Origin of the sequence: Chryseobacterium pennae, from assembly GCF_003385515.1 — a bacterium.
Lineage (GTDB): Bacteria > Bacteroidota > Bacteroidia > Flavobacteriales > Weeksellaceae > Chryseobacterium > Chryseobacterium pennae.
In genome coordinates this window covers 1-115,343 of the sequence record NZ_QNVT01000013.1, presented here as the reverse complement: position 1 = coordinate 115,343, position 115,343 = coordinate 1, and the positions used below count along the sequence as shown (strand labels likewise).

Sequence of the window (115,343 nt, the reverse complement as noted above, 5' to 3'; positions counted from 1 at the left end):
TTATTGGGAAGTATCGTCTAACAGTGATACTCTTTATAAAATGTCTGCTGGTAAAGCAAGTTTTATTATTCTTAAACTAATAATCGGACTAAGTAAATCTGATGCACCCATCTTGATTGATCAACCAGAAGATAACTTAGATAACAGATCAATTACTACAGAATTAATTGAATATTTAAAATCAAAAAAACAAGAAAGACAAATAATATTAGTTACACATAATCCTAATATTGTTGTTAATGCAGACGCTGAAAACATTATGATTGCTCATCAATATGGCCAAAATGCAAATGAAGCTATTGAAGAATTTAGATTTGATTATATAAATGGAGCATTAGAGAACAGTTTTGATCTGATCCCTGATTCCAAAAATATTCTTGAATCTATGGGCATTAGAGAACATATTGCAGACATAGTTGAAGGAGGCAAGGATGCTTTTCTTACCAGAGAAAAAAAGTACAGATTTCATTAAATTCTATAATAATTTAATAAACAGCCTCATGTAATTACATGAGGCTGTTTTCATTAGAAGAAAAATTTCCTCAAAAAAACTTGCGTAGCTAAATAACTACATATATATTTGTAGTCAAATAACTACACAATGAATTTAAGAAGAGATGTATTCCAGGCGATTGCAGATCCTACCAGAAGATCTATATTGATGCTGGTGGCTGCTCAATCCATGACTGCAGGAGCCGTTGCTTCCAATTTCGATACCGCAAGACCTACTGTTTCCAAGCATCTTCAAATCCTTACAGAATGTGAGTTGCTGAGATCAGAACAGAACGGCCGTGAAATTATTTACCACCTCAATCCCCATAAAATGAAAGAAATAGCCGATTTTATAGAACCGTTCCGCAAGATGTGGGATGAGAAATTCAATAAGCTGGAAAGTGTGATGAAAGTGTACCAAGACTTAAATAAGACAGATAGATAATAGACGAAGAGATGAGAGACAATGAGGCCAAAGTTTAACTTGTGGATTGTATATAGTTAATTTTGTTTCGCAAATGAATCGTTAATCATCAGGGAAAGGATACCAACCTTAAACGCTCCCACTCTAATACTCTAATACTCTAATACTCTAAAACACCCAAACCCTCAAACTCAAAAATATGGAACTAAAAACAAAAATCCAGGCAGAAGATGGCAAACAGGAAATCTTCATCATCAGAGAATTTGATCTTCCTGTAGAATTGCTTTTCAAGGCATATACTGAAGCTGAACTTTTCGAACAATGGATGGGTACCAAAGTCACCAAGTTTGAAAACCAGCCCCACGGAAGTTACCGTTTTGAAACTTCAAATCCTCAGGGAGAAGTAATGTTTAGTGCTAACGGAACGATTCACGACATTGTTGAAAATGAGAAAATTATAAGAACATTCCAGATGGAAAATACTCCTTTTCCGGTTCAGATCGAGTTCTTAGAATTTGAAAAACTAACAGACAAAACAAGTAAAATCACCATCCAGACGATATACAAATCCATAGACTTCAGAGATCAGCATCTGAAAATGCCGTTTGCTCAGGGAATTAATAGGGCGCATGATCGTTTGCAGGAGATGTTTAGAGACCAATAGATAATAGACGAAGAGATGAGAGACGATGATGTCTGAGTTTAACTTGTGGATGCCAATAGTGAATTTTGCTTCGCAAGTGAATCGTCAATTATTAGTGAAAGGAAAACAACTTTGAACTTTAAGCATCAAACTTTGAACGTTATCACACTCCTACTCTAATACTCTCAAACTCTCAAACTCTCAAACCCTAAAACCCTCAAACCCAAAAACATGAATCCAAAAGTTAATTTTTTCTTCGAAAACGCCACACAGTGGAAAGAAGAATTTGAAGCATTAAGAACCATTGCTCTAAGTACCGAATTGGTAGAAGATTTAAAATGGGGCTGTCCGTGTTATACCTATGAAGGGAAAAATATTTTCTTAATTCACGGATTTAAAGAATATTGTGCCCTACTCTTTTTCAAAGGCGCTTTGATGAAAGATCCCGACCAGATTTTAATTCAGCAATCTGAAAACGTACAGGCTGCAAGACAGATCCGTTTTACAGAGGTACAGCAGATCCATGATCTTAAAAAGGAACTTCGGGCGTATATGTTTGAAGCGGTTGAGATTGAAGAATCCGGAGTGAAGGTTGAAATGAAGAAAACCAAAGACTTCGAAATGGTTGAAGAATTTCAAAACAAACTGGATCAGGATGCTATCTTAAAAGAAGCTTTCCAATCCTTAACCCCAGGCCGGCAAAGAGCTTACCTACTCCACTTTTCCTCTGCCAAACAATCCAAAACCCGGGAAGCAAGAATAGAGAAATGCATCCCTCAAATCCTCGAAGGAAAAGGCCTTACCGACTAATCATAAAACATAATCAATATGGAAACATCAAACCGATCAGCAAAAAGAACAAAGATCATCTATTGGATCTTTACACTCTGGATGGCATTAGGCATGGTTTCTACCGCCATTGTTCAGCTTATGAAAAATAAGGATGAACTTGCCAATTTTACCAATCTGGGCTATCCGGCTTATCTTATGACCATCATCGGAGTATGGAAACTGTTGGGCGTTATTGCTATACTCATTCCGAAACGTTTATTATTAAAAGAATGGGCTTATGCAGGATTTTTCTTCGTCATGTCCGGAGCAGTTATTTCGCATCTTATTGTGGGAGATACCACTAGTAGAACCTTACCTGCTGTCTTACTGTTTGTTCTGGTTATGATTTCATGGTATTTCAGACCTGCAAACCGAAAAATCTCTCTCAACAACAACTAACACACAATTAAAAATTTTATGCAGATAACATTGATTTTGTTGGAATATCGCAAAGACACTAAGGATTAAAACCTAATGCTGTTTTTAAGGCGCAAGAAAATCTATGATTTTCACCAAATATGAGATGAAAGTATGTAGCATTCAATTTTATCGGAGATAAAATCCTTGCGCCTTAAAAATATTCTCAGCCTCAAAAGCCTATTGCGCCTTTGCGAGTTCCAACAACAAAAAACAATTCATTCAAAAGAACAAACAGTAAAAAAGAATGGGCTTATGTTGGATTTTTCTTTGTAATCTCCGGAGCAGTACAAACAATTAAAAACTTTATGCAGATAATTACATTAATTTTGTTGGAATAACGCTAAGACGCTAAGAATTAAAACCGAATGCTGTTTTTAAGGCGCAAGAAAATCTAAGATTTTCACCAAATATGAGATGAAAGTATGTAGCATTCAATTTTATCGGAGATAAAATCCTTGCGCCTTAAAAATATTCTCAGCCTCCAAAGCCTATTGCGCCTTTGCGAGTTCCAACAACAGAAACCAACTCATTCAAAAGAAGTAAAAACAAAATTTAACATGAAAAAGGAATGACAGAATCATACTAAATAAGATATCAGAATGAGTGTAAAATTTTATATAATCACTTAATTTTTAATAGTAAAGTTTTTTTAAATTAATTTTATCGTGATAAAATCTTTGCGCCTTAAAAATATTCTCAGCCTCCAAAACCTCTTGCGCCTTTGCGAGTTCCAACAACAGAAACCAACTCATTCAAAAAGAACAAACCGTAAAACAAAATTTAACATGAAAAAGAAATCATTAACTCCCGAACAAAGCGAAACCCTTCTAAAAGTACTGAAAGCCCGTTTTGAAAAAAATATGAATCGCCACAAAAGCCTGAAATGGGAAAACATCCAGTCCAAACTGGAAGCCAGCCCTGAAAAACTCTGGTCTTTAAACGAAATGGAAGAAACAGAAGGCGAACCTGATGTTGTGGATTATAACCAAAAAACAGACGAATATATCTTCTTCGACTGCGCTCCGGAAAGCCCAAAACGCAGAAGTCTTTGCTACGATTACCCAGCATGGGAATCAAGAAAAGCCAACAAACCTGAAAGCAACGCCATTGATAAAGCTTCAGAAATGGGTATTGATATTTTAACCGAAGAACAATACCGCCACCTTCAGGAATTAGGAAAGTTTGATCAGAAAACATCCAGCTGGATACAGACACCTGCTTCAATTAGAGAACTTGGAGGCGCTGTTTTCTGCGACAGACGTTACAATACCGTTTTCTATTATCACAATGGTGCAGATTCTTATTATGCGGCGAGAGGGTTTAGGGGGAGTTTGAGAGTTTGAGAGTTTGAGTGTATTAGAGTATTAGAGTATTAGAGTATTAGAGTGAAAATGAAAAATCAACGATTTTCAAAACTTATGTGAACTTCTAATACGCAAAGCTTGATAACTTAAAAAACTAAAGTGTTCAAAAACTTTTATGACTTTTGTGGTTAAACAATAAAGATTGGATTCCTACGGAATGACAAAATATATGTAACAAGAAAATCAAAGATTTTCAAAACTTATGTGAACTTCTAATACGCAAAGCCTGATAACTTAAAAAACTAAAGTGTTCAAAAACTTTTATGACTTTTGTGGTTAAATAATAAAGATTGGATTCCTACCGAATGACAAAGTGTACGTAACAAGAAAATCAAAGATTTTCAAAACTTATGTAAACTTCTAATATGCAAAGCTTGATAACTTAAAAAACTAAAGCGTTCAAAAACTTTTATGACTTTTGTGGTTAAACAATAATTTTAAACCATTAAGATATTACTTAATGGTTAAAAAAAATGTTCATTAATTTAGCAGCCAGGGAGATTCCACGCTCCAGAATATAATATTAACCCCAAGAAAATTCTGTGCATAATTCACAAATTCTTCTTTTGTAAAGGGCTTTTTTGTTTTTGGATTTATATAAGTTAAAGTGGGCTCCTGGACTGCCATAGCGACTAGTGGTAATTTTCCTTTATATTGATTAAAAAACGGATAAGAGTTTTTCATCTGAGCCTTTTTATCAGGAACAATGTCCGGCCCGCCTAACCCTATCTTATTTTTATCGGCAAAATCAAATAATCTGGACATATACTGATGGTCATTTTCCCATTCGCACGGAAAAAAATTGACATATTGTAATACATAAGATTCTTTGAATGCTTGCCTTGCAAATTTTAAATTATCCAACTCTGCCTGAAAATATTTATCACAGCTAAAGCCGGTTTTATCTTTTTTCATTTCAATATCTATTGAGGTTTCAGGAAGATTAATTCCCTGAATTTTCCCATCAAACCTTTTCCCCAGCTCTCCTATCAGCTTTTGATATCGTTCTCTAACGGCAGGATTCCATTGCTGGGTTACCCAACCACTTCCAACAGGTTTATTCTCTCCCGGATTATCATATTGAGCCACCAGTCCACCGGTATACTCCTTTTCCTTCAAAATATAATAAGGAACATATCTTGCCTGAGGCTCAAAAAATCTGTCCTGGAGCTGGATAAACAGTTTTTTATCTAAAGAAGTCAAATACTCTAAATCTTTTTCAATGCCTGAAAAATTATAAACATCTTTTGAAGTCTCTAAAGCTCTCCAGTTATAGACAATCTGCACTCCTCCAATATCTTTTCGTACAATCATCTTTTCAATATTCTTCAGGTCTCCCGATGAAGTATAAATATAGTTTTGAGGTGTTTGCCCCATCAAAGAATGCAACCCTAAAAATAATAATCCTAATCCCAGCATTCTGACAGTCTTTTTCATAATAATAAATTTAAAAATAGAATAATATAAATCATTTTCCGTGCCCAAATGAATGATATTTTTAAACTTTAGAAAAATATTCATTAATATATAAATAGTATCACTAATTTAGCGCTTCAAAATTTGATTTTAAATAACTAAGGATATGAAGAAATTAATTTTAATAGTTGCTGTTTCAGCAGTAATGATCAATTGTAATAAAAAAACTGAAGCTCCTGCTCCTAAAGTGAATACTGATACTATTGCAGTAGAAGAACCTGTGATAGATACACTAGGGCCAAAATCGTTCTGCTATGTAGGAGTAACTGGAAAAGACAGTGTTTTTGCTTCTATTGACGACAACCTGGGAACGATTACCGGAAAACTATCGTATAAAAACAGTGAAAAAGACAGTTCAAAAGGAGACGTAACAGGATTTAAATCTGGAGATACTCTGAAACTTACCTACGAATTTTCTTCTGAAGGTAAAAAGAGCAAAAGAGATATTTACTTCTTACAGAAAGACAATGCTTTAACAGAAGGAATTGGAGATCATAAAGAAGAAGACGGACAATCTAAGTATGCCGATGAAAAAAAGATCAGCTACAAAGACGGACAAAAATTAAGCACTGCTGACTGTAAAATAGTGAACAAAGCTGTAAAATAAACAATCTCTATTGAAATCAAACAAAAATGCTGTTCTCAACTTCTGGGAACAGCATTTTTTATTTGTCCTTATTTACTGGTATTCTACAAAAGAAAAGGTTTCATTTATCATTGGTAAACAAAACCTTTTTTTTACATGTATATAAAGCGATTATTCCGCCTTATTCTTCAACATCATCAGAAGACTGTAAGCTCCTTTCTGTACAATCTTTTTATCTTTTAAAAAATCTGCTTTTACAATTTCTGTAAACTGATCATCTGAAATACCAATGACCACGGGAATCATCTTATAATTTGATTTTCCAAGGTCTTCAAAAACATAGTTTCTGCTTTCAAAAGAAACTACAGCATCATTCGGAAGTCCCTGAGTGTATCGGTTGCTGATATTCACTTCAGCATTGATGTACATCCCTTTTACAAATTCTGAATGGGCAGATGATAATTTGGCTACTGCCGTTGCAGAACCTCCGTTTTCAATACTTGGAACTACACTTACAATTCTGGCATTGGACTTCACATCAGGTTTTTGATTGTTATATACCAGGATTTCCTGCCCTGTTTTTATATCATTAACGTCATTTTCAAAAACTTTTAATTCTAAAAGTAATCCGGCCGGATTAATCAGTTCAAATAAAGTATCTGCAGGATTGATATATTGACCGTTATTCACCAGTATTTTGCTCACAAAACCACTGAATGGTGCATAAACATTAATTCTGCTTCTTATATTTCCGGTGTTTAGCCCTTTAGCATTGATTCCGATGATTCGCAACTTTTCTTCAAGACCTCTTAGGGTAGCATTTAAAGTTGAATAATCTGCCTGTGCAGTTTGCATGGTTTTATCGCTGCTTGCTTTACTTGTATTAAGGTCCTTCTGACGGTTCAAGTTCAGTCTTGCTGCCTCGAGCTGCGCTTTGGTTACCAGATAATCCTGCTGAAGCTGTATGAATTGCGGATCTTCCACCACTGCCAGTACCTGACCTTTAGTGAAGTGGCTTCCATTAATTATGTTGATTGATTTGATATGCCCACCCATAATGCTTGAAACAGAACTGATATGAGAAGGCGCAATCTCTGCTTTTCCATTCAGGCGAACCAGTTTCTCCATATTTCTGTTCTGAATGGTTGTAGTTGTAATTCCTACTGACTGAATTTGCTGTGAGGTAAGATGAACGGTATTTTCAGTCCCTTTTGCAAATTTTGTGTTTTCATAAACTGTTTTTTCCTCTTCTTTCTTGCCTGAACATGCTGACAAGGCAAATACTAGGGCCAGACTGTATATTGATATTATTTTGAATTGCATGATGCTGTTATTTTGAAATTAAGAAATTGAGTTCTGCTCCGATCTGATTCAGTCTTTCCAGGCTATCAATGTAATCTGCCTTGGTCTTTACAGCCTGATTCACCAGGATTACCCAGTTCAGGTAATCAATTTCTCCTGCATCCATCTGCTTTTGAGCGGTTTTTAAGATCGTTTCAGATTTGGGGAGCTGTTTCTGCTCATAATTTTCAATGATTCTCTGCTGATTCATATAGTTGTTCAACTGTTGTCCCAATCTGTTTTTAAGTTCAATTTCTTTTCTTTGATATTGATTTTCAGAGATGGCAATTTTGGCTTCAGCAGCTTTGGCTAATGCTCTTTGCCCTTTAGTAAACAATGGAATTCCTACTCCCACCTGAACTGAATTAAAACGGTTATTATTGATGTTTTTCATGCTCTGATTGGTATAGCCGATAAGAAGGTCAGGAAGCAATCTGCTTTTTTCAAGCTGTACTTCAGCCTCTCCTACTTTAATCTGTTGTTGCAGATACTGAAGCTCAGGATGCTGTTTTACCATTTCCTCTGAAATCTGAAGTCCTGCGTTCATTGTTGGCCTCTCTGCAATAGGTTGGTAAGGAGTATCAGACTGAAGAAGTAACTGAAGCTGTAATTTTGCAATACTCAGATCATTTTCAAGAGAATTCAGCTGTACTTTCATCTGTTCCTTTTGAATTTCTGCAGTAGCTTCCTCTAAAATGTTTGCTTCTCCTTTTTTTAATCTTAAACCAGCTTTATCAGCAAAATTGCTATACAGTTGGCTAATGTATTCCAATACTTTTTTCTTTTCCTGAAGGACCAATATTCTATAGAAAACATCCGTAACTTCTTTGGTAAGCTGTGTTTTTGTAAGGTTTTGACTGATAACACTTGCTGTCCATTCTGCATCCAGCATCTGTTTCCTTTTTGAATACACCGTTGGAAAACTGAATCTTTGGGAAATTGCGAATGAATTATCAGTTTCTTCACCCTGGATCTGTCCGAATGCTCCCGTAACTTCCAGTTGGGGAAGATCAAGATAGCTGGCTTTTAATTTTTCCTGATAATCAGCAATTAATTTTGAACTTTTAAGCATTCCGTTTTGTTGGTAAGCCTTTTCCAAAGCCTGTTCAAAAGTGATATTTTCCTGTGCCTGAATGCTTCCGAAAGAAATCAACAGCAAGAAAACAGACAGTTTTTTATAGTTTATTTTTTTAGAGAATGTCATTTTATCTTTATTAATATGTTCAAATAAGACGTAGAGAATAGGAAGCACAAATAAGGTTAAGAAAGTGGCAAGCATCAACCCTCCTATTACTACGGTTGCCAAAGGTCTCTGTACTTCAGCTCCTGCACCATTACTTATCGCCATAGGAAGAAAACCTAATGAAGCAACAAAAGCCGTCATCAGAACCGGACGAAGCCTGATTCTTGTTCCCATCAGTACAATTCTGCTGGTATTGGTTATTCCGTTCTTTTTTAAGCGGTTAAACTCTGAGATCAAAACAATTCCATTAAGTACAGCCACTCCAAATAAAGCAATGAATCCAACTCCGGCACTGATGCTGAAAGGCATTCCTCTTAAAGCAAGGAAGTATACCCCTCCGATTGCTGATAACGGAATGGCAGTGTAGATTAATAAACTGTGTTTTACAGAACCAAATGCAAAAAATAACAGCAGGAAAATCATTACCAGAGAAATAGGAACAGCAAGTCCCAACCTTGCTTTAGCTTCGTTTAAGTTTTCAAAAGTTCCCCCATAAGAAATGGTATAGCCTGGTGTAAATTTCAGCCCTTTAGCTGCTTTTTGCTGCAACTCTTCCACAATGCTCTGAACATCTCTGCCCCTTGCATTAAAACCTACAATAATTCTTCTTTTGGTATCTTCTCTCTGAATCTGGTTAGGACTGTTTTTAAGCTCTACTTTTGCCAGCTGAGATAAAGGAACCTGCTCTCCTGAAGCCGTAGGAACCAGTAAATTCTGAATGCTGGCAATATCTTTTTTATAATCATTATCCATACGGACAACAATGTCAAACTTTTTCTCTCCTTCATATAATGCTCCAGCAGTTTGGCCTGCAAAAGCCATATTGATGACCCTGTTGATTTCAGCAACAGAAATATTGTACCTTGATAATTCGGATCGGTTGTAGTCTATAACTACCTGTGGGGCTCCTTCAACAGGTTCTATATAAAGATCCTGGGCTCCTTTTACCGTATTGATGATGCTTCCCAATTTTTTAGCATAGGTAGTAAGACTGTCAAGATCTTCTCCATAAATTTTACAGACTATATCCTGTCTGGCTCCGGTCATCAGCTCATTAAAGCGCATTTGCACCGGAAACTGGAAGCTTGTTGTCAATCCTGGAATAACACTTAATGCTTTACTCATCTTTTCAGAAAGCTCAGGAAATGAAGAAGCTGATGTCCATTCTTTTTTAGGTTTTAAAACAATAATCATATCTCCTGCATCCATCGGCATTGGTTCTGTTGGAATCTCAGCACTTCCGATCTTGACAACGATCTTCTGTACTTCAGGAAACTGTTTTAAAAGAATGTCGGAAGCTTGAGTAGTGACTTTTTTAGTCTCATTAATATTACTTCCCTGAAGAATTCTCATCTCAACTGCAAAATCTCCTTCTTCCAACGATGGAATAAATTCACCACCCATTCTGGAAAGGGTGAAAACAGCACCGGCAAAAAGAACGACAACAGCCAAAATAATTGTTTTTCGGTACTTTAAAGCTTTCATCAGGTACTTTTGATGTCCTATTTCCACTTTAGTCATTACCCTGTCTGAAATATTGTCTTTTTCCTTTTTCTTTCTGCTTAATACCAATGAACTCATCATAGGAATGTAGGTAAGGGAAAGAATAAATGCCCCAATCAGCGCAAAAGCAACAGTTTGTGCCATCGGTTTGAACATTTTTCCTTCAATTCCCTGTAGAGTAAAGATCGGAAGGTAAACAATAAGAATAATGATCTGTCCGAAAACAGCACTATTTACCATTTTGGTAGCAGAACCTGAAACCTGGTCATCCATTTCCTTTTTGCTCAGCATATTATCTTTACCAAAGTGTTTTTTATGCGCCAGCTGATGAAGAACGGCCTCTACAATAATCACTGCACCATCCACAATAAGACCGAAGTCTAATGCTCCGAGGCTCATCAGGTTTCCTCCAACACCAAAGATATTCATCATAATAATGGCAAACAACATGGCTAAAGGAATAACAGAAGCTACTAACAATCCAGCTCTGAAGTTTCCAAGGAATAAAACAAGAATGAAAACTACGATCAAAGCCCCCTCCATCAGATTGGTTTTTACTGTACTGATGGTATTGTTCACCATTTTAGCACGGTCAAGAAAAGGTTCAATTACAACACCTTCAGGCAAAGATTCCTGAATTTTTTCAAGTCTTTGTTTAATATTGCCAATCACAACGTTGGCATTTTCTCCTTTAAGCATCAATACAATGGCTCCGGATACTTCTCCGGTATCATTATAAGTCATGGCACCATACCTTGTCGCATATCCGATCTTTACAGAAGCTACGTCTTTGATATGAACCGGTATCCCATCTTTGGTTTCTGCCACCTGAATACTTCCGATATCTTCTGTGGTACCCAAAAGCCCTTCACTTCGGATAAAAAGAACGCTTTCTTTCTTTTCAATATAAGCTCCTCCGGTATTCTGGTTGTTTTTTTCCAACGCAGCAAAGACATTATTGATATTGATATTAAAAGCCTGAAGTTTATTAGGATTAATGGCAATCTCATATTGTTTCAGCTTTCCTCCGAAACTGCTTACATCCGCTACTCCTTTGGTTCCCAGCAATTGTCGTCTGACAACCCAGTCCTGAATAGTTCTCAGCTCTGTTTCGTCATATACATTTTCATAGCCTTTTTTGGCTCTTACCACATATTGGAAAATCTCTCCCAATCCTGTAGAAATAGGCCCCAGCTCCGGTTTACCAATCCCCTCAGGAATATTGTCCTGAACGAGCTGTAAGCGTTCCTGAACCTGCTGGCGTGCCCAATATACATCGGTATCATCATCGAAAACTACGGTTACTAATGACAATCCGAATCTGGAAAGACTTCGGAGTTCAGTGATTCCACTGATATTACTCGTTGCCTGCTCAATAGGAAAGGTTACAAGACGCTCAATATCTGCAGCTCCGTAGGATGGTGCAGTAGTGATAATCTGTACCTGGTTATTGGTGATATCAGGCTGTGCATCAATGGGAAGTTTGGTGGTTTCATATACTCCGAAAAGGACTAATCCTATGGTGAACAGAGCAATGATGAGTTTATTCTTTACAGAAAACTCAATAATTTTGTTTAACATGAAAAATGATTAATTAGATGATTTGCAGAATTTTACCAACTTACTGTATTTTAATACGTTAACAATAAAACTATCAACTTATTTAAGTTCAAAATAAATATTGAAAAGTATTTTTTAATGTAAAATACAAGTAGAATGATAACAAACTACATAGTTGATTGATAGATAATAAGAATCCAATACTTCAAGTAAATCTTAAAGTATTGATTTTTAAATTTTAATCAATTAAGAATGCCGCGGAGGCTGGAAAATATTGGAAAGATAAAGGTTTGAAAAGTCCTTTTCCTGATAAATGCTATTTTTCTGAGGAATTCTGATTTCCTTAGGTTTTTTAATCTCAAAGGTATAATCAGGAAGCTGGGCATGTACGGTGAGTACAATAGGTGGATTGATAAACGGAAGTTTTTGATCCAGATCCCAGTCAGCATCTTTTTTGTGATTATCATAGTGTTCCATGACAAATTCTGAAAGATTTCCATGATATTCCATAAAGTGCTCTACAAACATAGGCACCTTCACTACTTCCCCCATATTGGTGGTAGCCAGCACATACATCATTGAACATAATATGGAGAACCATTTTAACATGAGTGCAAATATAAGGTTTAAATTTTTCTTAAACAGGCTCCAGTACTAATTTTTTGAGAATTTTATTCCCTTAAAAAATGGTTTAAAACTCTTCGTAATAATGTTAGATTTATCAAATAAAAATTAAAGTCTTGATTTCAATCTGCTTAAAGTTTCCTGTGAAATATTTAGATAGGAAGCCACCATTTTATTAGAAAGTCGCCTTACCACAACAGGATTTTCATTCAGCAGCTGACGGTACTTTTCAAGCGCATCCTGAACAAGGAAAGACATCAGCCTCTTTGTATTACTCACATAAGCTGTTTCCAGATATATTCTGTAAAATTTTTCCCATTGCGGAATAATATCCAGGAGATGGTAAAAACTTTCATGACTAATGTAATATACTTCTGAATCCTCCACGGCCTGAATAAATTCGTCGGAGGGCTCAGAAGTAATAAAACTGGTTAATGCTGTTGCAAACTGATTTTCAAATGCAAAATATCGTGTGGAATCCTGCCCCTCTTCATTAATAAAAAATATACGAAGACAACCGTTTACGACAAAAAATGTCCGTTGGCTGTGCTGTCCGTTGGTAAGGAGTGTCTCATTCTTTTTTAATTGAACACATTTGAAATAAGAAAGAATGGTATTCAATTCTTCATCCGTTACTGATATTCTATTTTTAATATATGAAGCTAAAAGTTCCTGCATGTAAGCAAAAGTAGTGATAAAAAGGTTTTGCTTACTGTTTTTATCTAAACTGTCCGGCTTTCCAGTATGAGCATATATATAAACCATGAGGATCCCATTGCAGGGTTGTTTTAAAATAATTACGAAGTTCATGCACCGTTGTGTATTCTGCAGCGATATACACATATTCTTTCAAAACTCCGGGTGGAAACTGAACAGATTTCACAGCTTCTGCAAGTTTGCTTCCTTCTTCCGGATGAGGATTGTGAAGCCATTCAACTGATACATCTGCTGCAGAACACAGGATAAGCTCTTCTTCTTTGTCTGCCACCTCCAATAGTATTTTTGCTGATACGTAAGAAGGAAACTGCTCAGCAACAGCACAAATGACAGGCAATGCTGTAGCATCTCCCGCCAGCAGATAAAAATCGGCATCGGGAACTAAAGGTCTTGTACTTTCTTTCATCCCTATTTCTAAAGAATCACCAGGATTCGCTTGTAATGCCCATGCAGATGCAGGCCCGTTATCACCATGGGCAACAAAATCTATAGTTAATTCCCGGTTTTCAAGATCAATTTTTCTGTTAGTATATGTTCTGATTAAAGGAGTACTTCCTTCTTCAACAGGAATAAATATTTTATTATTAGAACCAGAGTGCACATTGGTTAACAGACCAATCTGATCTTCATTGATTTCAAACACCACACGGATAAGATGTGGAGTGAGATACTGTTTATTTTTAATGATAAATGCAGAACGTATTTTTTTCGTTTTTTCTGCCTGAGTGATGATAGAATTTTCCATTTTTATTTTTTATTACCTAGTAGAATAATCATAGATACAATACAGCTGATACCCCCGAAAAGATACACTGCCTGATAATCAAACCAGCCTGCAATCAGTCCGGCAATTGGTCCTGCTAATCCTAATGAAAGATCAACAAAAGCAACGTACGCTCCCAATGCTGTTCCTCTCATTTGTGGTTTTACTTTTTGAATGGCAAGAACTCCCAAAGCCGGAAAGACCAATGAAAATCCAACCCCGGTCAACCCACATCCGATAATAGCTAATGTTTTGGAAGCAGACGTCCATATCAGCAGCTGTCCTGCCACTTCGATGATCAAAGAGATGAAAGCAATCTTAAAACCTCCATATTTATCAGGAAATGAAGCAAATAATATTCGGGTAAGAACGTAACATATTCCAAAAATTATAAAAGCAAGTGAAGCATCCCCCCAATTCTTTTGTGAGAAAAATAAAGCAATAAAAGAAGCAATACATCCAAAAGCCATTGATGAAAAAGCAAGGCTCAGGCCCTGACCTGATATCGCACCGATCACCTTGTAAAAAGGCGTTCGCACATGATCTTTATCTACAGGAATAGAAGGAAGTTTTGCAGTAGAAAGCCAACTTATAAGGGGAAGCAAGGCTATAAGGATAAAAGCAGGCAGCATATTGAATTCTTTGCTCAGCCAGATGCTGACAGGAGCTCCGATTGCAATTCCTGCATACATAGCAATACCGTTCCAGGTCATCACTTTTCCAGAATTAGAGTGTCCTACCAGCCCTATTCCCCACGTTAATGCTCCGGTAACCAGAAAGCTTTCGCCAACACCATGAATGATTCTTGCTGCTAACAGAAAGATAAGTGCCATCAGCGGATGAGCCTGAAATAGTACTGCAAGTACATAAACAACCCCGGCAATAACAGCTAATACCACACCAGACATTTTACTTTTCTTGGCTCCTCTGGTATCTGTAATTTTTCCGGAATATGCGCGGGTCAAAAGTGTTGACAATGATTGGAGACCAATAACAAGTCCTACAATAATGCTGTCAAAACCTAATGTGTTCTGGACAAATCCGGGAAGTACTCCCAGTGCAATTCCTATCGTAAGGTAAACTCCGAATACCGAAATGATAATAGGAGCAGTCGCCTGGTAGAAATTAATAGTCTGTCCTTTTTCTAATGTTATACTCATAAATTTTGTTTAAAATATTCGGGTGCAAATGTCACTGAACAGTCAACACGAAACTTTGATTTAGATCAAAAAAGGAAAAAAGGCTACTCTTTTGATTCGGAATAATGTTGTAACGTTTTGAGTTCCTGATGCACGGTTGCTGTCCAGAAATCCAGTTCCCACTCTTTTTTGCGGACGGTTTCAAGAGAAAAGATACCTTTATGATAATTTTTCATCAGTTCTTTTCTTTGATAATCTGCAAGTTCAAGTTCTAAATGAAAATATTTTTTTTTCCATTCGGTATTGGTAGAATTTGAAAATGTTTGGGCAGCATGAAGCAGCTGGTCTTCTTCTTTTTCCAGTTTTTCAGACATAATTTTTATGGCGTCCCCAACCATACTGTTATCGCGGTTCAAACTTTTTAAAAAAATATTTGATTGTTTCAACAGAAGTATGTTCAGGTCTTTTTCTTCCTGTTTGCCGGGAGCAGAAGGTTTTATCATACGAATAAGCCTGGGAAGTGTAAGTCCTTGAATAACCAATGTAAAAATGATTACCACAAATGAAACAAATAACAGAGTATTTCTTTGTTCTATAACAATTCCCAGACTGTTCCGAACCGGTAAAGCCAAAGCCGCCGCCAGGGATACTACTCCACGCATTCCGGACCATGATAAAATAATATACTCCTTTTTGGATTGGGTCATAAAGCAACTTCCTTTTTTAGGAGCCTGCTGGAAAAAAGCAGGAAATAAAGCAAGTACAGCCAGTCTTACGATGACCAGAATAGTAAAAAGAAGAAAACCATAGAAAACAAGGATAAGCAACTCGCCTTTAGGTATATTTGAAATAATTATCGGCAGTTGCATTCCCAGAATTAAAAATACCAATCCGTTCAGAATAAAAATAATAACATCCCAGAAATGACTCATCTGTATCCTGCTGCCCGCACTGAATAAAGAAAATGAATTCCAGGAAAGAAACATTCCCAATACTACGACTGCCAAAACACCGGAACATCCCAGATGCTCTGCGAAACTGTATGCAGCAAAAGGAAGCAGGATAACAGCAAAGGTTTCTGCACTGCTGTCTCTGTTAAAATACCTGTGTAATTTTAAGAATATAAAACCTATCACAAGTCCAATGAATATTCCACCAATACTGATCCCAACAAACTGGAGTCCTGCATTCCAGAAAGAAAATACTCCACTGGTAACAGCGATAACGGCACATTTGTAGGCAATCAGCGCTGATGCATCATTTAGAAGACTTTCTCCTTCAAGGATGGTTGTTAATTTCGGAGGCAGCGGAAGGTTCTTTGTAATGCTTGTGGCTGCAACAGCATCGGGTGGCGAGATGACAGCTCCCAGTACAAAAGATAACGGCCAGGTGAAACCGGGAATAATACTGTGAACAGTTACAGCAATAATGGTGGTGGTAAGAAACACCAAACCTACAGCCATCAGTGAAATTGTAGGAAATTCTCTTTTGAAATCAGGGATGGATGTATTCCAGGCTGCATCAAACAATATAGGGGGAAGTACAGCATAGAAAATCATTTCCGGGCTCATATCAATAGATGGAACGACCTTAGTAAGGCTCAATATAAGCCCTACCAATACCAGTACAATAGGAAGCTCAAGTTTTATTTTGTCTTTTACCGAAATCAGGATCATTAAAATGATGGATATCCAGATTATTTTTTCAAGTTCTGCCATAGCTTAATAATAAGCAGCGAAATTAAAGAGCCTTTACAGGCAGAACTATGATCTAGATCAAAAAGCGTATTGTAGATTTACACAAAATCCAATAACCCGTCAGTAAGCTGTCTCCACTGAATTTTGGCGATTCCTGCCATTCCTCCTATGGCTACCATTAGATTACGGACAATATCAATAAAGCTGGCATTAAAGTTAGGGGATTCATTTCTTCCATATACAGCCGCTTTTAAATAGGCAGAATCCCTCTGAATCATAAAAGTAGACGTTGCTTTTGAACTGTAAAAATGAGCAATATGTTTGCTTTTATCTGTTGGATTGCGGGAGGGTCTGCAGGTCATCGTAATACTTTCCGAATGAGCATCTTCATAATAACAAATATCAGTAATTTCTACCCAGTCATATCCTTTGGCTTCTGTTTCTCCCGGTCCGGGAATATTGATTCTGACAAAGTCTCCTTTCTGTGGATCCCGGTCAACAGGCTGGCCATTGGAAGTATAGAGCTTAAAGGCTGCATAGGCTTCTCCACAATAACTCTTCCATTGACTGACAGAAAAGAATCTCTTTTTTAATATCCCATATTTTAATGGAAGCAGAGACGGATCATATTTCACATAGGTTTCTGTGTCATGGAATCCACCTGATTGCTGATCGGGAACTCCTCTAATCTGTTTTGGTTTCATACTTCTTTTTATTCAAATTAAAACAAACTATCCATTTTATTTTATGAGCAGAGTCACATTGAGATCATCAATTTTACTTCAGTAAGCATATCCTATTATGATTGAACAATCAGTTATTCCTTTTCGCGGACTATTTATTCCTTTTTGAGGACCCTGATTCAGGATTAGGACCAGTAAGTTTGTTTTACAATATTATTAATGTTAAAGTGAGTGTTCATAGGAAGCCGGCAGAAATAAATCGGAAATTATTTTTGTAGGTAATGAGTAATGTAGATTTAATTGATCGTTAAGATCTTAATAGTTTTCTTTTTTTGGCTCCGGTTTCCTTTATTACTACCCTTCTTCACACAGATTACAATATACAATGGAACAACAGAGACAGCTAATTTTAAATGGGAATATGCAGAAAGTAATGTGGCAGATGTCCTGGCCGGCAGTGGTCGCAATGGTACTGTACGGACTGAATAATTTCCTTGACGGAATTTTTGTAGGACATTTAATAAGCAATACAGCTCTTGCTGCCGTGGGAGTAGCCTATCCTCTGGCACAGTTTGCCCAGGGATTTGGAACATTAATAGGTACCGGTGTAGGATCTGCAGTAAGTATCTGGATTGGAGCAGGGGATAAAGATAAGCTGAACAGAGCGATGGGAACCGTTAATTTTCTTACACTGATTTTTTCTGTTGCAATTACAGTTCCCTGCTATATTTTCGCCAGAGATCTTGTATATATGATGGGCGGAAGAGGTGAAATTTTGACCCTGGGAGTAGAATATTTCAGAGCTACCATTCTGGGCAGTTTTTTTTGGATTCATGGGCTGGCACTGAATATGCTAATCCGTGCAGAAGGACGTATGAAAACTGCAGCCTGGATGATTGCCGTAGGTTTGATTGTAGATGTAGCATTAAAACCATTGTTCATTGATTCCTTTGGTGGCGGAGTAAGCGGTGCGGCATGGGCTACCAATGTTTCTATGATAATTTATATGGTACTGGGAGTCTGGTATTATGCATCCGGAAAGGCATCTTTTGTCACTCACTTTTGGACCTTAAAGTACGACAAGGCTATAATCAGGGAAGCTCTTTCTCTGGGAATGCCCGGCTTTATTATGATGGTGATGATTGTTGTTCAGAATATTGTGGTCTTCAATGTGATTGCCAAATATGGTAAAGATTCAGATGTCACCTTTTTTACAGCAGTTAACCGATTTTATATTTTATTAAATACTCCGCTTTGGGGTCTCATGAGAGCTTTACAGCCGGTATCAGGAATGAATTTTGGCGCTGAAAAATATGAAAGAACCATCAGGGCATACCGGCTTTTCTCCTTCACAGGACTTATCATTCTGATCCCTTTCTGGCTTTTTGTCATGTTTTATCCGGCAGAGGTTTTATCTGTAATGATTCCCAATGTATCTTTCCAGGCAAGCCAGCTAGCTGATTTCAGAATTTATATGAGTGTTTTACCGGCTTTACCGTTTATTTTTATGGCAATGGTTTGGTTTCCTTCTGTAGAAAATGCCCGTCCGGCTACCGTGATAAGTATTTTAAGGCAGCTCGTCTTGTATATTCCTGCCCTTCTTATTATTCCTATGCTGTATGGAATTCACAGCATTTACATTGTGAGTGCAATAATAGAATGGATCGTGTTTGGTGGAGTAATTTATATGATAAGGCTAAATTTCAAAATGTTAAGAAAAAGTAAAATATATTAACGAATGACTATTTTTAATTGAAATAAATAATATTTAAAAAAAATACACATATAATGCGTTGCATAATGTAATTTTTGCTTATATTTGTGAATCGAAATAATTTTTTTTCATCATTTGTGTTTTTTTAAGGTCTCCTTTCTGGAGGCCTTTTTGCTTTAATCAAATATATAATTGATATTTTTTTATTTATATGATAAATAGATAAAAAGAGAGTTATCTATAGAATTTGGGGACGTAAATACTTTTATATTAACATTTATAAAAATTATAATTCATGAATAAATCCCTTTTTCTAACCCTAAGTTAATATTTTTCATAAAATCTGTTGGTTTCGATTGCATTACACTCTGAAAACTTCTGCTATAAGCCTGTACACTTTTATATCCTACTTCATAAGCAGTTTCTGAAATTGTTAAATTTCCTGAACTCAAAAGTTCAAGGCTTTTAATAATGCGGAGCATTTGCTGATATTTACTCAGGGTAAGGCCGGTTTCCTTTTTGAATATACGTTCCAGGCTTCGGGAAGAAAGCAATGCCAGCTCTCCCAGCTCTTCTATTTTGATCTCAGTATTGTAATAATGATGAAGATGTTCCATGACTTTTTCTAAGCGTTTATCTTTGGGAAGGCAAAGATGAAGCTTCAGGGACTGTTCCACAAAATGAGGAAGTTCATTAAAAAGAGCTTTTAAAAAAATGGTTTCACCAGCATCCTTTTTCATCAGCTTAGACCATTTTTCTGCATACTTTATCATTTCCCTCAATACAGGAGGAACGGAAAATACATTGATCTCATCATAGAAAGCATTCTTCTGATCCGTGTCTGCAAACATAATCATCAGTTTGATCTTTTCTGAATGGGAATTGGTTTTATGAATAATATTGGATGGTATCCAGGCTGCGTGATTCTGCGGAAGAAGATAAATACGTTCTTCAATCGTGATATACTGAAACCCACTTTCCACATATACCAATTGCCCCTTTTTATGGTGATGGAGAACGTTATCATGAACCCAGTTATCTTCAAACCATACAAAATAAGGCTGCTTAAGTTCATCTATCCTGATATTGTCGTTAGCATTCATGTCGTTTTAGGTTAAAACTTTGGCAAAATTAAACAAAATTACTATGCTAATTTTGTACAAAAGTTTTTAATATGATGAAGAACGAAGTAAGAAAGAACGCTTCTTATGTTTTAATGATTTTAAATGTATTGGTGGTTATATTGATTTCCAGTAATCTTAGGTCTCCCATTGTTGCAGTATCTCCGGTACTTGGTGATGTAAGAGATGCTCTGAAGCTGGATAATTTTCAGGTAAGCCTTCTCACCTCTATTCCACTTTTTATGTTTGCGGTCTGCTCAGTTTTGGTAAGCCGGTTTTCGAATAAGCTTGGAATCAGCAAACTGTTGATGTATTCATTGATTATTTTAAGTTTTGGACTGTTTCTCAGAATTTCAGGTTCTCTTTGGTTATTATTTATCGGTTCAGTATTTATCGGCTTAGGAATCTGTATCGGAAATGTGGTGACTCCCGGCTATGTAAAGAATAATTTCCCGAAACAGATCGGGCTGATGACAGGAATCTTTGCGGTTTCTATGAATCTTACAGCTGCTTTAGCATCGGGATTCAGTGTGAGAATCGGAGAATGGACAGGTTTCGGATGGCGTGGTTCTCTGGGGATATGGCTGGTGATCGCTGCTTTGGGATTTCTGGTATTGATCCTGGAAATGATATTTAACAAAAAAAATCCTAACCAGCCTAAAACAGCTTTAGGAACTTCTGATTTTAATATGTTTAAATCTTCTCAGGCCTGGAATATCAGTATTTTTATGGGATTGCAGTCTTTATTTTATTACTGTATGGTTGCCTGGCTGCCTTCATTCCTCACTGATTATAATATGCCTGGTGAAAGCTCAGGATGGGTTCTTTTTGTTATTCAGATCACTATGATTCCCATAACATTCTGCTGCCCGATTATTGCCAGTAAAATGAAGAATCAAAGAATCATGATTCTGTTTATATGTGCGCTGATGTTTGCAAGCACCATGATGTTTGTATTCCTGAAATCTCAATGGATCTATGTGAATGCCGTAATTATTGGGATTTCCAATGGGTTGTCTTTCAGCTTATCAATTCTGTTTTTCTCTACAAGAACAAAAAGCAGTATCAATGCAGTGAAGATTTCCGGAATGGCACAATCCGTAGGCTATCTGATTGCAGCATTTGGACCACCGGTATTTGGAAAATTGCATGATTGGGATATTTCATGGAACACTTCATTCTATTTTCTGAGTGCTGCAGTATTGATCATGCTTTTCTTTGGTTTGAAGGCTGCAAGAAATAAATATGTGGAAGATTAATGAATGATAATTAGTTTTAATTTTAAATAAAGATGAGGCTTTTCCTGTTTGGAAGGCCTCATTTTATTGATGAAGTCATTTTAATCAAAAAAAATATATATTTCTTCTCCATCTTTTGGAATAAAAACAGAACCTTGCATTTTCTTATTTTTTCAAAATTTTATCATACATTTGGGAAGAAACCTAAAACATTTTACATAGGGGGTTACATAATATAACTTCAAATTTTTCTAAAAAAAAAACAAACAATGAAAAAAAAATTATTACTTGTGTTCATTCTTGTAACGCAAATTTCTTTTGCACAAATTATCTCCAAAGATCCTGCGTTTGCTTCAAACGGAATTTACAGCCTCCCAACAGGAAGCTCTTATTTAGGAGAATTAACAGAAACAAACAATACCGTATTTTACCAATCCTTTGACTCCAACACTAACCAGGTAATTGTTTCTAAAATGACAAGCTATAATGGCTCTTTGGACTCTACTTTTGGAACCAATGGTAAGGTTGCATTGAATTACGGATCAGGCGCTCTGGTTGGATTTGTAAGACATTCCAATGATCAATTGACTTTATTATTAAGGAGACATGACAATATAAATAACATCCATTATTTAGATGTAGTCCGGTTACTTTCCAATGGACAGTTAGACCCTTCATTTTCCAATGGCGGAATAAAGGCATTAGCCAATTTTTCTCAAGACAATTTCGATATAAAAAGCAACCTCATAGAACAAGGAAATAAAATGATTGTTTCAGGAACAGGTATAGATTCCGTAGGCTTTTTTGATGGGTACACGCATACATTCAGATTAAATTCTGACGGCACATCAGATAACAGCTTTGGAAATAATGGAAAACTGTCAACATATGGGATTCCCCGCTTCATGTTAGATAACCAGTCCAATATTTTTTGCTGGGGACAAAATTCAATAAAAAAATATTCTCCTGACGGGCAGCCTATAACCGGTTTTGGTAACAATGGTGAGGCTTCATTAAATGAGGTAAATGTTAATGTTGTAAAAGTGGATTCGGGGAATAGAATTATATTCGCAAGATTTGGAGTATTAGAGCCTGCTACCATAAAAAGACTGAATGCTGACGGTACGCAGGATACCACATTCAGTTATAATGGTGTTTCTGGCATTGAATTTTGGGATATCTACGAAAAAAACGGTTCTTATTATATCGGAGGGATTGCTGATTTTAATAATGCACCTAGTTATTATATCTCTAAACTTAATCAAAATGGAACTGTTGATACTATATTTGGGGAATATATAGAAAACGATTCTAATTTATTATATCATAATGTTAGTAGGCTCAAGGTTTTTGATAACAGTATAATTGTTTACGGAAATGGAACCACAACAGAAATTGTTAAATATCTTTTAGCTGCCCCAGTTACATTATCTACAACTGAAACTTCAAAAAATGATCCTAAAATTGTTTTTGAAACCCCTGTAAAACAAAATTTAATTTATCAATCGAAAGAAAAAATCGGTAAAATAGAGATCCATTCTGTTGATGGAAGGTTATTAAAAACCGTAAAAGAAAACAATTCTAATGTTTCTGAACTTTCTAATGGAATTTATTTTGTGAAAACAATTTTTGAAAATGGAAAAATTGTCACAAAAAAACTTATTAAGAAGTAAGAAATCTATATTAAAAAAAACACCAGTTTTTACAAATGAAAAGAATCATTATTTTGATTTCCTATGCATGATTGCTCAAACGAGCTTAAAAGACATCAATTAAATGAACATAAATACCTTATAGGCTCCTAAAACCTATAAGGTATATTAAAAAAATATTGTTTGAAGGAATCGTTTATCCGATAAACTCTTCCAAAACTTCCAGAATATTCCGATATACAAAATCCAATTCTTCGGATGTAGCACAATACGGAGGAACCAAATACATTACATTTCCCAATGGCCTCATAATGATTCCCCTTTTTAAAAATTCATTGTAAAGCTGTTTTCCTATCTCATTAAAATAAGAAGTTCCATGTCCGGTTTTAAAATCAAAAGCCAGAATAGTTCCGATCTGACGGGCATTTTCAACTTGCGGATGAGCAGCCAGTACTTTGACAAACGCTGAATGCTGCTGAGAAATACGTTTAATATTCATTTGGGTTTCTTCCTTAAGTAATAATTCCATGCTTGCCAAAGCTGCAGTGCAGGCTAAAGGATTAGCTGTAAAAGAATGGCCATGGAAAAGTGTTTTATATTTGTCATCAGACCAGAATGCCTCATAAATTGCTTTAGAGCAGGTTGTAATTCCCATGGGCATTGTTCCGCCTGTTAACCCTTTTGAAAAGCACATGATGTCCGGCTGTTCTGTAAGGTAATTGGCAGCAAAGAGTCTTCCCGTTCTTCCAAATCCTGTAAAAACCTCATCCTGAATCATCAGGATTTCCTGCTCTCTGCAGAATTTCATCAGGCTATCCAGATCTTCAGCGTTATACATCAGCATTCCTGCTGCACCCTGAACTAATGGCTCATAAATAAAACAAGCTACCTCATCGGCAATATCTTTAATCTGCGATTGTAAGTTTTGTAGATTATCAGCATTGGGGGTATCAATAAATACGACTTCAAACAGCCTGCTTTCAAAAGGTTTGGTCCAATAGCTTTTTCCGCTTACAGACATCGCTCCAAAAGTATCACCATGGTATGCATTTTTAAAAGCAAGAATCTTTGTTTTTTCTTTTCCCTGATTGTGAGCATATTGAATACACATTTTCAAAGCTACTTCTACCGCTGTAGATCCATTATCAGAATAAAAAACCTTGTCCTGATTAGCAGGCAAAAGCTTTAACAGTCTTTCCGAAAGCTGAGTGGCCGGCTCGTGAGTAAATCCAGCAAAAATAACCTGTTCCAGAGTATTGAGCTGTTCAAATATACGTTGGGCAATATAGGGATGAGAATGTCCATGCAGGGTTACCCACCATGAAGAAACCACATCCATATATTTTTTACCTTCATTGTCAAAAAGGTAAAGACCCTTCCCTTTTACAATGGGAATGATATTGTCAGCCGTTTTCATCTGGGTGTAAGGATGCCAGTTAACGGCTTTATCTCTTTCCTGAAGATTAGTTGGTGTAATTGTATCCATATTTGATATAAAATGTATTGATGGCAATAATATTTTCTGTTTTTAACGCAATGTTCGCTAAGGTTTTATAATCATACAGTATGATTTCTAAGATCGCAAGGGGTTTCACTCAGCTAAGACTGATCATTTGCTTACTAGAGCAAAAGTTTACTGTTTCTGCTGAATACAATGCCTTTGCGAACAAAAAATAAGCAGTTTCATTATGCATTCTTGCGGCCTTAGCGTTTAAATTATAATAAATAAGTGTTTCTGTTTTTAACGCAATGTTCGCTAAGGTTTTATAATCATGCAGTATGATTTCTAAGATCGCAAGGGCGTTTCACTCAGCTAAGACTGATCATTTGCTTACTAGAGCAGAAGTTTACTGTCTCTGCTGAATGTAATGCCTTTGCGAACGGAAAATAAGCAGTTTCATTATGCTTCTCTTGCGGTCTTAGCGTTTAAATTGTATCAATCATCTAAAATTAACGCGAAGACTGCTAAATATTAAAATCCAGAAACTCATTATTTATAATTGTCTTAACAACAGGTTTCTTTTTTCATCATCGGCTTTAATCCAAGAGTTTCCAGCATTTGCATATCTTCAGAAACACCCGGATTAGGAGTTACCAGTAATGTTTCTCTTTCTCCTGTGAAGATAGAGTTAGCACCTGCCATAAAACACCATGCCTGTTCCGTTTCTGTCATTTCTATACGCCCTGCACTTAACCTTACCATGGAAGAAGGCATCACGATTCTTGCAGTGGCAATCATTCTTACCATTTCCCAGGTATCTACTTTCTCGTTATCTTCCAATGGAGTTCCTTCTACTCTAGCTAAAGCATTGATAGGAACAGACTCCGGATGTTTAGGCATAGTAGCTAATGTCAACAGCATAGAAATTCTGTCTCTGTGTGTTTCCCCTAAGCCGATAATTCCACCTGAACACACCGTGATTCCTGCTTTTCGGACATTGTTAATTGTATTGATTCTATTATCAAAGGTTCTGGTAGAAATGATTTCTTCATAATACTGTTCAGAAGTATCAAGATTATGGTTATAAGCATATAATCCTGCTTCCTGAAGCCTTACAGCCTGCTCTTCGGTAAGCATTCCCAGGGTACAGCATACTTCCAGCCCCAATTCATTCACCCCTTTTACCATATCAATAACCCTGTCAAAATCACGGTTATTACGCACTTCACGCCATGCAGCCGCCATACAGAAACGGGATGAACCACTGTCTTTGGCTTTTTGAGCATGGGCAATTACGGTTTCAGTTGGTAACAAAGCCTGTACTTTGATATTGGTATGATAACGTGCTGCCTGTCCGCAGTATGAACAGTCTTCCGGACAGCCTCCGGTTTTGATGGATAATAAAGTTGAGATCTGTACCTCAGAAGGGTCATGCCACTCACGGTGTACGGTTGCAGCCTTATAAATCAACTCCATAAGAGGTAAATGATATATTTCTTCTATTTCTTCTTTGGTCCAGTTGTTTCTGATTGTTGTTCTGTCCATTATCATAATTTTGTTATTTTTAATTGTTTTGCAGTCGTTTTAATATGTTCCCTATTCGTACTTTCTATTTCCGGAATTTTGATAATTTTTGTTTCATCCGTAATAAAGTTTGAAATCACTCTTTCTGTATCTACAGGAAAGTCTCCGTTAAGAATCAGATATTCCAATGTGATGTTTCTTTGCTTCAGGGCTATTATAGAGAGTAAAGTATGATTGATGCAACCCAAATAATTTCTCACTACGAGGGCTGCAGGAAGCTTCAGCTTTTCAATCAGATCAATCATAAAAATATCATCCGAAAGCGGAACCATAAGTCCGCCGGCACCTTCTACAATCAGAGAGTTTTGAGTTTCAGGTAGTTGGAAATCTTCAAGCTTTATCCGTATATTTTCTGCTCCTGCAGATTGATGTGGAGATGCAGCCAATTGAAAGCGGTAAGTTTCCGGATAGCATAATGTATCATCTGTCCATGTCTCAATTTTATGACTGTCTGTATTATGCAGGTCTCCAGATTGTACGGGCTTCCAGTAATCTGCTTTAAAATATTGTACTAAAATGGCGGAACAGACTGTTTTTCCAATTTCAGTTCCTATTCCTGTTATAAATAATTTCATTCGGGTTCTTAAGTTGTATTTCTATGGATTTGGTTTTCCTTGTTTAAATGAAATCTCTAATAATTTCTGTAAGCCTGATAATCTCCGGCTCAGTATTAAAATGATGGAGACAGATCCGCAGCCTTTCAGTTCCTTCTTTTACGGTTGGACTGTAAATAGCATAGGTTAAAAATCCTTCGCCTGATAATGCTTTCTGTAAGGATTTCAACTTTTCATTATCAGGAATGATTATAGCCTGAATCGGACTTGTTTCCGAAGATGGAGATTCTACCCTTTGGTTTCTGAATATTTTTATGTTTTCCTGAAGCTGAAGGAGTAAATCCTGATGATTTTCTAAGAAATTGTAACCTTCTTTTATCCTCATCCATTGGAAGTCCTGTGCAGAAGTGGTATAAATAAATGGAGATGCAAAATTCACCAGATAAGATTTGATACTGTCATGGCAAAGTATTACTGCACCATGAGCTCCCAATGCTTTACCATAAGTGATTACATTAGCTGTAACCTGATCTTCCAAACCATATTTATTCACCAGGCCATATCCGAAGACGCCGAATGCATGGGCTTCATCAACAATTAAACTGGCTTCATACTTCTTTGCCAGTTCAGCAATCTCTTTGAGAGGAGCAAGATCTCCCTCCATAGAGTAAAGGCTTTCTACCGCAATATAGCAATGTCCTTCCTGCTTTTTTAAAATCCTTTCCAAATGCCCAGGATCATTATGCCTGAATTTCAATTTTCTGGCATTTGACATTTTACAGGCATCATGTACGGAACGATGTATCTGTTCATCCACGATAATCGTATCATGGCGGGCTGGGAGCGTTGAAAATAAAGCCAGATTAGCAGTATAACCCGACGCAAAAAGTAATGCAGCCCGAAACCTATGCTTTTCAGCGATAAAAATTTCTGCAGATTCAGCCACTCTGCTGTTTCCGCTAATGAGCCTGGAACCTGTGCTTCCCGAAAGCAGCTGAGGACTCTCATGGATCTTCTCCAGCATAATCCTTTGAAGGTCTTTACTTTGGGCTAATCCCAGATAATCATTGGAATAGAAATCTATCCCTTCAGCTTTTGGTTTTAGCGTTCTTAATATCCCCTCCTGCTTTCTTTTGTAAAGCGTCTCCTCAAACCGGTTGATGTTTTTAAGCATAATCCAATTGAGCCACTTCTTCCGTAATAGCATTGATCCATTGCTGATGCAGGTCTTTTTCTATTTCCAGAATATGATCTGCATGCAGCTGCCAGTTTTCAGAAAATTCATTAAGCTGATTAATCATCTCTTCCAGATGTCCTTCTTCTTCCAGGATAATAGATTTTACCATGATTTTAGAAGATTCTTCTGTAAGGATTTCCTGATACACGGGATAAAGTTCATCAGCACGCACTTCAATAGCATAAGTCACGAAGAGGTAAGCTGCATATTTCAGCTCTTCTTTAGTCAGCTGAAAAACATCCTGAAGGTACCTGCAGGCTTTAATATCCAATGAATGGAGATATTGCCGGGTTGCTATAGGAGCCAGTAATTCTTTGTTTTCATAAGTTTTGCAAAGTTCCGCATCTATTTTTCCAATCTGTTTTTTAAGATAGTAGGCGTGGCGATGTTCCTCAGCCGCATGTTTAAGCTGAATGAGCGTAACCATTACCGGATGTTCACATTTTGATATTTTCCTTGCGCCGGCATTTTCCATAAAAGAAAGAGTGTTTAGCCACTTAGCATGGGTGTTGCCATCCTGTACTATTCTTTTAAGCAGATGATGAAATTCCATAGATTTTTATTTTGATGTCAAAAGTAGTATATTGCCGGATGGTTACATGGTGCCAGTTTTTACATTATGGATAGTCCGGTTAAGATTCCTTATGAAAGTTTTATTAAAATAGATAGAAAATCAGAGACTTCTATCTATTTACAAATCGCTAATCAATTGGTGAATGCCATCCAAAGAGGTTTCTTACCATTTGGAACCAAACTTCCGGGAACCAGAGCCTTCAGTGAGATACTGGATGTACACAGAAATACAGCTGTAGCGGTATATGATGAACTGTCTGCACAAGGTTGGGTGGAAAGTTTTCCGAACAAAGGAACGTTTGTGATTGGAAAAGATCAAGAAAAGCCCATAAAAGTAAAGGACTTCGAGGAAAACAACCTTCAAAATTATCCTAAGAGCACAGGATTTACTTTTAAAACCTCCAATATTCTGGATAATCCCTTTGAGCATTCGGACTGTGAATATGTTTTTAATGATGGGGTTCCGGATATCAGGCTTACCCAGATCGGGCAGCATTCCCGGTTTTACAGTTCTATTCTTAAGCGGAAATCCAATCAGAAAGTTTTTGGTCATTATAATCATGATGGAAGTGAATTTTTCAAGGAACATCTGTCTCAATACCTTAATCTTTCCCGCGGCTTGCCTATTTCAAAGAACAATCTTCTGATTACCCGAAGTACAGAAATGAGTATTTATATTGTTTCCGAAATACTTTTGTCTGCAGGTGATACTGTTTTAGTAGGCGATTTGAGTTATTTTTCAGTGAATATGATCTTTCAAAAAGCAGGAGTAAATATTGTAACCCTTCCGATTGATGAAGACGGAATAATTGTAGAAAGTGTCAGAGAAGCCTGTCAGAAGAAGAAAATAAGGATGCTTTATCTTACTCCGCACCATCACTACCCTACAACGGTAGCCTTAAGTGCTCAACGGAGGCTGGAACTGCTGGAGTTGGCTCATGAATACGGATTTGTTATCCTTGAAGACGACTATGATTATGAATTCCATTATGATAAAAGCCCGATTCTGCCTTTAGCGAGTGCAGATACCAACGGAATGGTGATCTATATCGGATCTTTCGGGAAATCATTGGCTCCGGGGTTCAGGACCGGATTTATTGTTGCTCCCGAAAATCTGATGGTAGAAATGCGGAAACACCTTGGAATTATAGACCGCCAGGGTGATATCCTCATGGAAAGAACATTGGGGGAAATGATTGAAGAAGGAGAAATCAATCGCTATCTGAAAAAATCCTTAAAGGTATATCAGGAAAGGCGGGATCATTTCAGTGCCTTGCTCAAAGAAAATCTTGGAGAGGTGATCACTTTTGAAAAGCCTTCCGGAGGCCTTGCGATCTGGACGGAATGGAAAATCCCTGTTAATCTGATGCAGCTGAGCCGGAAATGTGCCCAGGATAATCTCTTTATCCCCAAAACCCTGCTTTATCAGAATAAAAATCTTACTGCAATGAGATTAGGCTTTGGAGACCTGAGCTTTGATGAAATGGAAAGAAGTATTGAAATTCTTTCGCAGAACACCCAATATTTCAGATAAAAAAAGCCTCTACAATGATAGAGGCTGATGGTATTTACTTTTTCCTGATTTGAAGTTTCTTCTTTGGTTTCTTCTTTTTTCTGTTTACATAAATGATGAATCCGGTAATAGGAAGCGAAGTAGCAATTATTCCGGCTAAAAGATACATAATTCGTCCGGTGACTCCGAAGATACTTCCTGTATGCAGGTCATAATTTCTTTCTCTTAAGGCAGTACCATACCCTATTTTTTCATCTTTATAAGCCTGATGTTTTAATATTTTTCCGGAATATTGGTCAAAATTATATTGTTCATTCTGATATTGTTTATTTCCGTAGGTTAATTCAGTATAATAAGTCCCTTCATCTGTTCTTGGGAAGTTAATCAATGCTGATTTTTTATTAATCAGATCTTTTTCTACTTTTTCGCCAATACTGTTCAAAATAAATTCACGGTTTGTAAACTCTTCTGAAGGAATGCTGCTTTTTACCTTTTGTTCAGCCGGTACGTTTCCATTCAAAGTATTTTTCACCCATTTATCTAAGTTTTCAAAATTCCAGATGAGTGCGGAATAAGAGATGAGAACCAAAGGAATTATGGCATAAAACCCCAAGACATTGTGAAGATCATAATTCACCCTTTTCCAGCTTGCTGAAGTTTTAATGAAGAACATGCCCTTCAGCATATTCTTACTCATCTTTTTAGGATACCATATGATGAGCCCGGAAAAAAGAATAGTAGCTAACATGAGTGTAGAATATCCTGTAATGGTTTTTCCTATTTTTTCCCCTAATAAAAGTCTTCGGTGAAGATCCAGTACAATTTCAAAAAAGTTATGTTTAGCATCTTCCACTTCATGAACTTTTCCTGTATATGGATCAATATAAACCCGGTAGTAATAAAGATAAGTCCCCCAATAGGTCAAGGCATCATTGTCCATTTTAAGGGTTCGGAACACATAAGTTCTTGATGGATCAGAAGAAATTTGAACTCTTTTGATTTTGAGTCCGTCAGGAAGTGCTTTTTCAGCTTTTAATGAAAGTTCGGAAAGAGATAATTTTTTGTCTCCAACAGTTTTTATAAAATACCTATCTGGATGTACAAGATGTTTTAACTCCTCTTCAAAAGCAAGAATACATCCGGTAGCCGCCATTATCACAACTACAAGCCCGGATGTTAATCCGAGCCATAGATGTAATTGAAGGGCTGCTTTTCTCAATGTAAGCTTCATGATTAAAATTTAAGACTTACCTCAGCAACAAAATTCCGAGGCATTTGGGCAACAATAACTCCCTGTCCTGCAAAATACTGAACATTCCCAATATTATTCATTTTAAAACCAATTCTATATCTTTCTTTTTCAAGAGAAACAGAAGCGTTCACAAGAGTATAAGCCGGGAAAGTAAACTTTCCTGTGGTTGTTTTATTTTCGCTGAGCTGGTGGCCAACACGATTAACTCCAAAACCTAATCCCAGACCTTGTAAATCACCGGATTGAAGAGTATAACTGATCCATGAGTTAAACACACTAGCCGGTCCCGCAGAACCTGGGCGGCGGCCATCAGATTCATAATCTCCTTTCACAGCTTTACTATCATTATAAGTATATCCGGTCATAATATTTAAACCCTGAATAGGATTGGCAATGATCTCTACTTCAATTCCCTTGCTTCTCTGTTCTCCATCCTGAATGGTAATCCTATAGCTTTGCCCATTTCGGATGACTTCCATATCTTTTGTCATATTATCAACCAATATATCATAATATCCTACTGTGAAGTTCAATCGGTTTTTCCAAAGATTTCCTTTGAATCCTACCTCCCATTGATTGGCTTTTTGTGGCTTCATATCTCCGCTATAATCTGCAAGTGGCTGGTTAACCGGAGGGGTATAACTGAAACCGTTCATATAGTTACCGTATACTGATAAACGATCTTTTAAGATCTGATAAACAACGCCCACTTTAGGAGATAATGCTGTTTGTTTAAAATCCAATGAACGCTTGTTTGTCATCAGATTGAGTTGTCCCTTACTTTCATAATGATCAATACGCAAACTTAATAGAGTAATTAATCTATCTGTGATATAAAGAGCATCAGAAAGATAAGCTCCATAGAGATTATTTGACGTTGAATTTCTTATAAGAGAAGCACCGGGCTCCTGCATTTTTTCTTGTATTTTTTTTAAAACAAGATCTTTTGAGATCAGACCATATCTAGGATCATCTGCTTGTCCGTTGATCTTATCATATACAGTGATTGGTGAATGGTTATTATTAATGGATTGGTTTAAATAATCCAGGCCGATCAGAACCTTGTTTTTGATTTTACCAATATGAAACTGACCGTTGAAGTTCTGCTGAACACTTGTAGAAGCTGCTTCAGAGTTCTGTGCCTGCACAGTACGCTCAAGCATGGCATCAGTATTTTTATCTCTTATAAATTGATACTGATATAAACCTTCTGTTTTCCTATAGTTCCTTGAAATTAAGGTTTGCGAAGTCCAGTTATCAGAAATTTTATAGTTAATCTCAGCTTTCACATTGGTAGATGGAGCCTTCAAAGTCATATCATTATTAGAATACGATCTTTTCCAGTCAAATTTAAGTTCATCAGGATTATGTGCCAGAAATGCACGCCCTCTTGGAAGGAAAATAATGGGCGTATTGGTTCCTTCGTAATTGTAAATCTGAGCTCCTAGGCTGAATTTCAGCCTGTCATTTACCTGATAGCTCAACGTTGGTGAAACAAAAAAGGACTTTCTGAATTCAGAATCCCTGAAACCGTTTTGGTATTGATAAGCAGCATTCAAACGGAATAATGTCTTCCTGGATTCTGTGATCGGTCCGTAAACATCAACAGTTGCACGATTCAGGTTGTAACTTCCAAGCATATAAGAAATTTCACCACCGAAATAATCTTTTGGCTTTTTGGTTACAAGATTAATAAGCCCTCCAAATGAAGTAACAGCACCTCCGTACAATGTTCCGGATGGACCTTTAATCACTTCAATACGTTCAATATCCGAAGGGTCTATTTCTCCATTGGTAGTTGCCGGAACTCCATCCACCATTGATATTTTTGTAGGAAAACCTCTAAGGCTGTAGTAAAAGCTTCCATCTCCGGAACCTCTTCCCGGACTTCCCTGCATTTTTACCATACCAGGAACATTTTTTACCACTTCCGAAACATCATAGGTAAGCTGCTCCTTCAGAATTTGTTGATTGATACTTGTATAAGCCTGTGGATTTTCCAGATTTTTCAAAGGCATTTTTGAGACGGAGATACTGTCTTTAGTCAGGAATTTGTTTCGGCTGAAGGCATATACTGTAATTCCTTCAATCTCATTGCTTTGTGTAGGAGCGAAAATGGTAGGTATTTCATAAATATCCTTTTCAATCCGGATTTTTTCCTGCATAAGCTCAATATCATTTAAGACTACCTGAAGCGTATATTCACCAGGAGCTACATTCTCAAAGTAATAATCACCTTGATGATTGGTTTTTGCCTGATAAGAGGTATTAACAAGTCTTAAAATAGCATTTTTTATAGGTAATTTTTCAGAAACCAGAACTTTCCCATGGATGCGCTCACTTTGCTGGGCAGATAAAGCAGGGGAAAATAGAGTAAGAGTTAACAGTAATATAGAGGTTTTAAGTATTTTCATGTTATAGTTTTTGTAGAAGTATATTGTTTTTCATGTGTTTGAATTGTAATTTCATAAAGTTCTTCAGTAGCATTTAAGTTCTAAAATTTTCCATGTATCATTTCTTAAGATTATTAAAAATTGAGTTACATAAAACAGGGGCATCATCCTACCTGCTGTTTGATGTGGAAGAATAAAGGAGTTATTCATATAGGTTTTATAAGTGTTTTAAAACGAATAAGTGGAGTTAACACTTGTCTTTATTGAGTTTATATTGAAGGAAATCAATAGGTTGAAGCAAGGCTTTGCAAGAAAATGTTTCATTAGTTTTTTAATTTATTCTTATTTGGAATAATTAAAAACAAAGATAGAAATAAATCACAATAACTCTAACTTTTTAATTGATAATCTAAAGAGTAATGAATTTTGGATAATCTAAGCTCGTTAACAACGAAAAAATCCTTTTTAAGGCAATGCTTAAAAAGGATTTTATGGTAAAATTTTAATGACCTGTACTATTTGAAATATTTGTCAAACAGAGTGAGCTGCTCAGAAAGTGAACGGCTCCAATATTGAGTATCATGAGCACCTAAGGATTCTGTATAAAGATGCTGGATTTTCTGTTCTGTAAGCTTGGTATGAAATTTTCTGTTTTGTCCGATCATCTGAACATCCTCAGTTCCACAGTCGAAAATATAACGTTGTCCGGCTGTTTCCATTAATTTGATCTTGCTGTCTGTAAGGAAGTTGGGATTTATTGATTCTAAAGGACCAAGTACCTTATTCACCATATATTTATTATACCCTTCCCCAAATACATTAAAGTCTAAAGCTCCACATGAACTTCCCACAATTCCAAATGTTTTGTTATAGGTAACGCCAATATTTGTGGCACCATAGCCACCCATGCTCCATCCCAGGATACCTCTGAACTTTTTCTCCGTTTTTACCGGATAGTTCTTATCAATAAATTCAACAAGTTCTTTTCCAATAAAGGTTTGGTATTGGGAATCTTTAACAACCGGGCTGTCTACATACCATGAACTGTAATTCCCATCAGGCAAAACGTAAATGGTTTTATACTCCTGAGCTTTCTTAACGATATCCGGAATATCCTCTTTAATGATCCTGTCCGGATTTCCGCTGAAACCATGAAGAATATATACGGATGGATACGTTGTATTGGGTTGTAAATTCGGAGTAATAATAATGGTTTTGATCTTTTTATTCATTTTAGGACTGAAAACTTCCTGATGAATGACCTTCTGTGCTGAAAACTGTGCAAAAACACTTAAAACAACAATGCTGATTAACTTTTTCATACTTTTTAAATTTAATTAATGATGAGCAGATCATGAAAATACATCGTATATAAATTTAAGATCTTTTACTTAAATAATCAATGGTTCCATAATCTTATGACATCGCAAAGTTGCACCGGAAAAAAAGGAAAAGCGTCAACATTTGTTGACGCTTTTGTTAATTTATTTCTTTAAGCATTTATGAGCATCAGTATTTCCAAAGCATTAAGCCTGCCTGATAGCCTGCCCCAAGTGTCCAGATGAGAATATTTTCCCCCTTTTGCAGCTTTCTTACATTCTTCCGGTATTGATGTAGTGCCAGTAAAGGACTTGAAGAACCTGTATATCCTACTTCTCTTGAATAAAACGGAACCTTTTCCGGAGGTAAATTAAAATGGTCACTAATAATATTAATATTTCTTAATGAAAATTGAGAAAATAAAAACAAGTCGATTTTTTCAATGCTCAGATGATTGCGTTCTAAAAAACTGTTCATATCATTCAGTGCAAAGTTGACACTGCCACTTCCATCGAAGCTCTTATCCCATAAAGTGACTTCATTAGGGTGGTAACAAGAATATCCGTTAGGAGGAAACAGTACCGTATTGCAGATACTACTGTCTGTATGGTAGAGAACATCCATTAACCCTGAAGAAGAGTCATCTTTTTCTACAATAAAGGCAAAAGAAGAATCCGAAAAGCAAAATGCCGTTACAGGGTTCTCAGAATCCACAATACCAGATAATTTTTCAGAACATATTATCAATGCTTTTTGGGCAGTATCGGATACGGATAGATATTTTGTAATTTGGTCCAAAGCCACAAAGGCTCCAATACAATTGGCATTGATGTCATAACACAGCGTATTGGCCTTGCCTTGTAATGCATGATGAATCTTGATAGCATCACAAGGAATGAGATGCTCTGAAGTGCTTGTTACAAATACAATCATATCAATATCCAAAGCGGAAGTATTACTTTCTCTGAGTACTCCTTTTGCTGCATGTATCGCCATAGACAATGTTGTCTCTTCAGAGTCTTCAGTTACAATATACCGATTGCTTCGCCCCAATACATTCTGAATCTTTTGCATAGATACATTTTGCTGTTCAAATTGCTTGATAACAAACTCATTGGTTTCAGCATATTCCGGATGATAAAAATAAGTATGACCTAATTTCATGGTTTTGGTTTTATTAATTTAATTATTTCCCTATAAAGGGATTTAATGTAAAAATAATAAAATATACCATGCAAAAAATTGTATTACGAAAAATTATTTTACAAATAAATAGTTTTGTTTAAAATATAAACATGGAATTTGGAAAACGATAATATTATCTGTTGATTTCCTTTTTTATACGGCTGAGCTGAGTTGGGGTAATCCCTAAATATGATGCTATATGATGCTGTTTAAGCCTGTTGTACAGGGATTTATTTTCGAGCAATAATAAATACCGTTGTTTTGCGGTTTCAAATTTTAAAGAAACTTCAAGAGGCTCCTTTTTTACCACCCAGTTTTTCTCCAGATACCTGATATGAAAAAGGGCAAGATCATGATATTGTTCCAATAATTCCCGATACGTTTTAACCGGATATTTAATGACTGAGCAATCTTCAAGAGCAATGATACTGAAATCACTGGGTACGTTTTTGATGATGGCAGCGGTAGAAGCTACAAAACTGTTTTCTTCAAAAAAGATCTTATAAATAGAACTTCCTGCTTCATCAGTCATATAATATCCTATTAAACCGGATTTTATAAAGTAATAATATCTGGCCATATTTCCGGATTCCAGAAGAAGTTCGTTTTTTTGAAAATGTTCTTCACTGCAGATATCCATCAGAGCTGCTGTAGTCTTCTCTGATAGAGGATAATAGGTATTAATTTCTTTTAAGAATTCTGAATTGTTCATCATATCAAAGAAATAACTTTTGAATTATACCTAGATGGAAAGTGTTTAATAATATTGATACAAATTTAAAGTGCAGGAAAATTTAATCCAATATTTTCTTCATCATCAGATCGGTCTGCTCCTCGTCACCAAGCCTGAAGGTATGCTTATCAAATTCAACAAACCCGTTCTTCCTATAAAAGTTTAAAGCTCTCAGGTTTTCTTCCCAAACACCTAGCCACAGATATGATTTATTGAGGTGCTGAGCAGTTTTCAATGCCTGATCATAAAGAAGCTGGCCTACTTTTTGACCATGGTGGCTTTTCTTTACATAGATTCTTTCAATTTCAAGACTGGTTTCATCCTGTAATTCAGTCTGTGCTTTACTGCAATTGACTTTCAGATAGCCAACCGGATTGTCTTCTTCCCAGGCAATATAGAAATGGGAGTCCGGATTGTTCAGTTCAGATCTTACCTTTTCTGTATTGAAGCTTTCTCTTAGGTATTTTTCCATGGCTTCTTCGGTATTGTCTTCAGCAAAGGTTTCAGTAAAAGTCTGAATTCCCAGCTTCTGTATACAATCTGTATCTTCGGCAGAAGCTTTGTTGATGATTATTGATGCCATTTTTTGAATAGATTTTATGAAAATAATATTTTTTTAAATGCTTCAGAAGCCAAATGTACCTGTACGCTCCAGTCATCAGCAGCATCACTCCCCGCATCATCAGAAATGTATTTTAAACATAGAAACGGAATATTCTCTTTTTGTGCAATTAATGCTAAAGGATAGGCCTCCATATCTACAATATTATAATCAGTTTCAGAATGATTCATTTCAAAACTGTCACCACTACCACAGATTCCTTCCTTCAAACTATCCATCTTCAGGCCGTACTCTAACACAGGCGGAACTCCGGATAATGGAGTTTCATACATTTTAAATCCAAGACCTCTTACATCCATATCCCTCTGGATAAATTTTGTACAGCAAACCACCTCTCCTTTATGAAATCCTTTGCTTCCGGCAGAACCCAGATTTACAATTAATTTAGGCTTTCTGGTTTGAATTTCTTTGGTAAGCTCTATAGCTGCATTTACCTTTCCTATTCCAGTTATTAATTTATTTTTCCCGTCAAATACTGTTCCTGCTTCAGAATCCAGTGCAAAAACAAAAAGTGTGTCTGCGATGGGATAATGAATTTCATTATTAATTGTTATCATTAAAGAATATAGATTTATACTGTTTTACAAAGATACGAGAGTTTTGGTGGATTTTAGAAATGTTGGTTATTTTAATACTTATTCTGATGTTTTTGAAATAGTATAATTAAAATAAAACCCCAAGCTATTTTAGCTTGGGGTTTATATGATTAAATACTGCATCCGTCAGCATCACAGGAAGCTCCGCTGTCTCCGGAGAGATCTTTGAAAGGACTTACTGTTTCTTTATAAGTCTGTTGCAATGCATTTTCAAATACTTCTACAGGTTGTGCTCCTGAAACTGCATATTTTCCGTTCAGAACAAAGAAAGGAACTCCTGAAACTCCATTGTTTCTTGCTTCCATAATATCCTGATTTACCTCGTAATCCAATTGATCGGTAGTAACTGCTTCTCTGGCTTCTTCTTTATCAATCCCTAAGTTTTCAGCAAGCGAAATCAGAACTTCCGGATCACCTACATTTTTAGCTTCAATAAAATGAGCGATAAACAATGCTTCTTCCATTTCATTGGACTTGTTGTACTTCTTAGCTAAATGAAGAAGCCTGTGCGCGCTGAAAGTATTGATGATTAAAGTCTTTCCAAAATCAAAATTGATCCCTGCTCCTTTTCCCATTTGAGCCACCTGAGCCAGCATCTGTGTAGCCTGAGCTTCAGCAACTCCTTTTTTCTCTCTGAAATACTGGATGGTATCCTGAGTTTTATGAGCATCTAAGGTTGGATCTAGCTGAAAGCTTTTCCACTCTACTTCTACTTCATCTTTAAATGGCAATTTTTCCAATGCCTGTTCAAAATTATTTTTCCCGATATAGCAAAACGGACACATAACATCCGACCAGATTTCTATTTTCATTGTATTTAATTTAAATTTGATAGATCAAAGATACGGAATTATTTTAATGTAACAAAAATTGTTACATTTGTTTTACAGACCCTGAAAAAAACTTTTCCCCTTTTTCAAATACATTTCTCATTATCATCATAAGGAATGCAAGAATTCCGAAAACAAAGCCTATCCATGGTGTATATTCTACTCCCTGAGTGATAATAATCCAACCTCCAATAGTAGTTCCCAAAGTAACCCCCAGATTACCGAATGAAGTAGCCAGGCTGTTCGCAAATTCCAATGAGTCAGGCGCTGCAGAGATCATATAGGTAGAAGCATTCAGGAAGCTTGGTGAATAAAGAAATCCCCAGATTCCTATAACAATGACCGTAGCTAATGCATTCTCATCAGAAACAGAAAGTAATATGGGAATCAATACCGTTCCGGAAAGAAAGAATGCTAATGTGGCAGTTACATTTTTATTAAGCATTTTACCTGCTACTCTATTCGCTATAATTCCAACAGCCCCAAACAAAAAAAGCATATAACTTACCATTGCAGTATCCATTCCTTTCGCTTTACCCAGATAATCTGCAAAATAGCTATAAGTGGAAAACCAGGCTGTAATCATAAAGAAATTGGTAAGAGTACTCAGGATAAACGGTGGCTGTTTCAATATACTGACTTGGCTTCCAAATGATTTTTTCTCACTCACAGGCATAGGCGGCAGAAAAAAATGAATGATAAGCAAAGCGATCAAGCTTATTGCAGCCTGGATCATAAACGAATACTCCCACGAATAAAGTCCGGAAACCCATGTTGCAAAAGGAACAGTAGTAACCATTGCAATGGCTACCCCACTGAAAACAATACTCATCAGCTCATTCTTATTGGTGCTCTCACTTCCGGATACTGCTACAGACAATGCTGTTGCAATATAGACCGGCTGTAAAAATGCAGGAAGAATTCTTACTATCATCAGTAGCCAGAAAGATGGTGAAAAGGAAGAGACAATCCCTGTGAACAGAAACATAAGGATAGCAGCAGTCATTATTTTTTTCCGGTCAATACCCGAAGTAAACAAAGTCATAAAAGGACCTGTAAGAGCAATGACCAGAGCAAAAGCACTTAAAAGATAACCTGCCTCATCTATGCTGATTTTATAATACTCTGCAACCTGCGGAAGAATTCCAATGATTCCAAATTCTGTAGTAATAACTGCAATAAACCCTAAGGATCCAATATAAGCATACTTTTTCATGGTTCTTTATTGAAAGGTTTATCCCAAATATTGTCGAGCAAAGTCCGCCATTTCACCAATGGCTGATTGTGTTTCATCCAAAACCTCTCCCATATGCATAAATCCATGAACCATATCTTTATAAAAAATTGATTTAACAGACATTCCGGCATTCTCCATATTCATCGTAAGATGTTTTGCATCGTCTGCCAAAGGATCATGTTCAGCGATGATAATAAGAGTTGGAGGTGTATTTTTAAAATCTTTAATTAAAATAGGAACAGCAAGCGGGTTATGGGCTTCCTCTTTGGGAAGATACCAGTTCCAGGCATCTATTCCTCCCTGTTTATTCAGTACCGGTCCGTTTTCATAGGTTTCCCAGGTTTTGGTATTAAGTTGATTATCTACTGCCGGATAGATCAGCACCTGAAACTTAAAAAGTTCTCCTATTTGGGTAGAAACAGCTGTGGATAAGCCTCCGCCGGCACTGTCCCCTATGATTCCTATTTGATCCCGATCAATTCCTAATGATTCTGCATTTTCTATAACCCATCGTACAGCGTCAAGGCAATCATTCAGGCCTGCAGGAAACGGATGTTCCGGAGCAAGACGATAATCGATGAAAATCACAACAGACTCTGTTTTATTAGCTAGTTTACGCACAACTGCATCATGTGTTTCATAGCCACCGGCAATAAACCATCCACCATGTATATAAATTATTGCAGAGGATTTTTGAACGGCTTTCCCTTTAGGACGATACATTCTAACCAGAATCTGATGATCAGCCATCGGAATATCAAGCTCTTCAATCATAGCCACAGCTTCTTTTTTCCCGCTGAGCTGCAGAGTCATTGCTTCAAGATATTTTCGGGTATCATCTAATGGGTTTTGAGGATTAAAAGACTGTATTTTTTCCAAATGATTTAAAATCTGATTGATTTTAGGTGTCAACTGCATTTTGTTGTAATTTTAAATTAATATTATTTTGCAGTGAACATTAGCGCTATTGTTATTTATCTGCTTTTATATGGGCAAAATTAGTTTTCATATCTTACATTTGCACTATACGGATATCATTGTATGGTACTAACAAATTTGTAAGTAATGGGAAAGATAAAAGAAAGTTCAACGAATAATATCAACAAGCAATATATTCAGGAATGTGATTTGAGTTATGCAGTATGTAAGATTGGCGGAAGATGGAAACTATTTATTCTGAGTAAATTAAAAGATGAAAAGCTGCGTTTCAGCGAACTTAAAAGGTCTATTTCAGGAATTACAGAGAGAATGCTTACCCTCCAGTTAAGGGAACTTGAAAAAGAAGGTCTGGTAAAAAGAACAGTATATGCAGAAGTCCCGCCAAGAGTAGATTATGAACTTACAGAAATTGCCAGAGAACTGATTCCTATATGGGATGCCTTAAATGAATGGGGTGGAAAACACCGGAAGTTTGTTGAGGAACAGGAAGAATGTATTGAATAATAGTAGGTATGATAAAGACTATGTGCCTATCATAAAAATTATTTTTTTTATCATACAGGCACATAGAATATTGTAATGAGATCAGTTTTATGTATAAAGTAATAAAACTATAGCTCTTCTTTAATAATTTCAATAAAACGGTTAACAGCCTCGTCTCCTGTATTCCAGGAAGTAATCAGACGAATAGCAGAAAACTCTTCATCTATTTTTTTCCAGACAAAGAATTCAAAGTTCTCCGATAAAACCTGAATAAGGCCGTTGCTTAGAATCGGGAAAATCTGATTGGTATAGGTATCGGAAAGGAATTTTACTCCTTTTTCCTGCAATGCATTTTTTATTTTCATAGCCTGTTGATTGGCGTGTTTGGCCAGATCAAAATACAGGTCATCCTTCATCAGTTCCAGAAACTGAATTCCTAATAATCTGCCTTTTGCCAGCAATGCTCCTTTCTGTTTAATATTGAATGCAAAATCCTCCTGAAGTGCCGGATTATTAATAACGATCGCCTCTCCAATTAAAGCTCCGTTTTTGGTTCCTCCCAAATAGAAAATATCCGTCAGTTCCGCTACTTTTTCCAGGGTAAGATCACTGATTTCAGAAGTTAGCCCATGTCCCAGCCTGGCTCCATCCATGAACAGATAAAGGTGGTTTTGCTTACAGAATTCTGAAAGTTCTTTCAATTCATTAGCCTGATAAATGGTTCCCAGCTCTGTAGAATTGGAAATATAAATCAACTTTGGCATTACCTGATGTGGTACATTCCTATGATTTTCCAACACCGGAATAATATCTGATGGTCTTAATTTTCCATCTTCGGTTTCAATACTTAATATTTTGTGTCCTGTTGCTTCAATCGCTCCCGTTTCATTGTTCAGAATATGTCCTGTAGACGCTGAAATGGCACATTGATAAGGCCTTAAAACAGAAGAAATCACAATTAGATTTGCCTGTGTTCCCCCAGAAACAAGGTAAACATCAGAATTATCTTTTCCTATTCTTTTCTTAATCAATTCCTTAGCTTTTAAGGAGTATTCATCTTCGCCATATCCGGCTTGCTGTTCAAGATTATATTGCAGAAGTGCATGTAGAATATTCGGGTGACATCCCTCAGAATAATCGTTTTTAAATGAAAATTTCATAGAGTAAAATTAAAAAAAGTTAAAATAACAAGAGTAATCTTTTAAGAATATTTTGTTAGATTTGTAGTGAAAATCATCTAACATTTTGAAAACAACCCTAACAGAAGAAAATTACCTGAAAGCTTTGTTTCATTTAGTTGACAATGAAGGAAAGGTGACGATTAACGAACTCAGCAAATTTTTGAATGTAAAAATGCCGAGCGTTAACAATATGATGAAAAAATTTGCCGAAAAGAAATGGGTCATTTATGAGACCTACAAACCTCTGATCGTTACAGAAAACGGAAAGCGTGAAGCTGCTCTGGTGGTACGCAAGCACCGGCTTACCGAAATGTTCCTGGTTAAAAAAATGAATTTCGGCTGGGAAAATGTCCATGAAATCGCAGAACAGCTGGAACATGTGCATTCCAAGATCTTTTTTGATAAAATGGATGAAATTCTGGATCATCCTAAATTCGATCCACATGGAGAACCTATTCCTGATAAAGATGGGAACATTATTTCTCAGGACCTTCAGAAATTAAGCCATTGTCAAGAAGGAGAAACTGTTGTTTTTGCTTCTGTTACTCTTTCAGATGATGCTTTTTTAAGCTATTTAAATGATCGGAAACTTCTCCTGAATACCAAGGTGAAAGTTATTAAAATTGAAAATTTTGATAAATCGATGACCATCGAGATTGGTGATAAGAAAGAAATCCTCAGTAAGAAGGCCACTGAAAAAATATTGGTAAAAAAATAATCTACTATAAACTGCTTCATTTTTGAAGCAGTTTTTTTTATGCCTCGAATACATTAAAACTGAGATAAATAAGAATTGGATTAGCAAATAGGCCTTAAAATTTGTGTATTAGTGCTCATTATAAAACCATATTTTAGTCGGATCCAATTTATTGCAGATAAAATTTTCGTACCTCAACAACTTGCAACTTGCTCATAACTAGTATTTTATAATTTCACAATAATAGCTCCAAAAATACAAATCATTGGGCATTCTCCTCTTTCGCAACTGTTAAAAAACGGTTAAACTTCTTTTCATAAAAAGCTTAGAGAATTAATTTCACTAGGTTTGCAAAATATTCCATTGAGATCCATCTTTCTCATAAGTACCAAAATTTTAACTATCACCTTAAAGATTTATGAAAAAAAGCATTCAGTTTTTTATTGTTTCGATGCTGTTGAGCCCTTTTGCAAGTGCCCAGGTAAAAGATTTTGTAATCGAACCGCCAATTAAAAACAACTTATATATTTACAAGACTTTCGGCGTATTCGGAGGTAAAGAATATTCTGCCAACTCAGTATATCTTATCACCCAAAAAGGGGTGGTTTTATTTGATGTTCCATGGGAAAAAGTACAATACCAAAGCCTGATGGATACCATCAAAAAACGTCATAACTTACCTGTTGTTGCCGTATTTGCCACACATTCTCATGATGACCGTGCAGGAGATCTTAGTTTTTTCAACAACAAAGGGATTAAAACATATGCTACTACCAAGACCAATGAATTCCTGAAAAAAGATGGAAAAGCAACCTCCACTGAGATTATCAAAACCGGAAAGCCTTACAAAATAGGTGGTGAAGAGTTTGTAGTAGATTTTCTTGGAGAAGGACATACTGCCGACAATGTAGTGGTATGGTTTCCAAAATATAAAGTTCTGGACGGTGGCTGCCTTGTAAAGAGTACTTCCGCTACTGATTTAGGAAATATCAAAGAAGCCAATGTAGAACAATGGCCTAAGACTATGAATAAACTGAAAACAAAATATTCAAAAGCTACACTGATTATTCCGGGGCATGATGAATGGAAAGGCGGCGGACATGTAGAGCATACTTTGGAGCTTCTGAACAAAAAATAAAATCATTTCAATCTAAAAGACCCGGCTTCTGCCGGGTCTTTTTAGGTCATACTATTTTGTTAAAAGATATTTGATGGCTTCTTCCATTACCCTGTCTGTAAATGTTTTAGGGCTGCTTGTCATTTGTGCAACTTCAGCATCCGAAGGCGGCGTCACATAAATATCCGGCTTTACGCCAATCCCCTCAATAACTTCATCATTAAGAGTCTTGGTGGCCATCAATGGCATATAAAACTCAAGAATACCACCGGCAACCTTATCCCGGGTACCTCCGTTAAAATCATCTGATCCTCCCAAGCCTGCAGTAGCTCCAGCACTGTAATCTCCAATAGAAATAGCATGGGTTCCCTGACTTTTGAACATCAATGTAGACATTTCTGACATGCTTGCACTTCCTTTATCCGTTAAAACAGCAACCGGAATATTCCCGGGAATTCCAAACATATGAGACTGTGCCTGTACCGGAACCCACGGAGTATAATTAAATTGTCCGTTTCCTTCTTTTGTTCTCTGATAAAATGCAACAGTGCTTTTAGTAATAAACCTGTCTGTGAAAAAACGGGCATCAACAATATTACCACCACCGTTACCTCTTAAATCAATAATCACTTTCTTAATATCTCCTTTGTGCAAAGGATTCAGAAACTTTTTATAAAAAGGGGCACTAGTTAATATTTTGTCTGCCGCAGTCTGGAACTGGCTCAAATTATATCCATATTTCACATGATTATCCATCTCCTGCATAAACCATTGGATATAAGGAAGGGTTTCACTATTTAACACGGAAGAGTAAGTAGTTGTACTATTATATTTTACAAGATTCTTAGACTTAGTGAGTAACTGTTGGATCAAATCTAAAAACGAATCTGATAAAACTTCTGTACTTTTAAACGTTCCAATCTGGCTATTGAAAGATTTCATTTCATTTGAATTTGGAAATGAGTTCCATTCGTTTAAAATATTGATAGTAAAGTTTTTAACTTCATTTCTCTTGTTAATATCACCAATTGCATTGAGTTGTGGACTGTTTTCAATAGCTGCAGGGGTAAGAACAAGCGAATTTCCCGGACCTGGGCTTAAATATTTATCAGCAAGATCAATTTTAAGAGACCTTGCCAGTAAAAAGCTACTATATGAAAAATAGTAAATGTCAGGATTAGACTTTAGGCTCCCCATAAGATATGTCATACTTCCACCATCTGAATAGTTATAAGTCCGAGACTCTGCATCATTCAGTCTATCTTTCATATATCCGTACTTTGCACCAAACGGATAAATATTAGCTCTAGCTTCTTTCATCCCACCATAAAATGTATACGTATTGGTTATACCGGAATTTGAAAAAGGCACATTTATCTTAACATAAAAATGTCTGTCTATAATTGGATTTACGATTTCGGTAAAATATACACTTGCTTTTTCAGCATCCGCTTGCAATTCAGCATCGCTTACACCAATTCTATTATAGGATTTTAAAGCAGCAAATTTCGGATAATATTCTTTATAGATGGCATTCCAATCCATCCCATCTTTTCCTTTCTGTTCGTAAAAATAATTATACCGCTGATCCATTACCGTCCAGAATACTTTAAAAAGATCGGCATAGGATTTTACATCATTGCTTGTATATCTTGTTGGTTCCGTGACAGAGGAATCATTATCCTGCATACAGGAATTGAATGTCGCAGATGCTGAAAGCAGTACGAACCCTAAATAAATAATATTTTTTTTCATTTTATAGATTTTAATTGATAGGAAAAACTTTGTTATTTGAACTTATAGGCAACACCTAAAGAAATCATATATGACCGAATGGTTGATTTACGGTCTTTATCATCATTCGCCATATTGATATCCGAAAGCCCATACTGGTAATTATAGGATGCATATACATCAAACTTCTTAAGAGAATACCCTAACTGAGCTTGACCTACCAATCCATATCCCCATCTGTTAAGCTGATTTTCATTCTTTTTGAAATCATACTTATCCGATACCTGTGTATAATTGAAAGTTCCGTTTTCCTGTAATTCATTAAATACCGGATATCTACCCTCTCTTCCCATACGAAGCCAGTAGTCTGTATACATTCCACCCGCAATTTTGATCCACACACCAGTAGTTTCATGTGGATTGTTCAGGATATAGCCCCCTACCATTAAAGGAAGGGTTAAAAAATTGTTATTATATTCTGTGTACCACCCTTCCCGGTTTCCCGTTCTCTCAAACTTATAATTCTTTTGCTGGAAGGAAGCTCCGGTAGAAACAAAGAGTGATTTCCAGACCATATATTCTCCGGACAAATTGACCCCGAAGCCATACCGCCCCGTGTATCTTGAATCAACAAGATTTGAAAGATCTGAATTTAAAGCACCATACGTATACCCTGCATCCAGACTTACCTTGATTTTATTTTGCCCCATCACTACTGTTCCGGCAGAAAAAAAACAAAGACAAAAGATTTTAGACATTTTTTTTTTCATAGATATTTTTTTGAGTTTATTTCATTTATAGTAACCTTAGTGTATCAATCATTAATGATTCACATCATAATAAGTTATAGATTCCTGCAAAACTATATCATAAATCAAAAAAGCTGTTAAAAACAGCATACTACACAAATACATTACTAACTCAACTAATTAATAATCAATATATTATATACTACCTACCACAATATTCACCTTAGGTATATAAGACTTAAAAAGAATATGATGTAGGGTCTATGTAGGGTAAATAATATAATATTTAGAAAATTAAAATGCAGGAAGTAAATATCCATGATAATTTTACGATGATGCAGAGTCAATAAAAAAATCCCGAATGATTGTTCATTCGGGATTTTATATTTAAAAGCTGATGCTATTAGTCTAATACACTCCAACCTCTCTTCGGGTTGGTATTGGTAGAAACCTCCTGTTCATTAACAATGATGTTTTCTTTTCTCTGACCAATGTAATCCAGTTCGCTCAGTTTAGAGAAAATTGTCTCCAGACTTCTTAACATCTGTTGGATGTAAAGTAAAGGCTCTCCGCAATTATGGTGATCGTAATTTGTTTCAGCGACGATAGACAATTGATTCAATAAAGTATGAGGTGCAATCTCACTCCATTCCAAACTATAGTTCAGCATTTCTTCCAATTCTGCAGGAACAAGTAGCTGTGTTGAGTTGTACAGGTGAAGCGCCAGCTTTGCAAAAGATTCAATTAAAAATACCGGCGGTTGGTAAGGCGTAATATTTCTGAATTGGAAATACATATCTCCAAAGGTAGTCACCATCGTATTACAAACGAACTTCACATTTTGAGCTAAAGCTGTATTCTGGTTTTTATGAGACGCTTTCTGAATAATTTTAAAAGCATACTGCTGCAGGTTTCCAATAGATTTCGCAAAGCTGCTGTAATACTCTACTAATGCCGGATGACTCTGAACAGAAGTACAGGGCGGAATAAAATTAGAGTCTACCTGTGCAATATTGGCTTTTAAATCTACCTTTCCTATAATCAGATAATTTCCTCCTGAGTAGCTACTGTTCAATGAAGTTACAGGAAGAAGTTCAATATGGTGATTCGGTTGTGCACTTGGGTGACGTGGTGGAATTTCTTCCGGATCAATATCGCCGAAAGGAACTTTATCAAACGGATTTACAGAGATCAAAATATAATATTCTCCATCAGCCTGCTCTTCACTCATTGATTTTGCCAGGGATTTTACACTGATTCTTCTGTCGCTTAATTCAATACGGTACCCTGCCATGGTAACAGCACTGCATCTTTTGATAACCAGCTGAACATCGTTAGTGGCAGTATTGTGAACATCAAAAATAGTACGGTCTGTATACTCAGTAGAAATAGGCAAAAGCCCATAGTTATATGTAGTAATCCCAAGCGAATTGGAATCTCTGATGGTATCAATTAAGAAATTATCCTGATCATTAAGGTGTCTTTGGGAAACTTTCATTCCATCCACCCAGTTGATTGCAAAATGTTTAATAGGCTGTATCATGTTTAATACTTTTTAATTTTTTGTGTTATGATTTTCTTGCGACTCCCTCCTCTTCATGCTGAATGACTCTTTTACAAATCACCACTTCATTTTCAGAAATGCTGTTTGCAGTAATGTCCTGGTCGAAATCTATATATTTTCTAAAGCTGAAAAACGATTTTTTAGTATAAAAGATCCAGTAATAAGGTTCTTTTACCTCATCTGAAAGGTGAATGATAGATCCCGGGTTCTTGTGGTTATAATCATCCACTACTCTGTAAAACCAGTCTCCAAAAGTGATTCCTGTCGGAAGAGTTTTCGCCTTAATTCTGAATCGGTTTGAATCTTCAAGATTTTTACTTAATTCTACATTCAAAACCATCAGACGGTCAAAATCTGCCCCTTCAAAATCAGGAAGTTTTTGATCCGGGGAATATCTCCATGTTTTATAAATATCAAAAGGAATACTGATAAACTGAATATAGCAATAATAAAATACCATAGGAACTACAAAGATCAGCATACTTGTAGCTGCCATCACTGCATATCCGGTTCCTTTACTCATCCAGTTGAATAACAGGGTAAATAAATATCCACCCAAAGCAATACAAGTCAATGAAAGAATAGATTCAAACAGGATGCTCATTGCCAGAGAATCAATATGCTTTTTGAAATATTTATGCAGTAAGTTAACGTGGATAATCCCAAAAACAAGATAAACAACCTGTGCAATGAGATACCAGTACGGATTAAAAAGATTTCCGGCAAATCCGAAAAAACCAGGCAGTGCCAGGCATAAACTGCACAGAAGAACGTATACAATAATTACTTTAATTTTGATCGCAGGTTTGTTTCTCCTGATAATTCCCAGGATAAACATCATGATAATTGCGATTAAAGGCATTAGAATATACCTTAAAAAAATACCTTTTACTGAAGAAATTTCCATTTGTTTCTTTTCGAATTTATACTTTGTTGGTAGTTGTAAATATAATAAAATAATTTAGAGGAAGGTAGAGTATCCAAGGCGGCTGGCATTTCTTTCATCATCCTCCAGACTGAACGAGTATTCCAGCTTTTCTGTCACAAAATTCTCTTCAATATCCACTGTTATAGGAAGAAAATAATCATACAAGGTCTGAAGAACTTTTCTGAACGGGCTTCCCGGGATATACTTTTTCATATCTTCATAAGGAATCGGGCCGATATTCACTACCCAATTCCGTTGTCCATCCATATGTCTGCCACTCGGAATATAGGTTACCCCCAATCTTGAATTTCCCAAAAGCATTGAATCATCATTTTTCTCTATTCCATCAATAACATTGGGAGAAAAGGTTACTTTAACAGAAACCTGTAAAAAAGCGGTCAGGCATCTTTCAAACCATCTCTTATCCCCACGGATCTGATGAAAGAAAGGAAGAATGTGTATAAATATATAAGCACTCTGCTTATCCAGCATATCAACCAGCGGCCAAAGTTCACTTACCGTTTCCAGTAATGCATCTGTATTGCTTGTAATATCAAATTCAGACTCTTTAAGAAGGGCACTAATCTCCGTAAAAAAGACTTCCAGCTCAAAAGGGCGGAAAAATTTACGGGCATCATCTTCTATTCTTTTCTGCTTTCTGATCTCTCTTACTACCGTATCTACATTTTTTCTGGAAGCTCCGAGAGAAGGTGGGTGAAATAACCCTTCAGGAAGGTAATCGTAAATGCCCTCCCTATAACTTTCTATCGTGAATACTTCTTCATCAAAACCTAAATAACTGCTCGAAATGCTTTTAATATCCTTAAGATAAGCACGATCGTTCACCCCAACTCTTTCAATAAAAATATTGCTTACCGTCCGGTGATATTTCAAAAGATTGACAGCTACAGCCTCTGCTTTAAAGTCTGTCTGCAGCTTATTGTAATTCATGTCTACAATATTATTCTCATGCATAGTGTTTCCTGTGATTATGACTTGTAAAGATAATATATCTCGTAAGTTTGAAAAAATATTTTACCAATAATTTTATTTTAAAAATACTAATTTATTGACATTAAAAGGAATAATTTTAAGTAAATTCCGTAAAAATACGGTAATCAGGGATTTTTTATAAAGTTTAAGATTCCAGGTTCAGAGTTCAGAATCAAGGGCTTATGGTTTAAAGTTCAGGATCAGAAGTTTAAATGGTATAATCCTATTCCTTATTATATCTATTAAATATCTTATATCCTTCCTCTCACATTCCCCCAAAATTCGTCTTCAAACCTAGTACAATTCCTTATTTTATTCAGATTAAATTTTATTAATATCATCTGTTGGAATAAATTCGGGATAATTTGTGGTCATTCGGAAAGGGGGTCGTATCTTTGCAGACTGAAAATTGTTATTTAAAATGAAAAGTATTTATTCTAAAATTCTGATTTTAGCATTCATTTCCTCTTCACTTTATTCTTATGCTTGGGGATTAACGGGGCACAGAGTAATTGCAGATATTGCAGAGAATCACCTTTCCAGAAAGGCAAAAAGGGAAATCAAAAAAATAATGGGCAAGGAACGTCTTGCGTATTGGGCAAACTGGCCGGACTTTATCAAGTCTGATACTACAGGAGTCTGGAAGCAGGCTTCATCATGGCATTATGTAAATATTGATCCGCAAACTGATCTGAAAACTTTTGACCAAAACCTAAAAATGCAGGCAGGCCCAAGTCTTTACACACAGGTAAATACCCTATCCAGCCAGATTAAGGACGAAAAAACCTCAGCAAAAGACAGAAAAATTGCTTTGATCTTCCTTATTCATATTATGGGTGACCTTGCTCAGCCCCTACACGTAGGAAGAGCTGATGATTTAGGAGGAAACAAAATCAATGTTACGTATTTCGGGGATAAAACCAATTTACACTCTGTTTGGGATGGAAAATTAGTGGATTCTCAAAAATACAGCTACACAGAATATTCTAAACTTCTGGATATTAAATCTAAGGAAGAAGTAGCACAGATTCAATCCGGAACTTTGGAAGACTGGTTGTATGATTCTCACAAAATCGCCAACAAGATCTATGCACAGACTCCTGACGGATCAAAATTATCTTATGACTACCAATACAAGTTCAATGATACTCTTGAAAGACAGTTATTGTACGGAGGATTGAGATTGGCTAAACTATTGAATGAACTCTTCTAATTGGAAATAAAATTCTAATAGATATAGATAAAAACGGGACTTGGGGTCCGTTTTTTTTGTTTAAAGTTTAATTAATTTTCATTCTTTTTATCCTGGATTATCTTCTTTTCTTTCTATTTTTCAACTTCTGAATCTCTGTTCCACGCTCATCTATTAGCATTCAAATTAAAATATTAATAAAAAAGTAAAACTAGTGTAACCTTTTTGTATTTCCAAACGTATAATATATAGTAACTCTTTTTTGAGGATAAAATAAATGAGACAATTAAAAATCACTAAGCAGGTTACCAACAGGGAAACTGCTTCATTAGACAAGTATTTGCAGGAAATTGGTAAAGTGGAACTGATTACTGCGGACGAGGAAGTAGAATTGGCACAAAGAATACGTGCTGGCGACAGAGCTGCATTGGAAAAATTAATCAAGGCCAACCTTCGTTTCGTAGTTTCTGTATCTAAGCAATACCAAAACCAAGGTCTTTCCTTACCCGATTTAATTAATGAGGGTAACTTAGGATTAATGAAGGCGGCAAAAAGGTACGATGAAACTAGAGGTTTCAAATTTATCTCTTATGCAGTATGGTGGATCCGTCAATCAATTTTACAGGCGTTGGCTGAGCAATCAAGAATTGTAAGACTTCCGTTGAACAAAATTGGTTCCATCAATAAAATTAATAAAGCATACGCTCACCTTGAGCAGGAAAATGAAAGACCACCTTCTCCGGAAGAATTGGCTGAAGTTCTTGACATGAGTGAGGAAGATATCAAAGAATCTATGAAAAACTCCGGTAGACACCTGTCTATGGATGCACCCTTGGTAGAAGGTGAAGATTCTAATCTTTATGATGTATTACGTTCAGGAGAATCTCCAAGTCCTGATAAAGACTTAATGCTTGAATCTCTTCAAATTGAGATTGAAAGAGCATTAAACACTTTAACTCCAAGGGAGGCTGATTTGGTTAGACTATACTTCGGACTGAACGGAAAACACCCAATGACTTTAGAGGAAATTGGTGAGACTTTCGATCTTACAAGAGAGAGAGTTCGTCAGATCAAAGAAAAAGCAATTAAGAGACTAAAACATAATACCAGAAGTAAGATCCTTAAATCTTACTTAGGTAAATAATTTTAGCGCAAACAATTTTATAAGCGGAGTCTGTTTTCAGGCTCCGTTTTTTTATTTTTGTATTATGGATACAGATTTTTCTTTACTTCTTGCCGGAGCCGTTTTACTTTTTATTCTTATCAGTATTGGTATTTCTCTGTATTTAAAACAGAAGCGGAATCTCTTCTTCCGTTATATGAAAAAAAGAAAACATCAGCTTGTAAAAAATGTTGAGATCAGTTTTGAAAACCAAACAACAATTGATGTTAACCTTACCTACAGAGGTGCCGACATTATTTTTTTAGAGGATGAAATTTTTGTAATTCCCTTCAACAGACCTATTTTACATTTGAATAGTAATCCAGAAATTATATTGCCGGGCACTCAAAAATTTAAAATTAATTCCAGATCCATATCCAACGATCTGTTGGAAGTAAAAGTAAATGATGGCATCTGAAGTATGCAGATTCTTTTAAATCTAAAAAATAAGAATATTGATTCATACTGCTGATAAGTATTTGTAACAATCTCCAAAGAAACCTCAACTAATATCCATATAAGAAAAAGATTACATGACTACTCTACCATTTGAAAATAAGATCACTAAAGATAAAAACGTACTTGTTATTCTACAAAATAATGAGAATATCAACTCTGAACTTCAATACCTTATCAACAATTTCTGCGGATTGGTTATCAATACTTTCTCCGATACAGCCATTGATTTTAGTAATAAAAAGATCTATGCATGTGGAGATTTCAGTACGCTTAAAGAAATAACCCCTTTCATTCATATTATAGAAGATTTTTCAACTCAATATGAAAATATGAGTCCTGAAAAATATAAATTAGTAACCTTGGGAGAAGTCCCTGTTATAATCAGCAATGCCGGTGTTTATTACAGAAAGCTGTTTGTTGGTGACCGTAATTTTGATATGATTAAATCTGAACACAATTTTCAGGAACTTACAGAATCCAATAAAGAAAGTAAAGCTTTAAGAAAAGGAATCTATCTGAGTAAAGTTGCTAAAGAGACTACTGAAGGAGGCAAAGAGGCTTTTCATTACAACCTTTTAAGATGCTCAAGTAATTTAACAGGCCCCACAGATAATTTCCGCACTACCGATACAAAAATTATCAGCATTTTAAACCAGTGCGTTCTGGAAACGTTCGAACACGAAACCAATCTTAATCACGCTTTGGTACAGATCTATGAGAACAAAAAGAAAACAGCAGATTCTGAAAAGGAAGTAAAAGCTAAGATCAAAGCCCATTCGGATAAGACGAAAGATATGCCGAAGGAAGGACTTATAGTATTTTGTACGTTCTATGATGATTCCAATACAGATCCATTAAAGCCTTCTGTTACAGACCCATTCGATTGGTGTTATAAACAGACAAGTGCATTAACCCGACTGCATTTTAAGCTAAAGAAAACAGTTGAGGATGATTCTCTGGAGAAAGAGTTCACTGTACCCCTATATCCTAACTCTGCATTTTTGATCCCGCTTTCTACCAACAGATTGTATACTCATGAAATCAAGCCATCTGTTTTGGGAGTTGACCAAATTCCTATCAGAATGGGCTATGTGGTTCGATGTTCTAATCTTGAAGCGATGCATACAGATGATCAGACTTATATAAAAGACAATGGTCAATTTATTAAGCTTGAAAAAATGACTCCGGAACTTCAGGAGGAGCTGCGTAATTCTTATTATGAGGAAAATGTATCTGAAAAGATGGTGGAATATGGCAAAATTCATTTCAGCATGAACTCCGGTGATTATGAAAAACCTATTTTTTAATCTGCAAACAAAAAAAAATGGACTTCGCTGAATTTCATACAATTACACTTCCGACAGATCAAAATCTGTTTAATGAGCTTATTCATTCTGCAGATTTTGAAACTACAGGAAAAGGCAGGCTGGGAAATCATCTGGTAGATGTACAGGATGAAAATATTCCGGTTGTAAGAACCACTACCCGATTTACTACTCCAGCTGTTACTTTCTCACCGCTTCACCATCGGCTTGTTGCGGAAATTAATGATACGCTGTTGGCCAATCATATTGAAATCCCTGTACAGAGTTTCAATAATGCTCTCATTGAAGTGTATGATTCTTCATATTCTAAAATGGGTTTTCATTCTGACCAGGCTTTAGATCTGGAAGAGAATTCTTTTATTGCACTTTTTACCTCTTATGAACGACCGGATGAACTTAAAGAGTCTCATCTGAGAAAACTTGTTATTAAAGACAAAATAACAGAAGAGGAATCTGAAATTATATTGCATCATCATTCTGTTGTTTTATTTGCTATTGAAACCAATAAACGATTCCAGCATAAAATCATCCTGAATGTACCACCAAATTCAATTATAAATCACAATAAGTGGTTAGGTATTACATTCCGGACTTCAAAAACACATATCCGGTTCAGAAATGGAAAACCTTATCTTTCTACCGGAGAACCTCTTATATTGGCAAATACTGATCAGGAATCAGAATTCTTTAAACTGAGAGGCCGGGAAAACAGGGAACTGGATTTTGCTTATCCAGACTTACAATATACCATTAGCAATGCTGATCTTCTGGTTCCCATCACCAAAATATAATTATAAAATAATCACAATGAAAAAAATACTTTTTGCTTCTACATTCGTTTTATTTTTACTTTCCTGTAAAGAAAATAAACCACAAAACAAACAGGTTATAGAAAATGCTATTGATAACGCAGAATCTTCAGTTTCAGGCTCATTTGAAAGCTACCGTGGTGACAATCTTATTGATAATACTTATTCTGAACTGATTAAGAATGATAAAAGTCTTAAATTACTTGATGACAAAATAATAAAAACTCAGCAGGAAACCGGGAAAACGCTGGAAATATATGATAAAATAATCAGTACATCTGAATCTTTTTACCTGCAAGCCAGGAACCGTGCAAAATCAATTACAGACTCTCTGACCAAACAACAAGTTGAAAAAGAAATTAAAGCTAGCGCAGATCAATACAACATAAAAATCAGAAATGTAAATCTCCTTATTGCTCAGGTTAATAAAAACAATACTGAACTGAACAACTTATATACCGCTTTTAAGCTCAGAAAAACACTTACTGAAATTGAAAAATATCAAAATGCACATCCTTTAAAAACGGACAGTCTGAATCAGTTGATCAACAGACAGAATAAGTTGCTTGAAGAATTAAAAAAATTAAAATAAAAATATCTTATGAACTATACTACACAATGGCTTACCGATAAAACCCGTGTTAAAGAATTGGTAGACTTTTTTATCACCCATAAAACAGACTCATATATTTCCCATGGCGAAATGATGTCTGGGCGAGCAATAGATTCTCATCATTGGAATCCGGATCTTGATGTTATTTTAACAGAACAGCTTCTTACCGATTTCAACTCTGATGGAAGCACTAAACTGAATATTTTAATTGCAGAAGACGAGAACAAACAAATTGTTGGAATGATGGTTTTCAATGTAATCAACAGTCCTTTTAAAAAGTATGCGATTCTGGAAGATATGCTTTTGGACCAGTCGGTAAGAGGACAGTCTTTGGGAAGTAAACTACTGGAAAAAGCTATTGAAGAATCTAAAAACTGGAATATCAGCTTCATTCTGCTGGAAAGCGGTGTTGATAATCACGGTGCCCATCATTTTTTTGGTAAATACGGTTTCCAAAAAGTATCTGAAAGTTATATACTGACATTATAAGTTTTAATAGGAGTTGGAAATACGCGAAGACGCTAAACAGCCTGGATATATGGAAATCTTTTTAAGGCGCTAGGATTTTATCTGCAATAAAATTGAATGCTGCTTAATTATTGCCATGAATGCACGAATAATTTTATTTAACTATAAATTTTATGTTTTTATGTGGTTTAAATAAAATCTTAGATACATAGAATTTTGTAACAAAAAATAATTGAAACCTCTTGCTGAAAATCGTTGATTTTCTTGCACCTTAAAGCAGCATGTAATTAAAAAAATTTTGCGCCATTGCTTATTTCCAACAACATTACACTACATTACACTACATTTCACAAATAAAACAATGAATACTATTTCAATCATCGGAGCCGGAATTGGCGGACTTACTTTAGGAAATGTCCTTAAACAAAATGGATACGATTTTACCATCTACGAATCTGCACCAGAAATAAAGCCTGTAGGAGCTGGAATCATGATGGCCGTTAATGCTATGCAGGTCTTTGACAAACTAGGTTTAAAGGAAAAAATTGAAAATGCAGGAAACAAAATTCATAGAATTATTTTATCCAACGAATCGCTGAAACCTTTTTCAAAAACGGAGATCCTTGAGCTCGAACAACAATATAACTCCTGCAATGTAGCAATTCATCGTGCAGAATTACAGCGGATTCTTGCAGAAAACCTGAATACAGATTCCATTCAGCTTAACCATTCTTTAGGGAAAATTGAAAAGAAGGAAAACTATATTTTAGATTTTGAAAATGGAAATCAGATTGAAAGCACGACTGTTTTTGGTGCTGATGGTATCAAATCTCCTGTCCGTAATCAGATCTTTAAAACAGGAACCATAAGAAATGCCGGCCAGAAATGCTGGCGTGGTCTTGTAGATTTTGAGCTGCCTGAAGAACATCATCATGAAGCTTTTGAAATGTGGGGAAAAGGAAAACGTTTCGGTTTTATAAAAATATCCGAGAAAAAGGTTTACTGGTATGCCTGCATCAATGAAAAAAGTTTCAGCAGATACTCAGGGATTGCAGACATTTTTAGAGACTTTGATCATTTGGTGTTGAAACTGATAGAAGCGACACCAGAGAAAAACATCATCTGTAACGAAATTTCAGACCTCACTCCTATTCCTCTATGGTATGCCGAAAACCTGTGTCTGATTGGAGATGCAGCACATGCTACCACTCCCAATATGGGACAAGGTGCCTGTCAGGCCATTGAGGATGCTTATGTCATCGGCAGACTACTGGAGAAAAGCAGGGATTTCAATGCTATTTTTGAAGAATTTCAGAAAATCAGAAGAAAAAAAGTAGATTATATTGTGAATACAAGCCGTAGCATCGGGAAAATTTCTCAATGGGAATATGGAAACTCGTTGCGAAATTTCATGATGAGTTTAATTCCTGAAAATATCAACCAAAAGATGGCAAAAAAAATCATTGAATTGGATATGTGAACTTAATTGTCACATTTTCAACTAAAAAAGAATCAAAAATTCATATTTCTTTAGAAATTATTGAGTAAATTAACCAATATCAAATTAAAAAAAATATGAAAAAAATCTTTTATGTATTGCTCCTAATGATAGGGTTTCAAAGCCTTCGGGCACAGGAAGCTCAATTATTGGACCGAAAACTTTTTTTTGGAAATCCTGAAATTTCCGGGGGGCAGCTAAGCCCGGATGGGAAATGGATCTCATTCCTGAAAGAACATGGCGGCATCATGAACATTTGGGTCAAAAAGTTCGATGAATCTTTTGAAAAAGCCAGACCATTAACTGATAGCAAGCGACCATTAAATGGATATTTCTGGTCGGAAGACGGAAAATATATTTTGTATGTAAAAGATAAAAACGGAGATGAGAATCTCAATATTTTTGCTGTAGATCCAATGGCGAAAGCAACCAATGGTGTTCCTGAATCCAGAAATCTGACACCACTTAATGAAGTGGCTGCTCAAATATACATGGTCAGCAGAAAAGATCCTGATCTTCTAATGATCGGATTAAATAACCGTGATAAAGCATGGCATGACCTGTACTCACTAAAAATTTCTACCGGCGAACTGAAAAAGGTCTTCGAAAATAAAGACCGTATTACGGGATACGATTTCGACTGGGATGAAAAGCTTAGAATTTTAAACAAAACCGATGATAAGGGAACCACTCAGTTTCTGTATAAAGATGGTGAAAAACTGACTCCCATCTATGAAACACTAGTCACTGAAGAAGCCTATATTCCAAACTGGAATGAAGATAATTCAAAGTTCTATCTGGTAACCAATAAGGGAGATCTGGATCAATCTGCATTATTCCTGATGGATCCAAAAACCAAGCAGATCACGAAAATAGAAAGTGATCCTAAAGGGAAAGTAGATTTCGGCGGCTTATCTGCAGACAGAAATACGAGAAAAATTATTTTCACCTCTTACACAGGGGATAAAACTGAATACTATTGGAAAGATAAAGCGTGGGAAGCTAACTATAAGTTCCTGCAGAGTAAATTTCCCGGTAAAGAAGTTAATTTTTCAAGCTCTACAAAAGATTATACTAAATTTTTAATTTCGGTTTGGAGTGATCAGTATGTTTCTGAGTCTTATTTCTTCGATACCAAAACAAAACAATTAATTTTCCAGTACACCCCAAGACCGGAATTGAAGAAGGTTGAAAAATATCTGGCAGCCATGACCCCAATTCGCTACAAAAGCAGTGACGGGCTTGAAATTCCTGCTTATTTGACTTTACCAGCAGGATCTTCGGGTAAAAACGTACCTGTAGTGGTTCTGGTGCATGGAGGACCAAAAGGACCTAGAGATTATTGGGGATATAATTCAATAGTACAGTTTCTTGCGAACAGAGGCTATGCCGTACTGCAGCCTAATTTCAGAGCAAGTGGCGGATATGGTAAAAAGTTTCAGAATGCAGGTGATCTGCAATGGGGAAAATTAATGCAAGACGATATCACTTGGGGCGTAAAACACCTGATTAACAACGGAATTGCTGATAAAAACAAGGTAGTTATTATGGGAGGTAGCTATGGTGGATATGCTACTTTAGCCGGATTAGCATTCACTCCGGATGTATATGCTGCAGGAGTGGATATTGTTGGGCCAAGCAACCTTTTCACTCTATTGGATTCTGTGCCTGCTTACTGGGAATCTGCACGGGCCTCTCTTTATGGTATGGTAGGTGATCCAAAAACTGAAGAAGGTAAAAAGCTAATGCATGAAGCCAGTCCGTTATTCAGTGTCAATAAAATCAATAAACCCTTACTGATTATTCAGGGAGCTAATGATCCGAGAGTAAAGCAGGCTGAGGCAGATCAGATTGTTATTGCGCTTCGTGATAAAGGCAAAAAAGTAGATTATATTTTAGCTGATGATGAAGGACATGGATTCAGAAAGCCTGTAAACAGTATGGCGATGTATGCTGAAACAGAAAAGTTCCTTTCCGAAGTTATTGGTGGAAGATATCAGAAAGACATGCCTGAAAACGTAGCAAAACGTCTGAAAGAAATGACAGTTGATATTGCAAAAGTGACCTACACTCCAGCAGTGAAGAATCAGGAAGTAAAGCCTAACAAATAAACGATAAAATTCAATATACAAAGCCACCTTTCAATGAGGTGGCTTTTGCTTTATAATATTATTGAAACAGTCAAATCTGTTTATAAAAGATAGAGGCTTTATCTTGAACCATTGATTTCACAGATGATTGCATCCTATTAAACATGATGATAAAATTTGCGAAATCAGCAAGATCCGCGGATATAAAAAAGTATCACAGACCTTATTCGCCTGCTTTATTTTCCTCCCAATCTCTTTGCTCTGTGAGAAATAAAATTTTTAACTTTTACTAAAGGAAAGGACTATGATTACAACAAAATTCAAAGATTTAAACACTTAAGTAACTTTAAGCTTAATAAGAAGCGCACTTAAATTATTGAAAATCAACGATTTTCTTATTCGAAAGCATCTGCGAGAGATCATTCATTCATCATAACGAAAAAACCGCCTCAATGAGACGATCTTTTATTTAATAAGTTAAGGTAACACCTGCACCCCAACCCATTTCATTATCATAGTTTCCTGAAAGAGATAACCATTTCTGTAAAATATATCTTATTCCTGTTGAAAATTCTCCGTCAGAATTGACACTAAAGTTTCCTCTGAATCTTCTTGAAAGCGGAATATCTTCTCTGCTCAGTTCCAGTAATACTTTCCCGTTCTGATCTACACTTGCATCTGCCGTAATCAACATGGGTAATACATACTGCATTCCTACCATAAAGGCATATCTGCTTTTTGAAGCTTTCTGCTGCCCGAACCAGGTTTTCTTACCATGAAAATCCATGCCCATATCTTCTGCCATCCGGCGTTCCATAATCTCATGGTTTTTCTGGACTCTGAACCCTGCATAAGGTAATGCCCACTGGAATTTCCCTAAGAAGCGTCCTACTTTTGCACTTCCTTCAAAATGGTCAAAGTTCCAATTCGTATGAAATTCATTCAGGTTGGCCCATCTTGGTCCAAACATAGTCATGGTTTCTGCATGGATTTTATTGCTTGCCACATCCAGCATCGCCATAGAGCTTACCATTTTATTGTCTTGCAGAAAATTCTTCCAGGCTAATTTTCTGTTGGGAAGCTGTGGATTGGGTTTTGAATTTTCATAACTGAAGATTCGTCCCATTCCGGCCATCATATGGTATAAAATATGACAGTGGAAGAAACAGTCACCATCCTGATTCGCTGCAAATTCAAGAGTAACAGTTTCCATCGGCATGATATCTACTACATTTTTTAGCGGTGAGTACTCTCCTTTTGAATTAATCAATCTGAAATCATGCCCGTGAAGATGCATCGGGTGACGCATCATAGAATTATTATACAATTTAATTCTTACAATCTCTCCCTTTTTGATCAGAATTTTATCTGTTTCTGTCACCGTTTTGTTGTCCAGGGTCCATAGATAATGGTTCATATTTCCTTCCAGGGTAAACTTCATTTCACGGATACTGTCTGTAGGAAGGATTGTTTTTTCAGGAGATTTTAAAATATTATAAGACAATCTTTTGATAGTTTTTTCTTCCTTCATATCCATTCCTGCATGCTGAGAATGATCTTCTTTCTTAGTTTCTTCTTTTGTTTTTACTCCCATCATCTCATTGATATGTTTCGCAGTCGTTTTTCTCTGACTTTCCGGAATTTCAGGATACATTACTTCATTCATATCCATCATCTGATTTCCCATCGTCATGGTCATCGGCTTCATATTTCCGCTCATTTCCATCATTCCGTTCATCATTTTCATTCCTTCAAAGAGCATCAGTCTTGGTAAATTAGGTGCTTCTACCTTTTCACCTGAGCCCAGCCAGAGTGAAGCGTGTCCAATCCTGTCTTCTGATGTGGCACGGAACTCAAAGCTTTTATTCTCAGGAATGGTAACTTCAATATCATACGTTTCAGAAACTCCGACAATCAACCGGTCTACTTCTACAGGAACCACATCATTTCCGTCATTTCCTACCACTTTTATTTTGCCACCACCATAATTCAGCCAGAAATAAGTGGATGAACCGCCATTGGCAACTCTTAATCTTACTTTATCTCCTGCTTTCAGGTTAGAATAATCCGAGCTTGGAACTCCATTGATTAAGAATTTATCGTAATAGACATCACTTACATCCATCGCTTCCATTCTTTTCCATTCATTCAGGGCCTTTGTACCGAAGTTTCCGGACTTAATGGCTTCCCAATAACTCTGCACTGCATTTTTCTTTACAGCATACCAGTCTGTATTGGCCATATGAAGCCTGCGGGCAATCTGCATTGGATCATCATCACTCCAATCTCCTAATAATACAGGGATTTCTGCATTATATTCTGTTTTGGGTTCGCCTTCTCTTTTTTTAAAGACCAAAATTCCATTCATTCCGATCTGCTCCTGTAATGCTTCATGTGAATGATACCAATAGGTTCCGTTTTGAGAGATTTTAAACTTATATAAATGTGTTTCTCCAGGTTTTACAGGTTTTGTGGTAAGATAAGGAACCCCATCATGTTCATTGGGAAGAATCACTCCATGCCAGTGAAGTCCTGTATTTTCTTTAAGCATATTATGCAGGTAAATTTCTGCAGTATCTCCTTCTGTAAAATACAGGGTTGGAGCCTGAAGTTTACCATTGATCGCAAGGGCTCTTCTGTTTTTTCCTGTAAAATTAACGATGGTGTCTTTTACATACAGGTCATAACGAACCGTTTTTCCGCCAAAAGTAAGTTTTCCGTTCTCAGAATTTCTTTTTAAAACAGACTTTTCTTCTTTTGGATCTTCAACTACAGCATGTTGATGGTTTTGTTTTTCCACCAGCTCCATTCCACATTTAGGACACTTTCCCGGTTTGTCTGAAATTACTTCAGGATGCATTGGGCAAGTATAAGTGGTTTGAGCCTGCGTTTTAGGTTCTGATGAAGATGAAACTTGGGGTTGCTTGCCTGATTTTAAAACAGGTTTAGCCACCCGGGCCGGTTCTGCTTTCCCTACTGTATTTACTTTCTTAGCTTCTTCAGCCTTTTTAATATCAACTTTTGCTTTATTTACTTTTGCTTCTACAGGCTTTGCTTTTGTTTCTACTTTGGGTACAGGTTTTACTGCTGGCTTTGCCACAACTTTCGGCTGTATTACAACTGTTTTCTTTACCAATGTCATTTTACATTTCGGGCAGTCTCCAGGTTTTGAAGAGACTACTTCAGGATGCATAGGACAGGTATAATAGGTTTTTGTGGTTTGTGCAAACGTAAAAACAGAGAACAAAAGCACCAGAAACATTATTAGTTTTTTCATAATATTCCGAACTTTTAGAAGTTGCAGAGCTTAAAGTTTAAAATAAACTAAACTCTACAACTTATTGTTTTAAAGATTAATACAATATTTATTTAATTTCTGACTTTACACTTCCGCATGAAAGCATAGATTTCCCATAGTATGGATTCATGATCTGTTTTTCATCACTTAACCAGCTTCCGTCAGCCATTGGACAATATTGTACATACACCGGTTTTTCAGAAAGCTTAAATTCTTTGGTCAGAGCAATCATATTGTCTGAAAGGTTAAGAAAAGTCTCTCGTTGAGCAGCAACATTTCTAGCTTCTGAAATGACAGAAGCATCTTTTCTAAGAATATTAAGATTACCTTCTGAAACCAATTTATAATCGATGGCAGAAGCTGTTTTAATGAATTCTGTAGCCGCTTTTGAAGTTTTGTCTGCATCATCTGAAGCTAAAGCAGATTTGATCGCAATATAGTTCTGATAGAGCTTTGAAACCTGAGCATCTTTTTTAGATTGTGCTGAAAGTGAAATAACTGAAAATAAAGATAGGGCTGCTGTAATGATATACTTTTTCATTGTTTTAAATTTTAGAATTAATTTTTTAATAAAGAATAAGGATAACGCACAGGAAATGCGTCAGGACATGTCGTTCTGTAAGGATGTTATCATAACACCGGAAACGACGGACGGATTCTAAATTCTAAAATTACAATGATTGATATAGATAGGTACCGGTTTGTATTCCGGTGGTCCATTGATTTGGATTTGCGTAAACTTAGTGGCAGAGAAAGATTTGTCTACAAAGACGAAATGATGGGTTACAGGAATTTCTGCAATCTGACCTAAAAAGTCAACATTAAGCAGATCAGACTTTTGTGAGTCATCTACTTTTACCACTTTGATCTCTGTCTTGCAGCATCCTTTTTTATCTTTTACGCCGCATTTACCACAAATATCATCAACCTTCTGACTTACAGAAACAAATTCCTTCATACAATAATGAATACTAAATGCTGCTCCGGAAGAGAATCCGAAGTAGAAAATAGAGAATAGTATGGCAAGAATCTTTTTCATTATGAGACAAAGTTAGAAATATCCGTGAAAACGTTGTTATAAAATTCTGTAATCTTGTTATAAAATTCTGGCAAATAAAAATCCTCTGAATTATTTTTCAGAGGATTTTTCTATTTTTAACTGCTCTCACTTTATCATGCAGATTGAGCATATATTATAGTTTAAATTCTAGCTTCACATTGAAGAAACGCCCTGTAAGACGTACCGGAACCGGATACATATTGTTGGTATTATAATCTGTGATCCATTGGTTAGCAACGGTATTATTGATATTAAATGCGTTGAAAACCTGAACTCCTAAAGATAATTCCTGGAAATTACCCCAGAAACCTGACTTTTTATTTTTATCCTTTGGATCAATGAATACTTTTGTCAATCCAATATCTACCCTTTTATAAGCTGGTAATGTTTTCTGATAACTGTATGCTGAATTGAAATCCGGCTGTCCGTTATCATTAAACATAACAGGAGATCCTGTTGGTAATCCCATTGCATATACTAAGGTAAGGTTTACCCTCATCGATGGGAATTGCGGCATGTAATCCTGATAGAACATCGCTACCCTGAATCTCTGATCTGTAGGTCTTGGGATATCTCCTCTTCCATCAATATTTTCATAAACTCTTGCGTAACTGGCAGATAACCAAGAATCTACACCCGGAACAAATTCACCAAATAACCTGGTATCAATTCCATACGCATATCCTTTGGCATTATTCTGTCCTGAATAACGGATTCTCACATTATCCATATAATAAGGAATCAGGTTATCCATTTTCTTGTAATAAAGCTCCGTTGTTAATTTAAACGGTCTGTCATACATATAGAATTCGTAGTCATTGGAAAGAATTGCCTGGATAGATCTTTGCGACTTAATATTCGGGTTGAAATTTCCGTCTAAATCTTTAATTTCCTTATAAAATGGAGACTGATAATAGATCCCTCCGGAAAGTTTAAATAACATATCAGTATCCCAGTCCGGTTTTATTGCAAACTGGACTCTTGGTGAGAAGATTGTCTCTTTATTGAAACTCCAGTTGGAAACTCTTACTCCGGCATTCAAAAATACCTTGCTTGCTCCCCAGTAAAATTTTTGGGAATACTGAGCGTAAGCAGATAGTCTTGTAGGCTCAATATTGTTTTTTCCGGCAATATGATAGAACATTCTAAGATCTCCTGTTGTAGTTCCTGTTCTCGGATCAATAACTTCCGGTCTTGGAAGGCTGTATCCGGCAGAATCTACCAGTTTCCATTCATTGGTAAGATCTTTAAGGTTTTCTTTTTCGTATTTGAATCCAACCTCAATATCTGTATTTACATTGGGAGAAAACTTAGCTCTGAACTGCGTTCCGTAAGTTCTTACAAATAAATCATTTCTGGCATGTTCCGTCTGGCCTCCAACATCATAGCTGGAAATCGGTTCCTTAGTTACCGGATCAAATGTCTGAAGATCATATTCTGAACGGATGGTATAATATTCTCTTTCCCTGTTCTGGTAAGAAAAGGCATCCAATGTAAGCTTCCACCTGTCTGCCGGCTTATAGTTCATGGAAAAAGTTCCCATCATATTCTTGTACTGGTCATTTTCTTTACCCGCATATCCTATATTTACAGTGATAGGCTGCTGAAGGCTTCCGAAAGTAACACTTTTCGCCTTGGGAATCATTTCATAATCATTCTTGGAATAATATCCAATGAATGACATGGAAAGCTTGTCATTAACATGATAATTCAGATAAGACTGGAAATCCCAATACGTAGGATTAAAGTCTGTATCTTCCTTTAAGGTATTCAGAACAAGATTGGTATTTCTGTATCTTCCTGAAAATAATGCGGTAAACTTCTTATTCTTTGAAGCCAAGCCGGTTGTTAATCTTCCTCCGATTAAACTTGCTTCTCCGGAAACCTCAAATTTCTCAGGTTCACGGTAATAGATATTTAAAGCAGAAGACATTTTATCACCATATTTAGCTTCAAATCCTCCTGCTGAGAAGTTCACTGAAGAAACCATATCCGGATTGATGATACTCATCCCTTCCTGCTGAGAGTTTCTGATCAGAAAAGGTCTGTAGATCTCAATATCATTGATATAGATAAGGTTTTCGTCATAGTTTCCACCACGCACCATATATTGGGAAGACAGCTCAGTATTGGAATTTACGGAAGGCAGCGTTTTGATCAGTCCTTCAATTCCACCACTGATAGAAGCGACTGCTTTCGCTTCTTTTGCTGAAATTTTCACATTGGTAAGGTCATTGGTTCTTCCTGTTGTTTTTTTCTGGAAGACAACTTCCTCTATATCGGTTACTTTGGTCGCTGTATCTCTTTTTCTCTGTTGAGAGAAAATCAGCATTGGGACCATAAGGCTTAGCGGTAAAACTAGTTTTTTCAAAAGAAATATTTTAGAATTTCTAAAATTAATGTTTTTTTAACAATTACAAAATCGATTCTCTAATTCTTGTTAATTTTTGTAATAAATCTTCTAATAAATCCAGTCTTAACATGTTGGCTCCATCAGATAGTGCGGTTTCCGGAGTTGGGTGGGTTTCGATGAAAATTCCGTCGGCTCCTACTGCAATTCCTGCTTTTGCAACCGTTTCAATAAGATCCGGTCTACCTCCTGTTACTCCTGAGCTTTGGTTAGGCTGCTGCAATGAATGTGTAACATCCAGAATTACAGGCGCATATTCTCTCATGGTAGGAATTCCTCTGTAATCTACAATCAGGTCTGTATATCCGAAGGAATTTCCTCTTTCAATGATCGCTACTTTCTGATTATCGGAATCTGTAATTTTCTGAACTGCAAACTTCATGGATTCCGGTGAAAGGAACTGTCCCTTTTTTAAAGACACACATTTTCCTGTTTTTGCTGCTGCAACCAATAAGTCTGTCTGACGTACCAAAAATGCAGGGATCTGAAGAACATCCACATATTGAGCTGCTAATGCTGCATGCTCATTTTCATGAATATCCGTAGTAGTAGGAATATTGAAAGTTTCTCCTACTTTTTTAAGAATTTCAAGGGATTTTTCTTCTCCAATGGTTGTAAAAGAGTCTACACGGCTTCTGTTCGCTTTTTTGAAACTTCCTTTAAAAATATAAGGAATATTATACTTGTCTGTAATGTTGATTACTTTTTCAGCAATTCTCAATGCCATATCTTCTCCTTCAATAATACAAGGTCCGGCAATAAGGAAAAAGTTCTTTGAATCTTTGTGCTGAATATTATCTAAATACTGAATCATTTTGTTGTAATTAAAAAGTTCAGTAAAAATACTGAGAAAGTTTCAGACTTGGAAATTATTTAGGTAGAGAGTGAGGTTTTGACTTTAGAGTGATCCTATTTTAATTAGGTTAGATCATCTTATAGATTAAATTGTAAGGATAATTTTATTGATAATCTGGTCTATCAGCTAAATCCTGCAGATGTCTGTGGATAATTGGGTAAATATTAATGATTTTAATTTTTAGGAATGATAAAGATTGTGGGTACTTTATGTTTTCTAAAGCCAATGGAATTTTGATTTAAAAAAAAGAACGAGCTAAAGCCCGTTCCTATTGATATATACTCCGATAATGTAGTATTTTTGATTTTGTTGCTATCTGTTTTTTAAATTCTGTGCTGTTTTCTATAAGATTTACTCCATCTTTTTCAACACTTTTTCAAAGGTATTGACATTTCTGCTGGTCATTTGATCTTTTAGACTTTTCTTTCCTAAGATTTTTCCAAAGGTAGAATCTAAAGTATTCCCTTTCGGAACCTGCCAGTAAAATATATCATTAACGATTTCAGCCTTTTCGTTTTCAGCCTGGGTTGCCTTTTCAAATTCTTCCATCAAAATATTTTCCACACCAGGCATTCCGACAAAACTATAAATATGAAGATCTTCATTTTTTTCAAAAGGAATCCCCTTCCAGAAAGATTCTGTTTCTTGATGAGATTTTATAAACAGAAATGCTTCGTAGGAAAAATACTCTGACATTGCTTTTTCAAGAATTATTTTTAATTCATCAGCACTTTTATCAGAGGAAAATACAATATTTCCTGAGGCCAATATTGAAATAACATCCTTCATTCCGGCATCTTTAAAGACCTGGCAAACCTCTGCCATTTTCATGTTAGTTCCTTTTACATTGACACCGCGGAGAAAAGCACAATATTTCATTTTTTCAGGTTTTAGAATTTTAGAGGGATGCTATTTATAAATACTCTTCGTTTTTTAATCGACTCTGATATATAAGTTATAGTCTGTTCCGGAAGGTTTCAGATTATAGATCTTTTCCAATATTTTGTTATCGCTTTTCAGGTGATCTTTTACTCTGAATTCTTTCAACAATTTATAATGGGTCTGGTAATAGTCTGCATTCTGTCCTTCATATAAATTCTGGTAGGAAAGCAGGTATTTCGGTTTCCTGTTTTTTACTGTATTGATCCAATAATTTGTTTTATCTTTTTTGATTTCTTCCTGAATCTGTTTATCTACCAGACCTACTTCATCAATGGTTTTTAATCCTGAAAAATAAGGCACATAACCTGCAGGCTCCAATAAAATCCATTGATTTTTATCTTTCTCATATTTATTTAAAAATACTCCAATAGTTCTTCGATAGTTCCATTCCCCATTTCCTGTTGCAATGCAATGAACCGTCTGGAAAGCCAGCATCGGAACAATATAAAATACAACAAGCAATGATAACCATAAGTTTCTTCTCTCTTTCTGCTCCAATACAAAAATAAAAACCGGAACAAAAAGTAAAAGTTGTGGCACCCAGTAATACCAATCAAACAAGCTTTTCTGAGAGATAAAAACAATCTGTTTTACCCATCCGAAAATAAAGATCATCCACAGGAAATAATTTCTCTTTTCTCTTTGTCTGATCAGGTAAATAAAACAAAGCAGTTCAAAAATAAGGACAATAACCGTGATAGGATTAAAAGCACCCGGAACTTTCAGCATTCCCCAGAAATTACCAAAACTTACCAGGAAATAATCAAGATGCTCTCCGAACGTCAGCTGTTGTTCGTAAAGTAATTTTTTTGCAGTAATGGTATTATTGACAACTTCTCCAAAGTAAAACCAGTTGAAAGCAACTGTTGATAAAACGCCTAAAATTCCACCAAAAATATAGCTCCATCTTATTTTTCTGTTCCAAAACAGGTCAACTAAAAACACAATTCCAAGGAATATGACTGTATCTACTCTTGTAAACATAATCAGGATCGGAAGAAGGGTCAATACCCATTTTTTTCCTTTGTTGAAACCATAATACAGGAGGGACATTTCCAGAAAGAAAAGAATTCCGTACTCCATTCCAAGGATTGAGATCTTAATGGCTGGTGGTAGAATTCCGATTAAAAAGATGAAAACAGCCTTGTGCCAAGGGTTTTTAAGAACCAGATGGGATAAGAATAATGTTCCTATTGTAAACAGGATGGAATTAAAGATCAAAAGGGGTTCAATAAAATATTCCTTCCCAAAAATCAGGTTGAAAACATAGGACACAAAAACGTACAGATGCGTCGTAGAAGCAGAGATTTTAGTATCTCCATTGAAACCGATTACACCATAGTCCAGTAAATTCTGGGCTACTCTCCAGGTGATGAAAGCATCTTCCTGAATGTAATGCGTCAATAAGAAAAGAAGTTTAAAAACCACCGTAACGATTACGGCATATATTGGGAATCTGCTTTTTTGTGTTTCTGCCATTATGCATTTTTAGTTTCACAAATATAATCTTAAAATTCAGGATTCCCAATAACAAAAAAACGGAACCGAAGTTCCGTTTTTAAAAATGTTTTATTGTGTTGCTTTAATTATCGCTGAAGTGATCTGATCTTCTTTTTCCTTGGAATAAGTGGAATCAAAAGGCTCCATGACATCAAATAAATACTGATAGAATGGTGTGATCTTTTGAACATCTTCAGATTCTTTCATTGCTTTTTCTTTGCCCATCTGCTGAAGTTCTTTTACAAAAGCATTGAATTTTTTGTCGATCGGCTCAATGGATTTTACCAGATAAGCATACGCTTTTTCTTTCTGTCCAATCTTCATATAAGCATCTGTAACCGCTGCTACAACAAGAGAATATTCCATTGGTTTTGTTCTCATCTGTCTTCTTAAGTAGCTTTGATCAGACTTGGAAAGACTTAGATAATAGTCATACTCATCAAAGATTCCTTTTTTAAGTACTTCTGCCAGCTGCAATCCTTTCTGCTCTTGTCCTGCAATGATATATCCGGTTACAATTGAGCTTAATGAACGTGGGTCATTGTATTTTTCAGCAGGAATTTCTTTTGCTGCAAGATCCAGAATTTCTAATGCTTTTGCTTTCTGTCCCTTTAATGCCAATGCTGAAGCGGCTCTGCTTGCTGACATTCTGTAGCTGATGATATTAGAAGTTGCTGTTTCATCAAAGTGAGCACTCAGATCTTTAAAGTTACCCCATCTGAAGCTTTTCACTACATTATAAAGATTCTCGGCATCCACTCTTCCCATATCTCCGTCTGCTGATGGTAAAGTTTGAATCGGAATCAATCTGTAGCTGAACCCGTCAAACTGGAGATAATCATTAAGGTAGAAAATATTTTCACTGTCATAGATTCCTCCTGAAGAGAAGTTAATTGGGCGTTTCCAGTCGAAGTTCGCCAATAAATCCATTAGAATCAGGTTGTTTTTATATAATGTATTTCCTTTGTAAGTAATCATAATCTGATTCGCTACCTTCGAAAGATCTTCCTTATTGATAATTCCTGCTTTTAAAGCATTGTCTTTATTTACAGGAAGGATAAATTTATTAACCGGAAGAATATTATATTTTTCATATTTCTCTTCTCCGAAATACATTTTCAGTAACTGATCTTTTTCAGGAGATTTGAATTTAATAAACTTAATCGCTTCTTTCAGTGTTAAAGAATCCTGTGTAAGATATTTTCTGAAGTCCTGGAATTCTGTATCCGGAACACCTTGCTCTTTCAGCATAGAGAAAACTCCTTCCCAATCTTCCTTCTTCATCATATAGATCTGGTCGTTTACTCCGTCTCTGTAATCCTCGTGAGTCAATTCACTTGGAATTCCCATTGCGTTATACGTTCTTCTTTTTACCTGGTCAAGATTCCAAGGCGTTGAAGCAAGCGTAAAGTTAACCACTTTTACATCGTCTCTGAATCTTTCCGTTTCCTGGATTGCCCAAACCGGATACGTATCATTATCACCATACACGAATAGAATACCGTTCTTTGGTAATGATTTTAACACTGAGTAAGCATAGTCGTATGCGGTATATCTGTTACTTCTGTTGTGAACATTATAATTCTGGAAGCCCATCATAAAAGGAATTCCTAACATAACAACTCCCAGGGCAATATTAGCACCATTAGATTTGATCTTAGACTGTACGAACCACAAAATAGCTCCTGCTCCCAGTCCGATCCAGATAGCAAAGGCATAGAATGAACCTACCATTGCATAATCTCTTTCTCTCGGTTCAAAAGGTTTTACTCCTGTATAGAAGACAATTCCGACACTTGTAATAATAAATAAGGATAATAAAGCATAGAATCTTCCGAAATCTCTGTTCAGTTGGAAAAAGAACCCAACTAGCCCTAGGATTAACGGAAGGAAGAAAAATGCTACAGTACTTTCATTCTTGAATTTTGCAGGCATTTTATCCTGGTTTCCTACGTTTACATTATCAATAAACGGAATTCCGGAAATCCAGTTTCCTTTTGTGATTTCCATGTTTCCTTCAAGGTCATTCTGTCTTCCCACGAAGTTCCACATCAGGTATCTTACAAAATAATATCCGTTCTGGAAGGAAATAAAGTAATCCATATTCTGAAGCAGTGATGGCTTCTGAACATTGATAAGGTTATAAGGTTTTACCTTTAAATAATCTGCAGCGGTAATAGATTTATCATCATATTTAGCTCTCAGCTCATCAAAAATCTGTTTAGCCTGAGGGTTGTCTGCCACATCTTCATTCGCATAATTGAATGTAAAATCAGGAGCTCCGTACATTGAAATGTAGTTGGCCATTACATCTTTATCCTCATTAAACATTCTTGGCATTAAGCTTATCTGAGACTGACTGAAAATATAGTTGAATCGGTCTCCTGTCTTTCTGTAGGTTCCCGTTTTTTCATCTTTTTCGTAGATTTCTCCGGTCTTTTTTGTTTTAAAGCTTCCGTCTTCGTTCTTTTGGATTCCGTTGGCATCAAGGAAAGCAGTATAGTTTTGTCCGTAAATTGTCGGCCAGTCACCATATTGCTCTCTGTTATAATAATCCAGCATACCAATTGCAGTATCCGGGTCATTAAGGTTCATTGGCGGATTAGCATTCGCTCTGATTGGGATTACCATCCAGCAAGAGAAACCAATCATCATAAAAACTACAGATAAAGCAGCTGTTTGATAAATATTCTTTTTTGCTTTTCTCGCATACTTAATCAGGAAATAGCAGATCGCTACCATGATGATAAATGCTGCAATAGTTCCTGAGTGGAAAGGAAGTCCAAGACCATTCACAAAGAAGATCTCAAGTCTTCCGAACATCGTCATAATCAAAGGGAAAATAATTTTGAAAACGACGATCAGAATTCCTAATGTAATAAGGTTTGCCCAGATAAAATTCTTCCAGGTAAACTTATAATTTCTTGCATAATATACAAGACATACCATAGGAGTTGCCAGCATACACATCATATGCACCCCAATGGAAAGTCCTAAAACGAAGAAAATTAGAATAATCCATCTCTCACTGTCTGCTGCCTGATACTCATTTTCCCATTTCGTAATCAACCAGACCAAAAGCGCAATAAACATAGAAGCCATTGAGTAAACCTCACCTTCTACTGCCGAGAACCAGAAGGTATCTGAGAAGGTGAAGCAAAGTGCTCCTACCGCTCCGGCAAATAAAATAGAGATTTCCTGATGTTTTGTAATTTCTTCAAAATCTTTGTTGAGAAGCCTTCTCACAAAATGAGTGATCGTCCAGAACAAAAATAAAATAGTCAGCGCACTGAACAATGCAGACATCGCGTTGATTACGATGGAATAATTTTCGCCTTTCCCTAATGCAAAAATGGCTGCCACGGCACCCACTATCTGGAATAAAGCTGCTCCGGGAGCGTGCGTTACTTCAAGTTTTACTGCAGAAGAAATGTACTCGCCACAATCCCAAAAACTGAAATTGGGTTCTATTGTGGACAAGTACGTGAAAAACGCAATGACGAAAATCACCCATCCTAAAACGGTGTTCCATTGCCTAAAAGTCCAATTTTTCATAGTATTAAATCAATTATGCGAAAATAAGGCTTTTATATTATTTTATATTGTTTTTAACAAAATTTAAAAACTTGGCGCAAAATTTGCGATTAAACTCGTGCTAATACTGTAAACAGGAAAATAATTTTTTACGTAACGATGCCCTAGAAATCAAACAAAAGTTTAGTAATTATTTATTTTTTTGTATTTTTGCAGTCAGATTTTTATTGAAAATAACAAATAATGAGTAATGTTTACGATAATATTCTTGGCCTAATAGGACACACTCCTATGGTGAAGCTAAATACTGTTACAAAAGATATTCCAGCAACCGTTTATGCCAAGTTAGAATCATATAATCCTGGACATTCCACCAAAGACCGAATCGCACTTCATATTATTGAGAACGCAGAGGAAAGAGGCTTATTGAAAGAAGATTCCGTAGTTGTAGAAACTACATCAGGAAACACTGGGTTTTCTATTGCAATGGTATGTATCATCAAGGGATATAAATGTATTCTCGCTGTAAGCGACAAAACAAAACCTGAGAAAATTGCTTATCTAAAAGCATTAGGAGCTACTGTATATATATGTCCTGCCAATGTACCTGCGGATGATCCAAGATCTTATTATGAAGTAGCGAAAAGAATTGCTTTGGAAACTCCCAATTCTATTTACATCAATCAGTACTTTAATGAACTGAATATTGATGCCCATTACCAGACCACAGGTCCTGAAATCTGGGAACAGACAGAAGGTAAGATCACTCACCTTTTTGCCTGTACCGGAACAGGAGGTACTTTATCTGGTTCAGCAAAGTTTTTGAAGGAGAAAAACCCGGATATTAAAATTATTGGGGTGGATGCAGATGGTTCTATATTAAAAAGCTATCACGAGACAGGTGAGATTCACAAGGAAGATGTACACCCTTATCAGATTGAGGGAATGGGAAAAAATTTGATTCCTTCTGCTCTTCTATTCGATAAGGTAGATGAGTTTGTAAGGGTAAATGATGAAATGGCCGCGTACAGAACCCGTGAAATTGCTTTGAAGGAAGCTATCATGGGAGGTTATACTACAGGAGCTGTGACTCAGGGACTGATGCAATATGCAAATTCCCACGAATTAACCGAAAATGATATGGTTGTTTTAATCTATCCTGACCACGGTTCAAGATACATCACTAAAGTATACAGTGATAAGTGGATGGCCGAACAGGGATTTGTTAACAACTGTGTCCACAATTACGACGAAGTCTTCAAGACCGAGTTTATTAAATAGGAACAAATAAAATCACGATACAAATAAAGCCTTTTGCGTGTTCTACAAGAAAGGCTTTTTCACTTAAAAATTACGATACAATGTTGGATATTTTTGAAAGAATAAAAGAAAATCCAGGACCTCTTGGACAATTTGCAGATTATGGAGAAGGATATTTCATTTTCCCAAGATTAGAGGGACCTATCGGCCCAAGAATGCAATTTCAGGGTAGAGAAGTAATTTTCTGGAGTGCCAATGATTATTTAGGGTTATGTAATCATCCTGAGGTAATTGAAGCAGATGCCAAGGCGGCTGCAGAATACGGAATGTTCTATCCAATGGGAGCAAGGGCGATGTCTGGAGAAACAGATCAGCACCTTCAGTTGGAAAGAGAATTGGCAGACTTCGTACAAAAAGAATCAGCATATTTATTGAATTTCGGTTACCAGGGAATGGTTTCTACCATTGATGCTTTGGTAAGCAGAAATGACGTTATTGTTTATGATATGGATTCTCATGCCTGCATTGTGGATGGAGTAAGACTTCATGCTGGTAAAAGATTTACTTACAAGCACAACGATATGGCGAGTCTTGAGAAAAATCTTCAGAGAGCTACCAAAGTAGCAGAAGAAACAGGAGGAGGAATCCTTGTGATTACGGAAGGAGTTTTCGGAATGAGAGGTCAGCAGGGAAAAATTAAAGAGATCTGCGAACTTAAATCAAAATACCAGTTCAGACTTTTAGTAGATGATGCACACGGTTTCGGAACACTAGGTAAAACAGGTGCCGGAGTTGGTGAAGAGCAGGATTGTAACGATCAGATTGACGTATATTTCTCTACTTTTGCAAAATCAATGGCTGGTTTCGGAGCATTCCTTGCGGGAGACAAAGACATTATCAGATACCTGAAATTTAACCTGAGATCACAAATCTTCGCAAAATCTCTTACGATGCCAATGGTAATTGGAGGATTGAAAAGATTAGAGCTACTGAGATCAAGACCTGAGATCAAAGCTAAACTTTGGGAAAATGTAGAAAAACTACAGAGCGGATTAAAAGAAAGAGGATTCAATATTGGTGATACCAACACTTGTGTAACTCCGGTAATGATGCAGGGAACTCCTGTTGAAGCGACTCTATTGGTAAAAGATCTTAGAGAAAATTACGGGATCTTTACTTCAGTGGTAGTATATCCGGTAATTCCTAAGGGAATGATTCTTTTAAGACTGATTCCTACCGCTTCTCATACGGATTCAGAAATTAATGAAACTCTGGCCGCGTTTGAAGGGATTCACGATAAACTAGTAAGTGGTTACTATAAAGAGCAGGAACAACTATTACTGCAGGAACAGGGATTAAGTTTTAAACCGATCTAATTCTTTAACAAAATATAAAAAACCACTGATCTACTTGATTCAGTGGTTTTTTGTTTTAAAAACTATAACTAATACAATGCAAATAAAACTTAGGGGTTATTTATTGGGGGTTTTGTCAGCGGTTTCATATGGATTGATTCCGATTTTTATTCTGCCAATCAAGCAGGTTCATTTTCCAATGGACATTACTCTGTTTTACAGATTTTTCTTTTCAGCTTTAATGGTGGGTGGATATCTCATTTATTCCAAACAAAATTTCAGAATCAATAAAAAGGAAGCTTTGATATTAGCTATCCTAGGAATTTGCTATGCCCTTTCCTCCGAATTTCTGTTTATAGGGTATGATTTTCTGACCCCGGGAATTGCCTCTACGGTTCTGTTCATCTATCCGGTGATTGTAGCGCTGATTATGTTTTTCTTTTATAAAGAGAAACTCACCAAGCTGTCTATAGTTTCATTGTTTCTTGCTTTTGCGGGAGTGATTATTTTATGCATGAAAGGAACAGGTTTTGAGATTAATTTTGCAGGATTGGGAATTGTTATGCTCAGTTCATTGTTTTATGCGCTTTATATGGTAATTGTCAACAAATCCCAACTGAAAGTTTCCGGGTTTAAGCTTACCTTCTACTCGATGCTTTTTACGTCTTTGTTTTTTATGAGCAAGTCTGTTATAGGACATGAATCATTTGCTATTCCTTCAATGACTATCTTTATTAACTTTCTTATTTTTGCTTTCCTTACTACAGTTATTTCCAGTTTATGTCTGGTATATGCCATTAAGAGCATTGGTTCTACCCCGGTTGCTATTTTAGGAGCACTGGAGCCGGTAGTCGCTGTAATGGTAAGTGTATTTATGTTTAATGAAAAGTTTACCACCAACTTATTGATAGGAATTACCCTAATTTTACTGGGAGTCATACTGAATGTAATTTCCGACCGGAAAAACATGGCTCACGCTTAGAGAACTTAAAATATGTATAAAAAATAACCCCGAGGAAAGTATTCTTCGGGGTTTGTATTTTTTAGGATGGAAGCGGGAAGATGGAAGCTGGGAGTTTTTATTTGCCGTACAACTAATGAAAATTATGATAAACAACTTAAAAAAAGTATGATAGCCTTTCTTATGACCTTCAGCACTTCCCTCTTCCAGCCTCCAGCCTCATTCTTTATTCTTTATTCCTTCCTATTTTCCAAACATCTTTTTGAAAAAGCCTCCGGAACTATTCCGTTTATTTTCTGCTTCGGCTGTTTTGAGATTATCTTCTGCTATGGATGAATGATTGTACTGTAAAGACAGTTTCAGATTTTCCGCTGCATCAGCATATTGGCCAAGGTCCAATTGTGCTGTTCCTATATGTTCATAAACTTCTGCAATAATATCCTTAGTTACTCCTTCCTGTTGTGGTAAAACCTGAAGAGCCAATAAAGCATACTCTACCGTTTTTTCATTTTCCTGTAAGTGATATCCGCAATGAACAGCCCAGTAATAACACCAGAAGTCTTCATTTCCTAATGCAATACTCTGTTCAAAACTTTCAAATGCTGATGTTTCATCCTGTAGTTTTACAACCTGAATGTATCCCATATTATATAAAACTACCTGTACAGATCTTATCTTATTTTGTTCTGACGCAAAATGGATAGCATATTGCAGGCATTCCAGTGCCTTTTCATAATTTTCTTCTTCTAAAAAAATATTGGAACGGCTGATTAATATACTTGGATTATCCGGCATTTCTTCCAAAATGCTGTCAGCCTCCTGAGATGCAGTATTTACATTTGGTTTTATACCTGTCTGTTCTTCAATTTTAGCTTTATAAATATAAAAATTGGTAAAGCATCTTACAATTTCCGGATGGGTTAATAAGGAATCTGTAGCATCTAAAGAATAGTAGCTTTCCATGCCGGCATTAAGCCATTCCATTGCAGACTCGTAATCCTTCAGTTCCATATAGCTACTGCAAACCTGATCTGTGATAGTAAAATAGGTTACGGAATCCATTCCATCTATAAAATCTTCCATCAGCTTTTCTCCATCTGCCACTGCTTCTTCGAAGTTTCCTGCTTCTAAGTGGGCATTAAATCTGTTTTGAAGAATGTACATGAAATAACTGAATTTCATCCCTTCTGTCGTCACAGTAATGGCTTCGTCATATTTTTCCTGGTTGATAAGCTCTATCCCCAGGTTATTACAGCACATCGCAAAGGTATGGGGGTCTTCATTGTATGGATCTCCGTTCCTTTCCATCAGCGTTTTACGATAAAGACGGTAAGCTACGGCATAACAATCTCTTTTCAATTGGGTAAGCCTCTCCTTTTCAAACTCAGACATCTGAGGATATTGATTGAGCATTCTATTAATTTCAACACCGGCATTATAGGCTTCCATTGCTTCGGTAGTCTCAGGATTCACATCCAATAACAGAAAATCAGGATGAGGGTTCTTCTTATTTTTAATAGTAAATAATCTAACTTGTAAAGTTGGTGATGGAACTAATGATATTGCTTTTTCATAATAAGGAACCGCTTCTTCCCATTGATTCATCCAATAGAAGGAAGATCCAGCATGACGATGACACCATGGGTGATTAGGGCTGATACTGATTCCCTGTTTACTCCATTCTATACATTGGAGAAGAGCTTTTTCACGGTCATTCGTAAAAATATCATGATGATCCAGAGCAATTAATCCCAATATCGAACAAAGATCGGAGTCCGGGGAAGTTTCATTTAAAGAATTTGCCCAAAGATAAATTTCTTTAAGCTCCTCCCTGTCATCCGGAAGAGCATGTCCTTTGATCCAATTTTTTGCCGCTACAGCATAGTTTTTTTGGCGGAATGCTTCAATGGCCTCTTGATGTAATGTATTCACAGTATTTGTCTTTAGGTTTATATATTCTTTTCTTCCAGATATTCTTCATTCATTGCTGTAAATGCCTTTCCTACTTTAGGATACCATTCTGTTGATTCTCTAAACAGTTTCCAATCGTAAAGAAATACTTTAAATACCTCTCCGTTACCTGAGTAACTGTCATCGCTAAGGTTTTCCTGGCTTGAAGCGTAAAAAAGGTTGCATCTTTCAGGCTCATCAAGTTCATCTGGTCTGAAGCAGTAGGTTCTCATATCAAAAGTCTCTGCTTCCCTCTCCTTCCCTATATCAATACTTCCTGCCAATCCTCTTTCGCCATGCCTGCGCATCAGGAAACAATATCCGCCATACCAGAAATTATTTTTATCCGCATCTTTATAATCGTTATACTTTTCCTGTACTATTGGTAGGTTTAGAAAACTGAGAATTTCTTCAGGCTTAACGGTTTTCAGAAATTTATTATAGAAGTAAGCACCACGCTCAGCTCTTGTAAGAAGATCATTCCAAAGAATATTCAATGAAGTGATATAATGCAAAGCTGTTCCTTGTTGAAAAACATTTATAAAAGAAGATTCTTCGTTTTCACGATATACTGCTGAGAGTACTTCTCCTTCATTTTCATCCGTTACTATGCAGATAAAAAATATAAAGCCTGATACATGGGTAAACATGGCATGCGCCTGTCCTTCTTCTGTATCAGGGTGGAGCTGTACTTCGTAATCTTCGAAAGTATAATACTGATATTCTTCTTTATGTAACTTTACAATACTCATCAGCTTATGAAAGTTATCTAGCTGCAAAATAAAAGATGAAAAGCCATTAAACACTGTATTTTCAAAACACTTTGGAATAGAAGAAAGTTCAGTGTTCTTTTGTTCTTCTTTTGAAATAACATGAATATCTTTCTTTATAATGGAATCGTTTTTTTCCAACATTTTGATAGCCTCAGAACGGGAAAGCCAGGCATTCCAGGTAAAAAGATCGTCTTCCTCTACTTCATCTTCTGTATATAGTATTTCTTCAGAAAAAACAGCTTCTGGAAATGTGCGGTCGAAAATTCCATCTTCTTCCTCTTCATCACAAAGAAAAAATTCAGCTGTTACCCGTTCTTTTTTATAATCATAGTGATAACCTTCCGTTGCTACAAAGACTCTGGTTTTTGTTTCTCCTTTTACAATAAGATCTCCATGGTTATAATTACCCCAGAAACATTCTTTTATATTCAGATTTCCTGTAATATATAATTCCTGTCCGCCAACAATCATATTATCTGCGTCAAGATTTCCCAATACACACAGGCAAATAGAACCGTCTGATTCGTTATTATAGATATTTTCTGCTTTAAAATTTCCATCAATAAGCACAGCCATACAGGCTTCCTGATTGATGTCAGTTAAATTTTCTATGGCATTAAAAATAGTAAAAGGATCATCCAGGTTTACATTTTCTACTTCAAAAGTATCTTCAACATAAATCACCCAATTTTCATCAAATTCACCATCATGTTTTTCATTGCGCCAATACAGCCAACTGTCTTTAGGAAATTTATACTTGATATCTTTAAACTGTACATACCTCATTTCAGAAATTTTAATGCATTACATATATTGTATTTTTTTCATCATTTGTGAGTCTTAATGTTCTATTTTCAATCCATCAATAATAAGGACATTACAGCTTAGATTCATAAACATACCATGATAATCCCCTGTTGTCTGGTCTGTCATCAGGTCCATGACCGCTGATTTAAATTCAATTTTCCGGGCTGGTAATTTTCCGAAGGTATCTGTTATTGTAATCTGCCCATCCAAGCCGGTTTTGTTTTGTACAAATGCCTTTAAAAGTGGAATATCCTGTTTTTCAAAATCCAATGATATATAAAACGCTTTCACCTCATTGGTTTTATTGTTTTCAGGAGTTATCAGCGTTTTATTATAAGAGATTGTATAGGATTTCACAGCAGAAACAATCTGGTTTTTTCCATCCTTCACGGATACTTCAATGCTTATTCGTTTTTCATCCGGCTGCTGAGAAAACAGAAACTTAACAGGGAGAAATAAAAGAATAAAGATCAGAAGTTTATATATAGTTTTCATGGTTATTACATTATATTCTATGCAAGATTAAATATTCAAACATGCTTTCACCAGCATGAATTGGTATTTGTACATTCTGAATTGGTATTCGGTAAAAAATTGGCTGCAACATGCTTAGTTTGGTTCAAATTCCCTCTTAAAATCTGCATTTTAAACCTATTGCTATTTTGTCAATACTTCCACAATTTATACTTTAGCCATACGAATCAATTACATCGTGAAGAAAAAAAACAATATAACCAACATCTTATTTTGCTTTCTATTTTGCTGGATTTCTATGGGCACTATAAAAGCTCAGAAAGTATCAGCTATAGAACATGAAGCCAGTGAAGGATATTCCAAAAGATTTACTGATTCGTCGGCAAGTCTTACCATTCAGATGGCAGCTCTTCAAAATGCTCAAAAAATGGGAAATAAAGAGGATGAAGCTATTTGCAGTGCTTATCTCGCCCTAACCCATAAACGTCTTCTCCATCTCAAAGAATTCACTAAATATGCGGAAAGATCTTATGATATTGCAAGCTCCATAAAAAGCAATCGTGCAAAAGCTTTTTCCAATACTGCTATGGGCTACCTTAAATCGTATACTGATGATAAAACACAGGCGCTTACTTTCTTTCTGGAAGCCTATGCCTTGTTTAATACAATGCAGAGCTACGACCAATCAGCCAAACTCGGAGCTGACATTTCCTATCTTTTCTCACCAGACTCTCCTGATAAAGTAAAAAAATATGCTGATGAAGGGCTTTCATTTGCAGAAAAATCCGGAAATCCGGAAAGTATTCTCCATGCCCGGCTTGCAGTAGGAAGTTATCTTTCTGACCTTATTGCGGCAGGAGAAAATAACCGTTGGCAGGAAGCAGTTTCTTTTTTTAAGCAAACTATTGATTTTATTGAAAAAAATGAGACGAAAATAGACAGTAAAAGCAATATCGGAATTGCTTATATTAACCTGGCAGCTTTATATATGAACGGACCGAAACCGATTGATGAAAATTCATTTCTTTCAGCATTGGAAAAAGCTGTAGTGATTGGTAAACAATATGGAATAAAAGGAGTTTACCGAAGTTCTATGGGCCTGCGCGGGCAGTATTATGTATCAAAAGGAGAATACAGAACCGCAGAAAATCTGTTCAAGGAAGGAATTGCCTATCAGCAGAGTCTTCCCTACAAAGACAATTATCTTTTGGCAGCATTTTATGAATGCCTGAAAAATATTGCTGCTGAAGAAAAAGACTATAAAGCCTACTTTGAATATGATGCATCTTTCATCAAATATAATAAACTAAAGTATGATGAATCTACTCAACAGATCCTTCAAAATACTGATGCCAAATATGAATCTGAAAAGAAAATAGCTCGCATTAAACAGTTGGAACAGGAAAATAAACTTCAGAAAAAAAATCAATTATTAGGATATGGAATTTCCGCCGTTTTACTGATTGGATTGGTCTTTATGTACCGATCTTACTACTTCCGGCAACGCTATCATCAGAAAAGAGAAGATTTTCTTCAACAGCAACAGACTAATAATAAGCTCAAAATGGAGCTTCTTGAAAAGGAAACGCTCGAAAACTTAGCAGAGAAGTTGTCTCTTGAAAGACGATTGCTACAGTCTCAGATGGATCCTCATTTCATATTCAATGCATTAGGGAATATCCAGGGAATGATCCTCAGAAAAGATACAGATCTTGCAGTGTTGTATCTTGGAAAATTTGCCAAGCTAAGCCGTCGTGTATTGGAACAATCCAGAATGGAAACAGTCACTCTTGAAGAAGAAACACTCACTTTGAAAAATTATATCGAACTCCAGCAGCTTCGCCTGAATCAAAGTTTTGATTACCATATACAATGCAATGATTCTGTAGATCAGCAGCTTCCTATTCCGCCTCTTTTAATACAGCCATTTGTTGAAAATGCGATTGAGCATGGTCTTAAACCTTTGGAGGTATTTCAAAAAGGAATATTATTTATTACTTTTGAAGAAAAGCCAGTAGAAAATCTTCTTATCTGTACTATTAAAGACAATGGAATTGGGCTTACCGCTTCCAGAAGGCAGAAAACAGATGATTCCCATCGCTCTCTTTCAACTAAAATTACGGATGAGAGACTGCTTCTTATGCTTAAAGATAATTCACAGGCAAAACTTGAAGTCAGAGAACTTACAATTGACAAAGATGGTCAGCAAGGTTGTATGGTCACATTATCTATTCCAATATTATAAAGTATGTACAAAACAATCATCATAGAAGACGAATATCACCTACGGGAAGCATTGTCTATTATGCTGGAGATGATAGCTCCGGATAAAATACAGATCATTGGTTATGCTGAAAGCGCTGATGAAGCAGCAAAACTGATTGACAGGCTTCAGCCTGATCTTGTCTTCATGGATATTATGCTGAAAAATGGGACCGGTTTTGATGTATTGCAAAAAATTTCTCACCGAAAATTTCATTTGATTTTTACAACTGCTTATCAAGAATATGCTATCCGGGCGTTTAAGTTCAGTGCTTTGGATTATTTACTAAAACCTATTGATACTGAAGAACTCAAAATAGCTATCGACAGAATTTCAGGACTAAAGGAGCGATTCCTTGAAGAACAGCAAATAAGCGAACTCAGTCATAATATGCACAAAACCCCACAAAGAATCATTCTTCCTACTCAGGAGGCGATGCATGTGGTGAAGATCAGCCAGATCATGCATTGTGAAACATCAGGTTCCTACACTACTTTTTACCTGAATGATGGAAAGAAAATTATGATTTCCAAACCTCTTAAAAATTACGAAAGTATTCTGCTTCCCCCTGATTTCTTTCGGGTACATCAATCTCATCTTATTAATACCCAATATATTGTAAGCTATTCCCGGGAAGGTATGATAGAAATGGAAAATGGTGCCAGCATTCCGATATCGAGGACAAAGAAAGAGGCTTTTTTTAAACTCATGAGAGAAGAATAAAATTGACTGGAAACCATTTTTTGCCAGGACCTACAGAATACCAATTCAAAGCAGCAATAAACCAATCAGCTCTTGACAGGTGAAAACCTCCTTCTTATTTTTGGCAGAAAATATTTTAATATGAACAGCAAAACAATTTCTATTTTAAGCTATGTAACGATTATCGGCTGGATTATCGCTTACGTTAAAAGCAAAGATTTATCCACTAAAAATGACCTGGCCCATTATCATTTGGAACAAGGTTTGGGGTTCTTTCTTCTAACTGTGGTTGTCAATTTTATTCTTTCAATTACAGTTTCAATTCTTCCTGTTTTGTCATTTTTAAATTATATTGGATTGATTTTATTAATCTTATGGGTGTTCGGGATTATTAATGCAGCTAATGAACAGAGAAAACCTATTCCTGTGATAGGAAAATTGTTTGAGAATAAATTTGGCTTTCTGGCATAACAAAATTGATCTCCTTATATTGCATCTATCTATTTTCTTTAGAATAAGTAGGTGCAGTATAGCTAAAGTTTATGAAAGAATTACAACAACTCACAAAAGATCAATTATATACCCGGCTTAAAAATCAATCTGAGAATTTTTATTTTACAGTTTCATCAATGTTAGATTTTACTTTTTTTGAAGATCATTCTTCAGATGAGGAAGATCTTTCAGAATTTCTTGAAATGCTGGATGAGGAAACCGCAGAAAAGATAAAAGCAGCATCTTTAGAGGAAAATAATGATGATAATACCCCTAAAATTATCCTTGCAGAACACATGCATTCAACCTCTCTTGATTTAATAACAGAAGATGGAGAAGGCTATAAAATCATCTTATTTGAACAAGACATTACCCTTTCCGAAAATCTTTTTGTTGAGGATTATGTTATACTTATTGTTATTGGAAATATACAGGCAAAAAATATCATTGTCAACGGTTCACTTTATTGTTCAGGAAACCTTTCCTGTAATCTTTTGTTTGGAGCATCGGGTAATGATAATGAAACTTTTAGTAATGGAAATATAACCAGTTCACTTATTGCAGAAAACGGACATTATACCGTTGCAGAAGGCAGTATCCGTTCAAAATATTTAATAAGTCTTCACAATGTAATTGAGGGAAAAGAAGGAAGATTTATTGAAAATATAAGTTTGGATGGTTCTAATGAAGCAGAATTCCTGCATCCTGAAATTATAGATAAAAATGGCTATTTTGATGAAGGGGCTTTTCTTCATTTCATCAATAAAAATACACCCGATGCTGTGTTTAAATAATTTTTTGCATCCGTTTTATAAGAGAAGAAAGGAAGAAAGCCCTGGTGAATCTATTGTAAATTATATTTAGCCACAAACTTCTCAAACTTCTGATCTGTATTTCGCATGACAGGTCCATGACCGAAGCAGATAATGGATGGATTCAGTTTTGCCAACTTCTGGAGTGATTGGATATTGCGTTGCTGATCCGAGGTGAATATATTTGGGGGAAGCCGCAAACCTGTCGCTGTAGTAAGCAGGTTCATATTGGTCGCCACATCTCCGATTATCAGTACACCATCTTGCTCACGGAATAAAGAAATATGACCGGGCGAATGTCCGGGCGTTTCTATTACCCGAAAATTTCCGATCCTATCATTTTCAACGATTGTGCGTTCTACTTTATTTCCCTGACCTGCCCAATACTTTTGTTGAAGCTTTGCTATCCAATGTTCCGGATTTGGATAGTCGTTGGTTACCATCCCCGTTTCAGTCCTCAAAACTTCGTCCGGATGGCAGAGTAAGGGGATCGCAAACTCAGTACATATCTGATCGCTACAACCTTGGTGGTCTGCATGAGCATGGGTAAGTACATGTTGATAAACAGGAATTTTCTGGAGAGCTTTCTTTACACTCGTATACGAACTCCTGATTCCGGAGTCTATCAATATACCTTCAATAATATAGCAGTTGATACTGTTTCGTGGCATCAGTGAAATCTGGAACACTTCGGGAGCAATCTGACGTAGCATAGTTTTTTTTATGCAAATCTACATCACCGATCCATACTTATATAAGGACATTTGTCTATAATATATTGGACTTATGTATTTGTCCTTTCGCCCGCGTAAGCGATCGTTGTGTAATGCCAAGGTATGACGCCAGATCCTGCGTCGTTATGCGCCGGGCAAGTATCGGTTCGTCAGACAGAACTTGACTATATTTATCCACAGCTGACCTATTATTGTAATTCAGCAGATAACGTTCCTTTTGGTTATACTCCTGCTCCATCACCAATTTTATAACTCCGTTCCAGGCAGTCACCTGACCAAGCAGATGCTGATAGTCCGGGTAGTTTATTCTATAGATTATACTATCTTCAATAGCCCTGATGCTCCTTCTGGGTTTTTCCTGTGTCACAAACTCCTGAAATGAGGTGACAAATTCATTTTCAAACTTGAAACAGGTTATATTTTCTTTTCCATCCTTGTCGGTAGCATATGCTTTTACAGCACCACTAGCGATAAATCCAATATGGCGGCAGGTTTCATCTTCATGAATAAAAAAATCACCCTTTTTTAAGTGGATCGGCTTGAAGAACTTCGCAGAAAAGCTGATTTCCTCTGCTAATAGTGATCCTGTTGAGGATAGGTAATTTTCAAATACATCAGTCATTTTGCTATCTTTTTTCCTTTTATTTTCTTATTAACCGTTTATTGGATTATACACCAAATCCAGCATCCAAAACTAACAATTATTATACATGTAAAAAAATTAATATCTTTCAGCTCTACTTTTTTCTCATGTTTCAGCTCATTATAATAAACTGATAATTAAAACATTCCTTTTTAATAATACAGAGGCTATTTTTCAAGAAATTTTTTATATTTACTCAACAAATTGATGGCAAATACAATATGAAATTTATTTTGAAGGTCGTTTTTTCTTTGATTACAAGAATACTTTTGTGCATCGTTTTGTTGTTTTCAGACCCATTGTCAATACACTTCAGGATTCTATGTATTGTTATTTTTTGTATTCCCTGGCTAAGATTTTTCATGAATGATACAGATAGGAGAAATATTGATCAATTAACCTCTTATAAGCTTCTGTTCCTCACTACACCTATTCTATATTTTCTTATACTCTGGAAAATTCTTGAATTTTATAATTTTACTTTAATCACTAATTTTCTTTTATTTATTTTACCGGTAATAGGATCTCTTTTTATTAAATCAAAAAATATTTCAGCCAATAATCAGAGTATCTTACAGACTATGAGTTATTATTGTATCCCATTCTTTTTAGCAGTTAATATATCTTTTGATTTTTCAAAACCGTCAGCAAAAAAATTTTTAATCATTGACAAAGCTATTTCTACTGAAAACAAATCAGATTCGGATGGCACTTATGAAGTAACTAAACATGAATTAAAAGTGGTTTCAAAAGAAAAAATGAATAGTCCTGCATTTTGGAAAGATCTCTCAACAGCCGAATATACAGATATATATCCAAACATTCCCGGTAAAGAATTCATTACTATTCAAAATAAGAAATATGAAATTCTGGGTAGAAAAAATAAGGTCATAAGATCTGAAAATGGTCTTCAATATTCTCGCTCTTATTATTTAAAAGAATATGTAAAACCAATGGCAATTGATGTAGACCGAAAGATCTATAACAAATTTGGGAAAGGAAATGATCTCGATATTGAAACACATTCCGGATTATTTGGGATTGAATGGACTTATTATCACTGGAAAATGTAATCATAAATAGGCACAGAAATTAGAGAAAAGTATTTTATGCTTTTAGGTGAATAATTAATCAAAACTTTTGCTCTTTTGCATTTAAAACTTATAACTTTGCAAAAAATTTCTGTTGAAAGACTTACTTCTTATTACTCCGCCTTTTACCCAACTTAACACTCCTTATCCAGCTACTGCCTATATTAAAGGATTTTTAAATACTAAAAATATTTCCAGTTATCAGATTGATTTAGGAATAGATGTTATTTTGGAGTTATTTTCAAATGGTGGATTACAAAAAGTTTTCAATAAAGAAATTGATGTTCAGAATATTTCTGAAAATTCCCAGAGAATTTATGCATTAAGAGAAGAATATTTAAAAACCATTGACCAGGTGATTCCTTTTTTACAAGGGAAAACTCCTACACTGGCAAGACAGATCTGCAGCATGAACTTTCTTCCTGAAGCTTCCCGTTTCAACCAGTTGGATGATATGGAATTTGCTTTCGGAAACATGGGATTACAGGATAAAGCAAAACATTTAGCGACTTTATATCTGGAGGATATTTCAGACTATATTGTTGAAAATGTTGATGCTGATTTCGGTTTCAGCAGATATGCCGAACGATTAGGAAAAAGTGCCAATTCTTTTGATGAATTATATTCAAAATTAGCTGATAAAGAAACATTTATCGATGATTTCACCTTAACCATTCTTCGAGAAAAAATAGAAACTGTTCAACCTAAATTGGTGTGCTTTTCTATTCCATTTCCAGGAAATTTATATTCTGCATTCAGAAGTGCACAGTTTATAAAGAAAAATTTTCCACACATTAAAATTGCAATGGGAGGAGGCTTTCCCAACACTGAATTAAGAGAAATCAAAGATCAAAGGGTATTTGAGTTTTTTGATTTTATAACATTAGATGATGGAGAACTTCCTCTTGAACTTCTATGTGAAAATGTCTGCCATCCTCAGCAAAACGAAGAACACCAATACAAAAGAACATTTTTACTTGAAAATCAGGAAGTCGTTTATAAGAACAACACCAAAAGACATGATTATAAGCAGGTAGATATTGGCACGCCGGATTATACGGATTTAAGACTGGATCAATATATTTCAGTCATTGAAATCGCCAATCCCATGCACAGTTTGTGGAGTGACGGAAGATGGAATAAATTAACCGTGGCTCACGGATGCTATTGGGGAAAATGCACTTTCTGTGATATCTCTTTAGATTATATTAAGATCTACGAACCTATTTCTGCTAAAATTCTGGTTGACAGAATGGAGGAACTTATTAAAACAACAGGGGAAACCGGATTCCATTTTGTTGATGAAGCCGCACCACCGGCTTTGATGAGAGAGGTTGCTCTTGAAATTCTCAGAAGAAACCTTGTAGTTACCTGGTGGACTAATATTCGTTTTGAAAAAAGCTTCACCCGTGATTTATGTTATTTATTAAAGCTTTCAGGTTGTGTTGCTGTTTCTGGTGGATTGGAAGTAGCAAGTGACCGTTTATTAAAATTAATTGATAAAGGAATTTCTGTGGAACAGGTTGCAAAAGTGACAAGAAATTTTACAGAAGCCGGAGTTATGATCCATGCTTATCTGATGTATGGCTACCCAACACAAACCATTCAGGAAACGATTGATTCTATGGAAATGATTCGCCAGTTATTTGAAATGGGAATTCTTCAAAGTGGATTCTGGCATCAGTTTGCAATGACTGCCCATTCACCTGTTGGATTAAACCCTGAAGAGTTTGGAGTGACTCCAATCAAACAGGAAATTTTATTTGCTAATAATGATATTGATTTTACGGACAAGACCGGAATCAATCATGGTAAATTTAGTTCAGGTTTAAAAAAATCCTTATTCAATTATATGCACGGAATTAATTTTGAACTTCCTCTTCAAGAGTGGTTTGATTTTAAAATTCCAAGAACAACAATCCATCCCGATTATATTCACGACAGTTTATTGGAAGAGGAAGATTTTAAATTTAAAGGAAATTCAAAAGTTGTCTTTTTAACCAAAAATGTAATCGCTGAGAATCGCATAAAAAATAAAAAGAAATATTCTGGTACATATACACTTCTTACATTCCACTTAAAAACCAATATTGTTAAGGTTGAAATGGAACAGGACAAAGCAGAATGGCTGATGAATATTTTGGAAGAACATTCTATAGACAATCAGAAAAAACCTACAGTTCAGCAACTTAAGACTCAGTTTGAAGAAAATTTTGAAGATTTTGAATTGTTCTGGTTCTCAAAACCTATGCAGCAATTGAAGGGAAATGGGGTGATTTTGAGTTTGTAAAATTGTGGTGATTTTTCTCAGGAATTTTCTAATTAATGATTTTTTTATTTTTCTTTCGCTGATTTTGCTGATGACGCAGATTTTTAAATTCTGAATGAGTCTTTTAGTAATCATATTTCCATTTGATCTTATTGGCTATTTCTTCAAAAGTGTATTTTCCCAATTCGATGACTTCTCCTTTAGTGTTGATGTATCCATTATTTTCACATTCAATGAAATAATGTTGACAGCCTTGCTCTTGTGGATGGTCATTCAAAGATTTCTTTTTGCATTTTTCTCCAATAATAGCCTTTCCATGGTAAAAGGAAGATACTTCCTCAAATTGAGGTTTAATAATTATTCTCCCTTTCTCATCTGCAAATCCAATTTTATTGTTCTCATCAACAATCCTTATCTTTTTTTGAATGATATCATCAGGACTCATAGTTCCTATTTCGGTATTCAAAACTTTAAATAACTTCTTTCCGTTGATGTCAATGGCTGTCCAACCCTCTTCTCCTTTTATTGAGAAAATAGAGAAATAACCTAAAGTTTCTGGTCTATAATTCAAACCAAATGAATCATCAAGTTTCCTGATGACTTTCCCATTTTTATCAGCAATATAAGCTGTATAATAATCCTCATTCTGATAGATTATCTGGAATTTCTTCTGGGCTGGAGCCATTGAGAACAGAAATAAGGCAACAAAAAATACTATCTTCTTCATTGGAATTTATTTTAGATTAAAATACTAAAAATAAATCAATATGAGATTTGTTGTAATGTTTTGGCTAAAGCCTGTTGCTATTGAATTATTTTTACTTTGAACTCCATCTAAATATCCGCATCTTTGTCATATCGTAAGAATCTGGAAAAGATATAGATATCACAGATTTATCAGATAATTATACGCTATTTTACACACAGCAAAAAAGAAAATTCGTGCATTCGTGGCGTATATTTTTTGCCACGAATGCACGAATAAAATAAGTGAAGAATCTATGTAATGAAGTGGTTATAAAAGAAAACCTCGGAAAGTTGCTCCAAGGTTTTTGTTTATGTATTTTTTAAACGGATTCAATTCAATTCAATTCAATTCAATTCAATTAGGAGTATCTTTTGTAACTGGGCCTACAGTTACCTTTTCCTGGATTTTAATAAAATTGGGATCCATGATGGCCATACGTTCGGCAAGTGCTTTATAGGTTGGATATTTTAAGATTGATGCTCTTCCGGACATTTCCTTGAAGAGGGTAAAAGACTTTCCACCAGCTGTTTTTAGTTGCTTCGTGGTTGTAATATATCTACCTATGAGCTTACTTTTTGCATCATAGATCTCAATATCCAGAAAGCTTTTCTCCATGATTTTATCATCTGAACCAAAACTTACTGGTAGATTCGTAAAATAACCGACAGGAACTCCATTGCTAAGGATCTCACCTACTTTATTGACTTCCAGATTCATTTTATCAATCTTCTTTCTGATCGTATAGGCATCTTTTGTTTTACTGTCCAGTTTCCTTTTAGGAACATTTGAAAACAGCTCATCCAGGGTCTTTACGTTTATTCCTTTATTATCAATGATTTTAAAATCTTTCACAGAAGTATATACCGCAGATTTTTCTTCTCCGGAAAATGCAGAAGGTGATGAATAATCTACTTCAATGGTTTTATCCCTGTTATATACCCTATTAATCTGTATATAGCTGTCTCTGACAGAGTCAACAATACTTTTATCAATAAATTTTATTGTATACAATGGTGTTTCCTTTAAATCCATGAAGGTATACTCATTGGATTTATTGGATATTTTCGCCACCGGGATTCCGTCTAAATTGATAATTCCTCTTTTGGTTTTAATATTCTGAGCATTGAGGAAAATTCCCAGAATTGTAAAGAATATGATTATACTTTTCTTCATAGAATCAGACTTTTACATGATATGAAATAAAAAAAGTGTAACCAAAGTTACACTTTTTTGAAAATATATTTAGCTTTTCATTTAATTATTCGCAAAGGATAATTCCTTTGTTATGATTAAATTCCACAACACCGCTTTTGATAGAATATGAAAAGATAGAGTCTTTATCATTTTCTTTGGTTAGGTTTTTTGCGAAAGCTTCATCTACAGAGTTTGTAAAAAGCTTTACTTTCCCACCAATTAAAGAAGAAACAATTCCTGCGTGGTTTTTCATGATGTGAAATTCACCATTTTTTCCAGGCAATAATACTGAGTTTACTTCTCCTTCAAAAACTACGTATTCTGGTGTTAAAATTTTTATATTCATTTTAATTTAGATTTGAAGATTTCAGATTTCAGATTTCAGACACTTTAAAGTCTCATGTCTAGTATCTGATATCTTTATGTCTAATTATTAAGCGTTTTCAGCTAACATTTTTTGTCCAGCTTCGATAGCTTCCTCGATCGTTCCTTTCAAGTTGAAAGCAGCTTCTGGTAAGTGATCTAATTCACCATCCATAATCATAGTAAATCCTTTGATAGTATCTTTGATATCTACTAAAGATCCTGGGATACCTGTAAACTGTTCTGCAACGTGGAAAGGCTGAGATAAGAATCTCTGAACTTTTCTTGCACGGTAAACAACTGATTTATCTTCTTCAGAAAGTTCTTCCATACCAAGGATTGCGATGATATCCTGAAGTGATTTGTATCTCTGAAGGATTTCTTTTACTCTTTGAGCACAGTTATAGTGTTCATGACCAATAACTTCTGGAGACAAGATTCTTGAAGTAGAAGCCAATGGATCTACCGCTGGGTAAATACCTAATGAAGCAATCTTTCTGTCAAGTACTGTAGTTGCATCCAAGTGAGCAAACGTTGTTGCAGGAGCCGGGTCAGTTAAGTCATCCGCAGGTACGTATACCGCCTGTACTGAAGTAATTGAACCATTTTTAGTTGAAGTAATTCTTTCCTGCATCGCACCCATCTCAGAAGCAAGAGTTGGTTGGTAACCTACCGCTGATGGCATACGACCAAGAAGTGCAGATACCTCAGAACCAGCCTGTGTAAAACGGAAGATGTTGTCTACAAAGAAAAGTACGTCTCTACCTTGTCCGCTTTCACCACCATCTCTGTAGTACTCAGCTAATGTAAGACCAGAAAGTGCTACTCTAGCTCTTGCACCTGGCGGCTCGTTCATCTGTCCAAATACGAATGCTGCTTTAGATTCTTTCATAGCCTCTAGGTCTACTTTTGAAAGATCCCAACCTCCGTTTTCCATAGAATGCATGAAATCATCACCATACTTGATAATTCCTGATTCAAGCATCTCTCTCAAAAGGTCATTTCCTTCTCTCGTTCTTTCACCTACTCCGGCGAATACAGAAAGACCTCCGTGTCCTTTTGCAATATTGTTAATCAACTCCTGAATCAATACCGTTTTACCTACACCGGCACCACCGAACAATCCAATTTTACCCCCTTTTGCGTAAGGTTCAACTAGGTCGATTACTTTAATACCTGTAAATAAAACTTCTGCTGAAGTTGATAATTGATCAAATTTTGGAGCTGGTCTGTGAATTGGAAGACCACCATCCTTAGATATATTTTGAAGTCCGTCGATAGCATCACCAACAACGTTGAATAGTCTTCCGTTTACAGCCTCACCGATTGGCATTGTAATAGGATCTCCATATCCGATTACATCTTGACCTCTCTTAAGACCATCAGTAGCGTCCATTGCAATACATCTTACTGTATCTTCGCCAATATGTTGTTCTACCTCTAAAACTACTTTTTCACCGTTTTCTTTTGTAATTTCTAACGCATCATAGATAGATGGAATTGCTTCCACATCATTGAAGACAACGTCGATTACCGGACCAATAATTTGAGAAATTTTACCTTTAATTTGGTTTGCCATTGCTAAATTTTTTCTTGGTGCAAATATAGTGATTCTTCATAAACCCGCAATTGGTAAAAAAAAGATTTTTATCATACTTTTTAGAAATTTACCAAAGGCACTGTTTACTAGTTTTACAAACCTATTTACCAGAAAAAAATATTGGTCCATTGTTATATTGATAGATTGTTACATTATATCTATATTTGCAGTCAAATTTTTCCCGTTTTGAAAGTTTTCAAGAATTTTAAAGATTATACCTCTCAAAAGCCTCTAGCATTGTCTTTAGGTATGTTTGACGGGGTGCATCTTGGACATAAAAGTATTATCGATGAACTAATTAAAGTAGGAACAGAGAACAATCTGGAAACGGCCATCCTTACGTTCTGGCCACATCCGAGGTTTGTTTTTAATCCCAATGAAGATTTAAAACTCCTGAATACAATAGAGGAAAAGCAACAGCGTATTGAAAAGTACAGCATTGACAATTTGTTTCTGAAGGAGTTTGACGAAGAATTCAGAAACCTTACCGGAGAAGAATTTGTACGCCAGATCCTGATTGATAAACTTAATGTGAAATACCTTATTATAGGATACGATCATTCTTTCGGAAAAAATAAAAGCGGAAATTTTGAACTTCTTCAAAAGCTGTCCAAAGAACTGGATTTTGAAGTGGAACAGATGGAAGCCATTAACATTCATGAAAATAATATCAGTTCTACCAAGGTTCGTAATGCACTTTTAACGGGAAATATTAAAGAAGCCAATGAAATGTTGGGATACTTCTACCCTGTTTCCGGAACTGTAGTTCATGGCAAGAAAATCGGAAGAACTATAGGTTATCCTACGGCTAATATCGATACGCAATCTATTAAACTTTTACCTAAAAAAGGAGCTTATATTGTTGAAGTAGACATAAAAGGTCAGCAATATAAAGGAATGCTGAGCATTGGAACCAATCCTACGGTAAATGGAGAAAAATTAACCGTTGAAGTGTATATCCTTGATTTTGACGATGATATTTATGATGAAAAGATCACTGTGAGATTCAGAGATTTTCTTCATGATGAAATCAAGTTTGAAGGTTTGGAAAAACTTATTGAGCGACTAGACGAAGATAAGCGATTAACAGAAGAATTTAATTTTTAAGATATAAAGAAAAGGCTATTCAGTGATGAATAGCCTTTTCTTTATAAAAGTTTTCAGGAAAAAGATATATTGGTTGAATACTCAGTTTTTATAAAGATTCTAAAAAAATCGGATGATGATTTGGTAATAGTGCTTATTGCTTTGCTTTTCAATGATCAGATTTTAATTTATTTATTTCAGAAATGTGTTTTTTAGCATTATCATTATTTGGATCTAGTTTAAGTGATTTTTTATAATTTAGAATAGCCTTTTTGTATTCTTTATTTACAAAGTAAGCTTCCCCAAGGCTATCAAATGAATTTGCATTATCAGGATACTCTTTTGTTGCAAATTCAAATATTGTAATGGCATTATTTACTTCTTTATCGCTATATAATAAATCATATCCAAGACTATTCAATGTAAATTGAAGATTGGTATTGAAATAACTTCCTTCTTGTTTGCTTAAAACATCAAATGATTTTTTAGCCAATTGAGGATCAGATATAAACTTTGATTTCAATATTGATTTCAAGTTTAATTTTGGATACTTAATCAAGTCCGTTTCTATTTTGTTAAATAGTATTTCCCAATCATTAAGTGCTAAATCAGATTTGTTATTAATAATTACAATTTGTCCATATTTGCTATCTGGAGAAATTAAAATGCCACTTCTTACCCCATTTGTATCGCCAGTTTTCGAATAATAAAATCCTTCTTCTTTACCAATCCCCATATCTTGCCATAAGTTCCCCATAACATTATCTTGGTCATCCTCAAACAAAACTCTGGTTGACTCTTTTATAAGGGGATTATTGCTCTCCAGTTGAAATTTCATAAGTTTAATCAAATCTGGCAATGTTGTAATAATACCATAACCACCCCCCAATAAAGGATTCTTTTCTATGGGAGCTAATACACCAGTGCTTGTGTAACTATTAGCCAGGTTTTCTTTATATTGTTGATAATCTTCCAAATAGGTATTTGTCATATCTAATTCGTTCAAAAAATCTTGAAGCAAATGTTTATAAGATTTATGATAAACCTGTTCTAAAATATATGCCATTAGCTCTGAACCTATAGAATTGTAGTCATAAAATGTTCCTGGCTTTTTATTCAGTTCTACTGTTTTGAGCTCTTCTAAAAAAGTTGACATATTATAATCAAAAGGTCTGCTTTCATAATAACCTTCAGCTATTCTCTTATTAACTTTGGTTAGCTTTTCTGGTATCTTATTTTTAAACCCAAGAGTATGAGTTAGTAAATTTTTAATTGTTATTGGTGTACCTTGATATTCTAAATTAGGATATGCTTCAACCATATAAATTCTAATATCATCATCTAATCTTATTCTTTTTTCGATCACCGCTTTAGCCGCCAATGAGCCTACGAAGACTTTAGAAATAGAGGCAATTTCATATAGAGTATTATCATTGGGTTTGTTTTTATGATCCTTATCAATTTCTCCATAGTAATTTTGAAAAACCGCTCCATTTTTATAAATAGCTAAAGCAATTGAGTTTATATTGCCTTTTTTAATTTCATTTTCAGCATACTGATTGATCAAATTAGTTAGCTTGCTAAAATTTTTTGTCTTAGGTTTATCTATTTTCTCCTTAATTTTAATTAACATTTCCACTGCATTTTTATTTTCAGGATCAAGAAACAGTAGTTTTTCGTAGTTTATAATTGAATTATTCCATTGATTACTTTCAAAATAACCTTTCCTTAAACTATCATACGGAATGGTTTTTCCGTGTTTATATGTAAAAGAATATCCCATTTGTGGGGGTAGTATAGTTATTAATATGGTTAGAATAAAAGTATACTTCATTTTATTTGTTTTTAGAATTTAACCAGTTAATGAGGGTATCTACACCTACCAAATTATTTTTAGCAAGCAATTCTGCGGCTTTTTGGAGCTGCCCATTTTGTAAGCAAGTAATTATGTTATCATGCTGGGTAATTGATTTTTCAACAGTATTATTCATTGCCATATAAGCATATTCATACCGTTGTGATTGCCGATGCAAGATCTTTATCATTTTCAGTAATCTTTTATTTGGACAGTTGGAAATTAACAACAAATGCCAACGCTCATCTAGCTCCACAATTTCTTTAGAAGTCTTTGTATTCAATATATTTATATTGATTTCAATAAGTTCTTCCAAAACTCTTTGATCTGGAATACCTGACAGCTCCAGTGCAAATGGTTCTAACTTAGCTCTTAGAGGATAAATTTCAATAATTTCATCTTCTGAGAATTTGGCTAGCCGATATCCCTTCCTTAATTCCGATACTACTATACCCTCCCATTCCAATTGCTGAAGTGCATCTCTAAGAGGAGTACGACTAATATTTAGTATTTCTGACAAATGAACTTCTCTCATGGGTTCGTCAGGCAATATTTTCTCATCAATAATCAATTGCCACAAAGCTTTTATTATTTGACTTTTTAATGTTTCTTGTGTTATCATTTTTTTTGCATATTGTATACAATATACAAAACTAACAATTTTTAAATATATTCTTATAGCTTTTCTAAAAACTTGTAATGTCTCATTTCGGAAACGGGAACGTTCTGTATTTTGGATTCAGGTTTGTTTCTATTGCCTCATCATTTATTAAACAAATCGGCTGAAAGACTTTTATCTAATTGTAGCCATTTTAGACACCTTAAAAATTGGGATTTTATCGTTTTCATGCTCATAATTCTAAGTGATAAAATGAGCATGGAATGAAGTTCAAATAACTAAAAAAACAGCTGTAAAATTTTTATTTACAACTGTTCTATCCTTTGATTTATTTTGCTGAAAATTTATTTCAAAATCTTTACATAGATTTTTTGGGTGTCACTATTTAATTTTACATTCGGAAATGCTTTATCGTGATCAATGAAGATATCTCCTTTTTCATTCGCTTTTCCATTACCATCAGAATCCCATTCAGTCGCTATATAATATTTAGCACCCTTCATAGGTTTTGGATTGATTTTGCTTTGAGCATCTGCCGGTAATGGTAATTCAATCGTAAAAGGAATCGCTTTTCCTTCAAATTCCTTTTCTGCAATCAATGTGGCAGGAGTATCCTGTAATCCTTCACTTATTCCGTATAAGCTTACTTTAAGTTTTGGATTTTTGATTGTAAATTGTTCTGTACCTGTAAATTCTATCTTAAGATTATCAGAAGAATTTTCTGCAACCTTTTCAGATACTGAAGCTTCAGGAGCTGTTTTCTTTTCTGCTTTATTACAACTTGATAGCATCAATGTACCAGCTGCCATGAATAATAAAAAGTGATTTTTCATTTATTCTTATTTTAATTAATTTCAATTTAATATTTCACAGCTATTTGACAACAAAATTCGTACCTATATCTTTAAAATTTTAATTTCACAAAGAATAATTGCCTATATTTTATGCCAAATAATTAAAAATAAGTTTAAAACAGTATTGAAAAATACACTAAAAGTCTATTAAACATTAATAATAAATCAATAAAAACTATTTTGGTTTATTATTTTATTTATATTTACTTAGTATCACTTCAGGTTGTAACTAAACCTCACATCTTTTGTAAATAATCTGACTGAATGGACTACTAGCAGAAAGTCAACAAATACTAACGGATGTACGAACTTTAAAACAAAATAGATATTCTATAATAAAATGATTTTCAAATCTATTATCTCCGCTATTCTGGTTACCATATTGAGTTTAGCGGGCATGTTATGTACACAGAATGCCGATTTAAATCTGGTATATGCAGCACTATTCTGCTCACCCTATTTTATTTTAATTACCCTATTCTATTTCTGTTTTAATGGCATTCGCAGAAAGTTAAACCTACTTGATCAGCCCAATATAATCTTTGAACTGGCTTATGGTTTTATATTTTACCTTACTTCCTGTGTGCTTTTGCCTGTCTTATTATTTGTGAGTACGTTAGGTGATGAATATGAACACAAGCTGTATGCTGATTTGGGTGATCTTATCTCAGAAATGTTTCCCATCATTTTAATCCTGAGTATTTTTTTGACGGTTTTCAGCAGTATTCTAATAACCTGGGCCATTAGATCATACAAAACGCTACTTCCGGTCATTATCATATATATTGTTGTTATCTCTATTGTATATAACATTGTGCAACATAATGAAAGACAAGAAACAGTAGCTTCTACAGGTAATATAAAGGCAACCGGAGAAGGATGGCGTGGTTCAATGAGTAATCCAGATGCTTATCCCGTGCAGTTATACAAAGGTATTTTTTTACTTTCCAATAATGAAAGATATGAATTTACCTTTAATGAAGGGAATACTGTAAATTACGGTGCAAAATGGGGTGAAGACGGAGGCAATACAAATAAGAAAACAATGTCACTCCCCAAGGAACTGGATCTTACCTGGTATTCATTTGCAGAAGATTGTTTTTACCGGTTGAACAGTCCTATTGATTATAACAAACTGCAAATGCTCTTCAATACACCCTATACTGAGCAAATAGGTAAAAGAAAAACACAGGAAAACTATAACAGTGTTATTATGGGTTTTGCTCCGGGAGGAATATTAGTGGTATGGGCTGGCAGCAGCGGGCGTCGTCAAATAGAAATTGGCCGCTACTCTGCAGAAAAAGTAAATATCACCAAACCAGTAATTGATGGAGAAGGACTTAAATATGGAGATGTATTTAATCAGGAATGGCGCAAAAAAGTATTAACAGATACCACTATTATACCTTTTAAAACACAACAGCATACAAAAAACAAACCTATCCCTTATGGTTATTGGGACAAATTGCGAACACGTTACAACTGGTGTCCAACCTTTGTAGTATCTCCGGAAATAAAAATCTCTGATGCTGATTTTAGGTTTTACAATGCTGAGCGTTTTGTATTTTTTGATGAAACCCTTCAAAACAACATCTATGAAGAACGTGGCATTCCTAAAAATGTATATATTAAATGGTATGATAAAAACGGTAACCGATGCGCTGTAGATTTTGAGTTTAATGAAGAAAAAACCTTTAAACAGTTTGATTCTTTTTTTAATCATCAAAAAAATACCAAGGCTACAATAGAATTTAATATTAGCCAAAAGGATAAAACAGCAACCGCAATGCTAAGGAATGGCAAAAATCAACTATTGCTTTTACAAACCAACATGATTGAATACGATAAGAATTAATAAAAATGTAAGATGATATTTAATTCTTACAGGTACGATATGCTGATCAAAAATAAAATTTTACGAATTATTAATAAGCTCCCTACTTTTCTTTGTCAGCGATTTAAAAACCAGATCATATGACTGATCAATAAGTTTTAAGATCAAATCTCTTTTTAACCCATCTACTGCAACAGAGTTCCAATGGGTTTTATTCATATGGTAAGCTCCTTCAATCTGGGAATATTGCTCCCGAAGCTCTGCACTCCACTCTGGATCTGTCTTTACATTGATGGATAATGGCTGTCTTTCCAGACTCATTAGCAGGAACATCTTGGTGTCTACCTTCAGTACAAGGGTTTCGTTGTCAAATGGGAAACTTTCTGTAACTGCTTTTTTGGAAAGACAATAGTCTAGTATTTCGTTGGCATCCATGGTTTTTTACAAGTAATTAATAATGAGTAATATGATTAATGACAATTTATAAATGATGATTGATGGGTAAGATATTTAATGATAAGATCTTTTATCTTTTATCTTTTATCTTTTATCTTTTATTCAAATTTAGTAAATTTAAGAAAGAAAATACCATTACATAAACCCCTATTGTTATGAAAGCTTTAGTAATCGGTGCTACAGGCGCTACAGGAAAAGATCTGGTTAATCAGTTACTCAACGACAAGGCTTTTGAGGAAGTCGATATTTTTGTACGAAAACCTGTTGACATTGAGAATGAAAGACTTAAAGTTCATGTTGTGGATTTTGAAAAACCTGAAGAATGGAAAGAGATGGTGAAGGGAGATGTTGCATTTTCATGTCTGGGAACTACTCTGAAAAATGCAGGAAGCAAGGAAGCTCAGAAAAAAGTAGATTTTGATTACCAATATGAATTTGCGAAAGCTGCCAGAGAGAATGATGTGGAAGATTATATACTTGTTTCTGCTTATGGTGCTGATCCGAAATCAAGGATTTTTTATTCTAAAATGAAAGGAGAACTGGAAGACGCTGTAAAACAATTACATTTTAATAAGATCACCATTTTTAAACCCGGAATGCTTGAGCGAAAAGATTCTGAAAGAACGGGAGAAGTTTTGGGCAGCCGGATTATAAAATTTGCGAATAAACTAGGGTTATTGGAAAGTCAAAAGCCTTTGCCTACAGATATTTTAGCAAAAGCTATGATTAATTCTTCTAAGATAAAAAGTAATGGCTACTCCAGTATTAAGCTTGGAAATATTTTTTGTTTTGCAGATAAGGTAATTGATAGATGATAAAATAGTATCCTAAAAAATCTGTATAAATCCGTGCAATCTGTGGTAATTTTTATTTACCCACAGATTTGTACAGATTCTTTGATTTAGTTTGTATTTTATTTAAAGATTCGGAACAAAAATATAATTTATTTTGTAGTCTTACTCCCCATACTTTGTCCCAGCTTTTCATATTCGATATCATTAGGCTCCCAAAGCTCTATTTTATTGCCTTCAATATCCATTATATGGACGAATTTTCCATAGTCATAGCTCTCAATTTTATCCAGAATGGTTACATTTTCTTTTTTTAACTGTTCTACCAACTTTTCAAGATCCTGTACCCGGTAATTAATCATAAAATCTTTTTCAGAAGGTTGAAAATATTTTGTTTTTTCACTGAAAGGACTCCATTGGCTGAACCCTTTCTTAGAGTTATCAGCACCCTGATACCATTCAAAAACAGATCCGTATTCATTAACTTCAAGGCCCAAATGTTGCTGATACCATTCTCTTATTTTTTTTGGATCTTTAGATTTAAAAAAGATACCACCAATCCCTGTTACTCTTTTCAGATCATCAGATTCTTTTTCTGTAACTGCTTTAAAGGCAAATCCTGATAAAAAAGCGGCTACAATACAAACTGCAAAAAATATTTTTTTCATGAGTTATTATTTATTCAAAAATAAAAAAAGTGGATGATAGCATCCACTTTCTGTATATAAATTTACTTTTTATTTATTTCAAATGCTTTGTAATGGCATCACTTGTAGGCTTGGTTGTACTTACATAAGTATCAATCAGTTTTCCGTTCTCATCAATCAGGAATTTGGTGAAGTTCCAAAGAACAGTTGTATTCTTCACTCCGTTTAATTCCTGCTCTGTTAAATATTTAAAGATAGGTGCTGTATCATCTCCTTTTACAGAAACTTTTGCGGCCATTGGGAATGTTACTCCATAGTTTTTCTGGCAGAATGTTCCGATTTCAGCATTGCTTCCTGGTTCCTGTCCGCCAAAGTTATTGGCTGGGAAACCTACAATTACCAATTTGTCTTTATATTCTTCATATAGTTTTTCAAGATCAGCATACTGAGGAGTAAATCCGCACTCTGAAGCTGTATTCACGATCAGGATTTTTTTTCCTTTGAAATCAGCAAAGTTGATTTCCTTACCGTCAAGGCTTTCTACTTTAAAGTCATATATTGTTTTTCCCATAAGTTCTTTGGTTTTTGCTTGAGAAATTTCACTTTTTTGATTGGTGCAGCTTTGCAGAAACGCCATGAAAGAAAGCAGCATTAAAAAAATATTTTTCATTTCTTATAAATTTAAGCAGCCGGAACTGCTGATGAATTAAAACTTAAATATATTCGCCGGAAAGACCTTGTTAATATCTATTCTGTTAAGAAGCATCACATAATCACCATCTTTTTTAGGACTTGAAGATTCTATTCTGAAAGGCATCGTAAGGTTTCCTACTTTTTTATAATCGGAATATACTACCGTTTCTTCTTTTTTAATTTCCTTTAAAAGCATATAAGTGGTTGTATCAAAATAATACATATTCTTATTCACATTCTTGGTCAGCTCTACTTTATGGCAATAGATCTCGCCTACTTTTTCCTTTCCAAGGTATTTGGCATCAAAGCCTTTATTTTCCCAGTCAATAAAATCATTATCAAAATTTTCCGGTACATATTCCGGATACACCTGAAGTTTATTGGCTGCATAGTTCATTGCATAGCCTTTGTTTCCGTCAAAACCTTCAATCGCAGTTTCTTTTCCTCCAATTACAATGATCGTTTTGGTAAGATTAGGTCTCTGCTGGTATATTTTTATAGGATACTCATCCTTAATTCCCAATACTACTTTTCCTTGCAGCAATACGGAGTTTAACAGCTTCCAATTGGTTAGGCCTCCGGATAATTCAATATTTTTATCTATAATTTCCTTTGCAGTCTGGCCATAATACAATGAACTTGTAACGGTAAAAAGGATTAAGTATATTATTTTTTTCATTTAATTTTATTAAAATAGTTCTTTAAAGAAGGTCGAAAAATCAAGTCTGGCTTGCTTTTTTTATTTTGCGGAACCAGATTTCCATTTACATATTTAAAAATCAGTCCCGGATCTTCTTTAAAACCTAACGTTTTTGTAAGATATAATATTTTATTTTCATATTTATAAGTAACAGGATCTTTGCTGTTTTACTCTCCGGAAGGTATCTGTAAATACGCCGGATATATTATATTATTTTTAAATTCCAGGACCAGAAAAGTATATCTATCATAGGCTCCATTGGTAGTTGCCACACAGCTATGATGAATCTGGGCATAGAATTTTTTATGATTCAGATCCTGAGATTTCAAAACTGAACCGTAAAATAATGCGATTAAAAATAAGATCCTGACCAAAATAACTTATTTATCAATTCAAATATAAGGGGAATTGGGATAAAAAGCAAAAAGCCAGAGAAAGTAAAATGGTATTATTACATTCTCAAATGATCTCATTTTCAAATTTTGAGATCAAATCAGCTTCCTCGCCTTTTCCAGGTCTTCCGGCGTATCAATGCCTACTCCAACGAAATTGGTTTCTATCATTTTGATTTTCATTCCGTATTCCAGATAGCGGATGCATTCAATCTTTTCGGATATTTCCAAAGATTTCATTTCCAGTTTTGAAAACTGTAATAAAGCTTCTTTTCTGAATGCATATACTCCAATGTGCTTAAAGTAGCTTACATCATAAGAAATTTCTCTGTGAAAAGGAATTGCAGAACGGCTGAAATATAAAGCAAAACCATTATTATCTGTAATTACTTTTACATTATTCGGATTTTCTATTTCTTCTTTTTCTGACAGTTTTATTTTTAGGGAAGCCAGAGAGATTTCCTGTTGATCGTCTTGTTTAAAAACTTCAATCAACTGTTTCAAAGGTTCCAGCTTAAGGAAAGGCTCGTCGCCCTGAACATTAATCACGATATCGCAATCTATGTTCTGTACCGCTTCGGCAATACGGTCGCTTCCTGTTTCGTGTTGTCCTGTCATTACAGCTTTTCCTCCATTCTTAGTAATTTCCTCCAAGATGATTTCAGAATCTGTTGCTACAAATACCTCATCAAACAAACCTGTTTCCACTACATTCTGATAGGTCGTGGTAATAACAGTTTTTTCTCCCAGTATCTGCATCAGTTTTCCCGGAAAACGGCTGGCTTCATAGCGCGCAGGGATGACAGCGATTATTTTCATTCAGTACGATATTAATTAAGTCATTTCAAGCCCTCGTCTCCAAAAAGACGATTGACAGGGCTTATTCAGACCAAAAATAGTGAAAACTATTCTACTTTGCTCTATAAAATGTGGTATTGTGTGCAATTTCTCTATTCAATTCTATGATTTTTTTATCCTTCAAAAAAACAAAATTCCCACATCTTCTATGAAAATGTGAGAATCGGGTATAGATTTTTATTAAATGAGTCAGTATATTAAAAAGATAGTTTTACGCCTACCATATTGTATTCCCATTGGCGGGAGGCCATAAGGTCAAATTTATATTTTGTTTTTCCTATTGTTCCTTCTGAAGTTGTATATCTGCTTTTTGATATTGTTTTTCCAATAAAGTAACCCATTAATAAGGCTAACGGATAATCTGAGGCCCAGTGAACTTTGCTCTGCATCATCTGAAAGCATAAGGCTCCAGCTAATGTATATCCTACAGGCTTTATCCATCGTGCATCCGGATAGTTGTCTGCAATAACCGTAATCCCGGCCATAAAGGTTGTTAAGTGTCCCGATGGCATTGCATCATAGTTTGAGGTATTTTTACCAAATGCTGAGAAACTTGGAAAGGGATTCCATGCACCGCCTTTATTTCCATTTTCTTCTGCGATAAAAGGGCTTTCTCTTCCGGTAATTCTTTTAATGGTTTGGGTGAAAACTCCGGAAAGGATTAAACTTTCCATTAATCCACTGGCGGTTGCCTGTGCTCTGTAATCATTTTTAATTAAACCGTAGGCTCCAAAACCGATTCCAAGAAACACTAATGTAGAACCATTTCCTATAAGATATAATGTAGATCCAATGTCTTTGGGAATTTTGAAAACGCCCCCCAGTTTGGTATAATTGTTATCTTTATCCATCCCCCATCTTTCTCCCAATTCTCTTGAATTATCAATTAATTTCTGGTCAAAAGGTAAAAGGATCAATGTAGATGCAACAGCGCCTCCTAAATAATAGGCATGATCTTTTGCTACAAAATCTTTATTGGTATTGATAAAGTTTCGGGGAAGTTTGGTTACGAAATCCAGCAGTTTAGGTTTTGGATAGGTTCGCACAGAACCGTCTTTAAAAGTATAAGTTTGTACTTTTGGAGATTCAAGCTCTTGTGATAATTCTTTAACCTGCAATGTATCCACCTCCTGTGAATAAACCAATACAGACATTGGCAATAGCAAAAATCTCAATTTTTTCATCATTGTTGTTTTCAACCCTGTTTATTCTTAGCTTATAAAGGGCTCAAAGATAATTCCTAGCTGACTTTGTACAAAGCGTTTGCTTAATTTTTAATGTTTATTTAATTTTTATGGAATAAAAACCGGACCTTAATTTATATAATTGACAAGGAAAATGATTCCATAAATCCAGGAAACATATAAAAATGAATAGAAAGCCCCAAATCCAAGACTTTTTATCATATTTCCTTTGCATTTACCTGAGTTTTTAAAAACTAATCTCAATGCTCTGAAAAAAATCCAATATAGCATGGCGGTCAGAAATAATAAAGCTGACCAAAAGAAAAGTCCTAAGAAATAAGAAAGAAATATAAGCACAATGGAAAATATAATCCACACAACCACTGAAAGGATAGCCCCCCCTATTCCGTCTCCTACTGCAGGAGGGTCAAAATCAAAGCCATCAATTGAAGGGGTTTTGTCAGTATACTTCTTTATTCTTTCACTATTTAAAATACTTCCAACATTATCTTTTAATTTCAGACCATAATACAATCCTAAAGTAATGAACAGGAAAAACACACCTGCAAGAATAGAGGTTGATACTATAGAGTTTTGAAATAGGGACCTATGACCTCCTTTCCCGGAAAGCCAAACACTGATGATCACTATTGGAATTATAGCCAGTTTGGAATAAAACAAATATTTTGTTTCAATAAAGGCTTTTTTGGAAGGTTTCATGAGTTATTAGGTTATAAAAAAGCTTCGACTCCGCTCAGCGTGACAATGCTAATACTATTTGTATATTTTAACAATGTCTTGCTGAACGGAGTCGAAGTATATGTTTGTTTGAAATTATTTCAGATTATTCAAAGCTGTTTCCAATTTTGGAAGCATTACTTTGATCTCATCTACAGCTAATCCTCCAACAGAAGCACGGAACCAAGGTTCTGATTTATCTTCCCCGAATGCTGAGAATGGAACTAGAGCAACACCAGCATCATTAATCAGGTAGAATACAAGGTCTGAAGAGTTCTCAATAACAGCTCCATCCGGTTTTGTTTTTCCGATATAATCCAATTTGATGGTAAGATAAAGTGCTCCCATCGGTTCAATACTGTCTACTGCTAAACCTTTTGCTTTCAGATCCTGAACTCCGCCGTGAAGAACTTTTAAACTTTCTTCAAGCTTTCCTTTAAAATCTTCTACGAATACGTTTACATTTTCAGGGTTTTCATAGAATTTTGCTGTTGCTTCCTGCTCCGGTTTTGGTGCCCATGCTCCAACGTGCGTAAGAAGTGCTTTCATTTTATCAATGATATGCGCAGGACCGAATCCCCATCCTACACGTACTCCTGTAGCAGCCAGACATTTTGAAATTCCATCAATATATACGGTATATTCTTTCATTTCAGGGAAAAGAGAAACCGGATCTACGTGTTCTGCACCAAAAGTAAGGTTAGAATAGATCTGGTCATACATTAAGTATAACGGCTTTTCATCTGCTCCTCTCTTCTTGTTTTCAGCAATTACCAACTCACAGATTTCTGAAAGCTGTTCTCTTGTGAACATTGTTCCTGTTGGGTTCAATGGTGAACAAAGTGCTAATAAAACTGCTCCATCCAAATGAGGTCTTAAATCATCTGCTGTTGGAAGAAAATTGGTTTCAGGCTTTGTTTTTACTTCTACTGCATTCGCTGAAGTAAGGTAAGCGTAGTGATTATTGTTCCATGATGGTGTAGGATATACTATTTTATCTCCTTCATCTACGATGGTTTTGTATACTGCATAGATCAAAGGTCTTGATCCTGCTGTAATCAAAATGTCATTTGGAGAATAATCCAGGTTCCATCTGTTTTTTAAGTCTTTGGAAACTTCTTTTCTTAAAGATAAAAGTCCGTTGGCAGGTGGATAGTTTGTCAGGTTATTCTGATAGGCTTTCTGAACCTCTTCCTTCAGCAATGCCGGAATAGGATAGATATTAGAATTCAGGTCACCAATAGTAAGATTGGCAATTTCTGCACCTTTTGCTTTTAGATCATTTACTTCGTTACCAATTTTTACAATTTCAGAACCGATCAGGTTCGCTGCTAATTTTGAAACTTTCACTTTATTCTTATTTAAAATTTACTAATATTATCTTCTCAGATTAATTTTGTCTTCTATCTGATCCACAGGTGTGTGGGCATCATAAGCGGCTATTAGTTCTTTAGTTTTTTTTGCGGTATTGGAATTCGGATATTTTTTGATGAGCTTGCTGTAAGCTTCTCTTTTATCATCATAAATTTTTCCTTCCTCACTGTCATAAATCCGATCACTGTCCATTCCCAGAAGATAGTCTAACAAATAATTGTGATAATTATCTTTTGCAGCCTTAAGTAATGGGCTTTTGGGATATTTATTGATAAAATTCTCCCATTCGATCAATCGGTCCCCTAATTCTTCCCAGGTAATCAAAAGTCCGCCGTTCACAGCATAGTTTTCCTTATTATCTTTTGCTATCTGTGAGATGTAAGCATCATAATCAGGAGTTACTTTATTCTTGAAAACAGATGCATAATATCCCGGCAGCGAGTGAATTTCAGTAAGACCTTCACCCATTTCGTGGAATTCAAGACCTGCTTTATTCAACTCAGCAGCCATTTTCTTTATATTATCCGGCAGATTATAAGTATCCGGTCCTGTATGATAATCAATATATTTGTCAAGGATTTCAGTTTGAGAATTGTTAAAACACTCGGTGTATTTCTCTCTGATTTTCACATAATCTTCATACACTTTGTTGTTCTGCTCCGGACTGTTTCCTGCAATCTCTTTATCAATCTTAGTACGATACCATTGCAAAGCTTTAATATAGTCTTCCGTTTTATTATTGGCAGAACAGGCTGTATCAATGGGTTTGTACTGATCCTCTTTGGTTTCGTTTTTAGCGATTGAGTCGTTTGCAGGTTTTCCGTCCGGAACTGCAGTCTCCTTTTTACAGGAAACTACAGCTGCAGACAGTATGCAAACTGTTATTATTTTTTTTATCATATCTGCTTTCAGAGATTAATCCAGTTTTAAATCTGTTTTAACGGCCTGAATTTTAGCTTCCAATGATTTCAGTTTATCTTTAAAATCTGCTTCAGAAGAGATAGAGTCTTTTACTGAAACATAGAATTTAATTTTTGGTTCTGTTCCTGAGGGTCTTACACAAACTTTAGTACCGTCTTGTGTATAATAAATCAATACGTTAGACTGCGGAATGTCGTTCATTACTTTTTTCTCTCCTGATGAAATGGTAAGGCTTGTCTGCTCTTTAAAGTCTTTCACTTCTTCCACTAATGAACCTGCCAATTCTTTTGGAGGGTTTTCACGGAAGTTTTTCATCATATCCTGAATTTCTTCAGCACCTTGTCTTCCCTTTCTAACAATATTGATTAATCCTTCAAAGTACATCCCCAGATCTTCATAGATTTCGATCATGTATTGGTACATTGTTTTCCCGTTGGCTTTACACCAGGCTGCAATTTCGCAAGCCAGAAGGATACTTCCACAAGAGTCTTTATCACGAACAAAATCTCCGGTCATGAATCCGAAGCTTTCTTCTCCACCACACACAAATTTCTGAGTTCCTTCTGCTTCACGGATCATTTTTCCGATCCATTTGAATCCTGTAAGACCTACTTTGCACTCAACACCGAATTTCTGTGCAATATCATAGAAAATATCTGAGGTAACAATGGTGGACCCGATGAATTCTTTTCCTGTAATTCTTCCCTGCTTTCTCCATTCGTTCAGGATGTAATATGTAAGGATAGTGTTAGTTTGGTTACCGTTCAATAACTGCATTTCACCATCAAGGTTTCTTACCGCAATTCCTAATCTGTCACCATCCGGATCTGTTCCGATCACAATATCCGCATTGGTAATCTTTGCTAGATCCATAGCCATTTCCAATGCTGCAGGCTCTTCTGGGTTTGGAGAATCTACGGTTGGGAAGTTTCCACTTGGAATCATCTGTTCTTTAACCAGGTCTACTTTTTTAAAGCCAGCTTTTGCTAACGCTTTTGGAATGGTAGTATAAGTGGTTCCGTGAATGGAAGTGAAAACAATATTTAAGTTTTCTTTTCCTTCGTTCTGATACGTAGAATTTTCAATACATGCATCAATGTAAACGTCATCCTGCTCCTCTCCGATCCATTCGATCAGATCATCATTTCCGTTGAATTTAATTTCTTCGAATTTTACAGAATATACTTCTTTGATAATGGCTTCATCGTTTGGTGGAACGATCTGTGCACCGTCATTCCAATATACTTTGTATCCATTATATTCAGGTGGATTGTGGGAAGCGGTTAATACAATTCCTCCGTTACATTTTTTATCACGAACTGTGAAAGACAATTCAGGAGTTGGTCTGTGATCTTTGAAAAGCAATACTTTAATTCCGTTTGCCGTCAAAACATCTGCTACCAGTTTTCCGAATTCTTTTGAATTGTGACGAACATCATAAGCAATAGCTACTTTAATTTCCTCTCCTTTGAACTGCTCCAGCATATAGTTAGCCAATCCCTGAGTTGCCTGTCCTAATGTATATTTATTTAAGCGGTTGGTTCCTACTCCCATTATTCCACGCATTCCTCCTGTTCCGAATTCCAGTTCTCTGTAGAATGAATCTTCCAGATCCGGGGAATTGCTGTCGATTAATGCCTGTACTGCCTTTCTCGTTTCTTCATCAAAGGTCTCACTTAACCAAAGTTTCGCTTTTTCTAATGTGTTCATATTTAGTTTAGTTTGGAAGCTGGAGGCTGGAAGAGGGAGGTTGTTTTTGTCCCGGATTCAACCTTTCAGCTTTTGATTTATTATTTATCTTATTTACCAGGCTGGAAGTAGGAAGCTGGGAGATGGAAGATATTGCATCCCCTAATTCAGACTTCTGCCTTTTATTTCATTATTTTTATTAAAAAGAGAAAGAATCGTTTGGTACACTGGAATTCCCTCCAGCTTCCAACTCCCATCTTCCAGCTCTCTACTCTAATTTCTTATTTTCAACTTTTGTTGTTTTTTCTACTTTAAATGCTCTGATCGGATCATTATAGTAGATGAATTTTGCGGTGTTCTGAATATTTCCTTTTAAAGAGTCTTTTACGTTCACCTCAGCATAGTTTCCATTTTTGGAATCGATATTCAGATTGGTAATTTTCCAGTAAGGGGCAATTAGACTTGCGGTATCGGAAATCTTTATCACTGCATCTTTGGTTAATCCTAAAAAGTTAGCACGGCTTCTGTTATGCATTTCCACTTCTGCCCTTCTTGTGTTGACAGATCCCATGAAGCTTGCATTATTTTTCATATTCAGTCTGAAATTATCGGTTTTAATTTCACTTGAAATATTCACTTCTACGGAGTCTGAAACGGCTACTTTTTCAAGATTATATTTTGAATAGATAGTTACATTGTAGAAGTCTACGCCTTTTGTTCCTCTTTTTTCTTTGATGGTAAGGGTCTTGTCCTTTACTTCTACATCAAGGTTACTCGCTACGTTTGGATAGGTTTCTATTTCCACAAAGTTTTTCGGGCCTCTGGCATAAAATACACGGAATTTACCGTTCAGATCCAGGTTTACAAATTCCGGAACGTCCACATCTTTCTTTTCAATATTTCCTTTTGGGGAAACTTTCCCACAGGAAACAACTGCAACCAGCATCAATGTGTATAGTACTTTTTTCATATTTAATTTTAAATATTCTACTGACGATCATTATGATCTGCTTTATTGAAAGTTTTCCGGGCTTTCAATATTATCTTTTAACAAAAATAGGATTAAAATTTCTAAAAATCTTTGTCTTTTGGCAATAAAATACCTGATAATTTTCAATTTTTCAGTTTTTCAGGGAAAGCTATTTTTTTGCTTTTATTTTTTTATAAAACCAGGTATCAGACTTCTCAGACATTGATGACAACAGCAAATAATCCTTATTGATATAAGCAATTTTCATTCGTATTGTATCCTTACTTTCATTGTATTTCATTTTCAACAGGTTATTTTCCTTTTGGTAATTTCCAGTAAGATCTTTGGAATCAAAGGAGTTATTGGGGTGAAAACTCAAAATACCTGTTCCGTATCTGGAGCGGTTCTGCTTGTTTTTCAGGGTATCTATCTTTGGCACTGTCCCTTCATATAGTTCTATAAATTCCCATGAACCAATAAGCTTATTGGATGAACAGGAATATATTGACAATAGGACTGCAACAGCTAACAGCCTTTTTATGTTCAGCATTTAATTTTATTTAAGATTTGTTTGGCGTAAAAATAAATAAAAAAACACCCTATTTACTATGGGTGCTGTTCTTTATAGCGTTTGTAATTGGACTTATTAATTTTTACGCAAAGGTTTAATAAGCTTGTAGAATATTTTTAAGGAGGCAAAGGTGAAATCAATTTCATTAATTTTTTTCAAGCGGATGGACAGCTGTCCTCTGTTAAGGTTTGATAGTATACTTTTTTTATCCATTTTATATTCATTCTAGCCACCCCAGATTCTTTTTACTTTAAATTTCTCTAAAGCTATCTTTTTATCTTTACACTGTACAACTACTTTAAAATCATTATACATAAAATCGGGAACCAGAACAATGTCTATTGGTTGATCAGGGTATAACTTTCTCATTTCACCAAAAACCTCTAACATTTCTTGATCATTAAAAACAATCTCTGCATTGTATTTAGTAAAGTCAAAATTAACATCATAAGGAACACTATCTGATTTATACGTTTCAACAGATTTTGCATTCATTAAAATTTCAGATTCTCCATTATAATTAATACGATATAATCCTGTAATTTTGTCTTTATTATCATAAGGAGCCAGTACAAAACGGTAAGTATATTTTTCTCTGTATTTATCCCATGACCCAAAAGGAATACCTGTTTTTACAATTGCTGTTTTTGTACTATCAGAAATATTTATTGAATATTTTTTATCAAAAAATTGTTCTTGAGTTTCATCATATTGTGGATGGGGCCTAAACTTATTTTTATCTACAGATATTTCCTTTGCCTGTAAACGACAAACCTCTCTGCGGTGATGATTTCCTGATAACCAAACAACAACAACCCCTCCAGGCGCTGCTCCTATAGTAATTCCGTCGTATGTACTTTCTTCCCAAGGAATTTCACCATTACTATCAGGATTACCTTCCACCATAAAACCTTCTCTAAACAATTGAAGTATTTTCTCTTTAGGTAAATCAGCATCTACCCGCCAGAATTTTTTTTCTGCATAACTGACATAAGTAAGATCCAGATGGGATGGAATTCTACTCCCGCCCTGACCAGCTTCAACTCCATCATACTGCCAACTCCCTGTTGTAACTCCTGCTTTAGGTACTCCACATATCAGTTCTTTTTTCTCATCTTTTAAAACTCCGATATGCACTTCTATAGGGTATTCCTTGGGAGCTGACATCGTTACCATATAAGGAAATTTATGTTTTACAATCTTTCCTTCTTTACCACAGTTATGTAATAAAGAAAGTAAGATTATTGTACTGATAACCAACCTTATGAAATTAATTCTAGCCACCCCAAATTTTATCTACTTTTGCTTTTTCCAATTTAATTTTTTCACCATTACACTCTACATATAAAGCAATTTCATTATACATAAATGTAGGCACCAGTACTATATCTACAGGTTTGTCAGGATATTTTTGCTTAAAATTTTCAAAAATTCTCATCAGTTCTTTATCATTGAAAAAGATTTCTGTATTATATTTTGTAAAGGAAATACTCACATTATAAGGGAGTCCTGCTACCCTATAATCCTGTTTAGATAAATCCTGAGGATAATAGATTACTGCCTCTCCGTTGTAATAACGTATAGATTCAAAGACAATCTTATCTTTTCCATCGTATGGTTTTAAGATAAAACGGTATTTGTACTTAGTGCGATACTTATCCCAAAGACCAAATGGAATACCATTCTTACTAATATCATTCCTTACACTATCCTTGACAGCAACCTGATAAAATGTATTAAAAAATTGTTCTTGTGTTTCGTCTGGATCAGGGCTAGGTCTAAACTTATCCTTATCAATAAAAATTTCCTTGGCTTGTAACCTACAAATCTCAACTCTATGATGTCCAGCTGATAACCAGACTACAATAACACCTCCAGGTGCGGCTCCTACTGTAAATCTATCATAAGTACTATGTTTCACATCTGTATAAATATTCTGATCATTAGGGACTTCTACCAATGAAAAACCTTTGCGAAATCCTTCCAGAATCTTAGCCGATGGCAAATCTGCATCTACAGTATAAAATTTCTTCTCTGCATACGCTATATAGGTAAGATTTAGATGAGTAGGAATTTCACTTCCTCCTTGCCCTGCCTCAGTACCATCATTTGCCCAGCCTTGGTTCTCTTTACCAGATCTAGGCATTCCACAGATGAGCTTTTTGTCTTTATTCAATAACCATCCTTCATGTACTTCTATTGGATATTCTTTAGGTGCAGTTACCGTAACCATATAAGGAAATTTATGTTTTACAATCCTTCCTTCTTTACCACAGTTATGTAATAAAGAAAGTAAGACCATCACACTGAAAATCAGCTTTATGGTGGTAATTCTAGCCACCCCAGATTCTTTTTACTTTAAATTTCTCTAAAGCTATCTTTTTATCTTTACACTGTACAACTACTTTAAAATCATTATACATAAAGCCGGGAACCAGAACAATGTCTATTGGTTGATCAGGGTATAACTTTCTCATTTCACCAAAAACCTCTAACATTTCTTGATCATTAAAAATAATCTCTGCATTGTATTTGGCAAAATAAAAGTTAACATCATAAGGAATTCCATCCGATTTATAAGACTCAACAGCTTTGGCATCTATTAAAAACTCAGATTCTCCATTATAATTAATACGATATAATCCTGTAATTTTGTCTTTATTATCATAAGGAGCCAGTACAAAACGGTAAGTATATTTTTCTCTGTATTTATCCCAT

101 protein-coding genes and 1 pseudogene (1 of these 102 running past the window's edge) are annotated in these 115,343 nt (G+C 35.5%); 35 read left to right on the top strand and 67 right to left on the bottom strand.

Annotated elements, in window-relative coordinates; genetic code table 11:
• The 6 genes from DRF65_RS14680 to DRF65_RS14655 form a co-directional block, all read left to right on the top strand.
• Positions 1-472: the 3' portion of a TrlF family AAA-like ATPase gene (locus DRF65_RS14680; protein WP_115971511.1), read on the top strand. 2,480 nt of this gene lie to the left of the window's left edge; 472 of the gene's 2,952 nt are visible here — the last part of the coding sequence; the start codon falls outside the window, past its left edge; its stop codon occupies positions 470-472.
• Positions 473-601: 129 nt separating this feature from the next.
• Positions 602-937, top strand: coding sequence for an ArsR/SmtB family transcription factor (locus DRF65_RS14675; protein ID WP_115971510.1), 336 nt, complete (start codon positions 602-604; stop codon positions 935-937).
• Between the two features lie 178 nt (positions 938-1,115).
• Positions 1,116-1,580: an SRPBCC domain-containing protein gene (locus DRF65_RS14670; RefSeq protein ID WP_115971509.1), complete on the top strand. Its 465-nt coding sequence runs from the start codon at positions 1,116-1,118 to the stop codon at positions 1,578-1,580.
• A gap of 210 nt (positions 1,581-1,790) precedes the next feature.
• Positions 1,791-2,369 (top strand): YdeI/OmpD-associated family protein, encoded by a 579-nt coding sequence (locus DRF65_RS14665; protein WP_115971508.1) that lies wholly within the window; start codon positions 1,791-1,793, stop codon positions 2,367-2,369.
• 18 nt (positions 2,370-2,387) lie between these two features.
• Entirely contained in the window at positions 2,388-2,789 is a 402-nt protein-coding gene (locus DRF65_RS14660) for a DoxX family protein (protein ID WP_115971507.1), read from the top strand.
• An 806-nt stretch (positions 2,790-3,595) separates the two neighbouring features.
• On the top strand, positions 3,596-4,153 hold the full coding sequence (locus DRF65_RS14655) for a DUF4256 domain-containing protein (protein ID WP_115971506.1): 558 nt from the start codon (positions 3,596-3,598) through the stop codon (positions 4,151-4,153).
• Between the two features lie 501 nt (positions 4,154-4,654).
• Here the strand turns inward: DRF65_RS14655 and DRF65_RS14650 are convergent.
• Complete coding sequence (locus DRF65_RS14650) at positions 4,655-5,611, bottom strand: hypothetical protein (RefSeq protein WP_115971552.1); 957 nt, start codon at positions 5,609-5,611, stop codon at positions 4,655-4,657.
• Between the two features lie 145 nt (positions 5,612-5,756).
• On the opposite strand from DRF65_RS14650, the gene DRF65_RS14645 reads away from it, so the two are divergent.
• Positions 5,757-6,257 carry a hypothetical protein gene (locus tag DRF65_RS14645; protein WP_115971505.1) on the top strand — a complete coding sequence of 167 codons (501 nt, stop codon included), beginning with the start codon at positions 5,757-5,759 and terminating at the stop codon, positions 6,255-6,257.
• A gap of 150 nt (positions 6,258-6,407) precedes the next feature.
• On the opposite strand, the gene DRF65_RS14640 is transcribed toward DRF65_RS14645, so the two are convergent.
• From DRF65_RS14640 to DRF65_RS14605, 8 genes are all read right to left on the bottom strand, one after another.
• Positions 6,408-7,559: an efflux RND transporter periplasmic adaptor subunit gene (locus tag DRF65_RS14640; RefSeq protein ID WP_115971504.1), complete on the bottom strand. Its 1,152-nt coding sequence runs from the start codon at positions 7,557-7,559 to the stop codon at positions 6,408-6,410.
• A gap of 7 nt (positions 7,560-7,566) precedes the next feature.
• Positions 7,567-11,904, bottom strand: a complete 4,338-nt coding sequence (locus DRF65_RS14635) for a CusA/CzcA family heavy metal efflux RND transporter (RefSeq protein ID WP_115971503.1) — start codon at positions 11,902-11,904, stop codon at positions 7,567-7,569.
• 225 nt (positions 11,905-12,129) lie between these two features.
• Complete coding sequence (locus tag DRF65_RS14630; protein WP_123947355.1) at positions 12,130-12,492, bottom strand: hypothetical protein; 363 nt, start codon at positions 12,490-12,492, stop codon at positions 12,130-12,132.
• A 123-nt stretch (positions 12,493-12,615) separates the two neighbouring features.
• On the bottom strand, positions 12,616-13,185 hold the full coding sequence (locus tag DRF65_RS14625; protein WP_115971551.1) for a Crp/Fnr family transcriptional regulator: 570 nt from the start codon (positions 13,183-13,185) through the stop codon (positions 12,616-12,618).
• A 40-nt stretch (positions 13,186-13,225) separates the two neighbouring features.
• On the bottom strand, positions 13,226-13,969 hold the full coding sequence (locus DRF65_RS14620; protein ID WP_115971501.1) for a siderophore-interacting protein: 744 nt from the start codon (positions 13,967-13,969) through the stop codon (positions 13,226-13,228).
• A gap of 2 nt (positions 13,970-13,971) precedes the next feature.
• Entirely contained in the window at positions 13,972-15,147 is a 1,176-nt protein-coding gene (locus tag DRF65_RS14615) for an MFS transporter (protein WP_115971500.1), read from the bottom strand.
• A gap of 83 nt (positions 15,148-15,230) precedes the next feature.
• Positions 15,231-16,844 carry a Na+/H+ antiporter gene (locus DRF65_RS14610; protein ID WP_115971499.1) on the bottom strand — a complete coding sequence of 538 codons (1,614 nt, stop codon included), beginning with the start codon at positions 16,842-16,844 and terminating at the stop codon, positions 15,231-15,233.
• Between the two features lie 77 nt (positions 16,845-16,921).
• Positions 16,922-17,527, bottom strand: a complete 606-nt coding sequence (locus DRF65_RS14605; RefSeq protein ID WP_115971498.1) for a hypothetical protein — start codon at positions 17,525-17,527, stop codon at positions 16,922-16,924.
• 364 nt (positions 17,528-17,891) lie between these two features.
• Between DRF65_RS14605 and DRF65_RS14600 the strand changes: the two genes are divergently transcribed.
• On the top strand, positions 17,892-19,241 hold the full coding sequence (locus tag DRF65_RS14600; protein ID WP_115971497.1) for an MATE family efflux transporter: 1,350 nt from the start codon (positions 17,892-17,894) through the stop codon (positions 19,239-19,241).
• A 272-nt stretch (positions 19,242-19,513) separates the two neighbouring features.
• Here the strand turns inward: DRF65_RS14600 and DRF65_RS14595 are convergent, their stop codons facing one another.
• Positions 19,514-20,323, bottom strand: coding sequence for an AraC family transcriptional regulator (locus tag DRF65_RS14595; protein ID WP_115971496.1), 810 nt, complete (start codon positions 20,321-20,323; stop codon positions 19,514-19,516).
• A gap of 71 nt (positions 20,324-20,394) precedes the next feature.
• Here DRF65_RS14595 and DRF65_RS14590 point away from each other — a divergent pair, with 71 nt between their 5' ends.
• On the top strand, positions 20,395-21,600 hold the full coding sequence (locus DRF65_RS14590; RefSeq protein ID WP_228438723.1) for a CynX/NimT family MFS transporter: 1,206 nt from the start codon (positions 20,395-20,397) through the stop codon (positions 21,598-21,600).
• Positions 21,601-21,848: 248 nt separating this feature from the next.
• Positions 21,849-23,252, top strand: coding sequence for a T9SS type A sorting domain-containing protein (locus DRF65_RS14580; RefSeq protein WP_115971493.1), 1,404 nt, complete (start codon positions 21,849-21,851; stop codon positions 23,250-23,252).
• A gap of 175 nt (positions 23,253-23,427) precedes the next feature.
• On the opposite strand, the gene bioA is transcribed toward DRF65_RS14580, so the two are convergent.
• The 5 genes from bioA to DRF65_RS14555 all read right to left on the bottom strand — a co-directional run bounded on the left by bioA (position 23,428) and on the right by DRF65_RS14555 (position 28,600).
• Positions 23,428-24,717 (bottom strand): adenosylmethionine--8-amino-7-oxononanoate transaminase, encoded by a 1,290-nt coding sequence (gene bioA, locus DRF65_RS14575; RefSeq protein ID WP_115971492.1) that lies wholly within the window; start codon positions 24,715-24,717, stop codon positions 23,428-23,430.
• Positions 24,718-25,236: 519 nt separating this feature from the next.
• Complete coding sequence (gene bioB / locus DRF65_RS14570) at positions 25,237-26,223, bottom strand: biotin synthase BioB (RefSeq protein WP_115971491.1); 987 nt, start codon at positions 26,221-26,223, stop codon at positions 25,237-25,239.
• On the bottom strand, positions 26,220-26,831 hold the full coding sequence (gene bioD, locus DRF65_RS14565) for a dethiobiotin synthase (RefSeq protein WP_115971490.1): 612 nt from the start codon (positions 26,829-26,831) through the stop codon (positions 26,220-26,222). The genes bioB and bioD overlap by 4 nt, the downstream gene beginning before the upstream one ends.
• A 43-nt stretch (positions 26,832-26,874) precedes the next feature.
• The gene (locus tag DRF65_RS14560) at positions 26,875-27,984 is read right to left on the bottom strand and encodes an aminotransferase class I/II-fold pyridoxal phosphate-dependent enzyme (protein WP_115971489.1); all 1,110 of its coding nucleotides are present in this window, start codon (positions 27,982-27,984) and stop codon (positions 26,875-26,877) included.
• Positions 27,977-28,600: a hypothetical protein gene (locus DRF65_RS14555; protein ID WP_115971488.1), complete on the bottom strand. Its 624-nt coding sequence runs from the start codon at positions 28,598-28,600 to the stop codon at positions 27,977-27,979. The genes DRF65_RS14560 and DRF65_RS14555 overlap by 8 nt, the downstream gene beginning before the upstream one ends.
• A 66-nt stretch (positions 28,601-28,666) precedes the next feature.
• On the opposite strand from DRF65_RS14555, the gene DRF65_RS14550 reads away from it, so the two are divergent.
• On the top strand, positions 28,667-30,154 hold the full coding sequence (locus DRF65_RS14550; protein WP_115971487.1) for an aminotransferase-like domain-containing protein: 1,488 nt from the start codon (positions 28,667-28,669) through the stop codon (positions 30,152-30,154).
• 34 nt (positions 30,155-30,188) lie between these two features.
• On the opposite strand, the gene DRF65_RS14545 is transcribed toward DRF65_RS14550, so the two are convergent.
• The 10 genes from DRF65_RS14545 to DRF65_RS14500 all read right to left on the bottom strand — a co-directional run bounded on the left by DRF65_RS14545 (position 30,189) and on the right by DRF65_RS14500 (position 41,219).
• The gene (locus DRF65_RS14545) at positions 30,189-31,364 is read right to left on the bottom strand and encodes a PepSY-associated TM helix domain-containing protein (protein ID WP_115971486.1); all 1,176 of its coding nucleotides are present in this window, start codon (positions 31,362-31,364) and stop codon (positions 30,189-30,191) included.
• Between the two features lie 2 nt (positions 31,365-31,366).
• Positions 31,367-33,799 (bottom strand): TonB-dependent receptor, encoded by a 2,433-nt coding sequence (locus DRF65_RS14540; RefSeq protein ID WP_115971485.1) that lies wholly within the window; start codon positions 33,797-33,799, stop codon positions 31,367-31,369.
• A gap of 494 nt (positions 33,800-34,293) precedes the next feature.
• On the bottom strand, positions 34,294-35,100 hold the full coding sequence (locus tag DRF65_RS14535) for an alpha/beta hydrolase (protein WP_115971484.1): 807 nt from the start codon (positions 35,098-35,100) through the stop codon (positions 34,294-34,296).
• Between the two features lie 187 nt (positions 35,101-35,287).
• Complete coding sequence (locus DRF65_RS14530) at positions 35,288-36,262, bottom strand: 3-oxoacyl-[acyl-carrier-protein] synthase III C-terminal domain-containing protein (RefSeq protein ID WP_115971483.1); 975 nt, start codon at positions 36,260-36,262, stop codon at positions 35,288-35,290.
• A 154-nt stretch (positions 36,263-36,416) separates the two neighbouring features.
• The gene (locus DRF65_RS14525) at positions 36,417-36,995 is read right to left on the bottom strand and encodes a Crp/Fnr family transcriptional regulator (protein ID WP_115971482.1); all 579 of its coding nucleotides are present in this window, start codon (positions 36,993-36,995) and stop codon (positions 36,417-36,419) included.
• An 82-nt stretch (positions 36,996-37,077) separates the two neighbouring features.
• Positions 37,078-37,599, bottom strand: coding sequence for a GNAT family N-acetyltransferase (locus DRF65_RS14520; protein ID WP_115971481.1), 522 nt, complete (start codon positions 37,597-37,599; stop codon positions 37,078-37,080).
• Positions 37,600-37,613: 14 nt separating this feature from the next.
• The gene (locus tag DRF65_RS14515; RefSeq protein ID WP_115971480.1) at positions 37,614-38,195 is read right to left on the bottom strand and encodes a 5'-methylthioadenosine/S-adenosylhomocysteine nucleosidase family protein; all 582 of its coding nucleotides are present in this window, start codon (positions 38,193-38,195) and stop codon (positions 37,614-37,616) included.
• Between the two features lie 149 nt (positions 38,196-38,344).
• Positions 38,345-39,046: a DsbA family oxidoreductase gene (locus tag DRF65_RS14510; RefSeq protein ID WP_115971479.1), complete on the bottom strand. Its 702-nt coding sequence runs from the start codon at positions 39,044-39,046 to the stop codon at positions 38,345-38,347.
• Positions 39,047-39,107: 61 nt separating this feature from the next.
• Positions 39,108-40,280, bottom strand: coding sequence for an MFS transporter (locus DRF65_RS14505; RefSeq protein WP_115971478.1), 1,173 nt, complete (start codon positions 40,278-40,280; stop codon positions 39,108-39,110).
• 18 nt (positions 40,281-40,298) lie between these two features.
• Positions 40,299-41,219, bottom strand: a complete 921-nt coding sequence (locus DRF65_RS14500) for an alpha/beta hydrolase (protein ID WP_115971477.1) — start codon at positions 41,217-41,219, stop codon at positions 40,299-40,301.
• Positions 41,220-41,366: 147 nt separating this feature from the next.
• Between DRF65_RS14500 and DRF65_RS14495 the strand changes: the two genes are divergently transcribed.
• Positions 41,367-41,744, top strand: a complete 378-nt coding sequence (locus DRF65_RS14495; protein WP_115971476.1) for a winged helix-turn-helix transcriptional regulator — start codon at positions 41,367-41,369, stop codon at positions 41,742-41,744.
• Positions 41,745-41,851: 107 nt separating this feature from the next.
• On the opposite strand, the gene DRF65_RS14490 is transcribed toward DRF65_RS14495, so the two are convergent.
• On the bottom strand, positions 41,852-42,883 hold the full coding sequence (locus DRF65_RS14490) for a threonine aldolase family protein (protein ID WP_115971475.1): 1,032 nt from the start codon (positions 42,881-42,883) through the stop codon (positions 41,852-41,854).
• A gap of 85 nt (positions 42,884-42,968) precedes the next feature.
• Here DRF65_RS14490 and DRF65_RS14485 point away from each other — a divergent pair, with 85 nt between their 5' ends.
• Positions 42,969-43,622 (top strand): metal-dependent transcriptional regulator, encoded by a 654-nt coding sequence (locus DRF65_RS14485; RefSeq protein ID WP_115971474.1) that lies wholly within the window; start codon positions 42,969-42,971, stop codon positions 43,620-43,622.
• A gap of 397 nt (positions 43,623-44,019) precedes the next feature.
• Positions 44,020-44,739, top strand: coding sequence for an IND family subclass B1 metallo-beta-lactamase (gene blaIND / locus DRF65_RS14480; RefSeq protein WP_115971473.1), 720 nt, complete (start codon positions 44,020-44,022; stop codon positions 44,737-44,739).
• Between the two features lie 51 nt (positions 44,740-44,790).
• Here blaIND and DRF65_RS14475 read toward each other — a convergent pair whose 3' ends face one another.
• The 5 genes from DRF65_RS14475 to DRF65_RS14455 form a co-directional block, all read right to left on the bottom strand.
• Positions 44,791-46,473, bottom strand: a complete 1,683-nt coding sequence (locus DRF65_RS14475; RefSeq protein ID WP_115971472.1) for a S41 family peptidase — start codon at positions 46,471-46,473, stop codon at positions 44,791-44,793.
• A 32-nt stretch (positions 46,474-46,505) separates the two neighbouring features.
• Entirely contained in the window at positions 46,506-47,222 is a 717-nt protein-coding gene (locus DRF65_RS14470) for an outer membrane beta-barrel protein (RefSeq protein ID WP_115971471.1), read from the bottom strand.
• Positions 47,223-47,604: 382 nt separating this feature from the next.
• On the bottom strand, positions 47,605-48,744 hold the full coding sequence (locus DRF65_RS14465) for a hypothetical protein (RefSeq protein ID WP_115971470.1): 1,140 nt from the start codon (positions 48,742-48,744) through the stop codon (positions 47,605-47,607).
• 25 nt (positions 48,745-48,769) lie between these two features.
• Complete coding sequence (locus tag DRF65_RS14460; protein WP_115971469.1) at positions 48,770-49,672, bottom strand: TssN family type VI secretion system protein; 903 nt, start codon at positions 49,670-49,672, stop codon at positions 48,770-48,772.
• Positions 49,673-49,726: 54 nt separating this feature from the next.
• A complete protein-coding gene (locus DRF65_RS14455; protein WP_228438717.1) occupies positions 49,727-50,644 on the bottom strand; it encodes a type VI secretion system baseplate subunit TssG in 918 nt (305 codons plus the stop codon).
• Between the two features lie 463 nt (positions 50,645-51,107).
• Between DRF65_RS14455 and DRF65_RS14450 the strand changes: the two genes are divergently transcribed.
• From DRF65_RS14450 to DRF65_RS14410, 9 genes are all read left to right on the top strand, one after another.
• Positions 51,108-51,899, top strand: coding sequence for a S1/P1 nuclease (locus DRF65_RS14450; protein WP_115971467.1), 792 nt, complete (start codon positions 51,108-51,110; stop codon positions 51,897-51,899).
• A 256-nt stretch (positions 51,900-52,155) separates the two neighbouring features.
• Positions 52,156-53,022 (top strand): sigma-70 family RNA polymerase sigma factor, encoded by an 867-nt coding sequence (locus DRF65_RS14445; protein ID WP_002979276.1) that lies wholly within the window; start codon positions 52,156-52,158, stop codon positions 53,020-53,022.
• Positions 53,023-53,086: 64 nt separating this feature from the next.
• Positions 53,087-53,458 carry a hypothetical protein gene (locus DRF65_RS14440; protein WP_115971466.1) on the top strand — a complete coding sequence of 124 codons (372 nt, stop codon included), beginning with the start codon at positions 53,087-53,089 and terminating at the stop codon, positions 53,456-53,458.
• Positions 53,459-53,573: 115 nt separating this feature from the next.
• Positions 53,574-54,806: a hypothetical protein gene (locus DRF65_RS14435; protein ID WP_115971465.1), complete on the top strand. Its 1,233-nt coding sequence runs from the start codon at positions 53,574-53,576 to the stop codon at positions 54,804-54,806.
• A 17-nt stretch (positions 54,807-54,823) separates the two neighbouring features.
• Positions 54,824-55,615, top strand: coding sequence for an alpha-ketoglutarate-dependent dioxygenase AlkB family protein (locus DRF65_RS14430; RefSeq protein ID WP_115971464.1), 792 nt, complete (start codon positions 54,824-54,826; stop codon positions 55,613-55,615).
• A gap of 16 nt (positions 55,616-55,631) precedes the next feature.
• Positions 55,632-56,225 (top strand): hypothetical protein, encoded by a 594-nt coding sequence (locus DRF65_RS14425; RefSeq protein ID WP_115971550.1) that lies wholly within the window; start codon positions 55,632-55,634, stop codon positions 56,223-56,225.
• A gap of 9 nt (positions 56,226-56,234) precedes the next feature.
• Positions 56,235-56,735, top strand: a complete 501-nt coding sequence (locus tag DRF65_RS14420; RefSeq protein WP_115971463.1) for a GNAT family N-acetyltransferase — start codon at positions 56,235-56,237, stop codon at positions 56,733-56,735.
• 340 nt (positions 56,736-57,075) lie between these two features.
• Positions 57,076-58,194 (top strand): FAD-dependent monooxygenase, encoded by a 1,119-nt coding sequence (locus DRF65_RS14415; RefSeq protein WP_115971462.1) that lies wholly within the window; start codon positions 57,076-57,078, stop codon positions 58,192-58,194.
• Positions 58,195-58,289: 95 nt separating this feature from the next.
• Positions 58,290-60,323: a S9 family peptidase gene (locus DRF65_RS14410; protein ID WP_115971461.1), complete on the top strand. Its 2,034-nt coding sequence runs from the start codon at positions 58,290-58,292 to the stop codon at positions 60,321-60,323.
• 448 nt (positions 60,324-60,771) lie between these two features.
• On the opposite strand, the gene DRF65_RS14405 is transcribed toward DRF65_RS14410, so the two are convergent.
• The 8 genes from DRF65_RS14405 to DRF65_RS14370 form a co-directional block, all read right to left on the bottom strand.
• Positions 60,772-63,564, bottom strand: a complete 2,793-nt coding sequence (locus tag DRF65_RS14405) for a multicopper oxidase domain-containing protein (RefSeq protein ID WP_115971549.1) — start codon at positions 63,562-63,564, stop codon at positions 60,772-60,774.
• A 103-nt stretch (positions 63,565-63,667) separates the two neighbouring features.
• Positions 63,668-64,141, bottom strand: a complete 474-nt coding sequence (locus DRF65_RS14400) for a DUF3347 domain-containing protein (protein ID WP_115971460.1) — start codon at positions 64,139-64,141, stop codon at positions 63,668-63,670.
• Positions 64,142-64,258: 117 nt separating this feature from the next.
• On the bottom strand, positions 64,259-64,639 hold the full coding sequence (locus DRF65_RS14395) for an HYC_CC_PP family protein (protein WP_228438713.1): 381 nt from the start codon (positions 64,637-64,639) through the stop codon (positions 64,259-64,261).
• A gap of 154 nt (positions 64,640-64,793) precedes the next feature.
• On the bottom strand, positions 64,794-67,031 hold the full coding sequence (locus DRF65_RS14390; protein WP_115971459.1) for a TonB-dependent receptor plug domain-containing protein: 2,238 nt from the start codon (positions 67,029-67,031) through the stop codon (positions 64,794-64,796).
• Between the two features lie 43 nt (positions 67,032-67,074).
• On the bottom strand, positions 67,075-67,884 hold the full coding sequence (kdsA, locus tag DRF65_RS14385; protein WP_115971458.1) for a 3-deoxy-8-phosphooctulonate synthase: 810 nt from the start codon (positions 67,882-67,884) through the stop codon (positions 67,075-67,077).
• 393 nt (positions 67,885-68,277) lie between these two features.
• The gene (locus tag DRF65_RS14380; RefSeq protein ID WP_115971457.1) at positions 68,278-68,805 is read right to left on the bottom strand and encodes a DUF1697 domain-containing protein; all 528 of its coding nucleotides are present in this window, start codon (positions 68,803-68,805) and stop codon (positions 68,278-68,280) included.
• A 54-nt stretch (positions 68,806-68,859) separates the two neighbouring features.
• Complete coding sequence (locus DRF65_RS14375) at positions 68,860-70,347, bottom strand: hypothetical protein (protein ID WP_115971456.1); 1,488 nt, start codon at positions 70,345-70,347, stop codon at positions 68,860-68,862.
• A gap of 90 nt (positions 70,348-70,437) precedes the next feature.
• The gene (locus tag DRF65_RS14370; protein WP_115971455.1) at positions 70,438-73,923 is read right to left on the bottom strand and encodes a glycosyltransferase family 117 protein; all 3,486 of its coding nucleotides are present in this window, start codon (positions 73,921-73,923) and stop codon (positions 70,438-70,440) included.
• Positions 73,924-74,145: 222 nt separating this feature from the next.
• Between DRF65_RS14370 and DRF65_RS14365 the strand changes: the two genes are divergently transcribed.
• The 3 genes from DRF65_RS14365 (at position 74,146) to DRF65_RS14355 (ending at position 77,499) form a co-directional block, all read left to right on the top strand.
• Positions 74,146-75,183 carry a PLP-dependent cysteine synthase family protein gene (locus DRF65_RS14365; protein ID WP_115971454.1) on the top strand — a complete coding sequence of 346 codons (1,038 nt, stop codon included), beginning with the start codon at positions 74,146-74,148 and terminating at the stop codon, positions 75,181-75,183.
• Positions 75,184-75,266: 83 nt separating this feature from the next.
• The gene (locus DRF65_RS14360) at positions 75,267-76,538 is read left to right on the top strand and encodes an aminotransferase class I/II-fold pyridoxal phosphate-dependent enzyme (protein WP_185018773.1); all 1,272 of its coding nucleotides are present in this window, start codon (positions 75,267-75,269) and stop codon (positions 76,536-76,538) included.
• Between the two features lie 76 nt (positions 76,539-76,614).
• Positions 76,615-77,499 carry a DMT family transporter gene (locus DRF65_RS14355; RefSeq protein ID WP_228438711.1) on the top strand — a complete coding sequence of 295 codons (885 nt, stop codon included), beginning with the start codon at positions 76,615-76,617 and terminating at the stop codon, positions 77,497-77,499.
• A 222-nt stretch (positions 77,500-77,721) separates the two neighbouring features.
• On the opposite strand, the gene DRF65_RS14350 is transcribed toward DRF65_RS14355, so the two are convergent.
• The 3 genes from DRF65_RS14350 to DRF65_RS14340 are packed head-to-tail and all read right to left on the bottom strand — an operon-like array spanning position 77,722 to position 81,503.
• A complete protein-coding gene (locus DRF65_RS14350) occupies positions 77,722-79,410 on the bottom strand; it encodes a tetratricopeptide repeat protein (RefSeq protein ID WP_115971452.1) in 1,689 nt (562 codons plus the stop codon).
• Between the two features lie 17 nt (positions 79,411-79,427).
• A complete protein-coding gene (locus DRF65_RS14345) occupies positions 79,428-80,987 on the bottom strand; it encodes a hypothetical protein (protein ID WP_228438709.1) in 1,560 nt (519 codons plus the stop codon).
• A gap of 54 nt (positions 80,988-81,041) precedes the next feature.
• Entirely contained in the window at positions 81,042-81,503 is a 462-nt protein-coding gene (locus DRF65_RS14340) for a hypothetical protein (protein WP_115971450.1), read from the bottom strand.
• A gap of 277 nt (positions 81,504-81,780) precedes the next feature.
• Here DRF65_RS14340 and DRF65_RS14335 point away from each other — a divergent pair, with 277 nt between their 5' ends.
• The 4 genes from DRF65_RS14335 to DRF65_RS14320 all read left to right on the top strand — a co-directional run bounded on the left by DRF65_RS14335 (position 81,781) and on the right by DRF65_RS14320 (position 85,733).
• A complete protein-coding gene (locus DRF65_RS14335; protein ID WP_115971449.1) occupies positions 81,781-83,727 on the top strand; it encodes a sensor histidine kinase in 1,947 nt (648 codons plus the stop codon).
• Positions 83,728-83,730: 3 nt separating this feature from the next.
• Entirely contained in the window at positions 83,731-84,468 is a 738-nt protein-coding gene (locus DRF65_RS14330; RefSeq protein ID WP_115971448.1) for a LytR/AlgR family response regulator transcription factor, read from the top strand.
• Between the two features lie 120 nt (positions 84,469-84,588).
• The gene (locus tag DRF65_RS14325) at positions 84,589-84,918 is read left to right on the top strand and encodes a DUF4870 domain-containing protein (RefSeq protein ID WP_115971447.1); all 330 of its coding nucleotides are present in this window, start codon (positions 84,589-84,591) and stop codon (positions 84,916-84,918) included.
• Positions 84,919-84,989: 71 nt separating this feature from the next.
• A complete protein-coding gene (locus DRF65_RS14320; protein WP_115971446.1) occupies positions 84,990-85,733 on the top strand; it encodes a hypothetical protein in 744 nt (247 codons plus the stop codon).
• 50 nt (positions 85,734-85,783) lie between these two features.
• On the opposite strand, the gene DRF65_RS14315 is transcribed toward DRF65_RS14320, so the two are convergent.
• Both DRF65_RS14315 and DRF65_RS14310 read right to left on the bottom strand, forming a co-directional pair.
• Complete coding sequence (locus DRF65_RS14315) at positions 85,784-86,464, bottom strand: MBL fold metallo-hydrolase (RefSeq protein ID WP_115971445.1); 681 nt, start codon at positions 86,462-86,464, stop codon at positions 85,784-85,786.
• A 55-nt stretch (positions 86,465-86,519) separates the two neighbouring features.
• On the bottom strand, positions 86,520-87,107 hold the full coding sequence (locus DRF65_RS14310) for a Crp/Fnr family transcriptional regulator (protein WP_115971444.1): 588 nt from the start codon (positions 87,105-87,107) through the stop codon (positions 86,520-86,522).
• Between the two features lie 602 nt (positions 87,108-87,709).
• Between DRF65_RS14310 and DRF65_RS14305 the strand changes: the two genes are divergently transcribed.
• Together DRF65_RS14305 and DRF65_RS14300 are read left to right on the top strand one after the other, a co-directional pair.
• Positions 87,710-88,201: a hypothetical protein gene (locus DRF65_RS14305; protein ID WP_123947354.1), complete on the top strand. Its 492-nt coding sequence runs from the start codon at positions 87,710-87,712 to the stop codon at positions 88,199-88,201.
• 112 nt (positions 88,202-88,313) lie between these two features.
• The gene (locus DRF65_RS14300) at positions 88,314-90,509 is read left to right on the top strand and encodes a B12-binding domain-containing radical SAM protein (RefSeq protein ID WP_115971442.1); all 2,196 of its coding nucleotides are present in this window, start codon (positions 88,314-88,316) and stop codon (positions 90,507-90,509) included.
• Positions 90,510-90,612: 103 nt separating this feature from the next.
• Here the strand turns inward: DRF65_RS14300 and DRF65_RS14295 are convergent, their stop codons facing one another.
• The 4 genes from DRF65_RS14295 to atpD all read right to left on the bottom strand — a co-directional run bounded on the left by DRF65_RS14295 (position 90,613) and on the right by atpD (position 94,372).
• The gene (locus DRF65_RS14295) at positions 90,613-91,215 is read right to left on the bottom strand and encodes a WG repeat-containing protein (RefSeq protein ID WP_115971441.1); all 603 of its coding nucleotides are present in this window, start codon (positions 91,213-91,215) and stop codon (positions 90,613-90,615) included.
• Positions 91,216-91,590: 375 nt separating this feature from the next.
• The gene (locus tag DRF65_RS14290) at positions 91,591-92,409 is read right to left on the bottom strand and encodes a hypothetical protein (protein ID WP_115971440.1); all 819 of its coding nucleotides are present in this window, start codon (positions 92,407-92,409) and stop codon (positions 91,591-91,593) included.
• 85 nt (positions 92,410-92,494) lie between these two features.
• Complete coding sequence (locus DRF65_RS14285) at positions 92,495-92,776, bottom strand: FoF1 ATP synthase subunit delta/epsilon (RefSeq protein WP_115971439.1); 282 nt, start codon at positions 92,774-92,776, stop codon at positions 92,495-92,497.
• 87 nt (positions 92,777-92,863) lie between these two features.
• Positions 92,864-94,372: a F0F1 ATP synthase subunit beta gene (gene atpD / locus DRF65_RS14280; RefSeq protein ID WP_115971438.1), complete on the bottom strand. Its 1,509-nt coding sequence runs from the start codon at positions 94,370-94,372 to the stop codon at positions 92,864-92,866.
• A gap of 207 nt (positions 94,373-94,579) precedes the next feature.
• Between atpD and DRF65_RS14275 the strand changes: the two genes are divergently transcribed.
• Positions 94,580-95,500 (top strand): bifunctional riboflavin kinase/FAD synthetase, encoded by a 921-nt coding sequence (locus DRF65_RS14275; protein WP_115971437.1) that lies wholly within the window; start codon positions 94,580-94,582, stop codon positions 95,498-95,500.
• A gap of 148 nt (positions 95,501-95,648) precedes the next feature.
• On the opposite strand, the gene DRF65_RS14270 is transcribed toward DRF65_RS14275, so the two are convergent.
• From DRF65_RS14270 to DRF65_RS14260, 3 genes are all read right to left on the bottom strand, one after another.
• On the bottom strand, positions 95,649-97,313 hold the full coding sequence (locus DRF65_RS14270; RefSeq protein ID WP_228438707.1) for a serine hydrolase domain-containing protein: 1,665 nt from the start codon (positions 97,311-97,313) through the stop codon (positions 95,649-95,651).
• Position 97,314: 1 nt separating this feature from the next.
• Positions 97,315-97,956, bottom strand: coding sequence for a GntR family transcriptional regulator (locus DRF65_RS14265; protein WP_115971436.1), 642 nt, complete (start codon positions 97,954-97,956; stop codon positions 97,315-97,317).
• Positions 97,957-98,297: 341 nt separating this feature from the next.
• Entirely contained in the window at positions 98,298-98,786 is a 489-nt protein-coding gene (locus DRF65_RS14260; protein WP_228438705.1) for a YbaY family lipoprotein, read from the bottom strand.
• 361 nt (positions 98,787-99,147) lie between these two features.
• On the opposite strand from DRF65_RS14260, the gene DRF65_RS14255 reads away from it, so the two are divergent.
• Positions 99,148-100,662, top strand: a complete 1,515-nt coding sequence (locus tag DRF65_RS14255; RefSeq protein ID WP_115971435.1) for a DUF2931 family protein — start codon at positions 99,148-99,150, stop codon at positions 100,660-100,662.
• A 60-nt stretch (positions 100,663-100,722) separates the two neighbouring features.
• Here the strand turns inward: DRF65_RS14255 and DRF65_RS14250 are convergent, their stop codons facing one another.
• Entirely contained in the window at positions 100,723-101,076 is a 354-nt protein-coding gene (locus tag DRF65_RS14250) for an MmcQ/YjbR family DNA-binding protein (RefSeq protein ID WP_115971434.1), read from the bottom strand.
• Between the two features lie 176 nt (positions 101,077-101,252).
• Here DRF65_RS14250 and DRF65_RS14245 point away from each other — a divergent pair, with 176 nt between their 5' ends.
• Entirely contained in the window at positions 101,253-101,912 is a 660-nt protein-coding gene (locus DRF65_RS14245) for an NAD(P)H-binding protein (protein WP_115971433.1), read from the top strand.
• 128 nt (positions 101,913-102,040) lie between these two features.
• Here DRF65_RS14245 and DRF65_RS14240 read toward each other — a convergent pair whose 3' ends face one another.
• The 15 genes and pseudogenes from DRF65_RS14240 to DRF65_RS28445 form a co-directional block, all read right to left on the bottom strand.
• A complete protein-coding gene (locus DRF65_RS14240) occupies positions 102,041-102,556 on the bottom strand; it encodes a VOC family protein (RefSeq protein WP_317126192.1) in 516 nt (171 codons plus the stop codon).
• A gap of 73 nt (positions 102,557-102,629) precedes the next feature.
• Complete coding sequence (locus DRF65_RS14235) at positions 102,630-103,205, bottom strand: glutathione peroxidase (RefSeq protein WP_115971432.1); 576 nt, start codon at positions 103,203-103,205, stop codon at positions 102,630-102,632.
• A 36-nt stretch (positions 103,206-103,241) separates the two neighbouring features.
• The gene (locus DRF65_RS14230; RefSeq protein WP_115971431.1) at positions 103,242-103,907 is read right to left on the bottom strand and encodes a histidine kinase; all 666 of its coding nucleotides are present in this window, start codon (positions 103,905-103,907) and stop codon (positions 103,242-103,244) included.
• Between the two features lie 188 nt (positions 103,908-104,095).
• Positions 104,096-104,302, bottom strand: coding sequence for a hypothetical protein (locus DRF65_RS14225; RefSeq protein WP_115971430.1), 207 nt, complete (start codon positions 104,300-104,302; stop codon positions 104,096-104,098).
• Between the two features lie 114 nt (positions 104,303-104,416).
• Positions 104,417-105,139, bottom strand: a complete 723-nt coding sequence (gene kdsB, locus DRF65_RS14220) for a 3-deoxy-manno-octulosonate cytidylyltransferase (RefSeq protein WP_115971429.1) — start codon at positions 105,137-105,139, stop codon at positions 104,417-104,419.
• Between the two features lie 236 nt (positions 105,140-105,375).
• Positions 105,376-106,365 (bottom strand): phosphatase PAP2 family protein, encoded by a 990-nt coding sequence (locus tag DRF65_RS14215; RefSeq protein ID WP_317126191.1) that lies wholly within the window; start codon positions 106,363-106,365, stop codon positions 105,376-105,378.
• Positions 106,366-106,491: 126 nt separating this feature from the next.
• Positions 106,492-107,082, bottom strand: a complete 591-nt coding sequence (locus DRF65_RS14210) for a hypothetical protein (RefSeq protein WP_115971427.1) — start codon at positions 107,080-107,082, stop codon at positions 106,492-106,494.
• Positions 107,083-107,196: 114 nt separating this feature from the next.
• Positions 107,197-108,450 (bottom strand): pyridoxal phosphate-dependent aminotransferase, encoded by a 1,254-nt coding sequence (locus DRF65_RS14205; protein WP_115971426.1) that lies wholly within the window; start codon positions 108,448-108,450, stop codon positions 107,197-107,199.
• A 27-nt stretch (positions 108,451-108,477) separates the two neighbouring features.
• Positions 108,478-109,374: a hypothetical protein gene (locus tag DRF65_RS14200; RefSeq protein WP_115971425.1), complete on the bottom strand. Its 897-nt coding sequence runs from the start codon at positions 109,372-109,374 to the stop codon at positions 108,478-108,480.
• A 15-nt stretch (positions 109,375-109,389) separates the two neighbouring features.
• A complete protein-coding gene (locus DRF65_RS14195; protein ID WP_115971424.1) occupies positions 109,390-111,105 on the bottom strand; it encodes a phospho-sugar mutase in 1,716 nt (571 codons plus the stop codon).
• A gap of 247 nt (positions 111,106-111,352) precedes the next feature.
• Complete coding sequence (locus tag DRF65_RS14190) at positions 111,353-112,054, bottom strand: GIN domain-containing protein (protein WP_115971423.1); 702 nt, start codon at positions 112,052-112,054, stop codon at positions 111,353-111,355.
• 169 nt (positions 112,055-112,223) lie between these two features.
• Entirely contained in the window at positions 112,224-112,604 is a 381-nt protein-coding gene (locus DRF65_RS14185) for a hypothetical protein (protein WP_115971422.1), read from the bottom strand.
• 246 nt (positions 112,605-112,850) lie between these two features.
• Positions 112,851-113,909, bottom strand: a complete 1,059-nt coding sequence (locus tag DRF65_RS14180) for a DUF2931 family protein (protein ID WP_165852228.1) — start codon at positions 113,907-113,909, stop codon at positions 112,851-112,853.
• Positions 113,902-114,966: a DUF2931 family protein gene (locus DRF65_RS14175; protein ID WP_115971420.1), complete on the bottom strand. Its 1,065-nt coding sequence runs from the start codon at positions 114,964-114,966 to the stop codon at positions 113,902-113,904. The genes DRF65_RS14180 and DRF65_RS14175 overlap by 8 nt, the downstream gene beginning before the upstream one ends.
• Positions 114,959-115,343, bottom strand: a pseudogene (locus DRF65_RS28445) (DUF2931 family protein); the annotation flags it as partial. The gene DRF65_RS14175 and the pseudogene DRF65_RS28445, both read right to left, overlap by 8 nt.

What these genes read in the sequence shown, in the direction of transcription:
- DRF65_RS14500 (WP_115971477.1), bottom strand. Translation starts at nt 41,219, where the DNA reads ATGCAGTTGACACCTAAAATCAATCAGATTTTAAATCATTTGGAAAAA.
- DRF65_RS14345 (WP_228438709.1), bottom strand. Translation starts at nt 80,987, where the DNA reads ATGAGGTATGTACAGTTTAAAGATATCAAGTATAAATTTCCTAAAGAC.
- DRF65_RS14630 (WP_123947355.1), bottom strand. Translation starts at nt 12,492, where the DNA reads ATGTTAAAATGGTTCTCCATATTATGTTCAATGATGTATGTGCTGGCT.
- bioB (WP_115971491.1), bottom strand. Translation starts at nt 26,223, where the DNA reads ATGATAATGGACAGAACAACAATCAGAAACAACTGGACCAAAGAAGAA.
- DRF65_RS14445 (WP_002979276.1), top strand. Translation starts at nt 52,156, where the DNA reads ATGAGACAATTAAAAATCACTAAGCAGGTTACCAACAGGGAAACTGCT.
- DRF65_RS14510 (WP_115971479.1), bottom strand. Translation starts at nt 39,046, where the DNA reads ATGAAAATAGAAATCTGGTCGGATGTTATGTGTCCGTTTTGCTATATC.
- DRF65_RS14295 (WP_115971441.1), bottom strand. Translation starts at nt 91,215, where the DNA reads ATGAAGAAGATAGTATTTTTTGTTGCCTTATTTCTGTTCTCAATGGCT.
- DRF65_RS14315 (WP_115971445.1), bottom strand. Translation starts at nt 86,464, where the DNA reads ATGCTACGTCAGATTGCTCCCGAAGTGTTCCAGATTTCACTGATGCCA.
- atpD (WP_115971438.1), bottom strand. Translation starts at nt 94,372, where the DNA reads ATGGCAAACCAAATTAAAGGTAAAATTTCTCAAATTATTGGTCCGGTA.
- DRF65_RS14215 (WP_317126191.1), bottom strand. Translation starts at nt 106,365, where the DNA reads ATGATGAAAAAATTGAGATTTTTGCTATTGCCAATGTCTGTATTGGTT.
- DRF65_RS14455 (WP_228438717.1), bottom strand. Translation starts at nt 50,644, where the DNA reads ATGAATTACAATAAGCTGCAGACAGACTTTAAAGCAGAGGCTGTAGCT.
- DRF65_RS14590 (WP_228438723.1), top strand. Translation starts at nt 20,395, where the DNA reads ATGATGAAGAACGAAGTAAGAAAGAACGCTTCTTATGTTTTAATGATT.
- DRF65_RS14380 (WP_115971457.1), bottom strand. Translation starts at nt 68,805, where the DNA reads ATGAAATATTGTGCTTTTCTCCGCGGTGTCAATGTAAAAGGAACTAAC.
- DRF65_RS14375 (WP_115971456.1), bottom strand. Translation starts at nt 70,347, where the DNA reads ATGGCAGAAACACAAAAAAGCAGATTCCCAATATATGCCGTAATCGTT.
- DRF65_RS14435 (WP_115971465.1), top strand. Translation starts at nt 53,574, where the DNA reads ATGACTACTCTACCATTTGAAAATAAGATCACTAAAGATAAAAACGTA.
- DRF65_RS14415 (WP_115971462.1), top strand. Translation starts at nt 57,076, where the DNA reads ATGAATACTATTTCAATCATCGGAGCCGGAATTGGCGGACTTACTTTA.
- DRF65_RS14320 (WP_115971446.1), top strand. Translation starts at nt 84,990, where the DNA reads ATGAAAGAATTACAACAACTCACAAAAGATCAATTATATACCCGGCTT.
- DRF65_RS14190 (WP_115971423.1), bottom strand. Translation starts at nt 112,054, where the DNA reads ATGAAAAAAGTACTATACACATTGATGCTGGTTGCAGTTGTTTCCTGT.
- DRF65_RS14200 (WP_115971425.1), bottom strand. Translation starts at nt 109,374, where the DNA reads ATGATAAAAAAAATAATAACAGTTTGCATACTGTCTGCAGCTGTAGTT.
- DRF65_RS14260 (WP_228438705.1), bottom strand. Translation starts at nt 98,786, where the DNA reads ATGAAAAATCACTTTTTATTATTCATGGCAGCTGGTACATTGATGCTA.
- DRF65_RS14355 (WP_228438711.1), top strand. Translation starts at nt 76,615, where the DNA reads ATGCAAATAAAACTTAGGGGTTATTTATTGGGGGTTTTGTCAGCGGTT.
- DRF65_RS14365 (WP_115971454.1), top strand. Translation starts at nt 74,146, where the DNA reads ATGAGTAATGTTTACGATAATATTCTTGGCCTAATAGGACACACTCCT.
- DRF65_RS14610 (WP_115971499.1), bottom strand. Translation starts at nt 16,844, where the DNA reads ATGGCAGAACTTGAAAAAATAATCTGGATATCCATCATTTTAATGATC.
- DRF65_RS14670 (WP_115971509.1), top strand. Translation starts at nt 1,116, where the DNA reads ATGGAACTAAAAACAAAAATCCAGGCAGAAGATGGCAAACAGGAAATC.
- kdsB (WP_115971429.1), bottom strand. Translation starts at nt 105,139, where the DNA reads ATGAAAATAATCGCTGTCATCCCTGCGCGCTATGAAGCCAGCCGTTTT.
- DRF65_RS14245 (WP_115971433.1), top strand. Translation starts at nt 101,253, where the DNA reads ATGAAAGCTTTAGTAATCGGTGCTACAGGCGCTACAGGAAAAGATCTG.
- DRF65_RS14535 (WP_115971484.1), bottom strand. Translation starts at nt 35,100, where the DNA reads ATGAAAAAGTTAATCAGCATTGTTGTTTTAAGTGTTTTTGCACAGTTT.
- DRF65_RS14580 (WP_115971493.1), top strand. Translation starts at nt 21,849, where the DNA reads ATGAAAAAAAAATTATTACTTGTGTTCATTCTTGTAACGCAAATTTCT.
- DRF65_RS14420 (WP_115971463.1), top strand. Translation starts at nt 56,235, where the DNA reads ATGAACTATACTACACAATGGCTTACCGATAAAACCCGTGTTAAAGAA.
- DRF65_RS14490 (WP_115971475.1), bottom strand. Translation starts at nt 42,883, where the DNA reads ATGAAATTTTCATTTAAAAACGATTATTCTGAGGGATGTCACCCGAAT.
- DRF65_RS14325 (WP_115971447.1), top strand. Translation starts at nt 84,589, where the DNA reads ATGAACAGCAAAACAATTTCTATTTTAAGCTATGTAACGATTATCGGC.
- DRF65_RS14250 (WP_115971434.1), bottom strand. Translation starts at nt 101,076, where the DNA reads ATGGATGCCAACGAAATACTAGACTATTGTCTTTCCAAAAAAGCAGTT.
- DRF65_RS14450 (WP_115971467.1), top strand. Translation starts at nt 51,108, where the DNA reads ATGAAAAGTATTTATTCTAAAATTCTGATTTTAGCATTCATTTCCTCT.
- DRF65_RS14290 (WP_115971440.1), bottom strand. Translation starts at nt 92,409, where the DNA reads ATGAAGAAAAGTATAATCATATTCTTTACAATTCTGGGAATTTTCCTC.
- DRF65_RS14335 (WP_115971449.1), top strand. Translation starts at nt 81,781, where the DNA reads ATGGGCACTATAAAAGCTCAGAAAGTATCAGCTATAGAACATGAAGCC.
- DRF65_RS14330 (WP_115971448.1), top strand. Translation starts at nt 83,731, where the DNA reads ATGTACAAAACAATCATCATAGAAGACGAATATCACCTACGGGAAGCA.
- DRF65_RS14395 (WP_228438713.1), bottom strand. Translation starts at nt 64,639, where the DNA reads ATGAAAAAGATTCTTGCCATACTATTCTCTATTTTCTACTTCGGATTC.
- DRF65_RS14595 (WP_115971496.1), bottom strand. Translation starts at nt 20,323, where the DNA reads ATGAATGCTAACGACAATATCAGGATAGATGAACTTAAGCAGCCTTAT.
- DRF65_RS14475 (WP_115971472.1), bottom strand. Translation starts at nt 46,473, where the DNA reads ATGAAAAAAAATATTATTTATTTAGGGTTCGTACTGCTTTCAGCATCT.
- DRF65_RS14460 (WP_115971469.1), bottom strand. Translation starts at nt 49,672, where the DNA reads ATGGAAATTTCTTCAGTAAAAGGTATTTTTTTAAGGTATATTCTAATG.
- DRF65_RS14605 (WP_115971498.1), bottom strand. Translation starts at nt 17,527, where the DNA reads ATGAAACCAAAACAGATTAGAGGAGTTCCCGATCAGCAATCAGGTGGA.
- DRF65_RS14185 (WP_115971422.1), bottom strand. Translation starts at nt 112,604, where the DNA reads ATGCTGAACATAAAAAGGCTGTTAGCTGTTGCAGTCCTATTGTCAATA.
- DRF65_RS14520 (WP_115971481.1), bottom strand. Translation starts at nt 37,599, where the DNA reads ATGGCATCAATAATCATCAACAAAGCTTCTGCCGAAGATACAGATTGT.
- kdsA (WP_115971458.1), bottom strand. Translation starts at nt 67,884, where the DNA reads ATGATTCAGTATTTAGATAATATTCAGCACAAAGATTCAAAGAACTTT.
- DRF65_RS14525 (WP_115971482.1), bottom strand. Translation starts at nt 36,995, where the DNA reads ATGAACAATTCAGAATTCTTAAAAGAAATTAATACCTATTATCCTCTA.
- DRF65_RS14265 (WP_115971436.1), bottom strand. Translation starts at nt 97,956, where the DNA reads ATGATAACACAAGAAACATTAAAAAGTCAAATAATAAAAGCTTTGTGG.
- DRF65_RS14310 (WP_115971444.1), bottom strand. Translation starts at nt 87,107, where the DNA reads ATGACTGATGTATTTGAAAATTACCTATCCTCAACAGGATCACTATTA.
- DRF65_RS14675 (WP_115971510.1), top strand. Translation starts at nt 602, where the DNA reads ATGAATTTAAGAAGAGATGTATTCCAGGCGATTGCAGATCCTACCAGA.
- DRF65_RS14195 (WP_115971424.1), bottom strand. Translation starts at nt 111,105, where the DNA reads ATGAACACATTAGAAAAAGCGAAACTTTGGTTAAGTGAGACCTTTGAT.
- DRF65_RS14545 (WP_115971486.1), bottom strand. Translation starts at nt 31,364, where the DNA reads ATGAAGCTTACATTGAGAAAAGCAGCCCTTCAATTACATCTATGGCTC.
- DRF65_RS14615 (WP_115971500.1), bottom strand. Translation starts at nt 15,147, where the DNA reads ATGAGTATAACATTAGAAAAAGGACAGACTATTAATTTCTACCAGGCG.
- DRF65_RS14660 (WP_115971507.1), top strand. Translation starts at nt 2,388, where the DNA reads ATGGAAACATCAAACCGATCAGCAAAAAGAACAAAGATCATCTATTGG.
- DRF65_RS14505 (WP_115971478.1), bottom strand. Translation starts at nt 40,280, where the DNA reads ATGAAAAAGTATGCTTATATTGGATCCTTAGGGTTTATTGCAGTTATT.
- DRF65_RS14235 (WP_115971432.1), bottom strand. Translation starts at nt 103,205, where the DNA reads ATGAAAAATATTTTTTTAATGCTGCTTTCTTTCATGGCGTTTCTGCAA.
- DRF65_RS14640 (WP_115971504.1), bottom strand. Translation starts at nt 7,559, where the DNA reads ATGCAATTCAAAATAATATCAATATACAGTCTGGCCCTAGTATTTGCC.
- DRF65_RS14370 (WP_115971455.1), bottom strand. Translation starts at nt 73,923, where the DNA reads ATGAAAAATTGGACTTTTAGGCAATGGAACACCGTTTTAGGATGGGTG.
- DRF65_RS14340 (WP_115971450.1), bottom strand. Translation starts at nt 81,503, where the DNA reads ATGAAAACTATATATAAACTTCTGATCTTTATTCTTTTATTTCTCCCT.
- DRF65_RS14625 (WP_115971551.1), bottom strand. Translation starts at nt 13,185, where the DNA reads ATGCAGGAACTTTTAGCTTCATATATTAAAAATAGAATATCAGTAACG.
- DRF65_RS14305 (WP_123947354.1), top strand. Translation starts at nt 87,710, where the DNA reads ATGAGTTATTATTGTATCCCATTCTTTTTAGCAGTTAATATATCTTTT.
- DRF65_RS14405 (WP_115971549.1), bottom strand. Translation starts at nt 63,564, where the DNA reads ATGTTTCTGGTGCTTTTGTTCTCTGTTTTTACGTTTGCACAAACCACA.
- DRF65_RS14425 (WP_115971550.1), top strand. Translation starts at nt 55,632, where the DNA reads ATGAAAAAAATACTTTTTGCTTCTACATTCGTTTTATTTTTACTTTCC.
- DRF65_RS14240 (WP_317126192.1), bottom strand. Translation starts at nt 102,556, where the DNA reads ATGAAAAAAATATTTTTTGCAGTTTGTATTGTAGCCGCTTTTTTATCA.
- bioD (WP_115971490.1), bottom strand. Translation starts at nt 26,831, where the DNA reads ATGAAATTATTTATAACAGGAATAGGAACTGAAATTGGAAAAACAGTC.
- DRF65_RS14550 (WP_115971487.1), top strand. Translation starts at nt 28,667, where the DNA reads ATGGATAGTCCGGTTAAGATTCCTTATGAAAGTTTTATTAAAATAGAT.
- DRF65_RS14230 (WP_115971431.1), bottom strand. Translation starts at nt 103,907, where the DNA reads ATGAAAAAAATAATATACTTAATCCTTTTTACCGTTACAAGTTCATTG.
- DRF65_RS14560 (WP_115971489.1), bottom strand. Translation starts at nt 27,984, where the DNA reads ATGCTTAAAAACATCAACCGGTTTGAGGAGACGCTTTACAAAAGAAAG.
- bioA (WP_115971492.1), bottom strand. Translation starts at nt 24,717, where the DNA reads ATGGATACAATTACACCAACTAATCTTCAGGAAAGAGATAAAGCCGTT.
- DRF65_RS14270 (WP_228438707.1), bottom strand. Translation starts at nt 97,313, where the DNA reads ATGAAGTATACTTTTATTCTAACCATATTAATAACTATACTACCCCCA.
- DRF65_RS14555 (WP_115971488.1), bottom strand. Translation starts at nt 28,600, where the DNA reads ATGGAATTTCATCATCTGCTTAAAAGAATAGTACAGGATGGCAACACC.
- DRF65_RS14410 (WP_115971461.1), top strand. Translation starts at nt 58,290, where the DNA reads ATGAAAAAAATCTTTTATGTATTGCTCCTAATGATAGGGTTTCAAAGC.
- DRF65_RS14665 (WP_115971508.1), top strand. Translation starts at nt 1,791, where the DNA reads ATGAATCCAAAAGTTAATTTTTTCTTCGAAAACGCCACACAGTGGAAA.
- DRF65_RS14620 (WP_115971501.1), bottom strand. Translation starts at nt 13,969, where the DNA reads ATGGAAAATTCTATCATCACTCAGGCAGAAAAAACGAAAAAAATACGT.
- DRF65_RS14465 (WP_115971470.1), bottom strand. Translation starts at nt 48,744, where the DNA reads ATGATACAGCCTATTAAACATTTTGCAATCAACTGGGTGGATGGAATG.
- DRF65_RS14515 (WP_115971480.1), bottom strand. Translation starts at nt 38,195, where the DNA reads ATGATAACAATTAATAATGAAATTCATTATCCCATCGCAGACACACTT.
- DRF65_RS14430 (WP_115971464.1), top strand. Translation starts at nt 54,824, where the DNA reads ATGGACTTCGCTGAATTTCATACAATTACACTTCCGACAGATCAAAAT.
- DRF65_RS14635 (WP_115971503.1), bottom strand. Translation starts at nt 11,904, where the DNA reads ATGTTAAACAAAATTATTGAGTTTTCTGTAAAGAATAAACTCATCATT.
- DRF65_RS14285 (WP_115971439.1), bottom strand. Translation starts at nt 92,776, where the DNA reads ATGAATATAAAAATTTTAACACCAGAATACGTAGTTTTTGAAGGAGAA.
- DRF65_RS14400 (WP_115971460.1), bottom strand. Translation starts at nt 64,141, where the DNA reads ATGAAAAAGTATATCATTACAGCAGCCCTATCTTTATTTTCAGTTATT.
- DRF65_RS14645 (WP_115971505.1), top strand. Translation starts at nt 5,757, where the DNA reads ATGAAGAAATTAATTTTAATAGTTGCTGTTTCAGCAGTAATGATCAAT.
- DRF65_RS14440 (WP_115971466.1), top strand. Translation starts at nt 53,087, where the DNA reads ATGGATACAGATTTTTCTTTACTTCTTGCCGGAGCCGTTTTACTTTTT.
- DRF65_RS14255 (WP_115971435.1), top strand. Translation starts at nt 99,148, where the DNA reads ATGATTTTCAAATCTATTATCTCCGCTATTCTGGTTACCATATTGAGT.
- blaIND (WP_115971473.1), top strand. Translation starts at nt 44,020, where the DNA reads ATGAAAAAAAGCATTCAGTTTTTTATTGTTTCGATGCTGTTGAGCCCT.
- DRF65_RS14210 (WP_115971427.1), bottom strand. Translation starts at nt 107,082, where the DNA reads ATGAAACCTTCCAAAAAAGCCTTTATTGAAACAAAATATTTGTTTTAT.
- DRF65_RS14530 (WP_115971483.1), bottom strand. Translation starts at nt 36,262, where the DNA reads ATGAAATTAGGTCATACTTATTTTTATCATCCGGAATATGCTGAAACC.
- DRF65_RS14540 (WP_115971485.1), bottom strand. Translation starts at nt 33,799, where the DNA reads ATGAAAATACTTAAAACCTCTATATTACTGTTAACTCTTACTCTATTT.
- DRF65_RS14495 (WP_115971476.1), top strand. Translation starts at nt 41,367, where the DNA reads ATGGGAAAGATAAAAGAAAGTTCAACGAATAATATCAACAAGCAATAT.
- DRF65_RS14655 (WP_115971506.1), top strand. Translation starts at nt 3,596, where the DNA reads ATGAAAAAGAAATCATTAACTCCCGAACAAAGCGAAACCCTTCTAAAA.
- DRF65_RS14650 (WP_115971552.1), bottom strand. Translation starts at nt 5,611, where the DNA reads ATGAAAAAGACTGTCAGAATGCTGGGATTAGGATTATTATTTTTAGGG.
- DRF65_RS14600 (WP_115971497.1), top strand. Translation starts at nt 17,892, where the DNA reads ATGGAACAACAGAGACAGCTAATTTTAAATGGGAATATGCAGAAAGTA.
- DRF65_RS14470 (WP_115971471.1), bottom strand. Translation starts at nt 47,222, where the DNA reads ATGAAAAAAAAAATGTCTAAAATCTTTTGTCTTTGTTTTTTTTCTGCC.